Source organism: Bacillus sp. FSL W8-1202, from assembly GCF_038006165.1.
GTDB lineage: Bacteria > Bacillota > Bacilli > Bacillales > Bacillaceae > Bacillus > Bacillus subtilis.
Window position 1 is genome coordinate 22,501 of the sequence record NZ_JBBOUR010000002.1, and the last position, 115,343, is coordinate 137,843.

The following is a 115,343-nucleotide window of genomic DNA, read 5'->3' on the forward strand; positions in this document are numbered from 1 at the left end:
GCTCAATTGGTAGAGCAACTGACTTGTAATCAGTAGGTTGGGGGTTCAAGTCCTCTTGCCGGCACCACTTTTATATGATATAATATTCAAGTCTCTTGTAAGAAGAGCCATTAGCTCAGTTGGTAGAGCATCTGACTTTTAATCAGAGGGTCGAAGGTTCGAGTCCTTCATGGCTCACCATTTACATGTTGCGGATGTGGCGGAATTGGCAGACGCGCTAGAATCAGGCTCTAGTGTCTTTACAGACGTGGGGGTTCAAGTCCCTTCATCCGCACCATTTCTGCGGAAGTAGTTCAGTGGTAGAACACCACCTTGCCAAGGTGGGGGTCGCGGGTTCGAATCCCGTCTTCCGCTCCAACTATACCATCCACGCCGGGGTGGTGGAATTGGCAGACACACAGGACTTAAAATCCTGCGGTAGGTGACTACCGTGCCGGTTCAAGTCCGGCCCTCGGCATTAAGTTTTGCGCCCGTAGCTCAATTGGATAGAGCGTTTGACTACGGATCAAAAGGTTAGGGGTTCGACTCCTCTCGGGCGCGCCATGATCTATATGAAATCGGGAAGTAGCTCAGCTTGGTAGAGCACATGGTTTGGGACCATGGGGTCGCAGGTTCGAATCCTGTCTTCCCGACCATTCTTGGGGCCTTAGCTCAGCTGGGAGAGCGCCTGCTTTGCACGCAGGAGGTCAGCGGTTCGATCCCGCTAGGCTCCACTTGATTTCAAAAAATATTTGGCGGTGTAGCTCAGCTGGCTAGAGCGTACGGTTCATACCCGTGAGGTCGGGGGTTCGATCCCCTCCGCCGCTACCAATGGACCTTTAGCTCAGTTGGTTAGAGCAGACGGCTCATAACCGTCCGGTCGTAGGTTCGAGTCCTACAAGGTCCACCACTATACGGAGGAATACCCAAGTCTGGCTGAAGGGATCGGTCTTGAAAACCGACAGGGGTGTCAAAGCCCGCGGGGGTTCGAATCCCTCTTCCTCCGCCATACATATTCCTAATCATCGCGGGGTGGAGCAGTTCGGTAGCTCGTCGGGCTCATAACCCGAAGGTCGCAGGTTCAAATCCTGCCCCCGCAACCAAATTTTAAAATGGTCCGGTAGTTCAGTTGGTTAGAATGCCTGCCTGTCACGCAGGAGGTCGCGGGTTCGAGTCCCGTCCGGACCGCCATTTAAATACTTAGGCTCGGTAGCTCAGTTGGTAGAGCAACGGACTGAAAATCCGTGTGTCGGCGGTTCGATTCCGTCCCGAGCCACCATTTATCAATATATTTTGGCGGTTGTGGCGAAGTGGTTAACGCACCAGATTGTGGCTCTGGCATTCGTGGGTTCGATTCCCATCAATCGCCCCAAATAAAAATTGCGGGTGTAGTTTAGTGGTAAAACCTCAGCCTTCCAAGCTGATGTCGTGGGTTCGATTCCCATCACCCGCTCCATTTCTATATCGTCATGGGCCTGTAGCTCAGCTGGTTAGAGCGCACGCCTGATAAGCGTGAGGTCGATGGTTCGAGTCCATTCAGGCCCACCATGTCTTTTGTATTCCACAGTAGCTCAGTGGTAGAGCTATCGGCTGTTAACCGATCGGTCGCAGGTTCGAATCCTGCCTGTGGAGCCAAATGGAGAAGTACTCAAGTGGCTGAAGAGGCGCCCCTGCTAAGGGTGTAGGTCGTGTAAGCGGCGCGAGGGTTCAAATCCCTCCTTCTCCGCCATATGATTACAGATATCATAATTATCGGCCCGTTGGTCAAGCGGTTAAGACACCGCCCTTTCACGGCGGTAACACGGGTTCGAATCCCGTACGGGTCATCCAGAAGCCTTGCATATCCTGCAAGGTTTTTTTGTTTTTATAAATCATGATATGTCTTAGATTTTGTTCTTTATTTTAAAAACAGACTACAAAAATCTCCATATATTTCGTTTTTCTTCAGAAAATGAAGTTAATTGTCTATAAGTATAAGCGCTTTCAGGAAAGGGCTTTTTTTTATTTCTTCGAATAAATACTATAAATGAAAACTATGATGTCAGAAAGGATGATTACATGGCCGCTGCCAGCCCGACAGCACATGATGTTTATCTTTTTCACGAAGGCAGTCTGTTTAAAAGCTATCAGCTGTTTGGCTCGCATTACCGCGAGCTGAATGGCAAAAGCGGATATGAATTCTGTGTGTGGGCGCCTCATGCGTCGGAAGTACGAGTGGCTGGAGATTTTAACAGCTGGTCTGGAGAAGAGCATGTGATGCACAGAGTGAATGATAATGGCATTTGGACGTTATTTATTCCAGGTATAGGAGAAAAGGAACGATATAAATATGAAATCGTGACGAATAACGGTGAGATCAGGCTGAAGGCAGATCCATACGCTATTTATTCAGAAGTCAGACCAAACACAGCGTCACTTACTTACAATTTGGAAGGGTACAGCTGGCAAGATCAAAAATGGCAAAAGAAACAGAAGGCTAAGACGCTGTATGAAAAACCTGTTTTCATTTATGAACTGCATCTTGGGTCTTGGAAGAAGCATTCTGATGGCAGGCATTATTCCTATAAAGAATTAAGTCAGACGCTTATCCCTTATATCAAGGAGCATGGGTTTACCCATATTGAACTGCTTCCGATGTATGAGCATCCATATGATCGTTCATGGGGATACCAAGGAACGGGGTATTACAGCCCGACAAGCAGGTTTGGCACGCCGCATGATCTGATGAAGTTTGTTGATGAATGTCATCAACAAAATATCGGAGTCATTTTGGATTGGGTCCCCGGACATTTTTGTAAAGATGCACATGGACTCTATATGTTTGATGGAGAACCGCTTTATGAATACAAAGAAGAACGTGATCGGGAGAACTGGTTATGGGGCACGGCAAACTTTGACCTGGGAAAACCGGAAGTTCATAGTTTTTTAATTTCGAATGCGTTGTACTGGGCGGAATTCTATCATATAGATGGATTTAGGGTTGATGCAGTGGCTAATATCTTGTATTGGCCAAATCAGGATGAACGCCACACGAATCCATATGCTGTTGAGTTTTTAAAAAAACTCAATCAAACCATGAGAGAGGCATATCCCCATGTGATGATGATTGCGGAAGATTCTACAGAATGGCCTCAAGTGACAGGTGCCGTTGAGGAAGGGGGGCTTGGTTTTCATTATAAATGGAATATGGGATGGATGAATGACGTACTGAAATACATGGAGACGCCGCCCGAAGAAAGGCGGCATTGTCATCAGCTTATCTCTTTTTCATTACTATATGCGTTTAGTGAGCATTTTGTATTGCCGTTTTCTCATGATGAAGTCGTATACGGAAAAAAATCACTTCTTAATAAAATGCCTGGCGACTACTGGCAGAAATTTGCCCAGTATCGGCTTTTGCTGGGCTATATGACAGTGCATCCAGGAAAGAAATTGATCTTTATGGGATCAGAGTTTGCCCAATTTGATGAATGGAAAGATACAGAACAGCTTGATTGGTTTTTGGACTCCTTCCCCATGCATCAGAAAGCCAGCGTTTTTACGCAAGATCTTCTCCGCTTTTACCAAAAAAGCAAAATCCTTTATGAGCATGACCATCGTGCACAATCGTTTGAATGGATTGATGTCCATAATGACGAACAATCAATCTTTTCTTTTATTCGTTATGGCAAAAAGCACGGTGAGGCGCTTGTCATCATTTGTAATTTTACACCCGTGGTCTATCATCAATATGATGTTGGAGTTCCTTTTTTTACTCAATACATTGAAGTGCTTAACAGTGACAGTGAAACATATGGAGGCTCAGGGCAAATCAACAAAAAGCCGTTATCGGCTAAAAAGGGAGCACTTCATCATAAACCGTGTTATATCACGATGACCATCCCCCCTTACGGCATCTCGATTTTACGGGCGGTTAAAAAAAGAGGAGAGATAAAAAGATGAAAAAACAATGTGTAGCCATGCTCCTTGCCGGCGGGAAGGGCAGCCGTCTCAGCGGATTAACAAAAAATATGGCCAAACCGGCTGTATCTTTCGGGGGAAAATACAGGATTATTGATTTTACCCTAAGCAACTGTTCTAATTCAGGCATAGACACAGTCGGGATTTTAACGCAATATCAGCCGCTCGAGCTGAATTCCTATATTGGGATCGGCAGTGCATGGGACCTGGATAGATATAATGGCGGCGTGACGGTTTTACCCCCTTATGCCGAGTCATCAGAAGTCAAATGGTATAAAGGGACGGCAAGCGCCATTTATGAAAATCTCAATTATTTGAATCAGTATGATCCTGAGTATGTACTGATTTTATCAGGAGATCACATATACAAAATGGACTACGGCAAAATGCTTGATTATCACATTGAAAAGAAAGCAGATGTGACCATCTCTGTCATCGAAGTGGGCTGGGAGGAAGCAAGCCGGTTCGGCATCATGAAGGCCAATCCAGATGGGACGATCACACATTTTGATGAAAAGCCCAAATTCCCTAAGAGCAATCTTGCCTCAATGGGAATTTATATATTCAATTGGCCGCTTTTGAAACAGTATCTTGAGATGGACGATCAAAACCCTTATTCTAGCCACGACTTCGGCAAAGACATTATTCCACTGCTTTTGGAAGAGAAAAAGAAGCTTTCTGCTTATCCGTTCAAGGGATATTGGAAGGATGTCGGAACGGTGCAGAGCTTGTGGGAAGCCAATATGGAATTGTTAAAAGAGGACTCGGAGCTGAAGCTGTTTGAACGCAAATGGAAAATTTACTCCGTCAATCCAAATCAGCCTCCGCAATTTATTTCATCTGATGCGCAGGTTCAAGATTCGCTTGTGAACGAAGGTTGTGTTGTATATGGAAATGTGTCTCACTCCGTTCTTTTTCAAGGTGTGACTGTTGGTAAGCATACGACTGTTACATCATCCGTCATAATGCCGGATGTGACGATTGGGGAGCATGTAGTCATTGAAAATGCCATCGTTCCTAATGGGATGGTGCTGCCGGATGGCGCAGTGATTCGCTCCGAAAAAGACATTGAAGAGGTGCTGCTCGTTTCAGAGGAATTTGTAGAAAAAGAATTGATTTAATTACTGAAGAGGGGGCAGAGTCAGTGTTCAATAATCAAATGTTAGGTGTTATAGATGAAACCACATATAAGCATTCTCTTCAGGATTTAACAGCACAGCGGTCGCTCGGGGCGATCCCTTTTGCCGGCAGGTACCGACTGATTGATTTTATGCTTTCCAACATGGTGAATGCGGATATTAGGAGTGTTGCAATTTTTCCGAAGTATCGTTACCGTTCGCTCATGGATCACCTTGGGGCGGGTAAGGAATGGGATTTGCACCGGAAAAAGGACGGCCTCTTTTTTTTCCCGTCTCCCCATCTTCATCACGAATACGATGAATTCGGTTCCTTTCGCCAGTTTTCGGACCATCTAGATTACTTCCACAGAAGCACTCAGCAATATGCTGTAATCTCCAACAGCCATACCGTATGCAACATTCAATTTCAATATGTGCTGAAACGCCATCAGGAGGTTGGCTGCGACGTCACCGAGGTATTTCAGGACGGCCAGTCGCTGCAAATCTATATCATGTCAACAACGCTTTTAAAGGATCTGATCTACGGACATAGCGAAAAAGGCTATAAAACCATTCAGGAGGCTGTTGAAAAGGAATCTTCCGCCCTGACCATTTGCCCTTATGAATATTCAGGTTATGCCGCTGTCATTGATTCGGTGGAAAAATATTATACCCACAGTATGGAACTCATTCAGCCTCGTTTTTGGCAGCAGGTGTTTTTGCCGCAGCAGCCGATCTATACAAAAGTGAAGGATGAGCCGCCTACGAAATACGGAAAGCACAGCACTGTCAAAAATTCTTTGGTGGCAAACGGCTGTGTGCTTGAAGGAGAGGTTGAAAACTGCATTTTGTTCAGGGCGGTCCATGTCGGAAAGGGTACGAAGCTGAAAAACTGCATTATTATGCAAAAAACGCAGATTGGCGAGGATTGCCTTCTTGAGCAGGTCATTTCTGATAAGGACGTTAAAATCGGCAAGGCGACGGAAGCTGCTGGAACAGCTGAGCAGCCGCTTGTATTAAGAAAAGGTTTGGTGCAAGGAGAGCTGATGAATTCTTGAAGATATTATTTGCTGTGTCTGAATGCACCCCATTTGTGAAATCAGGAGGTCTTGCCGATGTAGCAGGTGCTCTGCCAAAGGCACTTGCACGATTAGGCAATGAAGTAGCTGTGATGCTGCCGAAGTACAGCCAAATACCTGAACCGTGGAAAAAGCGTATGAAAAAAAAGGCTGAGTGTACGGTAGCTGTCGGCTGGCGTCAGCAATATTGCGGAATTGAACATATGGCCGAAGACGATGTGAATTATTACTTCATCGACAATGAGTACTATTTCAACAGGGATTCGTTGTACGGGCATTATGATGACGGTGAGCGGTTTGCCTTTTTTTCAAGAGCTGTGCTGGAGGCTGCCAAAGTTGTGAATGTTCCAGCCGATATTGTTCATACTCACGATTGGCATACAGCGATGGTCAATTATTTGCTGAAAGAGGAGTACAGAAAACATCCTTTTTATGAACGGATGAAAAGCGTGCTCACGATCCACAACCTGCAGTTTCAAGGCATATTCCCTCCTGATGTCACACATGACTTGCTGGGTCTTGAGATGGATCATTTTCATTATGAAAGGTTAGAATGCAACGGATTTGTTAATTTTATGAAAGCGGGCATCATTGCGGCTGATCATGTGACAACTGTGAGCCCCACTTACAGAAATGAAATCATGACGCCGTATTATGGTGAGCAGTTGGAACAGGTTTTGCAATATAGGGAAGATGATGTAACCGGCATATTAAATGGCATTGATGATACGTTCTATCAGCCGAAAAGCGACCCTTATATAGAGGCGCAATACGATTCAGGGGATCTTGCATGCAAGCTGGAAAACAAAACGAAGCTTCAGCGGCGGATGGGGCTTCCAGAGAAAAACGATATTCCGCTGATCAGTATGGTGACAAGGCTCACTAAACAAAAGGGGCTTGATCTTGTCCGCAGAATTATGCACGAACTTCTTGAGGAGCAAGACATACAGCTGGTTGTGCTAGGCACAGGAGAACGTGAATTTGAAGATTATTTCCGGTATGCAGAATTTGCTTTTCATGAGAAGTGCCGGGCTTATATCGGGTTTGATGAGCAGCTAGCCCATCAAATTTATGCGGGCTCTGATATGTTTTTGATGCCGTCGAAATTTGAGCCGTGCGGTTTGGGGCAGCTCATTGCTCTTCAATATGGCGCCATTCCGATTGTCAGGGAAACGGGCGGTCTTTACGACACTGTCCGTGCCTATCAGGAGGAAGAGGGAACGGGCAATGGCTTTACGTTTTCCGCCTTTAATGCGCATGATCTGAAATTTACGATAGAAAGGGCGCTGTCGTTTTATTGCCAACAGGATGTATGGAAGAGCATCGTGAAGACCGCTATGAATGCAGATTACAGCTGGGGGAAGTCGGCTAAAGAGTATCAGCGTATTTTCGAGCAGGTGACAAGGAGTGGACAGGATGTTCTCGAGTAAAGAACGCTTTGCAGACTTATTTTTAAAGCGTCTGGAAATGACGTGCGGAAAAAGCTTTAAAGATTCTGCCAAGCTGGATCAATATAAAACGTTGGGCAATATGGTCAGAGAGTATATCAGCGCTGATTGGATCGAAACAAATGAAAAAAGCAGATCAAATTCCGGGAAGCAGACATATTATTTATCAATCGAATTTCTGCTCGGTCAGCTCCTTGAGCAAAACTTAATGAATCTTGGTGTTCGTGATGTTGTAGAAGCTGGTTTAAAGGAAATCGGCATCAATTTAGAGGAAATTCTTCAGATAGAGAACGATGCAGGTCTCGGCAACGGCGGGCTTGGCCGCTTGGCCGCTTGCTTTTTAGATTCTCTTGCTTCGTTGAACCTGCCAGGGCACGGGATGGGCATACGTTATAAGCATGGCTTGTTTGAGCAAAAAATTGTAGACGGACATCAGGTGGAGCTGCCTGAGCAATGGCTGAAAAACGGGAACGTATGGGAAGTAAGGAATGCGGATCAAGCAGTGGACGTGCCGTTTTGGGGCGAAGTCCATATGACAGAAAAAAGCGGGCGCCTGCATTTTCGCCACGAGCAAGCGACAATTGTTACCGCTGTTCCTTATGATATCCCGATCATCGGCTATGAAACGGGCACTGTCAACACGTTAAGGCTTTGGAACGCCGAGCCCTATGCGCATTATCACGGCGGTAATATTTTGTCTTATAAGCGGGAAACAGAAGCGGTTTCTGAATTCTTATATCCCGATGACACCCATGATGAGGGGAAAATTTTACGGCTGAAGCAGCAGTATTTTTTAGTATGCGCAAGCTTAAAAAGCATTGTGAACAATTACCGAAAAACACATAAATCTTTATCCGGCCTGCATAAAAAAGTGAGCATTCATATTAATGACACTCACCCTGCGCTTGCGGTGCCTGAGCTGATGCGGATTTTGCTCGATGAAGAGAACATGAGCTGGGAAGAAGCTTGGCATATCACTGTACATACGATTTCTTATACAAATCATACAACATTGTCAGAAGCGCTCGAGAAATGGCCGATTCATTTGTTTAAGCCGCTGCTCCCGCGAATGTACATGATTATTGAAGAGATCAATGAGAGGTTTTGCCGCGCAGTTTGGGAAAAGTATCCGGGAGACTGGAAAAGGATAGAGGACATGGCGATTACAGCGCATGGTGTTGTCAAAATGGCTCATCTGGCCATAGTAGGCAGTTACAGTGTAAATGGCGTTGCAAAAATACATTCCGATATATTAATGGAAAGGGAGATGCGCGACTTTCACTTGCTGTTTCCGAATCGTTTTAACAATAAGACGAATGGAATTGCCCACAGGCGCTGGCTGTTAAAAGCGAATCCAGGCTTGTCTGCCATCATTACAGAGGCGATCGGCGATGAATGGGTCAAACAGCCGGAATCACTGATCCGTTTAGAACCGTACGCCACTGATCCTGCATTTATTGAACAGTTTCAAAACAACAAAAGCAAGAAAAAACAAGAGCTTGCCGATTTGATTTTTTGCACGGCCGGGGTGGTTGTGAACCCTGACAGCATATTCGACGTACAGGTGAAACGGCTTCATGCATATAAACGGCAGCTGCTGAATGTTCTTCACATTATGTATTTGTATAACCGCCTCAAGGAGGACGCCGGGTTTTCAATCTACCCGCAAACCTTTATTTTCGGGGCAAAGGCTTCACCAAGCTATTATTATGCCAAGAAAATCATTAAGCTGATCCATTCTGTCGCAGAAAAAGTCAATTATGATCCGGCAGTCAAACAGCTGATCAAAGTTGTTTTTTTAGAAAATTATAGAGTTTCTATGGCTGAGCGAATTTTTCCGGCATCAGACGTAAGTGAGCAAATTTCAACCGCAAGCAAGGAAGCGTCTGGTACAGGGAATATGAAGTTTATGATGAACGGGGCTTTGACGATCGGCACGCATGACGGCGCAAATATCGAGATCCTTGAGCGGGTGGGCCCTGATTGTATTTACACGTTCGGCTTAAAGGCGGATGAAGTTCTATCGTATCAGGAAAACGGCGGCTATAGATCGAGGGAATATTATCAGCATGACAGAAGAATCAGGCAGGTAGCGGATCAGTTGATCAATGGTTTTTTTGAAGGAGAGGCAGATGAATTTGAATCGATCTTTGACTCGCTGCTTCCGCATAATGATGAGTATTTTGTGCTGAAGGATTTCAGCTCATATGCAGATGCACAGGAGCGAATTCAAGCTGATTATCGGGAGCGAAGGAAATGGTCTGAGCGTTCGATTGTAAACATTGCTCATTCTGGATATTTCTCCAGCGACCGCACGATCCGGGAATATGCGAAGGACATTTGGGGCATCAAGCCGATGATGTGAAAAAGCCGCTGTATAAGCGGCTTTTTTTGTTCACAGATTCATTGAATTGATTGTAAAGGATAAGAACGTCGCAAATGCACTCCATAAAAAATAAGGCAAAAGAAGATAGCTTGCGGCTCTGCTGTATTTTTTGGCAATGATCAGTAATACGATTGCTGTGATGGCGACAAGCAGGCAGTCAAGCGATGCAGCCAGCAGATTTTTTTGCGTAAACTGGAAATAGCTGAAGGCTTGATTGAGCACGTAATTTATCAAAAGTGTAAACCAAAAGCTTTTCGCACCTTTAAATGAAAACGCAGCATATACAATGGCTGCTGAAAGGGAGATCAGGGCAAACAGGATGGCCCAAATGATGCCGATCGCAGTTCCGCTTGGCGTCCAGTCCGGTTTTTTCAATGAATTGTACCATTCTTGGTCCACAGGAAACAGGTAGCCTGCGGCTGAAAACAGCGCATATGTAATTACAAAAACGGCTAAAGCGCCGACAATCTTTTTCATATTTGCAACCTCCGCATGTATTTAATTACCCTTTATCTTATAAAGATCAAACCCCCGATATGCGGGGGAAATGATGGTCTTAAATAAGCTGCTGCAATGCGTTTGCTTTAATGCGTTCATATTCAAAAGCTGATTCTAATTCTTCCTTCGGTAAAGCCGACTTGCGGACGTATTTTTCGCGAATGACATCGTAAAGCTCGTAAGGAAACAGCATATCAATAAACATGACTTGTTTTTGTTCTTCAGTTAATGGGGCTCTGGATTCGTATGCGTTCAGCATGACATGAAATGTTTCTTCATCCCAAACGCCCGTCGTATCCAAAAGCGGAATAATCATTTTGCGCAAATCGCGAATAGGCAGATCGAATGAAACGGTATCTAAGTCAATGACCCAAATCTGTTCATTTTCCCCTAAGAGTGTATTTCCGGTTCCGTAATCCTGGTGGCAAAGGTTAGGGCTTTTTTTCAGCTGTTCAGTCCATGGAACATAGGTCGACTGCAAAAGCTGGTCTTTGATGCGCAGCCCGTCTTCAATAAAGCCATCTATCTCCTGAAGATAAAACTGTGAGAAAGGATCTTCTTTTTCCGCCTCCGCCATCAGCTTCCACGTTTCCATCTGTTTGCATCGTTTCGTGTAGTGATTCGGCCAGCGACCTAATTTGGTAAATACGGGAACGCCATTTGGCGGCTGATATCCGACGGAAGCTGTATGAAAATCAGCAAGGCCTTTCATGATAAACTCCAAGTCCTGCTTTACAGTCAGCTCAAACGGCCTTCCTTCGATCCAGTCATATACGACAAATAGAAATGAGCCGTGCTTGGAATATAGGCTGCCTTTTTTGTTTGGGAGTATGCCAGGAACATTCATGCCTTTTTTTGCTAAATAGTCCTGCGCGAAAATGGAAAACAACGCTTTCTTTTCTGGCCTGTGTATTCGTTTTAGACAAACCGCGCCGGAGTCTGTGTGGACCTTCCAGACAAGCGCCATCTGGTTTCCCTGAATGACGTCTATTTTTTCAGCCTGCACATCCCATCCTTGAAGCACATTTTCAGCCAGCTCCGTTAATTTTTTTGCATCTTCTGCTGATAAAGGAAGCTCTGATGAATTCCCCTCCTCAATGACTTCATGGTTTTCTGCCATTAAAGGACACATCCTTACCTGTTTTACTCCTACCTTATGAATCAAAAGGAAAAAATGATTGAGATATTTGACTATATTTAATAGATGAATATGGTTGTTTACCCGTTTTGTTTTTAGGGCAGTCCCATTCCGCACAAGTTGGTTGTTCAGCCGTATCATGATTCTAACTAGTTAAAAATCATGCAGGAATGGAGGCTATGTATGAAAATAGCACTGATCGCCACAGAGAAGCTTCCTGTCCCATCGGTTCGAGGAGGCGCCATTCAAATCTACCTAGAAGCGGTTGCCCCTTTAATTGCCAAAAAACATGAGGTGACTGTGTTTTCTATTAAAGATCCGAATCTCGCTGATAGAGAGAAGGTAGACGGTGTCCATTATGTGCATTTGGATGAAGACCGTTATGAAGAAGCCGTTGGAGAAGAGCTGAAAAAGAGCCGTTTTGATCTTGTGCATGTTTGTAATCGCCCAAGCTGGGTTCCGAAATTGAAGAAAAAGGCGCCGGATGCTGTTTTTATTTTGAGCGTTCACAATGAAATGTTCGCTTACGATAAAATCAGCCAGGCGGAAGGCGAGATTTGCATCGACTCCGTAGCGCAGATTGTTACGGTCAGCGATTATATCGGACAGACGATCACAAGCCGTTTTCCGTCAGCACGATCAAAAACAAAAACAGTGTATTCCGGTGTGGATTTAAAAGCGTACCATCCCCGCTGGACGAATGAAGGACAGCGGGCTCTCGAAGAGATGCGAAGCGAGCTGGGGCTTCATGGCAAAAAAATCGTACTGTTTGTCGGCCGTCTTAGCAAAGTCAAAGGCCCGCACATTTTATTGCAGGCTTTGCCGGACATCATTGAGGAGCATCCCGATGTCATGATGGTGTTTATCGGGTCCAAATGGTTCGGAGATAATGAATTAAATAACTATGTCAAACATCTTCATACCCTCGGTGCGATGCAAAAGGATCATGTCACATTTATTCAATTTGTGAAGCCAAAGGACATTCCACGCCTTTATACCATGTCAGATGTATTTGTATGCTCTTCGCAGTGGCAGGAGCCTTTAGCAAGGGTGCATTATGAAGCGATGGCTGCGGGACTGCCTATCATTACAAGCAATCGGGGAGGCAATCCAGAGGTCATAGAGGAAGGGAAAAACGGCTACATCATTCATGACTTTGAAAATCCTAAACAATATGCCGAACATATCAATGATTTGCTGAGCAGCTCGGAAAAGCGGGAACGGCTTGGGAAATACAGCCGCCGTGAGGCAGAAAGCAATTTCGGCTGGCGGAGGGTGGCTGAAAATCTGCTCAGCGTCTATGAAAAGAACAGATAAAAGGGGTGAACAGAGTGTACCAAAAAGAGCATGAAGAACAGATTGTGTCCGAAATTCTCAGCTATTATCCGTTTCATATCGACCATGTGGCGCTGAAATCGAACAAAAGCGGGCGCAAAATCTGGGAAGTCGAAACTGATCATGGCCCAAAGCTGCTAAAAGAAGCACAAATGAAACCGGAGCGGATGCTTTTTATCACTCAGGCACATGCCCATTTACAAGAGAAAGGGCTGCCGATAGCGCCGATTCATCAAACAAAAAATGGCGGTAGCTGCTTGGGCACGGATCAGGTTTCTTACAGCTTATATGACAAAGTGACAGGAAAAGAAATGATTTACTATGATGCAGAGCAAATGAAAAAAGTCATGTCATTTGCCGGCCATTTTCATCATGCCTCAAAAGGATATATTTGCACAGATGAAAGCAAGAAGAGAAGCAGGCTGGGAAAATGGCATAAATTGTACCGATGGAAGCTGCAGGAACTTGAAGGGAATATGCAGATCGCGGCATCTTATCCTGATGACGTATTTTCGCAAACTTTCTTAAAACATGCTGATAAAATGCTGGCAAGAGGAAAAAAAGCACTGCAAGCGCTTGATGACTCAGAATACGAAACCTGGACAAAAGAGACGCTCGAGCATGGCGGATTCTGTTTTCAGGATTTTACATTGGCACGTTTGACTGAGATCGAAGGGGAGCCTTTTTTAAAGGAGCTTCACTCGATTACCTACGATTTGCCGTCAAGAGACCTTCGTATTCTTCTGAATAAAGTGATGGTTAAGCTTTCTGTATGGGATACTGATTTCATGGTTGCACTGCTTGCGGCCTATGACGCAGTGTATCCGCTCACAGAAAAACAGTACGAGGTACTTTGGATAGATCTCGCGTTTCCGCATTTGTTCTGTGCAATCGGGCACAAATATTATTTGAAGCAAAAGAAAACGTGGTCAGATGAGAAATATAACTGGGCGCTGCAAAACATGATTTCTGTTGAAGGATCTAAAGATTCGTTTTTGGATAATCTGCCGGAACTGTATAAAAAGATAAAAGCGTATCGGGAGGCGAATTGACATGAGGTCATCGAGACAAAAAGCCTCTATTTCTAAACTGGATCTCGACCAATTCGTATTTACACCGCCTGGACCGATGGGGTGGCAGGCTCATGACTCAATCCCAGCTGAGAAGGGAGAAGAGGAGAAGCATTTAGATATGGGCAGCATTCGAGAGCTCCCTCACATCAATGCATCGAAAGAATATCAAGAAGAAACGAAGGAAAAGGAAACAGATCACAAAATCGTCGATGATGAAGAAGAAACAAAATTCGAAACCACTCCGGAGCCTGAGGAGGAGCGTGATTCGAAACGCTCAGCGCCCCCATATGAAGAAGAGGATGAAGAAGAACCAGACGTAGCAGAGGAAGCTAGAGTGGAAATCATTATTCTTCCAAGTGAATCTAAACCAGCTCCATGGTTTTCTCAAACCGTAAAGCGCAAGGCATAAAGTCATATTTATGCCTTTTTTCATGTTCTCTGCAGCAAAAAAACAGCCCGTTTTGCAACACGAGCTGTAGGTTTTATGTTTTTGCTTTCACAAAAAGCTATTGATAGATGATAAATCAAAATTTCGCGTCAGAAAAGGCGGCGGAAATTGTTTGTTTTTCGGGGTCAGAACGGATTGGTAAACAGTATTGAGCATTTTTGCAGCATGGGTAAAGGTAAATAAAGCTTCTACATGCTGTCGGGCGTTTTTTGTCATTTTGTTCATTAATTCTTGATCTGTAAAGGCTCTGTCAATTGCTTTTGCAAATGAAGAAGGTTTGTTGTAGCTGTCGATGACAAGGCCGGTGACTTCGTGTTTTACGACTTCACTGTTTCCGCCCCGGTTTGTGGTAATTAAGGGCGTGCCGGCCGCCATTGCTTCATAATTCACACGGGCGAGGGGTTCGTTCCACTGAGAGCTGCACACAAATACATCTGCCATCAGAAAAAGGTTTGGGATGTCGTCTGCGGGAATAAATTTTGTAAAGATTATGTGGTCTCTGTATGGCAGCGCCAGCTTACGCAGATAGGTTACATATTGGTTTTCGCTGTCATCGCTGAACCACTTCCCGCCTGCTATGACCAGTACAGCATCAGGGTGCTGCTGCAAAATCCGTCTCATGCTGTGTATGAGAAGGTGAGGTCCTTTTGTCGGGCTTAAGCGGCCGGCGAATAAAATAACTTTTTTATCTTCAATACCGTATTTTTTCCGGTATGTTTTTCTGACAGCCGAGCCTTTCATCGTCCAGACGGGCGGATAAGAGTTTAAATCAACGCCGGAATACACAACTTTTGTGATGTCCGCGGCTTCAGGGAAACGTTCAATAACGGTTTGTTTAATAAATTTGCTCACAGTTGTGATCATGGAGACATTGTCGAGTACTTCTTTTCCTTGCGCGAAGGTCATCTTTTTTTCAGAAAACATTTCGTTATGCAGGCTCAGAACGATCTTGCTGTTTGGTGAGGCTTTTTTATATAAAGAGACATTTAAAGGCCTGTTGAACACATGAATGAGATCAAAGGAAGAGGCTCGCAGCTCTTCGGCTACCGCCTCGCGGTAATGTTCTTTTGGCAGATGGATATAATGTACGCCGTCTTTTGTTTCTCTTTTTGGAAGCGATGGATCTTCTATTGAAAAAATGGTCAGGTCGTACCTGCTGCTGAAATAGGGCGTGACACCGTCAATCATCATTTGAATAGCGCCGCCGCGTACTGCGGGCGCCGGCAGCTTTTCTGTACAGATAAAGGCAAGCTTCATTTTTATTCCCCCTGATACAGCGACGATAAATAGGCGATTTCGTTGGTCAAGCCATTCTTTAAGGATGTGGCGGGATCATAATGCAAGAGCTGTTTTGCTTTTGTAATATCCGCCCACGTGTTGCTCGGTTCCCCTGCTATTTTGTCCGAAAAGTGCAGTGTTGCTTTTCTACCAGAAATATCCTCAATGAGGGAGACAACCTTTAAGACTGAGGCACGCTCTGCGCCGCCGATATTTACTGTTTCACCAATAAGATGGGGTTTCCCAAGAACAGCGGTGATGCCTTTGACACAGTCACCGATATAAGTGAAATCTCTTGACTGCTGCCCATCACCGAAGATGGTAAGCGGCTTTTGGTGAAGATGCTGCTTAATGAGCCGGTGAAAAGCCATATCCGGCCGCTGTCTTGGCCCGTATACGGTAAAAAAACGGAGAATCACAATTGGAATGCCAAAGCTCTGTTGATACACATGGCAAAGCTTTTCTCCCGTAAGCTTTGTTACCCCGTACGGAGATAAAGGAGAAAGCGACGTGTTTTCGCTGACTTTTCCTTGTTTTTCGCCATAGACGGAAGAGGTGGATGCAAAGATGAACGTTTGAATAGAATGTTCCCGGCACGCCTCGAGGAGCCTTTGGAGCGCTTGGATATTATGCGCGGCATATGGGTGAAAATGATTGCCCCAGCTTGAGCGGACTCCCGGTATGGCCGCCAAATGAAAGATGACGTCTACTTCTTCCAGTAAGGGAGCAAGATCCGCTGTCAGCAGATTTTCCTTTATGAACGTAAATCGCTTTTCCGACAGCAGGTTTTTAAGGTTTTTTAATTTCAAGGAAAATGGAGTAGGACCGATAAAGTCATCAATTCCGATAACGTTGTGTTTCTTATCTTTTAGTAATTCTTCGCAGAGGTGGGAGCCGATAAAGCCCGCTGCTCCTGTGACGAGTATTTTCATGGACGGCCAACTCCCGTACAGATCAGGCCGCAAGCCTCGATCAGTTCTTTTTTCAGTACGTTGCGCCCGTCAATCACAAGACGCCCTTTCATGATATCTGCAGCCTTTTTCCAATCAAACGCTAAAAACTCAGACCATTCTGTCGCCAAAAATAAAAAGTCACTCTCTTCGATCGCATCAAAAGCTTGAGAATGCTGAGTTATATGTTGCCGCAAATGTTCTGGAAGTACAGCTTCAGGATCATATGCATGAACATCACATCCCAGCTCCGCCAGCCTTTCCATCAGTCTGACAGCCTGAGAATTCCTGATGTCATCGGTATTCGGTTTGAAGGAAATGCCGAGTACAGCTGCTTTCTTGCCTTGAAGTGTTTCGAAGAATGACTGTATTTTTTTGATATACAAGCCGAGCTGGGTGTCATTAATGTGCTGCACGGCCCGGAGCAAGAAGGTTTCCGTGTTTTTTTCCTGGGCAGCAAATTGCAGCGCCTGCAGATCCTTTGGAAAACAAGAGCCTCCGTATCCGATGCCTGCCTGCAAAAAGTGCTTCCCGATCCTTGGGTCTAGACCGATAGCGCGGGAAATATCTGAGATATCTGATTGATAGGCTTCACATATGCGGGCCATTTCGTTAATAAACGAAATTTTGGCCGCTAAAAAGAAATTGTTGGCATATTTGATCAGCTCTGCTCCCGCTAAGCTTGTAACGATAAAAGGGGTATCAATGTGTTTGTAAATGGATTTGACGATGGCTGCCGATACGTGATCTTCTTCCTGAACACCGATGACTGTTTTGTCAGGATGCAGCATGTCATATAAGGCATTGCCTTCCCGCAGAAACTCCGGATTGGATACGACATTAAAGAGGTTTCTAGACACTCCGGAGGCAATCAGCTGTTTTGCTATGTTTTCATTTGTCCCGGGCGGAACAGTGCTTTTCGTAATAATGGTTTTATACGATCGGATTGACTCGCTTAAATCACCGATGACGGACTGCAGGGCTTTCGTATCAGCTGATCCGTCCGAACGCGGCGGGGTTCCGACTGCGATAAAAATAACGGGACATTCCTCCATGCTCGATTTCACTTCAGAAGAAAACGAGAGATTGCCGCAACGAAGTATTGCATCTGAAAGCCCAGGCTCATAAAAGGGAATGACTCCTTTTTTCAGCTGCCCGATTTTTTTGACGTCTTTGTCTGTGCATATCATGTCATGTCCGATGGATGCCAGTGCCGCTGATAGGGTTAAACCGACATACCCGGCGCCAACCACACAAATTTTCATCACCTGAGCTCCTTTACAAGATTACTGGTCATATATCAATATCCTATTAAAAAAGGGCTGGTTCGTGATTCCGCTTTCTGCCCAGTTGCTTCCGCCTAATTTCAGATGTACAAACATCGGGATGCGCTCTTGGAATATCATGTAATAAACATGAGCTGAGGGGAAAATGACATGATAAAAAAAGCGATCATTCCTGCAGGCGGATTCGGCACGAGAAATCTGCCGGTGACGAAGGTGATTCCGAAAGAAATGTTTCCGGTAGGGTCTAAGCCTGTGATTCATTATCTTGTTGAAGAATTAAAGGAGTCAGGCATTGAGGACATTTTGATGGTTGTATCGAGCCATAAAAATCTGATTGTCGACTATTTTGATTCCTCTTTGGCACTTGAGGCTTTTTTGGCCTCTAAGAATAAACTGCATTTGCTTAGTGAGCATCCCATTCCGGATATACGGATTCACTATGTGCGCCAGCCTTATGCAAAGGGTCTTGGTGACGCCATTTGTTTCGGAAAGCAATTTGCAGGCGGAGAGCCTTTTGCAGTCGTTTTGCCAGATGATCTGATTTTTTCCGCCAATCAGCCGGCTTTGGGGCAGCTGATTGAAGCGTATACGAAATATCAGTCCAGTGTAATCGGCTTAAAAGAAACAAAAACGGAGGATTTACATCATTACGGGGTGATAAAAGGGGAGCCTGTTGAAAAAGGGCTTTATCGCATCCAGGATATTGTGGAAAAGCCTAAACAAAACCCTCCGTCTCATTTTGCCGCAGCAGGGCGTTATATTTTCACACCGGATATTTTTAATGAGCTGGAGGCATTAGAAGCTGACAGCGGAGGAGAAGTGCAGGTAACGGATGCGATAAAAGCTTCGCTCGGGGCATGTGCCGTATACGGGAAATTGCTAGAGGGCGAGCGGTATGATATCGGCCTGCAAAAGGATTATCTGAAGCTGATTTACGATATGCTGAAAACGGAAAAGAACCCCCAATAATCGGGGGTTCAATCAGCGTGGAGATCGCCGAATGTGGTCATGATTCCCTCTTCGTCAAGTTCTTCTTCATAGCGCTCATGGGCTCTGCTTTGATAAACGGTAATTTCTTTTCCAGTGATATCTGTAGCGATGAAATTTTCGTAAGACTCCGTATTGCCGATATTCTCTTCGGCATTCATCGTCATATCGTCATAGCTTAGCGGAGGGTTTTCCATATCCTGCGGCGTTTGTGAGTTCCCATATTTTTCGACATCCTGATAGGAATCCTCACTGTCATATGGCGCTCTGATTTCTTCATCATCATCAAATTCAAATTGCCCGAATGGTGTTTCTTCTTCAATCGGACGGTCTTTGGAAACAACGTCCTGTGACGAATACTCCGCGAGGGTTGTGGCAGTCGGAAGCGCTTCAAGTCGTTCGAAAGGGATTTCCTCTCCGCTGACTTCACAAATGCCATACGTACCGTTTTCTATCGCCTTCAATGAATGCTCAATGTCCCGAAGGTGTTCTCTCTCATGCAAGTCTAGAGCGATGTCTTTCTCACGCTCGTAAAGTTCTGTCGCCTGATCGCCGGGATGGTTGTCGTATGCCGAAAGCTCACCCCACGAATCATAAGGAAAGGCTGAATTGAGCTGAAAATGGTCATTGTCTTTGAAACGGTTTAAGATATCTTTTTTTGTTTGTTCGAGTTCATTTTTTAAATGCTGAAGCTGTTCTTTCGTAAGCAATGTAATCGCCTCGTTTCTCTGTGATGCATACCTTTAGTATGAACAGATCGCCTGAGAAATTTCATAAAGGCGGGTGGAGGAATATAGGAGGTTTTCCTTTTATGGTAAGCGGATACAACCTTTGCTATCAGTGGAGAAAGAAATTTAAGCTTTGTTTCTTTTTCATTTCTGAAATTAGGTTTATAATAGGTAAGGCAGGCCATTTGGACTGCATGATCTGTGTTTGACACAAAGGAGACACAGGTGTATGGTATTAAAAGCATTTTAAGGATTATGGAGGAATGTCTCATGGTGACAACGGTGCAGCGTACGTTCCGAAAGGAAGTTCTACATGCATTACATAAAGCCAAAGAAGTCAACCATGCTGTCTTAATAAGCTATTCGAGACAAATCGAGTCTCTTGACCCTCTATCATTTTTCAATTACGGAGCAAAAAAATATACAGGCAATCGATTTTTTTGGTCAGATCCTGAAAGTGAATTGACAATAGTCGGTCTTGGCAAAGAAGCGGTTTTCCAGACAAATCAAAAAAACAGCGAGCGGTATCGTGAGGTTTTTGAACAATGGGAGCGCTTTAAAAAGACGGCTTTTCATATTTATGAAGAAGAAAAGCTGCAGCATTCTGCAGTGGGACCTGTGTTATTTGGAGGATTTTCTTTTGACCCTTGCGAAGAAAGAGGTTCACAATGGGACCATTTCTCGGAAGGGGATTTCTTTGTGCCTGCGCTTATGCTGACGATGACTGCTGAAGGCCCGTTCTTAACAGTTAACAGATGGGTAAGCGGAGGAGAAGACGCAGAAGCTGTTTTAGAAGGTTTAAAAGCTTTTGCGGCGGAATTTATGGTTCCCGATTTCAAGCAAGAAGATCAGGCTGTGATGGCAGCAGCCGAAGAGCTGGATAAGGATGATTGGCTGAAAGCAATCGAAACGGCCACAAGCCAAATTAAAGAGAAACAATATGATAAGGTTGTTCTTGCCCGAGAGCTGCTGCTCACGTTTGACGGTCCAATCCAAATTGAACCGGTGCTTAAAACGCTTCTGGACGATCAGCAGACAAGCTATGTTTTTGCAATTGAACAAGAAGGCAAAACTTTTGTCGGCGCGTCTCCGGAAAGACTGATCAAAAGAGACGGCGGCACTGTCATGTCTTCCTGTCTGGCAGGCTCCATTAAACGAGGCGTGAATGAAGAAGACGACCGCCGGATAGGCCTTGAATTATTAAACGATGAGAAAAACCTGCTTGAGCATGATATTGTGGTAGGTATGATTCATAATGCTTTTGTATCAAGCTGTTCAGAAGTTGAAAAGCCTGATGGACCTGTTTTGTACAAAACAAAAAGCGTTCAGCACCTGTTTACGCCGATTGTCGGACAGCTGCGCGAGTCTGCATCGATTTTTGACTTAATTGAGAAGCTGCATCCCACTCCGGCGCTTGGGGGAGCACCTCAGGAAAAAGCTGTTGACGTGATCAGGGAGATTGAACCGATGTCTCGCGGCTGGTATGCGGCCCCTATCGGCTGGATTGACAGCCAGGATAACGGGGAATTCGCGGTAGCCATTCGTTCAGGGCTCATCGAAGGAAGCGCAGCAAGGCTGTTTGCCGGGTGCGGTATTGTGGAAGACTCGGAACCAATCTCGGAATATGAAGAAACACAGATTAAATTGAAGCCGATGATCTCTGCATTAGGAGGTGAGAGGCGTTGACAGTCAACCCGATTACTCATTACATCGGAAGTTTTATTGATGAATTCGCCCTTTCCGGAATTACGGACGCCGTCGTTTGTCCGGGCTCAAGATCTACACCGCTGGCTGTTCTTTGTGCCGCGCATCCCGATATCAGCGTCCATGTCCAAATTGATGAAAGATCTGCCGGATTTTTTGCCTTAGGTTTGGCAAAAGCGAAGCAGCGTCCCGTACTATTGATCTGTACATCTGGAACAGCCGCGGCCAACTTTTATCCGGCTGTGGTTGAAGCCCATTATTCAAGGGTGCCTATTATTGTGTTAACTGCTGATCGGCCTCATGAGCTGCGCGAAGTAGGCGCACCGCAGGCTATTAATCAGCACTTCTTATTCGGTAACTTTGTTAAGTTTTTCACAGACTCTGCTCTTCCTGAAGAGTCTCCGCAAATGCTGAGATACATCCGAACGCTGGCAAGCCGCGCTGCCGGAGAAGCACAAAAGCGCCCGATGGGGCCTGTCCATGTGAATGTGCCGCTGCGCGAACCGCTGATGCCGGATCTTTCAGATGAGCCGTTTGGAAGAATGAGAACAGGCCGTCATGTGTCTGTGAAAACGGGTACGCAGTCTGTTGACCGCGAGTCCCTGTCTGATGTGGCTGAGATGCTCGCAGAGGCTGAAAAAGGAATGATCGTCTGCGGAGAGCTCCATAGTGATGCGGATAAGGAAAACATTATTACGCTGTCAAAAGCGCTTCAGTATCCAATTTTAGCGGATCCGCTGTCTAATCTGCGGAATGGTGTTCATGATAAAAGCACTGTTATTGATGCGTATGATTCGTTTTTAAAAGATGATAAGCTGAAGCGGAAACTTCGTCCTGATGTTGTCATTCGGTTTGGACCGATGCCTGTTTCAAAACCGGTTTTCTTATGGCTTAAGGATGATCCGGCGATTCAGCAAATAGTGATTGACGAGGATGGAGGCTGGAGAGATCCGACGCAGGTAAGCGCGCATATGATTCATTGTAATGCGTCTGTTTTTGCTGAGGAGATCATGGCAGGCCTTACTGCTGCTGCCAGATCCTCAGAGTGGCTGGAAAAGTGGCAGTTTGTCAATGGGCGGTTCCGCGAGCATCTGCAAACAATCAGCAGTGAAGATGTTTCGTTTGAAGGCAATCTCTATCGAATCCTTCAGCATCTTGTGCCTGAAAACAGCTCGCTGTTTGTGGGAAACAGCATGCCGATCAGGGATGTTGATACGTTTTTTGAAAAGCAGGACCGCCCTTTCCGGATTTATTCAAACCGGGGAGCAAACGGGATAGACGGTGTCGTCTCCTCTGCCATGGGGGTATGTGAAGGAACAAAAGCGCCTGTTACCCTTGTGATTGGAGATTTATCTTTTTATCACGATTTAAACGGCCTGCTGGCGGCCAAAAAGCTGGGTATTCCTCTTACTGTGATTCTTGTCAATAATGACGGAGGAGGGATTTTCTCCTTTTTGCCGCAGGCTTCTGAAAAGACACACTTTGAAGATTTGTTCGGCACACCGACAGGGCTCGATTTCAAGCATGCGGCTGCACTTTACGGCGGAACGTATTCATGCCCGGCTTCTTGGGATGAATTCAAAACAGCTTACGCGCCGCAGGCAGACAAGCCCGGACTCCATTTGATTGAAATCAAAACGGATCGCCAATCAAGAGTCCAGCTTCATCGCGATATGCTGAATGAGGCTGTGCGGGAAGTGAAAAAACAATGGGAACTGTAAACATAACGGTATCAGATGGTGTCCGATATGCAGTGGCAGACGAGGGACCGAATGCTTCCGAAGCCGTCGTCTGTCTGCACGGGTTTACCGGCAGCAAACAATCATGGACTTTTCTTGATGAGATGCTGTCTGATTCACGTTTGATCAAAATTGATTGTTTAGGGCATGGGGAAACGGATGCCCCGCTGAATGGGAAAAGATACAGCACAAGCCGGCAAGTTTCTGACCTTGCCGAGATTTTGAATCAATTAAAACTTCACAAAGTGAAATTGATTGGGTATTCTATGGGAGGAAGGCTTGCTTACTCTTTTGCGATGACATATCCCGAGCGGGTATCGGCACTTGTGCTTGAAAGCACGACGCCGGGGCTCAAAACACTTGGGGAACGGCGGGAACGAATTATGCGGGACCGGAAGCTTGCTGATTTTATTTTAAGAGACGGGCTCAAAGCGTTTGTTGCGTATTGGGAGAATATCCCTTTGTTTTCATCTCAGCAGAGGCTGGCTGAAGATATTCGGCACAGGATACGATCGGGCCGTCTGCGGAACAATAAGATCGGGCTTGCGAACAGTTTAACCGGCATGGGCACCGGTTCACAGCCTTCCTTCTGGAGCCGTGTAGAGGAAATAGATGTTCCTGTGCTTCTGATCTGCGGGGAGTGGGACGAAAAATTTTGCGCCATCAATCAAGAGGTGCATAAGATGCTTCCTTCTAGTAGAATAGAGATTGTTCCAAAAGCAGGACATACGGTCCATGTGGAACAGCCGCGATTGTTTGGTAAAATAGTGAGTGAGTTTTTGACAAGCATCTGACTCATTCACATAGAGAATAAAAGGAGGTCATCATATGGCTGAATGGAAAACAAAACGGACATACGATGAGATATTGTATGAAACGTATAATGGCATTGCAAAAATAACAATCAACCGACCTGAGGTACATAATGCGTTTACCCCTAAAACGGTTGCTGAAATGATTGATGCGTTTGCTGACGCAAGAGACGACCAAAACGTTGGGGTTATCGTGCTTGCCGGTGCAGGGGACAAAGCATTTTGTTCTGGCGGAGACCAAAAAGTGCGCGGCCACGGTGGATATGTAGGAGACGACCAGATCCCTCGTCTTAACGTATTGGATCTTCAGCGTTTAATCCGCGTCATCCCGAAACCGGTTGTTGCGATGGTGTCCGGATATGCGATCGGCGGAGGCCATGTGCTTCACATCGTATGTGACTTGACAATTGCTGCGGACAACGCAATTTTTGGACAAACAGGCCCTAAAGTGGGAAGCTTCGATGCAGGTTACGGTTCTGGCTACCTGGCTCGAATTGTAGGACATAAAAAAGCACGTGAAATCTGGTACCTATGCCGTCAGTACAACGCACAGGAAGCACTGGACATGGGTCTTGTCAACACAGTCGTTCCTTTGGAACAGCTTGAAGAAGAAACGATTAAATGGTGTGAAGAAATGCTTGAAAAAAGCCCGACCGCACTGCGCTTTCTTAAAGCTGCGTTTAACGCGGACACAGACGGACTTGCTGGAATTCAGCAGTTTGCAGGGGATGCTACCCTTCTTTACTACACAACAGATGAAGCAAAAGAAGGCCGTGATTCCTTTAAGGAAAAACGCAAACCTGATTTCGGACAGTTCCCTCGTTTCCCGTGATCAGCAATACTTAGTAAACCAACAGCTTGAGACTTTGCGGTCCAAGCTGTTTTCTTTTCAATACAGACATTTTACCTCGGAGATGATGACATGCTGACAGAACAGCCTAACTGGCTCATGCAGCGGGCACAGCTGACACCTGAGAGAATCGCTCTCATCTATAGAGACCAAACAGTGACATTTGCAGAATTATTTGCCGCGTCTAAGCGAATGGCGGCACAGCTTGCCGCTCATTCGGTTCGGAAAGGGGATACTGCGGCTATTTTGCTCCAAAACCGTGCAGAAATGGTATACGCCGTTCACGCTTGTTTTTTGCTTGGTGTTAAGGCGGTGCTTTTGAATACGAAGCTGTCAACACATGAAAGGGTGTTTCAGCTGGAGGATTCGGGATCCGGCTTTTTATTGACAGATTCAAGCTTTGAGAAGAAAGAATATGAACACATCGTTCAAACGATTGATGTGGATGAACTGATGAAAGAAGCAGCAGAGGAAATTGAGATTCAGGCTTATATGCAAATGGATGCAACGGCAACGCTGATGTATACGTCGGGTACGACAGGAAAGCCCAAGGGAGTTCAGCAAACGTTCGGAAACCATTATTTCAGTGCGGTGTCGTCCGCTCTTAATTTGGGTATAACAGAACAAGACCGCTGGCTTATCGCATTGCCGCTCTTTCATATCAGCGGATTGTCCGCATTATTTAAATCTGTGATCTATGGAATGACTGTCGTGCTTCACCAGCGTTTTTCCGTAAGCGATGTGCTGGATTCTATCAACAGGCATGAAGTGACAATGATATCTGCGGTGCAGACTATGCTGGCCAGTCTTTTGGAAGAAACAAACCGCTGCCCTGAATCCATCAGATGCATTCTTCTCGGCGGCGGTCCTGCACCGCTGCCATTGCTTGAGGAATGCCGTGAGAAAGGATTCCCTGTCTTTCAGTCATATGGAATGACAGAAACATGCTCGCAAATTGTTACCCTGTCGCCGGAATTCAGTATGGAAAAGCTCGGATCTGCGGGGAAACCGCTGTTTTCGTGTGAAATCAAAATAGAGCGGGACGGACAGGTATGTGAACCGTTTGAACACGGTGAAATCATGGTCAAAGGCCCGAATGTCATGAAAAGCTATTTTAACCGGGAGAGCGCAAACGAAGCCTCTTTTCAAAATGGCTGGCTGAAAACAGGTGATCTTGGTTATTTGGACAGCGAAGGCTTTTTATATGTATTAGACAGACGTTCAGATCTGATCATATCCGGCGGAGAAAACATTTATCCGGCCGAAGTGGAGTCAGTGCTGCTTTCACATCCCGCTGTGGCCGAAGCCGGGGTTTCAGGGGCTGAGGACAAAAAATGGGGGAAAGTGCCTCACGCCTATCTTGTCCTTCACAAGCCTGTGAGCGCAGAAGAATTGACTGCCTACTGCAAAGAACGCTTGGCGAAGTATAAAATTCCGGCAAAATTCTTTGTGCTTGACCGCCTGCCGCGCAATGCGTCTAATAAGCTCTTGCGAAAACAGCTGAAGGATGCGCGTAAAGGAGAACTGCTATGATCGAAATAGAAAAAATCACGCTTTACCATTTGAGCATGAATTTAAAGAAACCGTTTAAAAACAGTATCGAAACGCTTCAAGAGCGTAAATTTCTGATCGTGGAAGCCATTGATACATCAGGTGTCACAGGCTGGGGAGAAGTTTCCGCTTTCTCTTCGCCTTGGTACACCGAGGAAACCATTGGAACATGTTTGCATATGCTAAAAGATTTTTTTATCCCAAATGTCGTCGGCCGTGAATTCAATCATCCTTCAGAAGTGCCGGACAGCCTGGCGCGGTATAAAGGAAACCGGATGGCAAAAGCGGGACTTGAATCGGCTGTATGGGATATTTATGCCAAAAAGAAGGGCGTATCCCTTGCTGAGGCATTGGGCGGAACAAGAGATAAAGTCCCTGCCGGGGTGGTAGTCGGCCTGGCGCCTCTTGACGATATGCTGAAGGAAATTGAGAGCTATCAAAAAGAAGGTTATCAAAGAATAAAAATTAAAATTCAGCCTGGGCAGGATGTGGAATTGGTCAAGGCCATCCGCAGCCGATTCCCAAACATCCCGCTTATGGCCGATGCCAATTCCTCTTACGAACTGAAGGATATCAGCCGTTTAAAGGAGCTTGATGACTATCATTTAATGATGATTGAGCAGCCGCTCCAAGCTGACGATATCGTTGACCACCGCCACCTGCAGAAACATTTGAAAACGGCCATTTGCCTTGATGAGAGCATTTGTTCAGTTGATGATGCGAGACGGGCGATTGAGCTAGGAAGCTGCAAAATTATTAATATAAAACCTTCTCGTGTCGGCGGCTTAACAGAAGCCTTAAAAATTCATGATTTATGCAAAGAGCATCATATGCAGGTTTGGTGCGGAGGAATGCTGGAAACAGGCATATCAAGAGCGCAGAACGTGGCGCTTGCTTCACTGCCTCAATTCACAATACCTGGCGATATATCTTCATCCTCACGCTATTGGGATGAAGATATTGTAACTCCTGATATTCGTATTGATAATGGATTTATTTCTGTGTCAAAACAGCCTGGTTTAGGGGTTGAGGTAAACCAAGATATTATGCGAAAATATGTGACCAAAATGGATGTTTTCACACAGCATGGTTAAGAAAAAAGCATTTTGCTATTTTGAATAAATGACACTGTGCTGTTACAGTAAAAGTGTTCGTTGAATACATCCCTTCTCGTTTGGACCGGCTGCTGACCCAGCCGGTTTTTTTATGTAAATCAGCTTGACAAAAATGGCCAAACGCGATAATTTTGCATAAGGGAAACTTTTTGTCCTGTGTAAATAAAACATGCTTTTGGCTAATTTAATGTCATATGTCTAAGAACTGACAACATAAGATAAAACAATCGGACATTGATGGCAAAGAGGAGGAGAAATATGAGACAAGGGCTGATGGCAGCAGTACTTTTTGCGACCTTTGCTTTAACGGGATGCGGAACGGATTCAGCCGGAAAAAGCGCTGATCAGCAATTACAAGTGACAGCGACAACATCTCAAATTGCCGATGCAGCAGAAAACATCGGAGGTAAGCATGTAAAAGTCACCTCTTTAATGGGACCGGGGGTTGATCCGCACCTTTACAAAGCTTCCCAAGGTGACACGAAAAAATTAATGTCTGCCGATGTTGTTCTGTACAGCGGGTTGCATTTGGAAGGGAAAATGGAGGATGTCCTCCAAAAAATCGGCGAACAAAAACAATCGGCGGCAGTAGCTGAGGCCATTCCGAAAAATAAGCTTATTCCCGCGGGGGAAGGCAAGACGTTTGATCCCCACGTCTGGTTCAGCATTCCGTTATGGATCTATGCGGTGGATGAAATTGAAGCGCAATTCAGCAAAGCAATGCCTCAGCACGCAGATGCCTTTCGGAAAAATGCCAAAGAGTACAAAGAAGATTTGCAATATTTAGATAAGTGGTCGCGTAAGGAGATCGCACATATTCCGGAGAAAAGCCGTGTGCTTGTGACTGCTCATGATGCGTTTGCGTACTTTGGGAATGAGTATGGATTTAAGGTAAAAGGCCTGCAGGGACTCAGCACAGATTCGGACTATGGATTAAGGGATGTTCAGGAGCTGGTTGATCTTCTGACAGAAAAACAAATAAAAGCTGTGTTCGTAGAAAGCAGTGTATCTGAAAAATCAATCAATGCAGTGGTGGAAGGCGCTAAAGAAAAAGGCCATACAGTCACAATCGGCGGTCAGCTTTATTCGGATGCCATGGGTGAAAAGGACACAAAAGAAGGCACATACGAAGGAATGTTCCGCCACAATATCAACACGATTACTAAAGCGCTTAAATAAAGAAAAGAGGTGGAGGATATGTTCCCTGTTGAGCTTGATAATGTGACGGTTGCTTATCATAAAAAGCCTGTACTGCAGGACATTTCGCTGCAGGTGCCTGAAGGAAAACTTATTGGCATTATCGGCCCAAACGGCGCGGGAAAATCAACCTTGATCAAAACGATTCTCGGTCTTGTGCCCAGAGCTTCCGGAGACATCTCTATTTACGGCAAAGACTATAAGGATCAGCGGACCAGAATCGGATATGTTCCGCAGCGCGGCTCGGTTGACTGGGATTTCCCCACAAGCCCGCTCGATGTCGTCCTAATGGGAAGATACGGGAGAATCGGTTTATTAAAGAGGCCAAAGAAAGCGGATGTGGAGATGGCGAAGGCCGCATTAACAAAAGTCGGGATGCATGATTATGCGAAGAGGCAAATCAGCCAGCTGTCAGGCGGACAGCAGCAGCGGGTGTTTCTTGCCCGGGCACTCTGCCAGAACGCTGACATTTATTTTATGGATGAACCGTTTGCAGGTGTTGATGCAGCGACGGAGCGCGCGATTATGACGCTGTTGGCAGAGCTCAAAGAAAAAGGAAAAACCGTGCTTGTCGTCCATCATGATCTGCAGACCGCCGAGGATTATTTCGATTGGATCTTACTGCTTCATTTAAGGAAAATCGCTTTCGGACCGGCGGAAAACGTTTTTACGATCGAAAACCTGCAAAAAACATATGGAGGAAGGCTTACGTTTTTAAAAGATAAAGTGCTGGCAGAAGGACATAAGGAGTGAGCGCAATGTTTGAAAGTTTGTGGCTGCAGCTTCAGCATCCGAATACACAGTGGGTGCTGGCCGGTACGCTTTTGCTCGGGACGGCAAGCGGTGTTTTGGGCAGCTTTGTGCTGCTGAGAAAGCAAAGTTTAATCGGCGATGCGATGGCCCATTCAGCTCTGCCGGGAGTGTGTCTCGCTTTTCTGTTCACCGGGCAAAAATCACTGCCTTTCTTTTTGCTGGGGGCAGCGCTCGCCGGACTGCTCGGAACGTTTTGTATTCAGCTGATTCCTCGGCTTTCAAAAACAAAGGAGGACTCGGCGATCGGGATTGTTCTTTCTGTGTTTTTTGGCGTCGGGATCATTCTGCTGACATATATTCAGCAACAGGGGGCGGGAAGCCAAAGCGGGCTTGATTCTTTTTTATTCGGCCAGGCTGCTTCATTGGTCAGGCAGGATATCATCCTTATTGCAGGAATATCCGCTGCTCTGCTGCTCCTATGTATTGTTTTCTTTAAGGAATTTACATTGATTACTTTTGATCTCGCGTTTGCAAAGGGATTAGGAATCCCGGTGCGTTTTTTAAACGGGCTTTTGGCTTGTCTGATTGTCTGTGCTGTCGTCATTGGGCTTCAGACTGTTGGTGTGATATTAATGGCGGCTATGCTGATTACACCTGCCATAGCTGCGAGATATTGGACCGAACGATTAACCGGGATGATCGTCATTGCCGGGATTACAGGCGGGGTCAGCGGCGTGGCCGGAACCCTGCTTAGCACCACGATGAAGGGAATGGCGACAGGGCCATTAATGATCTTATCTGCAACGCTGCTCTTTCTTGTTTCAATGATTTGCGCGCCTAAGCGGGGATTGGCTGCTAAAGCCATAAGGCTGATGAGGCTGCGGCGCAGAACAAGCAGGGAGCAAGTGCTTTTGGCGATTTATGAACAGTATGAAAAGAAAAATCTTTGTGTAACTGTTGAAAGTGTAAGAAAGAAAAGACGCCTATCCCCTTCATTATGCCTTAAGGCATTAAATGACTTGGAACAAGAGAGGTGCATTGAACGTATCGAAAATGGGGTTTGGCAAATCACAAGCAAAGGGATTGAAAAAGGCTATCACACAGCTTTGAAGCAGCGGATGTATGAAGTGTATCTCATGCATGAAATGGAACTTGCCAATATAGAATCCGATCAGGACTGCTTTGACCCGGACCGTTTACCGAGAGAAACGAGAGAGCGGCTTTATTCACTCTTAAAGCTGTATGGACGGATGCCTGAGCTTCGAAAAGTGTCTCATGATGCTGAGAAGGGACAGATCGCGAATGAGTTTTGAAGCATGGATTATAGCTACCGGTGTATTAGTCGGTGTAAGCTGCGGATTGATCGGCACATTTCTTGTGCTGAGAAGCATGGCGATGCTGGCCGACGCAATCAGTCATACAGTGTTGCTTGGCATTGTCGGCGCTTTTCTAGTGACGGGAAGTCTCGATGGGATTTATATGTTTATTGGCGCAGCCGCAACCGGTCTGTTAACGGCTTTCTTGGTTCAGCTTCTTCATAGCAAGGGGGTTCAATCAGATGCTGCCATAGGAGTTGTGTTTACATCCTTATTTGCAATCGGGGTTATTTTGCTTTCTGTGTATGGAGCGAATGTCCATCTCGATATTGAGCACTCGTTAATGGGAGAAATCGCTTTTGTGCCGTGGAATACGGTGACGGTATTGGGGGTTGATATTGGGCCGAAAGCGTTTTGGATGCTGGCATCTGTTCTGGTTTTAAATGTAGTGTTGATCAGTGTGTGCTATAAGGAGTTTAAAATCGCTTCGTTTGATCCTCAAATGGCCTTAGCCTTGGGAATACCGGTTTTGCTCATTCATTACGTGCAAATGGGCATGCTGTCCCTGACAACTGTTGCTTCCTTTGATTCGGTGGGTGCCGTATTGGTTGTGGCCATGCTGATTGTTCCGCCTGCTGCGGCACATTTGCTGACAGACCGGCTTCTTTATATGCTGATTCTCAGCGCGTTGATTGGCGGGCTGTCGGCGGTCATGGGCTATTTCTTCGCAACGTGGCTTAATGTTTCGATTTCAGGAGCGATGGCGGCCATGACAGGTGTATGTTATGCAAGCGCCTTTTTGTTTTCACCTGCAAACGGGGTCATGACTAAAAAGTTGAGAACACTCAACATGCAAAAAGAAAGAGCTGGCTGATGCAGCTCTTTCTTTTAATTATAAATCATGCGGCTTAAACGTTTTGCAGTCTGTTTCCCGGCTGTTTTCAGCCGTTTCACCAGTATGGCTGACAACATAAATGGTATCAGCGGTGCATTTGTTACCTTTGCCCCAATAAGAACAGTTGTTGACCTCACATAGAATTTTCTGCTCCATGCCATCCCCTCCTTATAAAGGTTCTGGATTAGTATAGCCGGCTGGCTTGCCCTCTATTCCTCCTGGCGGATATAGCGTTTATCTCGCATAAACATTTTCCAGAAGAAAAAGAAGCCCGGAAATAGAATGATAAATGCAACGATATACGTTGCAAACAGCGCTCTGAACGTTGCTGGCTCTGTGAAGCCTGACATGACTGTCACATCGGGATAAATCATATACGGAAGATGCGCCCGCCCGTAAGCGTAGCTTGCGAGAAAATACTGTATCCCAATCGCGACAAGTGCAAGCCGCGGTTTTCCGATGTTTTGCCCAAAGCATTTGTTAGGCAGAAAAAGAGCGATTCCAGCAATGACAAATGTGATGAACGATGCAATAATCCAAGTAAAATCATTCATCATTCCGCTGTACAGCCAGTTTGCTTCATTCCGCATTGTCACCATGATGCATACAGCAAACAACAGTGAAATCGGGCCGGTAATCAGGGCGCTTTTTCTGTAGGCTCGGTACGCATCCTGTTCCTCTGCCACATTTGAAACATCTGCAAGCAGCAGCGAGGACAAAAATAAGGTGCTTAAAATCGCAAACCCGATAAATGAATAGGCGTTGGGGCTTGAAAAGATTTTAGACATATTTAAGTTATAGATTCCATCCGTTTTTTCTATAAACCCTCCGTGTGTCACAGGAAGCACCAAAATTAAAATAGCAGGAATGATAAAGCCGGAGATGCCGGAAATATATCTTAGCGTTTTCCGCTCCTTTGCTGTATTTGAAAACACGAGAAATCCGCTTCGAATCGCTAAAAGCAGTAAAATCATGCTTCCGGGAATTAATAAAACGGTGCCGAGCACAAATGTCGCGCCGGGGAAAAAACTGAAAAGCGCCACGACGATGGCCACAATAAAGACGTTTGTGACCTCCCAAGTCGGGGACAAAAAGCGATTCGCAATATCGGTGGCCTTCATATGCTCCTTGTTTAAATAGATCATAGACCAAAATCCCGCTCCAAAATCCATTGTCGCCATGACGGCGTAAATAAACACAAAGCCCCAGATAATTGAGATGGCGATCAGAGCGTCAGTTGAAATCTCCATTTGTACGATCTTCCTTCCATTTGGTTTCCTGTTTGCGGAGCCATTACGACTCCGCTGTATTTAAATCTTCGTCAACCGGGTGCTTGCGGAAATAATACAGCAGCACGTAGACGACAGCTGCGCCTAACACGGCATAAACAAATGTGAAAAATAAGAACAGCAGCCCAATCGAGCCAGTCGTTGTTACGACATCTGACGTTTTCAGCAGATGATAGATGACCCAAGGCTGCCTCCCCGTACATGCGAAAATCCAGCCGAATTCAATGCCGATGAGACTAAAAGGGCCTGCTGTCATGAAAATGACCAAAAGCCACGTTGGGAAACGGTCTTTCTTGAGCACCTTTCTCCAGACCACACCGATAATGGAATAAAGAATAAGCAGCATGCCTACACCGACCATCGCATTAAACAGCGTGTGAATGAAAAGCGGCGACCATTCATCTCTCGGAAATGCATTTAATCCTTTTACAACAGTGTCAAAACGGTTCGCTGCCAAAAAGCTTAAAGCCCATGGAATCTCGATTGCCCATTTTACTTTTTCTTCATTCGGGTCGGTAAAACCGCCGATAGCGAGCGGGGCATGGGATCTTGTTTCAAACAGGCCTTCCGCACCGGCTAATTTTTCGGGCTGGTATTCGTACAGCATCTGTGCAGATTCATGTCCGTTCAAAGCGGTCAGCAATGAAAAAATACCGCCGATCGTCAGTGCGAGCAAAAGGGCTTTCCGGTGAAAGCGATAGACCTTTTCCTTTTTCCTCGTCCGGATCATTTTATACGCCGCCACAGAAGCCACGATAAACGCTCCCGTCATAAACGCGGATAAAACGACATGGCCCGCAGTGATAAAAAAGCTTGGATTGAAGAACGCGGCCCACGGGTCAACATCAGTAATTTTTCCGTTTAAAATTTTAAAACCGGCGGGCGTACCTTCAAAAGCGTGAACATTCGTGATCAGAACAGCGGATGCTGCTGCCCCGACTAACACAAAGAAAACAGCAACAATCCTCATTGCAGGTGACAAACGGTCTGCAGCGTATACATAAATCGACATGAATAGGGCTTCAACAAAAAAAGCATAGATTTCAATTTGAAATGGCAGGGACATCACCCGGCCGATGACTTCCATAAATCCCGGCCATAAAAGCGCGAGCTGAGTGCCCGCGATCGTTCCGGTCGGTATGGCGACCCCCAGCAAAACGGCTTGTGCTTTCGTCCATCTTTTCGCCATGATCGCATAATGGTCATCTTTCGTTTTTTGATAGATCAATTCCGCCACTAAAATCATGAGCGGGAGACCGACTCCAAGCGTTGCGAAAATAATATGAAAGCCCATTGTCGTGCCAAAGAGGCTTCTGGCCAAAACTAAATCATCCACAATCGTAAACCACCTTTCTAAAAAGACGTTCTGTATGTATTTTGGGTTTATTATTTGCTTCCTCGGTTAGATTATTCTTCCTATTCTTAAATGCCATGAGGTTTACGATGTGAAAACAGAGGGAAGGATATAAGAAGATTGACAAAACGTTTGTAAGGTTATAAAATAAAACGTAATTATTACGATTTATTGAAAGGAGATTCACATGAAAGAAGGAATTCATCCGAAGAACCACAAAGTGATATTTCAGGATGTCAACAGCGGCTACCGTTTTCTCAGCACCTCTACGAAAACATCTAATGAAACAGCAGAGTGGGAAGACGGAAACACATATCCTGTCATTAAAGTAGAGGTAAGCTCTGACACGCATCCGTTTTATACAGGCCGCCAGAAATTCAATGAAAAAGGCGGACGAGTTGAGCAGTTCAAAAAACGCTATAACATGGGGAAATAAGGCAGGCCTGAGGGTTTGTCTTTTTTTATTATGACGAATAAACAAGGGTTGTGATATATTGAAGAGTAAAAAGAATAGAAAGGGACAACGAACATGAGTCTTCTAAATGATATTCTCGAATTTAACAAGACATTTACTGAACAAAGAGAGTATGAAAAGTATCAAACATCAAAATTTCCAGATAAAAAAATGGCGATTCTTTCTTGCATGGATACTCGTCTGGTTGAACTGCTGCCGCATGCGATGAATTTGCGAAACGGTGATGTGAAAATCATTAAAAGTGCCGGTGCGCTTGTGACACACCCATTCGGAAGCATCATGAGAAGTATACTCGTCGCAGTGTACGAGCTGAATGCAGATGAGGTGTGTGTGATCGGGCATCACGATTGCGGCATGAGCAAAATCAGCAGCAAAAGCATGCTTGAAAAAATCAAAGCAAGAGGGATTCCGGAAGAACGCATCGAAACAATAAAGTACTCCGGTGTAGACTTTGATCAATGGTTTAAAAGCTTTGATTCAGTGGAAGCGAGTGTGAAAGACAGCGTAGATGTTATTAAACATCACCCGCTGTTCCCTGAAAACGTTCCGGTCCATGGCTTAGTCATTGATCCTAAAACCGGAAAACTGGATCTTATCGTAAACGGTTATAACAATTAATGTTTTTGTTTCTTTTCAGGAACGGGATCGACTCCTCCCGGATGGAACGGGTGGCATTTCAAAATCCGTTTGATTGTCAGCCATCCGCCTTTTAAAGCGCCATGTGTTTTAATCGCTTCGATTCCATATTGGGAACAGGTCGGATAAAAGCGGCACGTTGGCGGTGTCAGGGGCGAGATGAATTTTTGATATCCTCTGATCAGAGCGATGAATAGGGTTTTCATGTTTCTTCAGCAACCTTTCTGATGCAAGTATAAGAAAAAAAACACAGATTGAAAAGTTAATCAATAATTCTTATCGGAAAAGTATGTTATAATGAAATTACATTTTTAAAAAAGGGGAGAGTGCCATTATGCCTTCAGTAGAAAGTTTTGAGCTTGATCATAATGCGGTTGTTGCTCCATATGTAAGACATTGCGGCGTGCATAAAGTGGGAACAGACGGCGTTGTAAATAAATTTGACATTCGTTTTTGCCAGCCAAATAAACAGGCGATGAAGCCTGACACCATTCACACACTCGAGCATTTGCTCGCGTTTACGATTCGTTCTCACGCTGAGAAATACGATCATTTTGATATCATTGATATTTCTCCAATGGGCTGCCAGACAGGCTATTATCTAGTTGTGAGCGGAGAGCCGACATCAGCGGAAATCGTTGATCTGCTTGAAGACACAATGAAGGAAGCGGTAGAGATTACAGAAATACCAGCTGCGAATGAAAAGCAGTGCGGCCAAGCGAAGCTTCATGATCTGGAAGGCGCTAAACGTTTAATGCGTTTCTGGCTTTCACAGGATAAAGAAGAATTGCTAAAAGTATTTGGCTAAAATAGAAAGGACCTTTTTGCGCATAAGCAAAAAGGTCTTTTTTGTGACGTCTCATATTTTATGTACCATTTGCTGTAAGCGTTTGCTACTATTTAGGTAAACGATGAAAGGGTGATGGCATGAAAAAGATGTTGGTTGTTCTGCTTTTTTCTGCTTTATTGCTTAATGGATGCGGATCTGGTGAAAGTAAAGCAAATACAGCTGAGACGCCCGAGGTTTTGGATGTCAAGCTGACCGGGCCTGAAAAAGTAAATCCCGGAGAAAGCGCTGCTTATGAAGCAGCCGTATCATATGGTGATGAAGCTGTGACGGATGCCGATGAAGTAGAGTTTGAAGTATGGAAAGAAGGGGAAAAAGACGCAAGCCAAATGTTTAAGGCGAAACAAGAAAAAGGCGTATACCGATTGGAAACGACGTTTAAGGAAGATGGTGTATACACTGTCCAATCCCATGTCACAGCAAAAAAACAGCATAGCATGCCGACCTTAAAAGTCCAAGTCGGAGACGCCGATGCTGCCAGCAATCAGTCAGAAGAGGAGCATTCACATCATCATTGATTGTGTGAATCAGAGTGATTTTCTTGTGGCGGATCAATGGTATGCTTTACATTATAGGCTTTTACAGTCGTCCAAATGGTTACAAGCAAAACAGCCAGCACAATCAAAATACTTATCGTAATGAGAAGCGTCATGACATTCCACCTCCCGTTTTTTAACAATTGTAGCATAATAGAAGAAATCGTGACAGATAAGGGTAAAAAAGAGGTTTTAGCGTACGATATTAAGGGTATACATAGTCATATAACAAGGAGGAGATATCATGTCAGAACAATTGATTCAAGCAGTGAACAAACAAGTAGCCAACTGGACAGTCATGTATGTGAAACTACATAATTATCACTGGTATGTGAAAGGAAAAGATTTCTTCACTCTTCATGAAAAGTTTGAGGAGCTGTACAACGAAACGGCAACTTATATTGATGACTTAGCAGAACGTCTTTTGGCGCTGAACGGAAAACCGATTGCAACAATGAAGGAATCCTTAGAAACGGCTTCTGTCAAAGAAGCGGCTGGAAATGAAACAGCTGAACAAATGGTTCAAAGCGTATATGATGATTTCAGAGTCATCGCGGAAGAGCTGAAAAACGGTATGGATTTAGCTGATGAAGTCGGTGACGAAACAACAGGGGACATGCTTCTTGCGATCCATCAAAATATTGAAAAACATAACTGGATGCTAAAAGCTTACCTAGGTTAAGTTCAAAAATAGAACGGCCGGATGTCTTAAAAAAGACGTCCGGCTTTTCTTTTTGTATCTGAAAAATAGGCGACAACCAGTCCATTTTTCTGAAAAATCCAATCCGTTCGGCTTGTTTTCCATAGAATATCGTAAGGCCGTTTCTGTGAAAGGATGTTGGGATAAATGGATAGAGACTTTGGCATCTTTTCGTTTTTTGCAGTCAGCGTTTCAGCAGCGGGTTTTTTCTTTGGAGGTTTTCAGTATTCATTTCTGATTTTGCTCTCTCTTATGGCAATTGAATTTATCAGTACGACTTTGAAGGAAACGATTATTCATAAACTGTCATTTATAAAGGTATTTGCCCGGCTTGTCAAAAAATTAGTCACGCTGGCTCTGATCTCTGTATGCCACTTTTTCGATCAGCTGCTGAATACAGAGGGATCAATTCGTGACTTGGCTATTATGTTTTATATTCTTTATGAATCTGTGCAAATTGTTGTGACAGCCAGCTCTCTTGGCATACCGGTTCCTCAGATGCTTGTCGATCTTTTAGAAACGTTAAAAAATAAATTTAAGCGCAAACCGTAACTTTTCCCTGTTCGCGGGTCATAATAAAGCCCAGAGCGTCGGTCACACTTTCCGGCAAAAGTATCGCAAAAAACTGTACGAGCTAGTCTGCATGCAAAACCTGACGGCGTGCTGGGTCCCTTATTTTTTGATAAAAGGCTTCCGAAGAAACGTAACTGTGGTATGATGTATGGAAGATAGCTAGGAACGGATTTGAGGGATAAACATGTACGAGTTTAAAGATTATTATCAGAATACTGTTCAGCTTTCCTTTGACGATCAGCCTTTCTCGGACAGCCCGAAGCATGTCTGGGTGATTTGCCGTTTTGGCGGCAAATGGCTTTTAACAGAACATGAGGACAGAGGCTATGAGTTTCCAGGCGGGAAAGTAGAGCCGATGGAGTGCGCAGAAGAGGCTGCGCTCCGGGAAGTAAAGGAAGAGACGGGCGCGAGAGTCAAAAGCCTCAAGTATCTCGGACAGTATAAAGTTCTCGGAAAAGAAAAAGTGATTGTAAAAAATATATATTTTGCAGATATAGAAAAGCTCGAAAAGCAAGCTGATTACTTTGAAACGAAAGGCCCGGTTTTGTTTCACGAGCTTCCGGAGAACCTTTCCCGCAATAAAAAATTCAGCTTTATTATGAAGGATTCCGTACTTCCGATCAGTTTGAAAAAACTGAAAGAATCTGGATGGATTGAATAAAAAACCCGGCACATGTGCCGGGTTTTTTATGTCCTCCCCTTCGTCCATTTCTTTTCCAGCACCTCGACGCCCTGATACATCAGAGTGGCGAAGATGGCGATGATCAGCAGGCTTAAGAAGACGAGTGTAAAATTGAAGACTTGGAATCCGTAAATAATCATATATCCTAATCCGACCTTCGAAACGAGGAATTCCCCTACAATGACGCCAACCCATGATAAACCGACGTTCACTTTTAGTGTTGAAATAATCGCGGGGGAGGATGCAGGCAGTATGACTTCTTTAAAAATAACCCACTTTTTTGCGCCGAATGTTTTCATGACTTTCGTATAGTTTTCGTCGACCTCCTGGAAGGCGGTATAGACAACGATGGTTGTGATAATGACGCTGATGATGGCTCCCATCGCAATGATGCTGATAAAACTGGGACCGAGCGCGACAATCAGGATCGGGCCCAGGGCCACTTTCGGCATTGCATTCAAAATTACAAGATACGGATCTAAAATTCTGGCAAGTCGGTTAGACCACCATAACAAAGCGGCGAGGCACGTGCCCATAAACGTCCCGAGCAAAAAGCCAAGCACCGTTTCAAATAAAGTGACGCCGATGTGTGACAGTAAAGAACCGTCACCAAGTTTCTCCAGCAATAATCGCCACACAGCTGATGGAGAGCTGAAGATCAGCGGATCGATCCAGCCCTGCCTGCTGGAGGTTTCCCAGCCCGAGAAAAAGAGAATAAATATGGCAAGCTGAAAGGAATGGACCTTCCACTTTTCCTTTTTCTGTTTGAATTGATACTGCTCGTGAAGCAGATCAATGGTTTCTTTGCTGTTTCTCAAGAGAATTCAGCTCCTTCCATATCGTTTGAAACAGTGTCTGGAAGGAAGGTTCCTGACGGGCGTCAAAAGGCAACATCGCGGCCAATTCCTTAGGAATGGTAAAAATCTGATGGATGGTGCCCGGCTGATTTGAAAATAAAAAGATCGTATCGCTCATCGCTATCGCTTCCCCTATATCATGAGTGACAAGCACTGCTGTTTTTTGATATTCCTTTAATGTGCGGAATACCAGGTTTTCTAAAGACAGCTTTGTCTGAAAATCAAGCGCGGAAAATGGCTCATCCAGCAAAAGCAGACTAGGGTTAGGCGCAAGTGTTCTTGCAAGCGCAGCCCGCTGGCGCATCCCGCCTGACAGCTCTTTCGGATATTTTTTCTCCACATCTATGAGGCCGAACTCCGGCAATAGACCGAGTGCAGCGGCTTTGCTTTCTTCTGTCAGCGTGTCGGCGATTTTTAAACCGAGAAGCACATTTTCCTCGATAGATTTCCAGGGAAATAAGTAATCCTGCTGAAGCATATAGCCAATATTATGTTCTTTTTGATTCGGCTCACGGCCTTCAATCAGAACTCTGCCTTCTGATGGCTCAATCAAACCGGCAATAATGGAAAGCAGTGTTGTTTTTCCGCAGCCGCTTGGGCCGAGAAATGAGATGAAATCGCCTTTTTCGGCATCGAAATGAATATCCCGCACAGCCGTTGTTTTTTCTTTAATAGAAAAATAAGTATGGGTTACATGGTCGACATGTAAGAAAGACATAGATGGCGCCTCCTATTTCTCCGAGGTGACTTTTTCAGCAATTTCTTTATTTACAAGCTGATTGTATGGAATGTGCTTCGGCAGTTCTCCAGATTGATCCATAATGGTTTGGAGAAGCTCCCATTCTTTTTCGTTAAGCAGAGGGTCTGGCGAATATGAATGCTGTTTTTTATAGCGTTCAATGGTTGTTTCGATGACGTCTGGGTCGGTATCATCAAATTCATCTTTAATGGCATCTGTGATGTCCTTCGCAGAATGATTTTCAACCCACTGCTGTGCCTTATAAATGGCTTTTGTAAACTTTACGGCCGTGTCTTCATTTTTCTTCAAATAGCTTTGTTTCGCCATAAAAGTCGTATAAGGAACCTCTCCTGATTCTTCTCCGAATGAAGCCACGATATGGCCGATGCCTTTTTTCTCAAAGAGAGAAGCCTGCGGTTCAAAGAGCTGTACATACTCACCGGTTCCAGAAGCAAACGCATTGGCAATATTGGCGAAGTCTATGTTCTGGATGAGGTCTATATCCTTATGCGGGTCAATCTTATGTTTGTTCAGCACATACTCGCCGACCATTTGCGGCATGCCGCCTTTTCGCTGGCCGAGAAACGTTTTTCCTTTCAGTTGATCCCAGTCGAAGTGTTCAACATCTTCTCTCGCGACAAGAAACGTTCCGTCTGTCTGAGTCAGCTGGGCGAAATTAATGACGGGATCTTTAGCTCCTTGCGCTTCAACATAAATAGATGTTTCTGACCCGACAAGCGCGATGTCGGAGCCGTTGGAAAGAAGCGATGTCATCGTTTTGTCTCCGCCCCAGGTCGTATTCACATCGACATCAAGCCCTTCTTCCTTAAAAAAACCTTTAGACTCAGCAACATATAAAGGTGCGTAAAAAATTGAATGGGTCACTTCAGCTACTTTGACTTTGGTGAGCGTTTCTTCCTGCTTGCAAGCCGCCAGGGCGATCATGAGAAAGATACTGCCGACACAGGCGAAGCCCAGCCTTAACCATCTGTTCACATAGACAACCTCCTTATTTCGCATCAAGTTAATATCCTTTTTTGCTTTACATATCGTATGATGGGTATAAAAATGTGTGAATGCATAACCAGGTTCTCCGGATGTAATTTTGGAGTAAGGAAAGCATATAGAAAAAAGGAGGCGGCTGTTTTGATTGTAGAGAAAAGTAGATTTCCGTCGCCGAGCCAGCATGTGCGTTTGTATACGATCTGCTACCTGTCAAATGGATTACGGGTTAAGGGGCTTCTGGCTGAGCCGGCGGAACCGGGACAATATGACGGATTTTTATATTTGCGCGGCGGGATTAAAAGCGTGGGCATGGTTCGGCCAGGCCGGATTATCCAGTTTGCATCCCAAGGGTTTGTGGTATTTGCTCCTTTTTACAGAGGAAATCAAGGAGGAGAAGGCAATGAGGATTTTGCCGGAGAAGACAGGGAGGATGCATTTTCTGCTTTTCGCCTGCTTCAGCAGCACCCAAATGTCAAGAAGGATAAAGTCCACATCTTCGGCTTTTCCCGCGGCGGAATTATGGGAATGCTTACTGCTATCGAAATGGGCAGGCAGGCAGCTTCATTTGTTTCCTGGGGAGGCGTCAGTGATATGATTCTTACATACGAGGAGCGGCAGGATTTGCGGCGAATGATGAAAAGAGTCATCGGCGGAACACCGAAAAAGGTGCCTGAGGAATATCAATGGAGGACACCGTTTGACCAAGTAAACAAAATTCAGGCTCCCGTGCTGTTAATCCATGGAGAAAAAGACCAAAATGTTTCGATTCAGCATTCCTATTTATTTGAAGAGAAGCTAAAACAACTGCATAAGCCGGTGGAGACTTGGTACTACAGTACATTCACACATTATTTCCCGCCAAAAGAAAACCGGCGTATCGTACGGCAGCTCACACAATGGATGAAAAACCGCTGACAGTGAAATATGTTATGATAAAGAAAAAAGAGAACGAAAGGGGATTTCACTTTGGGAATGCCTATTGAATTTAATACACTGATTGTGACAAAAGGAAAAGAAGTTCGCATAGATGAGAATATATTCACGTTAGAGAAGGACGGATACCGAGTATATCCGATGGAGATTCCAATGGATGTACGCAAAACAAAGTTTGGCGAAAAGTCAGGCACAGCTGAAGTGCAGAAGCTTCAATGGGAAGAAGGCCGGACCATCATTACATACAAGCTGACTTCTTTGCATTCCGTCAATTAAAACAAGCCAAGAGCATAATTGCTCTTGGCTTTTGTTTTTTATACGAGAGGGCCGCCTGCCTGGGCGATGGCATCGGTATGTGCGAACTTTTTAAAGTTCTCTTTGAATTCATTTGCAAGGTAGACCGCTTTTTCTTTGTATTCTTCCTTGTTGGTCCATGTGTTTTCAGGTTGAAGGATATGATCAGGAACGCCAGGAACATGAGCCGGAATGTGCAGGCCGAAAATATCGTCAGTTATCATTTCTGCATCCTCTAATTTACCTTCAATCGCTGCTTTGACCATCGCTCTAGTGTAAGAAAGCTTCATTCGTTCGCCTGTGCCGTAGCCGCCCCCGGTCCAGCCGGTATTAACTAAGAAAACGTCTGCCCCGTGTTCATCGATCTTTTTGCCGAGCATTTCAGCATAGACGTGAGCAGGAAGCGGCAGGAAAGGTGAGCCGAAGCATGTAGAGAATGTCGTTTCAGGAGACGTGACACCACGTTCGGTTCCGGCGAGTTTACTCGTGTAACCGCTCAAGAAATGGTACATGGCCTGCTCCTTCGTTAGTTTGCTGATCGGCGGCAGGACTCCGAAGGCATCAGCCGTCAAAAATACAATTGCTGACGGATGGCCGGCCATGCTTGGAGTCACGATGTTGTCAATCATATGAATCGGGTAAGCTGCCCGCGTGTTTTCAGTATAGAAGGAATCATCATAATTGGCTTCGCGTGTATCTTCGTCAACAACTACATTTTCGAGAACAGACCCGAAACGGATCGCGTTAAAGATTTGCGGCTCCTTTTCCTCGCTTAAATGAATGCACTTAGCGTAGCACCCGCCTTCAATATTAAAGATGCCTGTATCAGACCAGCCATGTTCATCGTCACCGATCAGCTTGCGGTCAGCATCTGCCGACAGGGTGGTCTTGCCTGTTCCTGACAGTCCGAAGAAAAGGGCGACATCGCCTTTTTCACCGACATTGGCGGAGCAGTGCATAGATAAAATATCTCTTTCAGGCAGCAGGAAATTCATAATGGAGAAAATGGACTTCTTCATTTCACCGGCATACTCAGTTCCGCCGATTAAAATTGTCCGCTTTTCGAAAGAGACAATAATAAACGTTTCGGAATGAGTGCCGTCTGTTTTTGGATCCGCTTTGAAGTGCGGAGCAGAAAGAATGGTGAACGGCTGCTCAACTGTTTTCTTATCATTTCCTTCCGGACGGATAAACAGCTGCCGCGCAAATAAATTGTGCCATGCGAACTCATTTACGACAGTGATCGGCAGCCTGTATTTCTCGTCTGCTCCGGCAAATCCTTCGAAAACAAACAGTTCATCTCGCTCCTTTAAATAGCTGACAACTTTCGTATACAGCCGCTCAAACGCTTCTTCTGAAATGGGCTGATTCACCGGGCCCCAATCGATCTTATTTTTCGTGCTTTCTTCCTCCACGATGAACTTATCTTTAGGTGAGCGTCCTGTGTAAGCGCCTGTTGTCGCGCGAACAGCACCTGTGGATGTTAAAATGCCTTCGTTTCGGGAAAGTACTTTTTCTGTTAGCTGTGCTGCTGATAAATTATGACGCACATTTGGACATGTTAATAAGGCTTGTAAATCAGCGGTCAAATCAACTGAGTTCATATGAAACCTTCCTTTATCGTTTTTTGTGTTTTGCTAATTGTGAATTAGTATAACATATATTTTCAAATAGTCTATACTATTTATTATTTTTTGTGTGTGCATTTCCATTGTTTTCCCTCAATATAGGTGCCTATTTCTTCTGAATCATATTGACATTGCAAACCCTTTTACGATAAGATATTTCATTGAGCGGATACTCTTATCCCGAGCTGGCGGAGGGACAGGCCCTATGAAGCCCAGCAACCGGTTTCTCAGTTATTTATTATGTTCAACTGAGTGAGACAACCAAGGTGCTAACCTGTTGCAAGGTTGTATGATTCCTTGAGCGATAAGAGTGAAAGGCACAAAGACCAAACCCTTTCCTCGATGGAAAAGGTTTTTTTATTTCATAAATATGCCAATTAACATTCTCTAATATAACTGTACATTGTATAAGAGGGAGCGAGTTCCGTATCATATATACAAGGTCTTTCGAGAGGCCTTGTGCAGGAGGAAGCAAATCATGAGTGAAAATCGTCGTTTATTTACATCAGAATCTGTTACGGAGGGGCATCCGGATAAAATCTGTGACCAGATTTCTGACAGCATTTTAGATGAAATTTTAAAGAAAGATCCTAACGCGCGTGTTGCTTGTGAAACATCTGTGACAACAGGTTTGGTTCTTGTAAGCGGAGAGATCACAACTTCTACGTATGTTGACATTCCGAAAACGGTTCGCCAAACCATTAAAGAAATCGGATACACACGTGCAAAATACGGATTTGATGCGGAAACTTGTGCGGTTTTAACATCAATTGATGAGCAGTCTGCTGATATCGCGATGGGCGTAGACCAAGCGCTTGAAGCCCGTGAAGGCACAATGAGCGACGAAGAAATTGAAGCGATTGGTGCGGGTGACCAAGGATTAATGTTCGGTTATGCGTGCAACGAAACGAAAGAGCTTATGCCTCTTCCAATTTCACTTGCCCATAAATTAGCCCGCCGCCTAAGTGAAGTCCGTAAAGAAGATATTCTTCCGTACCTTCGCCCTGACGGCAAAACACAGGTAACGGTTGAGTACGATGAAAATAACAAACCAGTCCGCATTGACGCGATTGTTATTTCAACTCAGCATCACCCTGAAATTACACTTGAGCAAATTCAGCGCAACATTAAAGAATATGTGATCAATCCGGTTGTTCCTGAAGAGCTGATTGATGAAGAAACAAAATATTTCATCAACCCTACAGGACGTTTCGTAATCGGAGGCCCTCAAGGCGATGCGGGACTTACAGGACGCAAAATCATCGTTGATACGTACGGCGGCTATGCACGCCACGGCGGAGGCGCGTTCTCAGGTAAGGACGCGACGAAGGTAGACCGTTCTGCAGCTTATGCGGCAAGATACGTTGCGAAAAACATCGTTGCGGCTGAGCTTGCTGATTCTTGCGAAGTACAGCTTGCTTACGCGATCGGTGTTGCACAGCCTGTGTCAATCTCAATCAACACATTCGGTTCCGGAAAAGCTTCTGAGGAAAAACTGATTGAAGTTGTTCGCAATAACTTTGATTTACGACCTGCCGGCATTATCAAAATGCTTGATTTGCGCCGTCCGATCTACAAACAAACTGCTGCGTACGGCCACTTTGGACGTCACGATGTTGACCTTCCTTGGGAGCGCACAGACAAAGCGGAGCAGCTGCGTAAAGAAGCGTTAGGAGAATAATTTTATAGCCGCTTACTGGTTAAGCGGCTTTCCCTTTTTTATCGTTGTATTCATGTTTATTTTTTTACATAACTGTGAAACCAAATACTATTCACAGCGTCTATAAATAGGGGTTCAATGATGACAATTTTAATTATGGAGGCAATACTATGTGTGGATTTGTCGGGGTTTTTAACAAGCATCCGTTAGCTCAAACCGCTGATCAAGAAGAACTAATCAAACAAATGAACCAAATGATCGTTCACCGCGGTCCTGACAGTGATGGATATTTCCATGATGAGCACGTCGGCTTCGGATTCAGACGGCTCAGCATTATTGATGTAGAAAATGGCGGACAGCCTTTATCATATGAAGATGAAGCATATTGGATTATCTTTAACGGAGAAATCTATAACTATATTGAACTGAGAGAAGAGCTTGAAGCAAAGGGGTACACATTCAACACGGATTCGGACACAGAGGTTCTTCTTGCGACTTACCGTCACTATAAAGAAGAAGCGGCGTCCAAACTGCGCGGTATGTTTGCCTTTCTGATTTGGAATAAAAACGATCATGTGCTTTATGGGGCAAGAGATCCATTCGGCATTAAACCGTTGTACTACACAACAATCAATGATCAGGTTTATTTTGCCTCAGAGAGAAAAAGTTTAATGGTTGCTCAGAATGATATTGAAATAGACAAAGAGGCATTGCAGCAGTACATGTCTTTCCAATTTGTTCCTGAGCCAAGCACGCTTGATGCCCATGTGAAAAAAGTAGAGCCGGGTTCACAGTTCACAATCCGCCCGGACGGCGATATCACATTCAAAACGTATTTCAAAGCGAACTTCAAGCCGGTTCAGACTGAAGAAGACAAGCTTGTGAAAGAAGTCAGAGACGCGATCTATGACTCTGTAAACGTTCATATGAGAAGTGACGTTCCTGTCGGTTCATTCCTGTCTGGCGGGATTGATTCTTCCTTTATTGTGTCTGTTGCGAAGGAATTTCATCCAAGCTTAAAAACATTCTCTGTCGGCTTTGAACAGCAGGGCTTCAGTGAGGTTGATGTAGCGAAAGAAACGGCAGCGGCGCTGGGCATCGAAAATATCAGCAAAGTCATTTCGCCTGAGGAATACATGAATGAGCTTCCGAAGATCGTATGGCATTTTGATGATCCGCTTGCTGATCCGGCAGCGATTCCGTTGTACTTTGTTGCAAAAGAAGCGAAAAAACATGTTACGGTTGCTTTATCAGGTGAAGGAGCGGATGAGCTCTTCGGCGGATATAACATTTACCGTGAACCGCTTTCGCTTAAACCGTTTGAACGGATTCCGTCCGGCTTGAAAAAGATGCTTCTGCACGTTGCTGCCGTTATGCCTGAAGGTATGAGAGGAAAGAGCCTGCTTGAGCGCGGCTGTACTCCGCTTGAAGATCGTTATATCGGTAACGCGAAAATCTTTGAAGAGTCTGTCAAAAAGCAGCTGTTGAAGCATTATAATCCGAACCTTTCATATCGCGATGTGACGAAGACTTACTTTACAGAAAGCAGCTCGTACAGCGATATCAACAAAATGCAGTATGTCGATATCCACACTTGGATGCGCGGCGACATTTTGTTAAAGGCGGATAAAATGACGATGGCGAATTCTTTGGAACTGCGTGTGCCGTTCTTGGATAAAGTCGTATTCGACGTCGCTTCAAAAATTCCTGATGAGCTGAAAACGAAGAACGGCACGACGAAGTATCTTCTTCGCAAAGCCGCTGAAGGAATTGTGCCTGAGCACGTATTAAACCGCAAAAAACTCGGTTTCCCTGTACCGATCCGTCATTGGCTGAAAAACGAAATGAACGAATGGGTACGGAATATTATTCAGGAAAGCCAAACGGATGCTTATATCCATAAGGATTATGTCCTTCAGCTTCTTGAAGACCATTGTGCGGACAAGGCTGATAACAGCCGTAAAATCTGGACTGTACTGATCTTTATGATCTGGCATAGCATTAATATTGAAAAACGGTATATGCCTGAAGAGCTGAGCCATCAGCCTAAAGAAGTCATCTTTGTGTAACAGACAACAAGGCTTTCGAGTAGTCGAAAGCCTTGTTGTTATCCTTTTATTTCTCCATCATCATTGATTTACCAAATCTGTACGGAATATTCAGAAAAATGATATAATGATATTTTTTTCTAGGGGAGAAGAAAGCATGCAAAAACAAAAACAAGAGCTGCACCGTGGACTCGAAGAAAGGCATATTTCTTTAATGTCTTTAGGAGCTGCTATAGGAGTAGGGTTGTTCCTCGGCTCCGCATCAGCTATTCAATTAGCAGGGCCAGGTATTTTGGTAGCGTATGCCGCAAGCGGTCTGGTTATGTTTTTTATTATGAGAGCGCTTGGGGAAATGGCCATTCAAAAACCGGTCGCAGGCTCCTTCAGCAGGTATGCGCGTGATTATTTGGGACCGCTTGCAGGCTATTTAACAGGGTGGAACTACTGGTTTTTATGGGTTGTCACCTGTATGGCCGAAATTACTGCTGTCGGTATTTATATGGGGTTCTGGTTTCCTGACGTGCCAAACTGGATTTGGGCATTATCGGCGCTGGTCATTATGACGGGTGTTAATTTCCTGGCTGTCAAAGCTTACGGTGAGTTGGAATTTTGGTTCGCATTGATTAAAATTGTTGCGATCTTATCCATGATTGCTGTCGGTTTATTGATGATTATTGCAGGAGTCGGCAATGGGGGCATTGCCACTGGAATCAGCAATTTGTGGAACAACGGAGGATTTTTCCCTCATGGTTTAAAAGGGGTTCTATTGTCTCTTCAAATGGTCATGTTCGCCTATTTAGGGATTGAAATGATCGGGGTGACGGCTGGCGAAGTGAAAAACCCGCAAAAATCGTTAGCCAAAGCAATCGATACAGTATTTTGGCGGATTTTGATTTTTTATGTAGGCGCTTTATTTGTCATTATGTCTATTTATCCGTGGCAGGAAATTGGCTCTCAAGGAAGCCCATTTGTTCTCACATTTCAAAAAGTGGGCATTCCATCAGCCGCAGGTATCATTAACTTTGTCGTGTTGACTGCCGCGCTGTCTTCATGCAACAGCGGTATTTTCAGCACAGGACGGATGCTGTTTAACTTGGCGGAACAGAAAGAGGCGCCACAAGCATATGGTCAGCTGACGAAAGGCGGCATCCCGGGTAAAGCTGTTCTGGCTTCAGCGGGGGCTTTATTAGTCGGAGTGCTGTTAAACTATGTTGTCCCTGCGAAGGTATTTACTTGGGTTACAAGTATTGCGACGTTCGGAGCGATTTGGACGTGGGCAATCATTTTGCTTTCTCAAATCAAATACAGGAAAAGTTTGAAGCCGGAAGAAAAGAAACAATTAAAGTACAAAATGCCTTTATTTCCGTTTACGTCTTATGTGTCATTGGCATTTCTAGCATTCGTCGTCATTCTTATGGCTTACAGCCCTGATACAAGAGTAGCCGTGATTATCGGGCCGATATGGTTTCTCATCTTGCTGGCTGTGTACTATGGAAAAGGGTTTCACAAAAAAAATGCGGCTGCTGCCAGCGAATGAAATATCAGCTGACAAAAAGAGCTCCCAGTGGGCTCTTTTTGTGTGTGCTCATAGAAAATAGAGAACAGGAAAGAATAGGTATGTGTGTTTGCAGAGGCTGTTTATAGTTTTGTGATAAGATAAAAGTCATACGTTTCATGCCATATGTGAACGTTTTATGGAAAAATCGAAACCCGAACTGTTATGACGTCCGGGTTAACGATGGTTATTGCTTTCAAATATAATTTGAAAAATGGTAAAGTAAGACGAAGCAGGTCTTATGTTTGTTGAAGAAATTTATAATATTGGCCCTTTTCTACATATTCTGATCGTATTCTTTGCATATCTTTTCGGTCTTCTTCCGTCAAAGGGCGGATGACTTTTGCAGGGCGGCCAAAGGCGAGATGGCCAGGCGGAATGATTTTTCCGGGCGGGACAAGACTGCCGGCACCAATAAAAGTGCCTTCGCCAATTTCGGCCCCGTCTAAAATGATTGAGCCCATGCCGATTAAGGCGTTCTTGCGGATAACAGCGCTATGAAGTGTAACCTGATGGCCTATCGTGGCGTCATCTTCAATGAGTAGCGTCTTGTTCGGGCTTTGATGGAGGCAGCTTAAATCCTGGATATTGACTCTGTTTCCGATTCTGGTCGGCGCAACATCTCCCCTTATGACAACAGAAAACCAAATGCTGGACTGTTCTCCGATCAAGACATCACCGGTAATGGTTGCATTATCAGCTATAAAGGCTGTTGGGTGGATATCTGGCTTGTGTTCCTTATAAGGGTAGATCATAATAAGATTCATCCTTCTTTCTCTATTTAAATTTCGTATGAGGTGAAGAGCATGTGGACCTGGAAAGCAGACAGACCTGTTGCAGTGATTGTAATCATTCACGGAGCAAGTGAATATCACGGACGATATAAATGGCTGATTGAAATGTGGCGGTCTTCGGGTTATCACGTTGTCATGGGCGATTTGCCTGGACAGGGAACAACGACAAGAGCGAGAGGGCATATTCGCTCGTTTCAAGAATACATTGATGAAGTAGATGCTTGGATAGATAAAGCGCGAACCTTTGATCTGCCGGTTTTTCTTCTAGGTCACAGCATGGGCGGTCTGGTCGCGATTGAATGGGTTAAACAGCAAAGAAATCCCCAGATTACGGGAATTATTTTATCATCACCGTGTCTCGGACTGCAAATTAAAGTCAATAAAGCGCTTGATCTTGCATCAAAAGGCCTGAATGTCATCGCTCCGTCACTTAAGGTTGATTCGGGATTATCAATTGATATGGCGACGCGCAATGAGGACGTCATCGAGGCTGACCAAAATGATTCGTTATACGTCAGGAAAGTTTCTGTCAGATGGTACAGAGAGCTTTTAAAGACAATTGAATCGGCAATGGTGCCGACAGAGGCATTTTTGAAAGTTCCGCTTCTTGTGATGCAAGCCGGTGATGACAAGCTTGTTGACAAAACGATGGTCATCAAGTGGTTTAATGGTGTTGCTTCTCATAATAAAGCATACAGAGAGTGGGAAGGGCTTTAAAGCAGCAAGAGCGTTTACTGATCAATATATTTGAACTAGTAGGGGGTGCATGTGTTGACAGTACCGGAACATCCTTTTGGATTGATGGCAAAGGTATATCGAGATATTTTTCCGCTCGTTCATCAAGAGCTGGACATATGGAAGCAAAAATCAGAATCGATTCATAACAGTGAATTGAAAGCACAGGCAACCGCAAGTATTCGGGACAAAACGTTTCACTGTGAAGGCGGCGGCATACTGGCCTTATTGTCAGGCAGCCAAAAGCAGAAATGTGTCGAGTTTATCATCGCGTATCAAACGATTAGTGATTATTTGGACAATCTGTGTGACCGCAGCACCTCGCTGGACCCGCAGGATTTTCGGATGCTCCATGCCTCAATGCAGGACGCGCTGACAGTGGGGGCGGAACTGCAAAACTATTATCAATTCAGGGAAGAACAGGATGACAGCGGATATCTGCACGAACTGGTCAAAACGTGCCAGCGAGTCCTTGGTTCCATTGAGCACTATGACATGATTAAACCTTATCTGCTTGAACTGTGCGGCTATTATTGCGATTTGCAGGTGCATAAGCACGTTATTGAGCATGAGCGTGTTCCGCGGCTTGAAAAGTGGTTTACTCAATATGAATCAGAGCTGCCTGAGATGGAATGGTATGAATTTTCAGCCTGTGCAGGCTCAACGTTAGGCATTTTCTGTCTGGTTGCGTATTCGTTCCAGCCTGATTTCACAGAAAGCACCGCTAAAAAAATCCGCGACAGTTATTTTCCTTACATACAGGGTCTTCATATTCTTCTTGATTATTTGATTGATCAAGAGGAGGACTTACTGGAAGGAGACTTGAATTTCTGCTCGTATTATCAGTCTCATGAAGAGATGATGGACCGGCTTGAACACTTTATCCATAAAGCCGACGAGCATTTACAAGGCATTCCGCATGAAAACTTCCATCGTTTAATCAATCGCGGCTTGCTTGGCGTTTATTTGTCAGATGATAAAGTGGCAGGCCAAAAGGAAATGGGCCGGCTTGCAAAGAAGCTGATCAAAGCCAGCGGAAAAACCTCCCTTTTCTTTTATATCAACGGCAGAGCCTACCGGAAATTTCAAAAAATGTCCTGGATGAAAAATTCAAAGAAAAAAGCTCAAATCATTTGCTGATCTGAGCTTTTTTTTCGATGGCGACAATAAATGGCGGGTCATTTTGCTGATTGATAAACCCGTATGTTAATACACGGGCTGTTTGCTGGTCCAAGTCCCGGCAAAACTCGAGCACGTCGTTTTTTTCAGCTTTGCCTTCCGGGTGGCCATGATAGACGACGAGAACAATCAGACCTTCGTCTTTCATGATGCTGAGAAGCTGTTCAATGGCTTTGATCGTAGAACTGCCGTTTGTCGTAATTGATTTGTCCCCGCCCGGCAAATAGCCGAGGTTAAATACCGCGGCCGCCACTTTGCCATGTGTTTCAGGCGGGAGGGATTCAACGATTTTATCATGGCTTTTGTGAAATAACGTTGTTCGCGCTTGATACATGTCACCGAGCCGTTCCTTTGTATTGGCCACGGCTGATTCTTGGATGTCGAATGCGTACACATGGCCGTTTTCACCAACAAGCTCCGCTAAAAACTGTGTATCATGTCCGTTACCCATTGTCGCATCTACGACAATATCTCCTTCTCCCGCGGCCATTTTCAGCAGTTCTTTGCTGTAAGGAAGAATTTTCTTCAAAATCATAGCGCTGATTCCTCCTCAAGGCGCTGAAAGAACTTTCCTTGATAGCTGCCTCGATTTTCTAGCTCTTTATTAATGGCCCCAAGCACTTCCCATTTGTTGACGCTCCACATCGGCCCGATCATCAACTCAATCGGTCCGTCGCCTGTAATCCGGTGGACGATCATTTCAGGCGGAATGATCTCAAGCTGATCGCACACGAGCTGCACATAATCATCTTGAGAAAGAAATTCCAGCTTTCCCTTTTCATATTGTTTGACCATCGGCGTGCCTTTCAGTAGGTGAAGCAGATGGATTTTAATGCCCTGGACATCCAAATCTGCGACGGCCTTTGCCGTTTCCATCATCATGTCTCGGTCTTCCAAAGGCAGCCCGTTGATAATATGCGAGCAGACACGTATGCCGTGTTTTCTTAATTTATTGACGCCTTCCACATAGCAGTTAAAATCATGTGCGCGGTTGATCAGAAGTGCAGTCCGTTCATGAACTGTCTGAAGCCCAAGCTCCACCCACAAATAGGTGCGTTCATTCAGCTCTGCCAAGTAATCAACGACATCATCAGGCAGACAGTCCGGGCGTGTGGCGATCGAAATGCCGACCACATCATCTAAAGCGAGGACGGATTCGAATTTCTCACGAAGCACCTCAACCGGGGCGTGAGTGTTTGTGAAAGCCTGGAAATAAGCGATGTACTTGCCGTCCTTCCATTTTTCGTGCATGCGGTTTTTGATGTCATGGAATTGCGTAATTAAATCATCGGCCCGGTTCCCGGCAAAATCGCCGGAGCCTGCTGCGCTGCAAAACGTACAGCCTCCGTGGGCTACGGTGCCGTCCCGATTCGGACAGTCAAAACCGCCGTCAAGCGCCACTTTAAACACCTTATGGCCGAAATGTTCTCTGAGATGATAATTCAATGTATGATAGCGTTTTTCCGTATTTGAATAAGGAAAAGGATTGTTCTGCATCACAATTCATGTGCCTCCTTGCGTACGATTGCATCCTAAAATTGTAGCACGCATTTCACAAGAGAACAAATGAATATCGACCATAAATTACTTTATTGAATAAAGTCAGATGAGGCTACAATATGAATGATGGATGATTTCCATTACCAAGAGGAGGGGTTACTGTGGCAACAAGACAATCAGTAGATGAACATCTCCAGCAATGTATGCAGGCCTATGATTATGCTGAAGAACAGCTGAAAATCGCTTCTAAACAAGAGCATTTTAACGATCAAGAATATAGTGATGCGCAAATGCAGCTAGAAGATGCGGTAAATGCCTTGAATAAACTATGGCTGTCGTCAAATGATCAGCAGAGAGAGCAGCTGTACAGAATGAGACTTCAGCTTCAATCTTTGCAAAATAATATGATCCTGCAGCACCCTCTTGATGTGTAGGAAAACGGACCCTTTTAAAAGGGTCCGTTTTTTTGTAAAAAAAGGATTGACTTTGTGAGTCAAAGTATTTATTGTATTAAGTGTACTAATTGAAGTAATACACTATAGACACTAATATAAAATCATTTATATATTGACATTAAGGGAGGCAGTTATGAAACATAAAAAACGAAACAAACGTAACGTGCCAATGCTGATTGCGGCATCTGTGATCGCTTGTTCTTTTTTTCTTGTTCTCGTGATGATCGGTTTTGAATGGCAAAAAAGCATAATTGATCATTTTTATCTATAAAAGGTTCAGATCGTATAGAAAGTAGGGAAGTAAATGATTCAAATCGATCCAAGAAGCTCAACACCCATTTACGAACAAATTATTCAGCAAATGAAAGAGCTTTGTTTGAAAGGGATCATGAAGCCTGGTGATAAGCTTCCTTCTGTCAGAGAATTGGCGACGATCATTATTGCGAATCCGAACACTGTCAGCAAAGCGTATAAAGAGCTTGAGCGAGAGGGGATTATTGAAACGCTGCGGGGCAGAGGGACCTATATATCGGAGAATGCAAAAACGACACTGGTTGAAGGGAAGATGACGATGATTAAAGAGCAACTCAAACAGCTCATCATCGATGCACACTATGCAGGGGTTGAGCTGGAAAAACTGCACGAATGGATAAAGGAAATCAGCGCTGATGTGAAGGGAGGCAAAAAAAATGATTGAACTGCGGCAGCTGTCAAAAGCGATTGACGGCAATCAAGTATTAAAAGATGTTTCATTAACAATCGAAAAAGGAGAAATCTTTGGATTGCTTGGACGCAACGGATCAGGGAAAACGACGATGCTTCGCTTAATCCAGCAAATCATTTTCGCTGACAGCGGAACGATTTTATTTGACGGCGTAGAAATCAAAAAGCACCCGAAGGTCAAACAAAATATCATCTACATGCCTGTTCAAAATCCTTTTTACGACAAGTATACATACAAGCAGCTTGTTGATATCCTGAGAAGAATATATCCGAAATTTGATGTCACGTACGCGAATGAACTGATGAACAGATACGAAATTCCAGAAACGAAAAAATACCGTGAGCTGTCGACAGGCTTGAAAAAACAGCTGTCGCTCGTTCTGTCGTTTGCGGCGAGACCGGCGCTGATCCTCCTTGATGAGCCGACGGATGGTATTGATGCGGTAACTAGACATGATGTGCTGCAGCTGATGGTCGATGAAGTGGCAGAGCGTGATACGAGTATCCTGATTACGTCTCACCGGCTTGAAGACATAGAGCGGATGTGCAACCGAATTGGCTTTCTTGAAGATAACAGGCTGACCAACGTCATGGATCTTGATGAATTAAAAGAAGAATACATCAAAATACAAATGGCGTTTGACACAGATGTCAATCTGGCCATCAGAGAGCAAAACATTCCGATGCTCGATCAGGCCGGCGTGTTTTACACAGTGCTGATTCCGAAAAGCGATGAGGAGAAAAAGAGCTTTTTGAGAGAGCTGAAGCCAAAAGTATGGAATGAGCTTCCTGTCAACCTGGAAGAAGTGTTCATTGCGAAGTTTGGAGGGAAGCGGAGATGGTAGACCGAGGTCTCCTCTATCGAGAGTGGAAACAGAATCAAGTGGTGATTTTGTTAAGTATCGTGTTTTTGGTGCTGGCAAATCCGCTCTCTATTGTGAATACGTATTTGTCTTATCAAGGATGTCTGGCTCATCAAGACCCGCAATATTGTGATTTTATTGTCAATTATAGAGTAAGCAATCTGATAGATATCAACTGGGTGCCGGGTGTCATTTTGGCGGTCAGCTTCATGGGAATGGAACGTTCGAAAGGCACGATGGATTTTATATTAAGCCTCCCGTATAACAGAAGCCAAATTTTTCAGACGAAATTTTGGTTAGGCGGTTTTGTGATTGTGCTGTCACAATTGATTGGCTTTTTACTTGCATGGCTGCTGATTCTTGTCTATAACCCTGAACACGTCTACTTTTTTGAGCACAGCAGCATTGGAGTAATTGTGATTAGTTTTATGGCTTATTGTTTGTTGATGGCTGCTGGTGCATTAACGGGGAGTGTTTTTGCCCAGTTATTAACGGCATTTGCTGCTGCGGTATTGCCATATTTAATTGTTGCATTGCCGGTTGGAAACTTTGAAGTTGTTTTTGGTGTGAATATATGGGAAATGTTCCCTTCCCCGGAGGTGTATTTCTCTCTGACGAGCAATTTATTATATCTTGTGCCCATTGGTTATGTTGCAAGTGACTGGCTTATCGATAGTAAATATATTTTAATGATTCCAGCTGCCATGAGCATTCTGTTTTACTTGATTGGTTTGATAAGCTTCAAAAAGCATCCCAGTGAACGAAACGGACACTTTTTCTTATGGAACAGATTAGACCGTCCAGTGCAAATTCTGGTTATCGCTTTTGGTATTCTTGGATTTGGTTTATTTGGATATTCTGCCGGACAATCGATGATTGGTTATATTTTAGGAATGATCATTGGGGCAGTTGTTGGATTCTTTGTGAGCTACTTCGCTATTAATAAGAAAATGAAACATTAAGGAGGGAAGTGGTGTGCCGGATTCCGGGCTGTTTTATAAAGAGTGGAAGCAAAATAAAGCTCTGCTAATCATGATTTTTTTGGTATTTATGCTTAGCAATCCTTTTACTGTTTTAAATACGTACATCTCATATCAAGGCTGCGTGGCTAATCAGAACGAGTGGGTCGGAACCTGCGTATTTACGATTAACTATTTAAACGGCACATTTATCTCATTGTTTTGGATTTGGGGAGTCGTTTTGGCGGTCAGCCAGCTTGGGATTGAACGTAGCAAGAGCTTCTTTGATTTTACTTTAAGCCTTCCTTATACACGAGGGCAGATATTTCATGCGAAGTTCCTTACTGGCGGAATGGTGATTGTGATACCGCAACTCATAGGTTATGTTTTATCTGTTTTGCTGATCATGCTTTTGAAGCCTGATCAGGCCGTTTATTTTCACAATTACAGCCTTGGAATGATCATCATCAGCATGCTGGCTTATTCGCTAGTTATGGCAGGAGGAGCTCTGACAGGAAATATTTTTGCCCAGCTTTTGGTCTCATTTACCGTGGCCATTTCGCCATTTTTGCTCATCAGCCTGCCTGCAATCAACCTGGAGATCCTTTTTGGCGGATCAATAGATTTTATCCATGGTCCAGTACCTAAATGGGTGCAGTATTTCATTCCGATAATTTATGTAGACTCGAAATGGGCTGAGAATTCACCATATTATTTAGTCATTCCGGCTATCATGACTATCATTTTTTACATTATCGGCTATATTAGCTTTGTCAAACTGTCTAATGAAAGAAACGGATATTTCTTCTTATGGAAGCCGCTTAACCGCCCGGTGCAGATCATCGTTATTATCATAGGAATCATGGGCTTCGGCTATTTTGGATTTACGGCAAGCGAGAGCTTTGCAGGTTATCTCATTGGCATGGGTACAGGTGCGGTAATCGGGTTCTTGATCAGTTATTTTGCGATTTATAAAAAAATGAAACTTTTGTAAGGGAGAGAGAACATATGATTGATGTTCAGCATATCGACCATTCTTTCACGATCGGAAAAAAGGGCCGTGAGAATGAAGTTCCAGTATTGAAGGATGTTTCATTACGTGTGGCGAAAGGTGAGATCGCCTGTATTGTCGGGCGAAGCGGCTCAGGGAAATCAACGCTTTTGAATTTGATTTCCGGCTACATATCGCCGACAAAAGGGCGGATTGTCATTAATGGCACTGATGTTACGGGGTTTAATGAAAAGGAATGGGCGCAATTTCGGCTTGACCATTTCGGGTTTATTTTTCAAAGCTTTCAGCTCATTCCGGGCTTAACAACGTATGAGAATGTGGAAATGCCGCTGGCGTTAAAAGGGATCAAGCCCTCTGAGCGGAAGCAAAAGGTGCAGGACATGCTGAAACGCGTCGGTCTGGAAAACCACGCCGCTCATTATCCGAATGAACTGTCAGGCGGCCAGCAGCAGCGTGTCAGTATTGCTCGAGCGTTGATTTTAAATCCTTCGATTATCTTAGCGGATGAGCCGACGGGAAGTCTTGATTCAGAAACGGAACATGAAGTGCTGGAATTGATCCAGCAGCTGAATCGTGAGCGTGGCATTACATTTGTGATCATTACTCACGATGATGAAGTCGCTTCTATCGGACATTCAAAATTTCAGCTTCATGATGGTGTGCTAAAAGGAGGAATTACCGTTGAGGTTTAAGGATCAGGTTCATTTTATCAGAAGAAATATGAAGAAAAACAGACTTCGCGTCTTTATGACGATTCTTGCGACAACAATGGCATGTGCGTTTTTGGTTGTGCTGTCGTCCGTTGGGTTTGGGATTCAAAAGACAATTACAGATATGACAATGAGCCAGCAGGTTGTAACGAAAGTCAGTGTAATGGGCAAGGAAGGAGACAAGCCTATTAAAAAAGCTGATTTAGAGAAGTATGATCACGTAAGGTCAGTTGTAGAAAGAACGCAAGTGTATGAACCAAACAAAGCTACTTTAGGCAATCGTACAAATGAAAGCTCAAATCTCATTTTTACTAATATGAATGATGAATTAAAGGCCAATATGGAATTGGAAAAGGGAAGAGTCGCAAAGTCGGAAAATGAAATCGTAGTAGGATACGACTTCGCAAAGAGATTATTAACGAAAAAAGAATCGGAAGATTATAACAAAAAAATCGAGGAAGCAAAAGGAAATCTAGAAGATATAAAAGAACCAAAGGGCTATACGAAAGATATTCTGAACAAAACAATAGAACTAAGTGTATCGAAGACAGATCCTAAAACAGGGGATGTTACAAAAACAAAAACATATGACTTTAAAATTGTCGGTATTACAAAAAAACCATCTCAAGACTGGATGGAGGACTCAAACATTTTTATCAGTGATCAATTCAAAAAAGATTTTTCGGAATTCTTAGATTTCAAAGACGGAAATGTTGAAACTAAGATTGGCGTTTTTGCTGATAAGTTTGAGAATGTGGAACAGCTGACAAATGATCTAACAGATGACGGGTACTATGTCACATCAGTGACTACCGAACTTGAGGGGGCTAACACCTTCTTCATGGTCTTCAAAATCGGACTGATCTTTGTCGGATGTATCGCAGTTATCATTTCAGCGATCGGCATTTTTAACACGATGACGATGGCGGTGACAGAGAGAACGCAAGAGATCGGCATTATGAAAGCGATTGGGGCGAGTCCGTCTATCATTCGCCGAATGTTCCTGATGGAAAGCGCGTATATCGGGATTTTAGGCTGTGTGATTGGAATTATCATTTCCTACGGCGTCAGCTACCTTGTCAACCTGGCCGTTCCGATGATTCTCGCGGCCACAAGCGGAGGCGATGCGGGCGACTTGAATTACACATTCTCCTACATCCCGGCGAGCCTTGTGATCATTGCCGTTGTGATTTGCGGAGGGGTCGCAGTCATTTCCGGAATGAACCCGGCGAGAAAAGCTACCAAAACCAACGTGCTGACAGCGTTGAGAAGAGAATTATAATGCGAACGAGCCGGCTGAGACAGCCGGCTTTTTCTATAGCGCATGCTGGCGTTTTGCTATACACTTGATAAAAAAGGAAAAAGTGCGGTGAATTGATTGTTTAAACTTTTGCTGATTGAAGATGATGAATCACTGTTTCATGAAATCAAGGATCGTTTAACGGGATGGTCCTATGATGTATACGGCATTCAGGATTTCAGTCAGGTGCTGCAGGAATTTGCGGCGGTTAATCCTGATTGTGTCATTATTGATGTACAGCTGCCTAAATTTGACGGTTTTCATTGGTGCCGGCTGATCCGCTCCCGGTCAAATGTTCCGATTCTCTTTTTATCCTCCCGGGATCATCCTGCTGATATGGTGATGTCCATGCAGCTCGGGGCAGATGACTTTATTCAAAAGCCATTTCATTTTGAAGTGCTGATCGCGAAAATCCAAGCGATGTTCCGGCGTGTGCACCATTATAATACGGAGCCGAATACGATTAAAACGTGGTGCGGCGCTGCTGTAGACGCGGAGCAGAACCTCGTCAGCAATGACAAAGGATCTGTTGAACTGACCAAAAATGAAATGTTCATTCTAAAACAATTAATAGAGCAAAAAAACAAGATCGTCAGCCGGGAAGAGCTGATCAGAAGCTTGTGGAACGATGAGCGTTTTGTTAGTGATAATACGCTGACCGTCAATGTCAATCGCCTGCGAAAAAAACTGGACGCCCTGCAGCTTGGCGCATATATCGAGACAAAGGTGGGCCAGGGCTACATCGCGAAGGAAGAGGACAAGTTTTATGATTAAAGCATTCCTTATCGAAAGGCGGAGCTGGATTGCCGCGTTTTTGTTTCAGCAGGCTTTGATGCTGTTCATTGCTTTTGTCGATCCTTCCATATCATTTGGGAATGTACTTTATATGGTGTATTTGTGCATCTTGTTTTTTATCATATTCCTTTGGTTCCGCTATCGGAAAGAAACAGCGTTTTATAAAAGCTTGAAAACATGGGAGAACAATCTCGATGTGACAGCCATAAATGAACCGGAAACGCCGTTTGAAGCAATGGTTGAAAGAAGCATTGCCGGGCAAACAGAACACTTGAAGCAGACCGCAGCACGGCATCGCTTAGCATTGGAAAATGAAAAAGATGAGCTGATGGCATGGATACATGAGGTCAAAACCCCATTAACAGCGATGCATTTAATCATTGATAGAATGGAAGAAAAAGCACTGAAATCCCAGCTGTCATATGAATGGCTGCGTATTCACCTGCTCCTTGATCAGCAGCTTCATCAAAAACGCATTTCATTTATTGAAAACGACCTGTCAGTAGAATTCATTCAGCTTCAGCCTTTGATCTTTAAAGAAATCAAAGATTTACAATCGTGGTGTATCCAAAAAGGGATCGGTTTTGACATACAGCTCGATGCCAAAGAAGTGCTGAGCGATGCAAAATGGCTGGCGTTTATCATCAGGCAGCTGCTGACAAACGCGGTGAAATACAGCGAAGCCTCTGAAATCGAGATCAAAAGCTTTCAAAAAGGGGAACAGACGCAGCTCCAAGTGAAAGACTGTGGCAGGGGCATTGATCCAAAAGATGTACCGCGTATTTTTGATAAAGGGTTTACATCCACAACGGATCACCATGATCAAGCGTCAACTGGCATGGGGCTGTACTTGGCAAAAAAAGCAGCGGCGCCGTTATTGATCCTTATTGATGTTGAGTCGGAGTTTGGTGCGGGGACAGTTTTTACATTAACCTTTCCAATACGGAATCAATTTGAACATGTCATAAGCGTGTGACGAAAATGTCACATGCTTTTCTTTTTTGTTCGCCGTATCGAAGGAAAAGCCCGGCATTCCTTTTTATAATGAGATTATCCAATATAAAGGAGACTGCGTAAATGGTGATTTTAGAAGCGAATAAAATTCGAAAAAGTTATGGAAACAAGCTGAATAAACAGGAAGTGCTGAAGGGCATCGATATTCACATTGAAAAGGGCGAATTCGTCAGTATTATGGGTGCTTCCGGGTCGGGAAAAACCACTTTGCTCAACGTTCTGTCCTCAATCGATCAGGTCAGTCACGGAACCATTCATATTAATGGAAATGACATGACGGCTATGAAGGAAAAGCAGCTGGCTGAATTTAGAAAACAGCATTTGGGCTTTATCTTTCAGGATTACAATTTGTTAGACACATTGACAGTGAAAGAGAATATCCTTCTGCCTTTATCGATCACGAAACTATCAAAAAAGGAAGCCAATCGCAAGTTTGAGGAAGTTGCAAAGGAACTGGGAATATATGAATTGCGGGATAAATACCCGAATGAAATTTCCGGCGGCCAGAAGCAGAGAACATCCGCCGGAAGAGCGTTTATTCATGACCCGAGCATTATTTTCGCTGATGAACCGACCGGCGCGCTCGATTCGAAATCGGCCTCCGATCTATTAAATAAGCTGAGCCAGCTCAATCAAAAACGCAACGCCACGATTATTATGGTTACCCATGATCCCGTCGCTGCCAGCTACTGCGGCAGAGTCATTTTTATTAAGGACGGGCAAATGTATACACAGCTGAATAAAGGGGGACAGGACAGGCAAACGTTTTTCCAGGATATTATGAAAACGCAAGGCGTGTTAGGCGGGGTGCAGCATGAACATTAATCAGCTCATCCTGCGAAATTTGAAAAAGAATCTCCGGAATTACTATTTGTATGTGTTTGCGCTCATCTTTAGCGTGGCGCTTTATTTCGCCTTTGTCACGCTGCAGTATGATCCAGCAATTAACGAAGTGAAGGCTTCAATCAAGGGAGCCGCGGCTATTAAAACCGCTTCGATTTTGCTTGTGGCTGTAGTGGCGATCTTCATTTTATATGCCAATACGATTTTTATTAAGAGACGGAGTAAAGAAATCGGGCTGTTTCAATTAATTGGAATGACGAAGCATAAAATTTTTCGCATCTTAAGTGCAGAAAATGTCATGCTGTATTTCGGTTCATTAGCGATCGGGGTAGCGGCCGGGTTTTCGATATCGAAGCTGGTCTTGATGATTCTGTTCAAAATAGTCGATGTCAAAGCGGATGCGAAACTGCATTTTTCTGAGCAGGCCTTGGTCCAAACGGTCATTGTGTTCTGCGGCATTTACCTTTTGATCATGATCATGAATTATATGTTTATCAAAAAACAGAGTATTTTATCTTTGTTTAAAGTAACGTCCTCCACTGAAGACAAAGTAAAGAAAATATCATTTTTCCAAATGCTGATCGGCGCTTTAGGCATCGTGTTGATTTTGACAGGATACTATGTGTCTTCTGAGCTGTTTGGCGGAAAATTTAAGACCATTAATGAACTGTTTGGTGCGATGAGCTTCATTCTGGGGAGCGTCATTATCGGGACGTTTTTGTTTTATAAAGGATCAGTTACGTTTATCTCGAATATCATTCGAAAAAGCAAGGGCGGCTACTTAAATATTTCTGAGGTTCTGTCACTGTCATCGATCATGTTCAGAATGAAATCGAATGCGCTGCTGCTGACGATTATTACAACCGTTTCAGCGCTCGCCATCGGGCTGTTATCTCTTGCTTACATCTCGTATTACTCGTCGGAAAAGACCGCTGAACAAAATGTAGCGGCTGATTTTTCATTCATGAATGAGAAAGATGCCAAGTTATTTGAAAACAGATTGAGGGAAAGCAACATCTCGTTTGTAAAAAAGGCAACACCTGTCCTGCAAGCAAATGTTGACATTGCAAATATTATGGATGGAACTCCGAAAGAGATGCAGGGCGATCCCGGCAATATGCAGCTTGCTGTTGTTAGCGACAAAGATGTAAAAGGAGTCGATGTGGCGGCTGGAGAAGCCGTTTTCTCAGGATACACCGACTTGCTGCAAAAAATAATGGTTTTCAAGGACTCTGGTGTTATTAAAGTAAAAAGCAAGCACGAGACGCAGCCATTAAAATATAAAGGATTAAGAGAAGAGTTTCTTGTATCCTACACGTTTACAAGCGGGGGCATGCCCGCTGTCATTGTGGATGACAGCCTGTTTAAACAGCTGGACAAGGATAAAGACCCCCGCATTCAGCTGGCGCAATCTACATTTATCGGCGTCAATGTGAAACATGACGATCAAATGGAAAAAGCAAATGAGCTTTTTCAACAGGTGAACAAGAAAAACGAGCATTTATCAAGACTGGATACAAGCGCTGCGCAAAAATCACTGTTTGGTATGGTGATGTTCATCGTCGGCTTCTTAGGGTTAACGTTCCTGATTACATCAGGTTGTATCCTTTATTTTAAACAAATGGGTGAAAGTGAAGATGAAAAACCGAGCTATACAATTTTAAGAAAACTCGGCTTTACGCAGGGCGACCTGATAAAGGGGATACGCATCAAACAAATGTACAACTTCGGCATTCCGCTCGTTGTCGGCCTCTTCCACAGTTACTTTGCCGTCCAATCCGGCTGGTTCTTATTCGGATCAGAGGTATGGGCGCCTATGATTATGGTGATGGTGTTATATACTGCGCTCTACTCCATTTTTGGTTTTCTGTCAGTTCTTTATTATAAGAAGGTCATTAAATCGTCGTTGTGAAACAGAAAAAGCTCCAGACATTCTGGAGCTTTTTGTTTATCGTTTTGGCGCCCGATAACCGGCGGCTTCAGCTTCTTCAACTGAGCAAAACATTTCAGCCGGATCGGTTGTCCGGTCGTAGTATGTACTGCCTGGCGTGTGGTAGATGCCGTTTTTGCTTCCTTTGATATTACAGCCTTCTGCTTTGTCAGCTGTTTTGGTTTCATCACTTTTACTCGTATTGTTTGAAGAACTTCCAGTGTCTTCATGAGAACTGGCGGTTTGGCTTTCCGTCTCTTTTAATTGATTTTCAAGCTTTGTTTTATCTTGTCGGAGTGTTTCATTTTCAGCCTTTGCCGTTTTTGCATCTTCTTTGAGCTGCTTTTGATTTTCTTGAAGCTCTTTAATCTCAGCTTTTAATGATTTCTGAGTCTTTTTTAGATCGCTATTTTCGTTTTTAAGCTTCTCAAGCTTGTCTTGATCTTCTTTGTTGTCTTTTAATTTCTTTGCTTCAGAGCTGACAGATTTATATTCTTTCTCAAGTTCTTCATGCTCTTTTGTGAGGTTTTTATATTCGGCGTTTAGCGCTGAATATTTTTTCTCGGCATTTGCTGCGGCAGTGTCAGGTTCTGCCAATGCTGCCCCGGTAAAGAGCAGGACAAGGCCTCCAATGAAAAGCGGCCAAAAAAGTCTCTTGGAGAAACGTTTTTCCTTTTTCAGTACATATTTGACAAGGTGATATAATCCATAGCCCAGTGAAATGAGACATGCCAGAAAACCTAAGAATGCTAATACCATTTCCATAATATGACCCCTTTTTCTATTTATTTTACATTTTTCAAACAATATTTGTTAGATTTTTTCACGCTCATCAGTTGAAAAATGTGAGAGAGACAGATAGAATGAATGTGCTATGATAACTGGATTCGTACGGAGCCGTTTTAGGTTTCGTTTTTTTCATGAGCTTTTTTAGGTAAGAAAGGGGGATGAGTATGCCGCGTGCTCTTAAAATTTTAGTCATTGGAATGTTTATCAATGTGACGGGTGCTTCTTTTTTATGGCCGCTGAATACGATTTATATCCATAATCATTTAGGAAAGTCGTTAACAGTAGCCGGACTTGTCCTGATGCTGAATTCCGGCGCCAGTGTGGCTGGTAATTTATGCGGAGGTTTTTTGTTTGATAAAATCGGCGGTTTTAAATCGATTATGCTTGGGATAGCCATTACGTTAGCAAGCCTGATGGGTCTTGTCTTTTTTCATGATTGGCCAGCCTATATTGTGCTGCTGACGATTGTGGGCTTTGGCTCCGGTGTTGTTTTTCCGGCCAGCTACGCAATGGCGGGATCGGTATGGCCTGAAGGGGGAAGGAAGGCATTTAATGCGATATATGTCGCGCAAAATGCGGGCGTGGCCGTCGGTTCAGCGCTTGGCGGTATCGTGGCATCTTTCTCGTTTTCATATGTATTTTTGGCAAATGCCGCGCTGTATCTGGTCTTTTTCTTTATTGTATATTTCGGATTTCGAAATATTCAGACGGGAGATGCGTCCCAAACGTCTGTGCTTGATTATGATGCTGTGAACAGCAAAGCAAAATTTGCCGCACTGATCATTTTAAGCGGAGGCTATGTACTGGGATGGCTGGCTTATTCTCAATGGTCAACCACAATTGCTTCGTACACACAAAGCATTGGAATATCTCTTTCCTTATACAGTGTGCTGTGGACGGTTAACGGAATTCTCATTGTGCTCGGCCAGCCGCTCGTCAGTTTTGTGGTGAAAAAATGGGCCGAGTCGTTAAAAGCGCAAATGGTCATCGGCTTTATCATTTTTATTGTGTCTTTCAGCATGCTGCTGACTGCAAAGCAATTTCCGATGTTTCTCGCTGCGATGGTGATCCTGACTATCGGAGAAATGCTTGTTTGGCCTGCTGTGCCGACTATTGCCAATCAGCTTGCCCCTAAAGGGAAAGAAGGCTTTTATCAAGGCTTTGTCAACAGTGCGGCGACAGGCGGCAGAATGATTGGTCCCCTGTTCGGAGGAGTGCTTGTCGATCATTACGGCATTAAGGCTCTTGTTTTATCTCTGTTGGTATTGCTGCTGATCAGTATTGCCACAACGCTTCTATATGACAAACGGCTAAAATCAGCTAAAGAAACAAATAAGCAGGCATCAATCTCTTCATAATAAAAGATCCCGCCGGGTGAGCGGGATCTTTTTACATAATCGGAAGCACTTTGACGGCATCCTTTACATTTGAATATGTTTTCAGCGACGAAAAATTGGCATCCAGTTTATTCATTTTCATAGCCAATTCAGGTTTAATGCCGGTAATGATTAACTCAGTTCCGGTCAATTTCAGCAAATGGCTCAGCTTGAAAATTTGGTCGGCCGTTTGTTCGTTCACTTGGGCCAATCCGGATAAATCAATGATCAAATAATCATCTTTGGATGTTGATAAGATATTCGTCAATGTGCAAACGATGGAATTAAATCGCTCCTCTGTCAGGTTTCCGACTAGCGGAAGAGCCGAAATGCCATTGCGAATCGGGACAATAGGAGTTGAAAGTGCAGTAATTTCCGTGAGGGAATCCTCGAGAAGCTTTTCATATTCTTTTTGCTTGGTGATATCATTCTGAATTCCGACAAAATACGTTTTATCCTCTATTTCCATTGGATCAATATTTAATTCATTCCAGAACATCGTTCCGTCTTTTTTGTAGTTTTGGATCTGAACGGTGACCGGTTCTTTATTTTGTAAAGCGGTTCTGATGTTGTCCACTTCTGCAGGATCTGTGTGTTTCCCCTGTAAGAAGCGGCAGTTCTTTCCTAAAATTTCCTCGGTCTCGTAGCCGGTCATTTGAACAAAGCCTTGATTTACGTAGACAATAGGATTATCTTCAAGTGCGGGATCTGTAATTACCACACCGACTCGCACGTGATCAAGCGCTTTTTTGATGACTTCCAACTGTCCTGGTATCCCAAATGATTGAAAACTAGCCATATAAATCCCCCTTAGGCCGTCAGCTTGCTATGCGAAAGCCTGATATTCCCCTTTTTTAAAATGAATTCTACAGTAACCGTAGCACAACACATGTTCTGATTCAAGCAAGTGCAGTTTGTTGTTTGTCATTAGGGCTTGTCCTCGTATACACTAAAAATAAGAACAGAATTTGAACATATGAACGGAAAGGTTTTCTACATGCTAAATAGGTGACTAGGTCAATGTCACTGGGTGAAAAATGAATCCAATGCATCAAGCTTACCGATCATGTGTTCACATATAATGGAAGAAACAAGCTTTTTACAGATTTGCCGGTATGTAGATATCGAAAATCATCGGAATCGTTTAAGGGGGCTGGATGGCCTGAAGTCGCTTTACGAAATAAGGGCTTTAGGAAGGTGATGATGAAGATGCTGCATCAGGTACTCATTGCTTGTGTAATTGGAGGAATCATGGGGATTCTCGGTCATGTGAAAAAGAGAGGCAGGCTGGAGAAGCCCAGAATGACGAAGCGGTTTATCTACCTTGGATTTTTGGAAGATTGGTTTATCGGCATGACGGCTTCCATTTTACTTGTATTATCCGCTGACCCCGATTCAGGAATTCAACTTGTCATCTTATCCATTATCTCAGGCTACGGCGGTGAAGCTGTTCTCAGAAGTTTTGACTTTGTGAGAGAACTGAACAGCGGCGGCGAACCGGCCGAGTCCAAACGTCAAACCAAAACTCCACCCGAATAATTGTCCTCAATCTCCGCCCGTTCAGGGTACATTCCCATTGTATACAAACCTGCTTGCACTTATGAACAGAATTCTATAAAATACAGTTAGATTACGGTTGCGATAAGAACAATGAAGAGGAGCAGTAAGAAACAGATATTGTTGCAGAGAGTTGACGGCTGGTGAAAGTCAATCAAGTTTGTTTCCGAACTCACCTCAGAGTTGCAGCGGTGAAAAGCCGCTGACGCATAACTGCGTTAAAAGTATCAAGTGAGTGCGGCGTATGCCGCGCTAACGAGGGTGGTACCGCGGGAAAACGAAAGTCTCTCGTCCCTTTTAGGGATGAGGGAGTTTTTTTTAGTTTGGGAATATTCTGAATAATCCTCTCCTTCCCGTCAATACTTGAACCATACACGCCGTATTCAATCAGAAGGAGGTTTTTACTTTGAGTTTTCAGCACAAAGAGATAGAAAAGAAATGGCAAACATATTGGCTTGAAAACAAAACATTTGCCACTCTTGATAATAATGAAAAACAAAAATTCTACGCGCTGGACATGTTTCCTTACCCGTCTGGAGCTGGGTTGCACGTCGGCCATCCTGAAGGATACACAGCTACGGATATTCTGTCCCGCATGAAGCGCATGCAGGGCTATGATGTCCTTCATCCAATGGGCTGGGACGCATTCGGCCTGCCAGCTGAACAGTACGCGCTTGACACAGGGAACGACCCCGCTGTGTTTACGAAGCAGAATATTGATAACTTCCGCCGCCAAATTCAAGCGCTTGGCTTCTCATATGACTGGGATCGCGAAATCAATACGACTGACCCTGAATACTATAAATGGACGCAATGGATTTTCTTAAAGCTATACGAAAAAGGCCTTGCTTACGTTGACGAAGTGCCTGTAAACTGGTGCCCTGCGCTCGGTACTGTTCTTGCCAACGAAGAAGTCATTGACGGCAAGAGCGAACGCGGCGGCCATCCGGTAGAGAGACGCCCAATGAAGCAGTGGATGCTGAAAATCACCGCTTATGCGGACAGGCTCCTTGAGGACTTGGAAGAGCTTGATTGGCCGGAAAGCATTAAAGATATGCAGCGCAACTGGATCGGCCGTTCGGAAGGCGCTCACGTTCATTTTGCTATAGATGGACATGATGATTCCTTTACAGTGTTTACAACAAGACCAGATACGCTGTTTGGCGCTACATACACTGTCCTTGCCCCGGAACACGCATTGGTGGAAAACATCACAACGGCAGAGCAAAAAGAAGCTGTTGAAGCTTATATCAAAGAAATTCAATCAAAGAGTGACCTAGAACGCACAGATCTTGCGAAAACAAAGACAGGCGTATTCACAGGAGCGTATGCGATCAATCCTGTAAACGGAGAAAAACTGCCGATTTGGATTGCGGATTATGTTCTTGCATCATACGGAACAGGTGCTGTCATGGCAGTTCCTGGACACGATGAGCGTGATTTTGAATTCGCCAAAACATTCGGCCTTCCGGTGAAGGAAGTCGTAAAAGGCGGGAACGTTGAGGAAGCAGCCTATACTGGCGACGGCGAGCACGTGAACTCTGATTTCCTGAACGGCCTTCACAAACAGGAAGCGATTGAAAAAGTGATCGCTTGGCTGGAAGAAACGAAAAACGGTGAGAAGAAAGTGACATACCGTCTTCGTGACTGGCTCTTCAGCCGCCAGCGTTATTGGGGCGAGCCGATTCCGGTCATTCATTGGGAAGACGGAACGTCAACAGCTGTCCCGGAAGAGGAGCTGCCGCTGATTTTGCCAAAAACGGATGAAATCAAACCGAGCGGAACGGGCGAATCACCGCTTGCGAACATTAAAGAGTGGGTGGAAGTCATAGACCCTGAGACAGGGAAAAAAGGAAGAAGAGAAACGAATACAATGCCGCAATGGGCGGGAAGCTGCTGGTATTTCTTGCGCTATATTGATCCGCACAATCCGGATCAGCTGGCATCACCAGAAAAATTGGAAAAATGGCTTCCGGTCGATATGTATATCGGCGGTGCAGAACATGCCGTGCTTCACCTTCTGTATGCCCGCTTCTGGCATAAGTTCCTTTATGATATCGGCGTAGTGCCGACGAAAGAACCGTTCCAAAAGCTGTACAACCAAGGAATGATTCTCGGCGAAAACAACGAAAAAATGAGTAAATCTAAAGGGAACGTTGTCAATCCTGACGAAATCGTGGCTTCTCACGGTGCTGATACGCTGAGATTGTACGAAATGTTCATGGGACCTCTTGATGCTTCAATCGCCTGGTCTGAATCAGGATTAGACGGTGCGCGCCGTTTCCTTGACCGTGTATGGCGCCTATTTATTGAAGACAGCGGTGAGCTTAATGGCAAAATCGTTGAAGGCGCGGGTGAAACATTGGAGCGCGTCTATCATGAAACGGTCATGAAAGTCACAGACCATTATGAAGGCCTTCGTTTCAACACGGGTATTTCCCAGCTGATGGTCTTTATTAATGAAGCTTATAAAGCAACAGAACTTCCGAAAGAATATATGGAAGGCTTCGTGAAGCTTCTTTCTCCTATCGCGCCACACTTAGCGGAAGAGCTTTGGGAGAAGCTTGGCCATTCCGGCACAATTGCCTACGAAGCTTGGCCTGTATATGATGAAACAAAACTTGTGGATGATGAAGTTGAAATCGTTGTTCAGCTGAACGGAAAAGTAAAAGCGAAATTACAGGTTCCTGCCGATGCAACGAAAGAACAGCTGGAACAGCTTGCTCAAGCAGATGAAAAGGTCAAAGAGCAGCTTGAAGGCAAAACGATTCGGAAAATCATCGCGGTGCCTGGGAAGCTTGTCAATATTGTGGCAAACTAAGCCTAGAAAAAATCCCCTTTGCCAAAAGGGGATTTTTTTCATCCGTCTCAGAATAGCAATCGTTCAGCTGACTTTGATATACTGAACATGATCACTGTGAATAGGAGTGTTTTCTTTGGAAATAAAAGAAATCAGCACAGCCGCTTTGAAAGAAAAAATTGAGGCGGACGAAGAATTATATTTAATTGATGTCAGAGAAGATGAAGAGGTAGCGGAAGGCATGATCCCGCAAGCCGTTCATATTCGCATGGGGGATATTCCTGAAAAAATGGAAACCCTTGATAAAGACAAAGAGTACGTATTTATCTGCCGCTCAGGAATGCGCAGCATGAACGTCTGCAAGTACCTGGATGAGCAAGGCTTTAAAACAGTCAATGTTGAAGGCGGCATGATGGCCTGGGAAGGCGAAACAAAACCAAAAAACTAGGGGAGAGCGGGACTGACCCCCGTTTTTGAGACAGGGATCAAAACACCTTTTAAACAGCCAATTGCCGATAATTTATCGGTGATTGGTTGTTTAGTTTCGTTTGAATACGAATATTGTTATAATAATGAATGTATTCTATGACAGTGCGTTCTACGATGGCGGTCGTGGTTCGATCAATGCTGTTAAGATAGAACGTTTCAGACTTTAGTGAGGAATGAAACGATTCGATGGAGGCATTATCAGCGGGTGTCCCTTTGCGGGACATGCTCATGGTAATGCCTTTTGTTTTAACAGCTTTCTGATACTCGTAAGATGTATACACAGATCCTTGGTCACTATGTAACACGCAGTTCTCAGGCAGTGTTGGCAGTTGATCAAGTGTGTGTAAGACAAAGTCTGTGTCCTGCTTATCTCCAATCGTAAAAGCAATCACTTCTCCATTATATACATCCAATATACTGGAAAGGTACAATTGTTTCTGTCCATAAGGCAAATACGTGATGTCTGTTACTAGTTTTTCAAGAGGATGATCAGACTGAAAGTTCCTATCTAATATATTGTCGACCACGGCATATGGCTGCCCATTCTTCTTGCGCTTTTTCACCTTAACCCGGCACTGCCACTGATTTTTCTGCATAATACGCTGAACCGTTTTATGGTTAATACACATTCTCTTTTTTAATATAGCTGTGATTTTTCGATATCCATATCGATACTGGTGCTCTCGGCACAACGTGCCGATTTGTTTTTCTAAATGGCGCTTGGGATGATCTTTCTTCAGATTCTTCTTCCAACGATAATAAGACGAGCGAGAGATACCTAAATGAATACAGATATCCTGCACGGTCATTGTGCTGTGCAATTCTTCTACAAGTTCGACTGACGTTTGGCTATCAACTTCCTTTCCAATTCGTTGTACTTTTTTAACACTTCATTCTGTTGTCTCAGATATCGATTCTCTGCCTGCAGTTTCTCTAATTCGGAAGAATACTCCGGACCTTTTCCATAAGTGTATTGCTTACCAACAGGCTGTTCAAATCGATGTGTATCACCAGCCTTATACCATCTGACCCATGTCTTAATCTGCGTATTATTTTTGATATTCAACTCCTGCATGATCTCTTTCATAGGTACGCCTGCCAATCTCATTTCTACAGCCTTCTGTTTCACTTCAACCGGATAACTCACTCTTGTCCCCATAGAAAAAACACCTCCAAGTCTAATTTCGGATAACAATCATCCGTATTCAAACTTGAAGGTGTTTTTATTTGTCTCATCTTATGGGGTCAGTCCCGAGCGGTCCCCTAGTTTTTATTTGTATTCCGGAAGCCAATCGCCGTGTGCTGCAAATAAATCGTCGCACATGGAGATGATGTCCTTCATGGAAAGCTCCGCGCTTGTATGCGGATCAAGCATTGCAGCTTGGTAAACCGCTTCTTTTTTCCGTGTGACAGCCGCTTCGATTGTCATCAGCTGTGTATTAATATTCGTCCGGTTTAAGGCGGCAAGCTGCTCAGGCAGTTCTCCGGCGAAGCACGGTGTAATTTTTTTTCTGTCGGCGACGCATGTCACTTCCACAACCGCTTTTGAAGGAAGGTTGGTGATCAGCCCTGTATTCAAGACGTTTCCTCCGAAGGTGAATGGTTCGTTTGTTTCCATTGCTTCTATAATTCTTGAACCATATTCCTTTGAGCGTTCGTGCGTAAGGTTTTTATTATTGACGATATCATCCCGCATTTTCTCCCAATTTTCAATTTGCTTGACGCACCTTCTCGGATATTCGTCGAGCGGGATTTGCAGCTCGCTGATCAGTTCAGGGTAATTCCGTTTAATAAAGTATGGGTGATACTCTGCGTTATGTTCGGACGATTCCGTGACATAATAGCCGAACTTATCCATTAATTCAAACCGCACCATATCATGATGCTTTGTTTTTTGTTTTTCTTTCGCTCTCCTTTTGATTTCTGGATATAAATCTGTGCCGTCTTTTTTGACTTCCAAAAGCCAAGCCATATGATTAATGCCCGCGATGCGTTCCTCAATTCCGTCATGCTCCATTCCGAGAGCTTTAAATAAATCCTTCGTGCACACTTGAACACTGTGGCAGAGCCCGATTGTTTTGATATTGGTATAGCGGAGCATGGCGCCTGTAAGAGTGGACATTGGATTTGTATAGTTTAAGAACCATGCGTCAGGGCACATTTCCTCCATATCTTTTGCGATATCAAATAAGACCGGGATTGTTCTGAGAGATCTGAATATCCCGCCGATGCCGACTGTGTCGGCGATCGTCTGGCGCAGCCCATACCGTTTAGGAATCTCGAAATCGATGACTGTGCTCGGTTTGTATCCTCCAACCTGAATCGCATTGATGACATAGCCTGCGTTTTGCAAGGCGAGTTTTCTGTCATCATAGCTGTTGATGGCCACACTTGGGTTATAACGGTCTCTTAGATTTTCGAGCATGAGCTGGGATTCTTGCAGGCGTTTGGGATCAATGTCGTAAAGAGCGAACTCAAATCCATTCAGTGCCTCTGTTAACAGGCAGTCTCCCAAAACATTTTTGGCGAAAATCGTGCTCCCTGCACCGATAAATGTAATCTTTTTCATATTGCTTCCTCCTTTAATGTTAACCCTTTACCGCTCCGGAAGACAGGCCGGCAATAAAGTATTTTTGCAGCGCCAAAAACAGAACAACCATCGGCAGCATTGCCATAAGTGCCGCTGCGGCAACTAAATGCAGGTTGTTTGCGTTTTCTCCAAAAAAACCTGCCATGGCTACTGTTAATGTCTGAACCTTTTGATCTTGTAAAAAGAAAATGGCAAATTGATAGTCGTTCCAAATAAAGACACAAGAAATAATACAGATGGTCGCAGTGATCGGCTTCAGCAGAGGAAACACAATCGTAAAAAAGATTTTCAGCATGCCTGCGCCGTCAATTCTTGCGGCTTCTTCAAGCTCTTTTGGAATGGTCGATCGGATAAAGCCTGAATATAAGAATACGGTTAAAGGCATGTAAGCCGCTGTATTGATGAAAATGGCGATTGCGTGTGTATTGACCATTCCGGCGTCCACGACCATTCGGTACAAAGGAACCATGGACGTTAACGGAGGGATGATCATAATGGAAATCAGCAAGGCGAAAACGGCTTTATTCAGTTTCGTTTCCCGCCGGGCAAGCGGGTAGGCGGCAAGTGAGCCGAATATAATTAATAACAAGGCAGAAAAACCTGTGATGATCATGGTGTTTATAAAAGAGTTTCCTAGCGAAGCGCGCTCCCACGCCTCTGAAAAATTATGAAAGGAGATGTCGGCTGGAAATATCCATTTCGAACTGTAGTCTCCTTTTGCTTTCAATGAAGTGGTCAGCAGGATATAAAAAGGAATAAAATGCGCACAGGCCACAATGGCTGCAAGAAGTGTAATGATCCGCATGCTTTTTCTACGGGCGGCTCTCATGACATTTCCGACTCCTTTCTTTTAAAGTACGCAAGCGCGCAAAAGCTGATGATCAAAATGACAAATGCCATAAATATGCCTTGCGTTGCGGCATAGCCGGCATCCTGCCGTTTGAAATACAAATCATACATAAACGTGGACATGGATTGTGACGCATTTCCGGGGCCGCCTGCGGTGAGTGCAATGATGACGTCAAACAGCTTTAAGCCTCCGATAATGTTGATGACCATATTAATGGTAATGGAGGGCATTAACAGCGGCAGCGTGATGGTAAAAAACTGCTGGCCTTGTTTCGCGCCATCCATTTGCGCCGCTTCATAGTAGTCTTTCGGAATGCTTTGCAGACCGGCTAAGTAGACAACCATAGCGATCCCGACATATTGATAGGTGTTAATCATGACAATGATCCATGGATTGAGTGATGGACTGGCGAGCGCATTAATAGGGCTGATGCCGAAGACCCCGAGCAAATCATTGAGCGCGCCTCCGTCATAGGAGAAGAAAAAGTACCAAATGTAGCCCATAATGAGCGGGCTGATCATCACCGGCAAATACACAATTGTTCTTGTTACCGCTTTCGTTTTAATGCTTTGATTTAAGAGCAGAGCGTATAGAAGCCCGACCACATTTTGAAAAAAAGTGCTGCCAAGCCCATAAAGCAGCGTGTTTTTTAAGATATGCCAAGTGTCAGGATCAGAAAACAGCCTTTCATATTGCGCGAATCCAACCCATTGGTAGACTTGTGAAAAGCCGTTCCAGTTTGTAAAGGTAATCAATGTGCCTTTCACAAACGGATAAATCATAAAGACCAGAACGGAGAGCAAAGCAGGAATGTACATCCACCAAAGTGAGGACTGCTTTTTTGGCTTAACCTGTTTCACATGAACGTCCCTTGCGATCTCACTCATTGTTTTCAGCTCCCTGTGTTTCGGATTGCTCCCGGAGTCGTTTATATTCTCTTCCCAGCTTCTGCGAAATGTCTTGAGGCGCCAAAATGTCAGCCGCGAGCTCCTGCCCAACCGTGCCCAGGACATCCCACATTCCGTTTGGCAAGTATAACCGGTCGAAGTAAGGCTCGACTTTGACATCTTGATAATACTCATAATCGTTTGCGTAGAAAATATCAGCTTTCACATTGGTCAGCCCTGAAGGAAGCGATGTGGCTTCAGCCATTTGTTTGGCATTGGCCGGGCGGGCCATAAATGCGATGAAATCTTTTGCCTCATTTAATTGAGGCGAATCTTTCCATGCTGCAAGGGTGTAGCGTTCACCGCCGATCCATATCGGGTCATCACCGGGATGGATGGCAGGTGTCGGGATAATGCCGACCTTGACGTTCGGATTGATCTGGGCAACGTCTTGGCCGAGTGTGCCGCCTTGCATTGTAAAGGCGATTTTGTTTTGGGCCATTAATTCGATGAGCTGTGATTTTTTTGCCGTTACGGCGTCGATATTGATCAATTTTTCTTTCTGCATTTGTTTGAGGATTTTCGATAAGTAAGTAAATTTATTCCATTTGAAAGTGCCGTTGGTGAGCTGTTTTTTTTCATTATGGGCAGGGTCTGTGATGAGAAGAGGTGTAGCGAATTGGTCGTAATATTGAGCGAATGAGCTTTTGTCATAGCCGGCAAACCAGAAGGGAACAATGCTTCCCTTGCTCTTTTCTTTAATCGTTCTCAGTGCTTTGATAAAGTCATCCATGGTTTCCGGCGGAGCAATGCCGTAACGGTCTAAAATATTGCGATTATACGCCAGACCGTCTTTTGCCTGATTGATTGGATAGGCATACACCTTTCCGCTTTTATTTTTGAGGATGCTGTTTAAATTAGGATCAAGATCTTGAGTCCATTCCATATCCCGGAGATCGGCTGTATATTCTCCGTACCTGATTTTCCCCCAGCCATGTGTATCGAATAGATCAGGCAAATCATTGGCCGCCATTCTGACACGCATCATATTTTCATAGTCATTGCCTGGGAAATGAAGGCTGACATGAATGTCACTGTGTTCCTTTTCGAATGCTGCTGCCAGTTTTCTGAACCTATTTCTTTCACTGTCGGTTGACATTGTAGAATAAATGGTTAACGTCTTTTTTGCGGTATCTGCTGAGCTTTTCTCTGCTGAACACCCGGGCAGAACAAGCAGAATAAGAGAGAGAAATAAAACAAAAGTGTGTTTCATCTTTTCCTCCTTATCATCGTGATGAATCTTTGCTTATGTCACCTCCTTTGCTGTACATCCGCAGCTTTGTCTTACAATTAATGTTGTAGGCAGGGTGACATGGTGAGGAAGCGTTCGGCCATTGAGACGGTCAAGCAGCAGTTTTACGCCTGTCCGGCCCATTTCTTCTGTGTATACCTTCACCGTCGTTAAAGGCGTGCTGGCAAATTCAGCTTCCTCAATGCCGTTAAAGCTGACGATTGCAGTATCCCGCGGCACTTGCAGTCCGGCTTCCTGCAGCGCTTTTAATGCGCCGATCGCCATAGAATCGCTGGCAATAAAGAATGCTTCCGGCAGATGGCCTTGATCGATTGCTTTCTTCATCAGGCGATAGCCCTCACGCATGCTGTATTCTCCGATCAGCACATGCTCAGGCTGGGGGGCGGCTGACTCCAAAAAAGCGGTCAGGCGTTTATCTTCAATCGTTCTGCGAATGCTTTGGCCGTCCTTCAGCGTATGCTCTTTTTCTTGTCCGCCAATGTAGCCTAACCGTTTGTAGCCTAAGTCGAAAAGGTGATCAATCGCCTGGCGTGAAGCCGATTCAAAATCGATTCCAATCGAATCGTATGCTTGCGGATCTGGTGAATGATTGATAAATACGGCATGCTCCAGCCTTCCGTTGATATGCTTAACCGCTTCATCATGAACACGGCCGATGACAATGACACCATCCAATTCCCGAAAGATATGTTCCTGAAAGGAGCCGAGATGAATCGAATTTGTAATGAAAATTTCCTGTTCAAAGCATTCCTTTTCAATCCCTTTCCGAATGGAAGAAAAATAAGGGTCCTGCCTTTCCTGATCAGGGGACAGACAGCTCAGCACACCGATCAGCGGCTGGGCCCGCTGTTTTTGCCCGCGGGATTTTCGGCGTTTGGCAACGGTTTGATAACCAAGCTCTTCAGCGATGTTGATGACTCTTTGTCTCGTTTCGCCCGCAACAGAAAGCGACTCATCTTCATTTAAAATTCTGGACACAGTTGCGCTGGAAACTTTAGCTTTCAAGGCGATATCTTTAATACGAACCATGGGTATCCCTCTCATCTATTTAGTAAAATATTAACTCATCTGTTTTTGATAAATTGATACTATCATATAAAAGTAAGCGGTTACAATAATTGTTTTCGAAATATTCCATAATATTTACTAAATATTTAGTAAATGATGTGATTTATGTTGGAAAAATAAAGGGGAACCCAGATCTGTCTCGTAAATGTGAAGTAAGCGAATAAGGAAGGGTGATGGGATGAGAGCCGAAAGAAGAAAGCAACTGTTTCGATTGCTTGGTGATTTGCCTGATCGGAGGCCAATCAGTGTTGAGACATTACGTATTGAAGAAAGAGAAGAAAATATCGTTGAAACGCTCCTGCTCGATTTAAATGGACATGAAAAGGTGCCCGCTTATTTTGTGAAGCCGAAGAAAACAGAAGGACCGTGCCCAGCCGTATTGTTTCAGCATTCGCATGGGGGCCAATATGATAGGGGAAAAAGTGAGCTGATTGAGGGAGCGGATTATTTGAAAACGCCTTCTTTTTCTGATGAGCTTACTTCACTCGGATACGGCGTTCTTGCGATTGATCATTGGGGATTTGGAGATCGGCGGGGAAAAGCGGAAAGCGAGATATTTAAAGAAATGCTTCTCACCGGAAAAGTGATGTGGGGGATGATGATTTATGACAGTTTAAGTGCGTTGGACTATATGCAGTCACGCTCTGATGTTCAGCCTGACAGGATCGGAACCATCGGCATGTCTATGGGAGGTTTGATGGCGTGGTGGACAGCGGCGCTCGATGACCGGATTAAGGTGTGTGTGGATTTGTGCAGCCAGGTAGATCATCACGTGCTGATCAAAACACAGAATCTTGACAGGCACGGCTTTTATTATTACGTCCCATCGCTTGCAAAGCATTTTTCCGCATCGGAGATCCAAGGCCTGATCGCGCCGCGCCCGCATCTTAGTCTTGTTGGTGTACACGATCGGTTAACGCCGGCCGAGGGCGTGGACAAAATCGAAAAAGAATTGACAGCTGTCTATGCTGGACAGGGAGCTTCTGATTGCTACCGAGTGGTCTGTTCTGCTTCGGGACATTTCGAAACAGCAGTTATGAGGCATGAAGCTGTCCGGTTTTTGCAAAAGTGGCTGTGACTGTTAAAAGAAATCGAAAAAGACCGTTTTATGTGAAAACGGTCTTTTTGTTTCCTTTTAACCAACTGCCATAAATCGATGCTTTCTTCTATTGACAGAAACAGGAGAGAATAATATATTCTAATTGTTAACCTTAAAATATAATTGGTTAACAATTAAAGCGAGAAGCACTACACGTTCTTCAGTTATCAGTGAAAGGGCGAGGAATGATGCAAGAAGAAACTTTTTATAGTGTCAGAATGAGAGCTTCTATGAATGGATCTCATGAAGACGGCGGAAAGCATATATCCGGCGGAGAACGGCTTATTCCTTTCCATGAGATGAAGCATACAGTCAATGCTTTATTAGAAAAAGGGTTATCCCATTCAAGAGGAAAACCTGATTTTATGCAAATTCAATTTGAAGAGGTATATGAATCGATAAAAACCATTCAGCCATTGCCTGTGCATACGAATGAAGTGAGCTGCCCGGAAGAAGGACAAAAGCTGGCCCGATTGTTACTGGAAAAAGAAGGCGTTTCACGAGACGTGATTGAAAAAGCATATGAACAAATCCCTGAATGGTCAGATGTCAGGGGTGCGGTGTTGTTTGATATTCATACAGGCAAGCGAATGGATCAAACAAAAGAAAAAGGAGTGCGGGTCTCCAGAATGGATTGGCCGGACGCTAATTTTGAAAAATGGGCGCTTCACAGTCACGTGCCGGCTCATTCAAGAATAAAAGAGGCCCTTGCGCTCGCTTCAAAGGTAAGCCGGCACCCGGCAGCCGTTGCAGAATTATGCTGGTCGGACGATCCGGATTACATAACAGGCTATGTTGCGGGTAAGAAAATGGGCTATCAGCGTATTACAGCAATGAAAGAATACGGGACTGAAGAGGGCTGCCGAGTCTTTTTTATTGATGGATCCAATGATGTAAACACGTACATACATGACCTGGAGAGGCAGCCTATTTTAATAGAGTGGGAGGAAGATCATGACTCATGATTTGATAGAAAAAAGTAAAAAGCACCTCTGGCTGCCATTTACCCAAATGAAAGATTATGATGAAAACCCCTTAATCATCGAAAGCGGGACTGGAATCAAAGTCAAAGACATAAATGGCAAGGAATACTATGACGGTTTTTCATCAGTTTGGCTTAATGTCCACGGACACCGCAAAAAAGAACTAGATAACGCCATAAAAAAACAGCTCGGAAAAATTGCGCACTCCACGTTATTGGGCATGACCAACGTTCCAGCAACCCAGCTTGCCGAAACATTAATCGACATCAGCCCAAAAAAGCTCACGCGGGTCTTTTATTCAGACAGCGGCGCAGAAGCGATGGAAATAGCCTTAAAAATGGCGTTTCAGTATTGGAAGAACATCGGGAAGCCCGAGAAACAAAAATTTATCGCAATGAAAAACGGGTATCACGGTGATACGATTGGCGCCGTCAGTGTCGGTTCAATTGAGCTTTTTCACCACGTATACGGCCCGTTGATGTTCGAGAGTTACAAGGCTCCGATTCCTTATGTGTATCGCTCTGAAAGCGGTGATCCTGATGAGTGCCGTGATCAGTGCCTCCGAGAGCTTGAACAGCTGCTTAAGGAACATCACGAGGAAATTGCCGCGCTTTCCATTGAATCAATGGTACAAGGGGCTTCCGGTATGATCGTGATGCCGGAAGGATATTTGGCAGGCGTGCGCGAGCTATGTATAACATACGATGTCTTAATGATCGTTGATGAAGTCGCTACAGGCTTTGGCCGTACAGGAAAAATGTTTGCGTGCGAGCACGAGAATGTCCAGCCTGATCTGATGGCTGCCGGTAAAGGCATTACAGGAGGCTATTTGCCAATTGCCGTTACGTTTGCCACTGAAGACATCTATAAGGCATTCTATGATGATTATGAAAACCTAAAAACCTTTTTCCATGGCCATTCCTATACAGGCAATCAGCTTGGCTGTGCGGCTGCGCTTGAAAATCTGGCATTATTTGAATCTGAAAACATTGTGGAACAAGTAGCGGAAAAAAGTAAAAAGCTCCATTTTCTTCTTCAAGATCTGCACGCTCTTCCTCATGTTGGGAATATTCGGCAGCTTGGCTTTATGTGCGGTGCAGAGCTTGTCCGGTCAAAGGAAACCAAAGAACCTTACCCGGCTGATCGGCGGATTGGATACAAAGTTTCCTTAAAAATGAGAGAGTTAGGAATGCTGACAAGACCGCTTGGGGACGTGATTGCATTTCTTCCTCCTCTCGCCAGCACAGCTGAAGAGCTCTCGGAAATGGTTGCCATTATGAAACAAGCGATCCACGAGGTTACGAGCCTTGAAGATTGATTCCTGGTTGAACAAGCGGTTAGACATAGTAAAGGAAGCCGGCGTACACCGTAACCTGCGGTCAATGAATGGGGCACCGGTTCCAGAGAGGAACATTGATGGCGAAAATCAAACGGTCTGGTCCTCAAACAATTATTTAGGGCTCGCAAGCGATAGACGTTTGATCGATGCAGCCCAAACAGCATTGCAGCAATTTGGGACAGGAAGCAGCGGTTCACGTTTAACGACAGGCAATTCAGTCTGGCATGAAAAGCTAGAAAAGAAGATTGCCAGCTTTAAGCGGACAGAAGCGGCCCTGCTGTTTTCGAGCGGTTACTTGGCCAATGTCGGTGTCCTTTCATCCTTGCCAGAAAAGGAAGATGTCATTTTAAGTGACCAGCTCAATCATGCAAGTATGATCGACGGCTGCCGACTTTCTAAGGCTGATACAGTTGTTTATCGGCATATTGATATGAATGATCTTGAAAATAAGCTGAATGAAACACAGCGTTATCAGCGCCGTTTTATCGTAACAGACGGGGTATTCAGCATGGATGGCACAATCGCCCCTCTTGATCAGATCATCTCACTTGCGAAACGCTATCATGCCTTCGTGGTCGTTGATGACGCCCACGCAACAGGAGTTTTAGGCGATTCGGGACGAGGAACGAGTGAATACTTTGGTGTTTGTCCCGACATTGTGATCGGCACCTTAAGCAAAGCTGTTGGCGCAGAAGGAGGTTTTGCGGCAGGATCAGCGGTCCTCATCGACTTTTTGCTGAACCATGCCAGAACATTTATCTTTCAAACCGCTATTCCGCCAGCCAGCTGTGCGGCTGCTCATGAGGCTTTCAACATCATTGAAGCCAGCAGGGAAAAACGACAGCTTTTATTTTTTTATATCAATATGATCAGAACCAGTTTGAAGAATATGGGTTATGTCGTGAAAGGAGATCACACACCGATTATTCCCGTGGTCATCGGCGATGCCCATAAAACGGTCATATTTGCTGAAAAACTGCAGGGCAAGGGAATTTATGCTCCTGCCATTCGGCCGCCGACCGTTGCGCCGGGTGAAAGCCGTATTCGAATTACAATCACGTCTGACCACAGTATGGGTGATATTGATGATTTGCTGAAAACATTTCATTCAATCGGAAAGGAGCTGCATATCATTTGAGGGGTTTTTTTGTGACGGGAACTGATACAGAAGTAGGGAAAACGGTTATATCCAGCGGTCTTGCTGCTTTATTGAAAGAACATAATAGAGATGTTGGGGTGTATAAACCATTTTTAAGCGGGATATCACGCCATCATCCAGATAGTGATACTAGTCTGCTGAAAGACATGTCGCAGACCAGTCTTTCTCATGAAGACATTACGCCTTTTGCCTTCAAGGCGCCGCTTGCACCATACGTTGCAGGGAAACTTGAGGGAAAGACTGTCACCATGGAAGAGGTTTTAAGCCATTGGGGGCGGATTAGAGAAAAACATGAATGCTTCATCGTAGAAGGTGCGGGCGGTATTTCTGTGCCATTGGGAGAGGACTATTTGGTCAGTCATGTCATAAAAGCGTTGCAGCTTCCCATGATTATTGTGGCACGTCCTCACCTTGGAACCATTAATCATACCTTTTTAACTGTCAAATATGCAGAAAGCATGGGGCTTCCAATTGCCGGAATTATCATCAATGGAATCAGTGACTCTCCTGATGAAGATGAAAAAACCAATCCTGAGATGATTGAGCGCTTATGCGGTGTTCCGATTTTAGGGGTTACGCCAAAGCTTGCCAACGTTACGAAAGAAACGGTTCTACATATGGTAAAAGACCATATCAATCTATCATTACTGATGAATCAAGTGGGGGTATGAGAATGAATCAATGGATGGAACTCGCAGACCGGGTGCTGGCTGGAGCAGAAGTGACTGACGAAGAGGCGCTTTCAATATTAAATTGTCCTGATGAAGATATTTTGCTATTAATGCATGGAGCTTTTCACATCAGAAAACACTTTTATGGAAAAAAAGTAAAGCTCAATATGATTATGAATGCGAAATCTGGGCTCTGCCCGGAAAACTGCGGCTATTGTTCACAGTCTGCGATTTCGAAAGCGCCGATTGAGTCTTACCGGATGGTGAATAAGGAAACGCTGCTTGAAGGCGCGAAGCGGGCGCACGATCTGAATATCGGCACATATTGTATCGTGGCAAGCGGCAGAGGGCCGTCTAACAGAGAAGTGGATCAGGTCGTAGATGCGGTTCAGGAAATTAAAGAGACGTATGGACTGAAGATTTGTGCGTGTCTCGGACTGTTGAAGCCAGAGCAGGCGAAGCGGCTCAAAGATGCCGGAGTAGACCGCTATAATCATAATTTGAATACGTCACAGAGAAACCATTCAAACATCACGACCTCACATACATACGATGACAGAGTCAGTACGGTTGAAATCGCAAAAGAATCGGGGCTGTCTCCGTGTTCAGGCGCCATTATCGGGATGAAGGAGACGAAACAGGATGTCATTGACATCGCCAAAAGCTTGAAGGCTCTTGACGCGGATTCCATTCCTGTGAATTTTTTGCATGCAATTGATGGCACGCCGTTAGAAGGCGTCAACGAATTAAACCCGCTGTATTGTATAAAAGTGCTGGCGCTGTTCCGTTTTATCAATCCATCAAAAGAAATTCGCATTTCCGGAGGAAGAGAGGTCAATCTCCGCTCATTGCAGCCATTAGGGCTTTACGCCGCAAACTCCATTTTTGTCGGAGACTACTTAACAACTGCCGGGCAAGAGGAGACGGAGGATCATAAAATGCTGAGTGATTTAGGCTTTGAAGTTGAATCAGTCGAAGAAATGAAGGCCAGTTTAAGTGCGAAAAGCTGAAAGAATCAATAAAAGCAATCGGTATGATGTCGATTGCTTTTATTTTTGAACAGAAAGGAGAAAATCACGTGACAATTGCATCGTCAACTGCATCTTCTGAGTTTTTGAAAAACCCATATTCTTTTTACGACACATTGCGAGCTGTTCATCCTATCTATAAAGGGAGTTTCTTAAAATACCCGGGCTGGTATGTCACAGGATATGAAGAAACGGCTGCTATTTTGAAAGATGCGAGATTCAAAGTCCGCACCCCGCTGCCTGAGAGCTCAACCAAATATCAGGACCTTTCACAGGTGCAAAATCAAATGATGCTGTTTCAGAACCAGCCTGATCATAGACGATTGCGGACGCTTGCCAGCGGAGCGTTTACGCCGAGAGCGACAGAGAGTTATCAGCCGTATATCATTGAAACTGTCCATCATTTGCTTGATCAAGTGCAAGGTAAAAAAAAGATGGAGGTCATTTCGGACTTTGCTTTTCCTTTAGCAAGCTTTGTCATAGCTAACATTATAGGTGTACCGGAGGAAGATAGGGAGCAATTAAAGGAGTGGGCTGCGAGTCTCATTCAAACGATTGATTTTACCCGATCAAGAAAGGCATTAACAGAGGGCAATCATATGGCTGTGCAGGCTATGGCATATTTCAAAGAGCTGATTCAAAAGCGAAAACGCCACCCTCAACAGGATATGATCAGCATGCTCTTGAAGGGGAAAGAAAAGGATAAGCTGACGGAAGAGGAGGCGGCATCTACGTGCATATTGCTGGCGATCGCCGGACATGAGACAACGGTTAATCTCATCAGCAATTCAGTCCTTTGTCTGCTGCAGCATCCAGAACAGCTTTTGAAACTGAGAGAAAATCCAGATCTTATTGGTACCGCAGTTGAGGAATGTTTACGCTATGAAAGCCCCACGCAAATGACAGCCAGAGTTGCGTCAGAGGATATTGACATCAGTGGGGTGACGATCCGTCAAGGAGAGCAAGTCTATCTTTTGTTAGGAGCGGCTAATCGAGACCCAAGCATTTTCACGAACCCGGATGTCTTCGATATTACGAGAAGTCCTAATCAGCATCTTTCATTCGGTCATGGCCATCATGTTTGTTTAGGGTCCTCGCTGGCGCGATTAGAAGCGCAAATTGCGATTAACACTCTTCTGCAGCGGATGCCCAGCCTTAAGCTCGCGGATTTTGAATGGCGGTATCGGCCGCTTTTTGGATTTCGGGCGCTTGAGGATCTGCCGGTGACTTTTGAATAAGCCTAAGAATATGAGTGCCAAAAAAGTGTCAGCCCCGCCGAAAATGGGCAATCTATAAAAAAGGGGAGTGAACATCGTGAAAAAAGTGCTGATCGCCGGCGGAAATGGTGTGATTGGGAGACTGCTTGCTGAAGGGCTTATTTCAGACTATGAAGTGACAGTGCTTGATAAAGATCATTTCGATGGCAAAGCCTCTTCCATTCAGGCTGACGCGGCAAATTATGAGGAGCTGTTGAAGAAGATTCCAAAAGATACCGATGCCATCTTGAATTTACTCGCTGTTAAAATCAAATACGATATTATGGACATCGCTGAGTTTGAAAAAATGACGGATGTTTTCTATAGGGCAAGCTATTATCTGTGCCGTGCGGCAGCGGAGCTCGGCATTCAAAAGCTCGTGTTCGCCAGCAGCAATCATGTCACAGATGTATACGAAAAAGACGGGCGCTCGCTCTTAGGACGGGAAATCACAACAAGCGATTATCCGCTGTCAAAAAACTTGTACGGTGTATTAAAGCTGACCTCTGAACAGATTGGCCATTTGTTTTATTTGGAAAATAAGCTATCAGTAATCAACCTTCGAATCGGAACAGTCGTGACAGATGAAATGGATACGCTGCATGAAAAAGAACGGACGAAAAAGACACTGCTTTCTCACCCCGATCTGCTGTCGATTTTTAAAGCCGCTATTGAGACCAATATCCGGTACGGCACTTATTACGCCGTCTCTGATAATCCGGGCCGGCCATGGTCCATTGAATCTGCCGTGAATGAACTTGGGTTTTCGCCACAAATCAATACGGCCGAACTTCTGAACGAGGAGGAGAACGGAGCATAATCATTTTCTAAGATTATGCTCTTTTTCTTTTGTTATCGGTCTCAATTCGCGGAAGCCCCCGCCCGGCCGGGGACTCTGTTCAAATGATTATAGACATGGCAATCACAGATTTGCTACATTTTAGACACGATATCGTCACATGCTGAGCTCGGTTTTCAAAATATGATAACGCTTACAAAGAGAGGTGGGAGCTATCGCACATTCACTGAAAAACCGTCTGTTTGATATGTTGATTTATGGTTTCTTGCTGATGTTCGCTTTAATATGCGTACTTCCGTTCATTCATGTCATCGCAGCATCCTTTGCCACAGTAGAAGAAGTCGTGTCGAAAAAATTTATTTTAATACCGACCACTTTTTCGCTAGATGCTTATCGCTACATTTTTTCAACAGATATTATTTATAAGAGTTTGCTTGTTTCTGTGTTTGTGACAGTGATAGGCACTGCGGTCAGCATGTTTCTTTCTTCACTGATGGCTTACGGGTTATCCCGCCGTGATTTAATCGGCCGGCAGCCGCTCATGTTTCTCGTCGTATTTACGATGCTGTTTAGCGGCGGCATGATTCCGACTTTCCTTGTGGTCAAATCGCTTGGTTTGCTCGATTCTTACTGGGCGCTTATTTTGCCGACAGCCATTAATGCCTTTAACCTGATCATTCTGAAAAACTTCTTTCAAAATATCCCGTCAAGCCTGGAAGAGTCCGCGAAAATTGACGGGTGCAATGATCTGGGCATATTCTTTAAAATTGTGCTGCCGCTGTCTCTTCCTGCGATCGCAACGATTTCACTATTTTATGCGGTCACGTATTGGAACACGTATATGACAGCGATCTTGTACTTAAATGATTCAGCAAAATGGCCGATTCAGGTGCTTCTGCGCCAAATCGTCATTGTATCAAGCGGTATGCAGGGGGATATGTCTGAAATGGGGTCGGGCAGCCCGCCGCCTGAGCAAACCATTAAAATGGCGGTCATAGTGGTGGCGACCATCCCGGTTCTGCTTGTCTATCCGTTTATACAAAAGCATTTTGCAAAAGGAGCTTTGCTGGGATCTGTCAAAGGATAAAGAAATATGAAACGGAGGGGTACGATGGGAAACAAATGGAGGGTGCTTTTGATTGTGCTTGTACTGGCACTCGGCGGAGTGCTGGCGGGCTGTAAAGGGGCTGATCAGTCTTCGGCTGAAGGCAAAGCTGACTCGGATTCAAAGGTAAAGCTGTCTTGGATGGCGATTTTGTATCACCAGCAGCCGCCGAAAGACAGGGCGATTAAAGAAATTGAAAAGCTGACAAATACAGAACTCGACATCACCTGGGTTCCAGACGCGGTGAAAGAAGACAGGCTGAATGCGGCGCTTGCAGCGGGCAATCTTCCGCAAATCGTGACGATCCAGGATATTAAAAATTCGTCAGTCATGAATGCCTTCCGGTCAGGAATGTTCTGGGAAATCGGTGATTATATCAAGGATTATCCCAACTTAAACAAAATGAACAAACTCATTAATAAAAATGTGACAATTGACGGCAAGCTCTACGGGATATACAGAGAGCGCCCGCTTTCCAGACAGGGGATCGTCATTCGGAAGGACTGGCTGGACAATTTAAATTTGAAAACCCCGAAAACGTTGGATGAGCTTTATGAAGTGGCCAAAGCATTTACGGAGGACGACCCGGACAAGGATGGGGAAGATAATACGATCGGGCTGGCAGACCGTAATGACTTGATTTACGGCGCGTTTAAAACGATTGGCTCGTATGAAGGCATGCCTACAGATTGGAAGGAATCAGGCGGCAAATTCACGCCTGATTTCATGACACAGGAATACAAAGACACGATGAACTATATGAAAAAGCTGCGTGATAACGGGTATATGAATAAGGATTTTCCCGTCACAAGCAAAACCCAGCAGCAGGAGCTGTTTTCGCAAGGAAAAGCCGGAATTTATATTGGCAATATGGTAGATGCGGTCAATCTGCGCGACCATGCCTCTGATAAATCGATGAAGCTCGAGATCGTCAACCGCATAAAAGGCCCAGATGGGAAAGAGCGGGTATGGGCATCAGGAGGCCATAACGGCGTGTTTGCTTTCCCGAAAACGAGTGTGAAAACGGAAGCTGAGCTTAAACGGATCTTGGCTTTTTTTGACCGAATTGCCGAAGAAGATGTCTATAGCCTGATGACTTATGGCATTGACGGCGTTCATTACAACAAAGGTGAGGACAAAACGTTTACACGCAAAGAAAGCCAGGTAAAAGACTGGCAGACTGATATTCAGCCGCTGTCCGCCTTAATTGCCATTGATAAAGCCTACTTAAAAAACACTGGAGATCCGCTTCGGACGGCGTACGAGGAGCTGACCGAGGACAATGAAAAGATTATCGTCTCAAACCCGGCTGAAAGCCTGTATTCCGCATCGGAGTCGGAACGGGGTGATGAACTGAAGAAAATCATTGATGACGCGACTTATAAATATATGATTGGAGACATCACAGAAAGCCAGTTCGATAAAGAAGTGGAAAAATGGGAGTCAAGCGGAGGAAAACAAATTATTCAGGAATACGAAGAAGCGTTTAAACAAGCAAAATAACATTGGAAAAACCCAAAACGCGCAAGCGGTTTTGGGTTTTTTACATGCTTCTTTTTTGCTGGCGGTAGTTTCCCGGTGTAATCCCCTCCAGCTTCTTAAATGATCTGATAAAATTTTGCGAGTTTTTATATTTCAGCTTTTCGGCAATGTCCTTGACCGCCATGTCTGTTTCGGCAAGCCAGCTTTTCGCCATATGGTGTCGGTAGCTTGAGACATACTCGCTGAATGAAATACCCATTTCTTTTTTGAAAATGCTGCTTAAATAATTTGGGTTGTAATGCAGCCTGCGCGCGATTTCGTCCAGTGTCAATTCGGATTCAAACTCATGATGGATGATATGAATGATGTTGTCGGAAATATTTTTGTACTGGGCATCCGCGCGGGCGTTCACTTTGTCTGTCATCGGATCAATAAACTCATTCTTTAGCCAGTTTTCGGTATCCTCGAACGTTTTCAGCTCAAAAATTTGGTCATACAGCATTTTGTTTTCTTCAAGCTCAAACAATTCGATCCCGAGCACATGCATCAGCTCAATCACATGGTTCAAAAAACGGGCGATGGCGATTTGAAATTGATACGGGTTGGTGTTCTGGGTGAAAATGGCTTGCAAAATCGCGTGCAGGCATTTATCCGCTTTCTCCTTGTCTCCTGCTTTGACAGCATCGAACAGCTCATGCTGAAGCTGCTTTGGAAAATGGGTTTTGAAGGTTTTTTTCTGGTCAAGGTCTTCGTAAAAGATGATCGACTTGTTTTCCGCTTTCAGCCGATATTTCAACGCTTCTGAGCCTTCCGCATAGGCTGTTTTCGCTTTTGTCAGCACATCAAACGGCTGGCTGATGCCGATGCTGACAGACAGCTGCAGCTCAGCTTCCGCTTTTTCCTGAATCATCCTTGCAGTCTCATTCAACTCAGCCATGAATTCTTCTTTTGTCCCGCTTTGGTTGATCAAAATCGTCGCCTGCTGTTTGTCAACTACGGCGGGGGCAAGATGTTTGTCCGTCGGGATGCATCGCTCAATCAGGCTGTTGACGGCAAACAAAAGCAGATCCATATCTTTTTTCTCATAAGGCGTATGATTCAGTGTGTCAATTTGGAGCACAAGCAGGGCAAGGTGCCGCCAATTTTGCTTTAAGCCGAGGCTTTCAAAACAGTTATCAACCTCCTCATCCGTCAGTTTTCCAAGCATAAGCCTGACCATAAAATATTGCTGCAGATGAGTGGCTTGCTGCTTCATCGTTTCCTCAAGGTCGTCATTTCGGTCCTTCAGCTGCTTAAAGCTCTGTTCAATTAACTCAAATTCATTTTGAGGAGGCTGTTGTTTCTCTTGTATGGCTCCATGTCTTGCGAATGATTCGTAAAGCACCCTGATCGGCTTGTAAAAATGGCGGGAGCCAAGCCAAGCCATCCGATTGATTTGGCTTCTTTTTTTAACTCAGGCAGGGAAACGAGAGAAAAATAAGTCCATGTATTATAGTCAGATTTTTGATAGGTGACTTTATAATGAATCCGGTCAATCACTGTTTCAAACTGTCCGCTATTGGCGTTTTGCGCCAGCACTTTTTGGACAAAGCCGTCGTTATGAAGAGATTCACCAATGTCAGACATGTTGTTATGAAGGATAATGCGGCCTTTTTCATCGATGATAAACAGGTTGTTGGCGTTTGAATAGCCAGGCATATTTTTGACAAGCGAACAGCTCGGGATGCTTGCGGCGGCCAATCCCTTTGTATTTGTGCTGTTCAAAGGAAGCTGCTTAATTAAATTGATATTATAGCGGCAGTTTTCTGATGTGCCTTCTTTGGTTGAAATCAAATGATTGTTTTCCTCAAGCGCCCAATAGGAGCGGCTCGCTTTGTGTTTAGTGTACGCTGAGGCTTCTTCATGAAGAGTGTCTGTATTCAAACGGTACAAACCGGAATTGTTCATGTACCATTTTTTCGTATAACTGACTAACGTCATGTTGGACAGATCGGTATCAAAGCTTTGCAGATAATTGAGCTCTTGGTTCACTTGGTTATAGATTTGAAATTGGTCTGAGTGCAAAGGCTCGGACAATGTGCGAAGGAGAGGCGGCGAACTCACATAGTGGGTTAAAGAGTGATCGACGGTTTTCAATATATGCTCGATGCTTTGCTGGGTCTGCTGGAGTGTGTCGAATTTTTCCTCTGAAACGTTGGAAATAGCAGTTTTCTGAGAGTGCTCGTACGAAAACAATCCGACCAAAATAACCGGAATGGTGCTGAGCAGGCAGAAAAACGTGATCAGTTTGTAGTAAAACTTGTATTGGCTTCTTTTCATAAAACCCCCCATTTCATAACATCCACTTCACCTTAATACAATTAATCCAAAGATTGATAGATATTGTCAATAATCATTTTCTAATATCGGTGTCTTTTTTTCAGGTGGACCTGCTGAACCCTTGATTATAAAGGGATAAAACAGGATGTGATCATATGATTGTAGACGGACTTTTGCCTGTTGCGCTACAGTGAATGCAAGAACCCGTGAAAGGAGGCTGGGAAAAAATGAAAACAGCAGAAGCGCAAGCGCCGGCTGTTGATGCAGTCATTTTTAAAAAAGAAAAAAGAAAGCGCTTACTAAGCAAGCTGAATCAGCAAAAATATTTGTACTTGATGATTTTGCCGGGGTGTATTTATTTTTTGCTTTTTAAGTATGTCCCGATGTGGGGAATTGTGATTGCGTTTCAGGATTATCAGCCGTTCCTCGGCATTTTGGGCAGTGAGTGGGTGGGGCTGAAGCATTTTATCAGGCTGTTTACTGAGCCTACATTTTTTCTCTTGTTAAAAAACACGCTCGTGTTATTTGCTTTGAACCTGGCCATATTTTTCCCGGTGCCGATACTGCTGGCGCTTCTATTGAACGAAGTGCGGATTGCTCTCTTTAAAAAATTTGTTCAGACGCTGATTTATATCCCGCATTTTATGTCTTGGGTCATTGTTGTATCGCTTTCGTTTGTGCTTTTAACGGTAGACGGAGGCTTGATTAATGAACTGATTGTGTTTTTTGGCGGTGAAAAAATCAATTTTCTGCTGAACGAAGAATGGTTCCGGCCCCTGTATATTCTTCAGGTTATCTGGAGGGAAGCGGGCTGGTCGACGATCATTTATCTGGCGGCCATTACAGCGGTTGACCCCCAGCTGTATGAAGCGGCGAAAATGGACGGAGCGGGACGGCTGCGGCAAATGTGGCATATTACGCTGCCCGCCATTAAAAGCGTTATCGTCGTTTTGCTGATTTTGAAAATCGGAGACACGCTGGAGCTTGGCTTCGAGCATGTGTATTTGCTGTTAAATGCGACTAACAGGGAAGTGGCGGAAATTTTTGATACGTATGTTTATACTGCAGGGCTGAAACAGGGCCAATTCAGCTACAGTACAGCAGTCGGCGTATTTAAAGCGGCGGTCGGGCTGATTTTGGTCATGCTTGCGAATCGTTTGGCGAAGAAATTTGGCGAGGAAGGAATTTATTAAGAAAGGGATGGGATCAATGGATCAATCAATCGCTGTAAAATCGCCTCTTACGTACGCGGAGGCATTGGCAAAAACCATTATGAATACGTACACAGTCGAGGAGCTGCCTCCTGCAAACCGCTGGCACTACCACCAGGGTGTTTTCTTATGCGGTGTATTGCGGCTGTGGGAAGCAACCGGGGAAAAGCGGTATTTTGAGTATGCGAAGGCTTATGCAGATCTCTTAATCGATGATTATGGCAATCTATTATTTAGAAGAGACGAACTGGACGCCATTCAAGCGGGTCTCATTCTTTTTCCATTATACGAGCAGACGAAGGATGAACGGTATGTCAAAGCGGCAAAAAGGCTGCGCGGCTTATATGGAACACTGAACCGGACGTCTGAGGGCGGTTTTTGGCACAAAGACGGTTATCCTTACCAAATGTGGCTTGACGGCTTATACATGGGGGGGCCGTTCGCACTGAAATATGCCAATCTGAAGCAGGAGCCGGAGCTGTTTGATCAGGTTGTGCTGCAGGAGTCATTGATGAGAAAGCATACGAAGGATGCAAAAACCGGACTCTTTTATCACGCCTGGGATGAAGCGAAAAAAATGCCTTGGGCCAATGAAGAGACAGGCTGTTCACCGGAATTTTGGGCGCGTTCCATCGGCTGGTACGTCATGTCTCTTGCTGACATGATTGAAGAGCTGCCGAAGAAGCATCCAAACCGTCATGTGTGGAAAAACACGCTGCAGGACATGATTAAAAGCATCTGCCGCTATCAAGACAAGGAGACCGGGTTATGGTATCAGATCGTTGATAAGGGAGACAGGTCTGATAACTGGCTGGAAAGCTCAGGATCCTGCCTGTACATGTACGCATTTGCGAAGGGAATCAATAAAGGCTATTTAGACAGAGCTTACGAAACAACACTGCTAAAAGCGTATCAAGGCTTGATTCAGCATAAAACCGAAACATCAGAAGACGGAGCGTTTCTCGTCAAAGACATATGTGTCGGAACGTCAGCCGGTTTCTATAACTATTATGTCAGCCGCGAAAGAAGCACAAACGACCTGCACGGAGCCGGCGCGTTTATTTTAGCTATGACAGAGCTGGAGCCTCTTTTTAGGTCAGCGGGGAAATGACAAAAAGGATACGTATGGCTTTGTGTGTGATCGTCTCAGTGCTCTTTTTGGCATCATGCTCAAGCAGGCCGGACGGAATGCATGTCATTCTCTTTTCTGATATGCAGGCTGGCGTACAGGAAAAAATAAAAAAGGCCGCCGAGCAGAATGCTGGGAAGGTCGATATCTTTCCAGCTTTTCAGGAAAAACTGCTGACTGAAATTACCGCCCATGAAGGAGATGTTTTCATCGTGCCTGAAGACATGTTTCAAGCTTACGATGATCCGGAAAATTTTCAGCCGTTAAACGGATTGCCTCCTGAAAAAACATCTCCTTATACAACTGTTAATAATAAAACAGGAGAAAAAACGATCTATGCCGTTCAGATCGAAAAAGGGAAAAAACAGCTGAACGGCTATTCTTTTCGATTGAATCGCGATATGGCGGCGTTTATCCCTGTGTATGCTGAAAAAACAGAGGAAGCGCTGCAGCTGATTTCTCAACTAACTGAAGCCCGATAGAGGTGAGGATATTGAAGAACATCGTCTTTTGCGGATTGAGCAGCAGAGCATTCAGTATGTTTATCAAACCGCTGTTGGAGCGGTTTTCAACTCATTATGAGATTACGGGATTGCTGGATGCCGATCCGAAACGTTTTGCCGTTTGCAAGAAGAAATTTCCCGAGCTGGCCCACGTGCCCGAGTTTAGCGAAGATGCTTTTGACGAGATGATGCGCGTCTCAAAGCCTGATATCGTCATTGTGGCAGGCAGGGACGATACGCATGTCACATATATTGTAAAAAGCCTTCAGTGGGATACAGATGTAATTACTGAAAAACCAATGGTGACAACAGTGCAGGATGCGAATCGGGTGCTTGAAGCGGAGGCCAAAAGCGAAGGAAAAGTCACCGTCGCGTTTAACTATCGCTACAGCCCGTTTCATCGGAAAATAAAAGAAATGATTCTGGACGGAAAAATAGGCAGGGTCACCTCCGTTGATTTAAATTGGTATATTGATTCGTATCATGGCGCCAGCTATTTTAAACGCTGGAACAGGTCGAGACAGTTTTCCGGCGGTCTTTCTGTCCATAAATCAACACATCACTTTGATCTCGTCAATTGGTGGCTTGGGCAAAATCCGGAAGAGGTATTTGCTTATGGCGCCTTGAATTACTATGGGCCGGACAGTGAGTGGAACCCCTTGCCGGAAGAAGACGGGCGTTTTTGCGGGACGTGCCGGGTCAAAGAAAAATGCCACTACTATTCAAGGTGGCATCCCCGTTCCTCTAAAGCTTCTATAAAAGATGATCATCTCGAAGCAGGAGACCAGTCCAGCTTATATACTGCATACAGGCCTGACGCGTGTATTTTTGACGAGGAAATTGACATCGAGGATACGTACGTGGCGGCAGTCAAATATGATGGCGGCGCACTGTTAAGCTACTCGATTATTTTTTCGGCCCCGTATGAAGGCTACCGGCTGACGATCAACGGCACAAAAGGGCGTATTGAATCAAATGAATTTCACGAACCTTCCAGAATTCCGTTTGCTTTTCCTGAGCAGACAATCGAATACTATCCGCTTTTTGAATCAAAGCAGACGATACAAGTGGTCAAAAATGAAGGGGGGCATGGCGGAGGTGATCCGCTTTTGCTTGAGGATCTTTTTTTAGGAAAAGACCCGCTGCGCCGCTATGATATTTTAGCCGGGACTGAAGCTGGAGCCTACTCCATCGCGGTTGGTGAGGGAATGTGGCGCTCGGTTGCCGAAAAGAAGCCGATCGGCATGAAAGAGCTTTTTCAGATGCAGAATGTATAATGCAAAAAAGGAGGGGGCGCCATGGAACATGATGGCTCACTGGGACGGATGCTGCGTTTTTGCGAATGGATTATGAGATTTGCGTATACAAACTTGCTGTGGCTGTTTTTTACGTTACTCGGTCTCGGCGTGTTTGGCATCATGCCCGCGACCGCGGCTTTATTCGCTGTCATGCGGAAGTGGATCCAGGGGCAGGACAACGTTCCGGTGCTCAAAACGTTTTGGCAGGAATACAAGGGTGAATTTTTTCGTTCAAATCTGCTCGGCGCTGTACTGGCGCTCATCGGAGTGATCATTTATATTGATTTGGCCTTCATCTATCCAAGTCATTTCCTTCTGCACATCCTGCGCTTCGCCATTATGATATTTGGCTTTTTGTTCGTATCCATGCTTTTTTATGTGTTTCCGCTGCTTGTCCATTTTGACTGGAAAAAACGTCTGTATGTGAAATTTTCGCTCTTGCTCAGTGTGGCGTATTTGCAATATACGCTTGCTATGCTTGCGCTGACTGTTGCTCTCTTTTTCTTGCTTGCGTACCTGCCGGGCATTGTCCCTTTTTTCAGCATCAGCCTGATCAGCTACTGCCATATGCGCATTGTTTATGCCGTACTGCTGAAAGTGGAGCAGCACGGCGGCGAGCCACAGAGGGAATCCCATATACGGAAAGCTTTTTATCCGGAAACGAAATAATCATCATTTCTCAATCATAACGCTGTTCCAAACGGAATAGATTGATAGAGAAAGGAGAGCGGATAAAATGCTGAAGGTAGCGGTATTTGATGAAGAGCATGAAAAAGACTTACAAACGGAAATCAATTCATTTTTAAAAGGGATATCGGAGGAGCAGCTGATTGATATCAAATATACGGTTTCGGCGGCGTGCGACCCAGACGGCGAGCAGCTTTACTGTTTTTCCGCCCTTATTTTATATCGCAAATAAAAAGATCTTCCCGCAGGCGCGGAAAGATCTTTTTTGTTAATATGCTTTTTTCACTCTTGGACTTCTCGGTTTATCGAGTTTCTCCGCTTTTTTGATCTCTCTTCTTTCTTTTGAGAGCGATTGATAGAGAGAGGCAATCATCAGCAGGATAACGATAGAAAACGGCAGCGCTGCCAGAATCGCTGTGTTCTGCAAAGCGGCAAGCCCTCCGGAATATAGGAGCACAGCCGCCATGGCGGACTGAATGATCCCCCAGCTGAGTTTCACAGAATTCGCCGGATTTAAAGAACCGTACGACGTCTGCATGCCCAGCACGAATGTAGCTGAATCAGCAGACGTGATAAAGAATACTGCGATCAGAATCAATGCAAGGATCGATGTCACCATTGTCAGCGGATAGTGATCAAGTGTTCCGAACAGCATCGTTTCAGTGGACAGCTTTGCTACATTGAACGCGCCTTTTTGCTGGAGATCCATGGCTGATACGCCGAAAATGGAGAACCATAGAAATGTCAAAATACAAGGTGTCACCAAGACGCCAATTAAAAATTCTCGGATCGTCCGGCCTCTGGATACACGGGCGATGAAAATGCCGACAAATGGAGACCAGGAAATCCACCATGCCCAATAGAAAATCGTCCAGCTGTTAATCCATTCGCGTTTTTCAGGATCGTTCGGTGTCAGTCTGAAGCTCATTTGAACGATATTTTGAATGTATTGTCCGATAGAATCTGTAAATGAGTTCATGATCAGCACTGTAGGCCCGACAACGAGCATAAACAACATTAACAATCCGGCCAATACCATGTTTGTGTTGCTTAAATACTTAATTCCTTTTCCGAGTCCGCTCCACGCAGAAAGTAAAAAGAGCACTGTCACAATAATGATTAAAACCAATTGGACGATAAACGCATTCGGAATGCCGAACAGGTAATTCAAACCGCCGTTAATTTGGGTTGCGCCAAGACCAAGACTTGTTGACACCCCGACAACAGTGGCGAAAACTGCAATACAGTCAATGGCCTTTCCGATCGGTCCGTTTACTTTATCCCCGAGAATCGGTGACAGTGTGCTGCTGATTAACCCGGGTGCGCCTTTGCGGAATTGGAAATAGGCAATGCATAATGCCACAATGGCATAAATGGCCCAAGCGTGCAAACCCCAGTGGAAAAACGTATAGCGGAGTGCATCTCTGAAGGCTTGGGGGGTTTCTGTTTCACCTGATGGAGAGCTAATTGCGTAATGGCTGATCGGTTCAGCCGCACCGTAGAATACTAAGCCGATTCCCATGCCTGCGCTGAACAGCATGGCAAACCATGATAATAACCCGAATTCCGGTTTTTCATCAGGCTTTCCGAGTTTGATTTTTCCGATCGGGCTGAAAATCAAAAAGAGACAAAACCCGACAAACAAAGAGACAACTAAAAGATAATACCAACCAAATGAATCGGTAATAAATGCTTGTGCCGATTGAGACACATTTTGCAGGCTGTCAGGAGAAATAACACCCCATAATACAGCTGCAGCTGTGATTGCAATCACAATCCAAAATACACTAGATATATGTTTCAACATTTCTCACCCTCTAATTTTTTGTGTACGCCTATATCTTGCTCGCAGGCTTAGTATGGTCGTACGATGGCAGCTCATTCCTCTCTTAAAATTACCCCGCAATCAGGTGAAACAAAACAAGTCTCACCCTAACATGAATGCGGGGAATGTTCAAATGTGAGTTTGGCCGCAAGAGATTTAAAGAGTAATGATTAAGAACGGGCGTATTGCCCGGCATTTAGCCCTGCAAGCCTGCCTGTGACAAGGGCGGAGGTAATATTGTATCCGCCTGTGTAGCCATGGATATCCAGAATTTCACCGCAAAAATAAAGCCCCTCCATTTTTTTAGAAGCCATTTTTTTCGGGTCAATTTCTTTTACAGATACCCCGCCTCCCGTGACAAATGCCTTATCAAGCGACAGTGTGCCATTTGCGAGGACAGTAAACTGCTTGCAGTCCCTTACAAATTGTCTGAAAGGATCCTTCGGCAGCTCAGAAAACGATACGTTCGGAGAGATGCCGTTTTTTTCGAGCAGGAATAGGAGATAGCGCTCCTGCATCCAAGGCTTCAGCACGTTTTTAATGGTTTTTTTCGGTGCTTCCTTCAGTTCTTTATACATCTTTTGGAAAAGCGTTTCTTCATTGATATCCGGATACAAGTCGATCCTGATCGGCACTTGAGGCTGTTTTTTCAGCTCTTTTACGACAAATTGGCTGCATCTGAGAATGGCAGGTCCTGAGAGGCCGAAATGGGTAAACAGCATGTCCATTTTATGTGTGATAATCGGTTTGCCTTTTTTATTTAACACACTGACGGCTACATCTCTTAGTGATAAGCCCTGAAGTGTTTTTTGCTTAATGAACGGTTCGCCAGAAGTGACGGGAACCTCTGTCGGAAACAGCTCTGTTATGGTATGGCCCGCGGCTTCAGCCCATTCATAGCCGTCTCCCGTGCTTCCGGTATGAGGCACGCTTTTACCGCCTACAGCGATAATGACTGCCTGGCTATGGATCATTTCGCCATTATTCGTCACAATCCCTGCTGCCTGTCCATCTTCATATAAAACAGATTTAATTTTCTCGTTCGTTCTGATTGTTACGCGGAGCTGCTTTAGCCTGTTTAACAGCGCGTCAACGACACTTTGGGCTTTGTCGGTCACAGGAAACATCCGGCCGTGATCCTCTTCCTTCAATTGAATGCCGAGGTTTTCAAAAAACTTGATAATGTCCTCATTATTAAATTCAGAAAACGCGCTGTATAAAAAACGCCCGTTGCCGGGAATGTGCTTGATAATTTCTTCCACAGGAAGGCGGTTCGTCACATTACAGCGGCCGCCCCCGGAAATCGCGAGTTTCCGTCCTAATTTATTTCCTTTATCTATCAGCAACACGCCAGCGCCCTGTTCTCCTGCTGCAATCGCAGCCATCAAGCCTGAAGGGCCTCCGCCGATTACGATTACGTCATATTGTTTCATCTTTATCATCAACTTTCTTTTCATTTCGTGTGCGGACACCCCGTCCGCAGTACTATTATAGCGAAAGAAAGCCGCTCCTTAAACGTCTTTTGCCGCGGACATGAATGTTCACAGGATTGCTTTTGTATTTATTACCGTCTAAATGCCCAGTTGTGGTAAAATAGAAAAGTTGAATCTTCGTAGAAAATGGTGATGAAGAAACATGTCAAGCAAACTGTTAAGAGGCACGTTTGTATTAACGCTCGGTACATATATATCGCGGATTCTGGGGATGGTCTATTTAATTCCCTTCAGCATTATGGTCGGGGCGACAGGCGGTGCATTATTTCAATACGGATACAACCAATACACTTTATTTTTGAATATTGCTACGATGGGCTTTCCGGCCGCTGTTTCTAAATTTGTTTCCAAATATAATTCAAAAGGGGATTATGAGACAAGCAGGAAAATGCTCAAGGCGGGCATGTCGGTTATGCTCGTCACAGGAATGATAGCCTTTTTCATTCTGTATCTATCGGCTCCGATGTTTGCGGAAATATCGCTGGGAGGCAAGGATAATAACGGCCTGACAATTGATCATGTCGTTTATGTCATCCGCATGGTCAGCTTAGCGCTTTTGGTCGTACCGATTATGAGCCTTGTCCGCGGATTCTTTCAAGGGCACCAAATGATGGGGCCGACAGCTGTTTCCCAAGTCGTTGAACAGATTGTCCGCATCATCTTTCTATTGAGTGCGACATTCTTGATTTTGAAGGTTTTCAACGGCGGCCTTGTCATCGCTGTGGGCTATGCAACCTTCGCAGCGCTGATCGGTGCCTTCGGAGGGCTGGTCGTGCTTTATATTTATTGGAACAAACGGAAGGGCAGCCTGCTGGCGATGATGCCGAATACGGGTCCGACAGCAAACCTAAGCTACAAGAAAATGTTTTTCGAGCTGTTCAGCTATGCTGCTCCGTACGTTTTTGTCGGACTAGCCATCCCTTTGTATAACTATATTGATACAAATACGTTTAACAAAGCGATGATTGAAGCCGGTCATCAAGCCATCAGCCAAGACATGCTTGCGATTCTAACCCTGTATGTTCAGAAGCTCGTGATGATCCCGGTTTCCCTAGCAACTGCTTTCGGACTGACATTAATTCCAACGATTACTGAATCGTTTACAAGCGGAAACTATAAGCTGTTAAATCAGCAGATTAATCAAACGATGCAGACGATCCTGTTTTTAATTATTCCGGCTGTTGTTGGGATCTCTCTATTGTCAGGACCGACGTATACGTTCTTTTACGGGTCAGAGAGCCTTCATCCTGAACTGGGGGCAAACATTTTGCTTTGGTATTCGCCAGTCGCAATTCTGTTCTCTTTGTTTACAGTCAACGCAGCCATTCTGCAGGGCATCAATAAGCAAAAATTTGCGGTTGTCAGCCTTGTGATCGGTGTCGTGATCAAGCTTGTGCTGAATGTTCCGCTGATCAAGCTGATGCAGGCTGACGGAGCGATTTTAGCGACGGCGCTTGGATATATCGCTTCCCTTTTATATGGGTTTATCATGATTAAGCGCCATGCAGGCTATTCGTATAAGATACTTGTTAAACGAACTGTTTTGATGCTGGTCTTATCAGCCATTATGGGTATTGCCGTGAAAATCGTGCAGTGGGTATTAGGCTTCTTTATTTCCTATCAGGATGGCCAGCTGCAAGCTGCGATTGTTGTGGTGATCGCGGCCGCTGTTGGCGGAGCAGTCTACCTGTATTGCGGCTACCGATTAGGATTTTTGCAGAAAATTTTAGGCCGCCGTTTGCCAGGTTTCTTAAGGAAAGGCAGACATGCAGGCTGATGAACTAGATATGATGAAACTGAGGGCTCGCATGCTGCGGGCTTTCTTTTATAAAGGAGAGATTGGGAATGAGACTTGATAAGCTGCTTGCCAACAGCGGGTATGGTTCCAGAAAAGAAGTCAAAGCCGTTGTGAAGGCTGGAGCCGTGATGATCGACGGCAAACCTGCCAAAGATGTAAAGGCGCACGTTGATCCTGATACGCAGGAGGTGACCGTATACGGGGAACCGGTTGATTATCGAGAGTTCATTTATCTTATGATGAATAAACCGCAGGGCGTGCTGTCGGCGACTGAGGACAGCCGGCAGCAAACAGTGGTCGATCTGCTGACGCCGGAGGAGATGAGATTTGAGCCATTTCCAGCCGGCAGGCTTGATAAAGATACAGAGGGCTTTTTGCTGCTCACAAATGACGGCCAGCTCGCACATCGGCTCCTTTCTCCTAAAAAGCATGTTCCAAAAACGTATGAAGTCCATTTAAAATCACAGATTTCTCGGGAAGACATTTCCGATTTGGAAACGGGTGTCTACATAGAGGGCGGCTATAAAACAAAGCCGGCAAAAGCGGAAATCAAAACAAACGACAGTGGCAATACCGTTATATATCTGACAATTACAGAAGGAAAATACCATCAGGTCAAGCAAATGGCAAAGGCAGTCGGCAATGAAGTGGTTTACCTGAAGCGGCTTTCGATGGGACGCGTTTCCCTAGATCCCGCTCTGGCACCCGGAGAATACCGTGAGCTGACAGAGGAAGAGCTTCATTTGCTCAATGAGCCGCAAGCATGACAAAAACCCCGCATACCGAGGGACTGACCCCATAAGATGAGACAAATAAAAACACCTTCAAGTTTGAATACGGATGATTGTTATCCGAAATTAGACTTGGAGGTGTTTTTTCTATGGGGACAAGAGTGAGTTATCCGGTTGAAGTGAAACAGAAGGCTGTAGAAATGAGATTGGCAGGCGTACCTATGAAAGAGATCATGCAGGAGTTGAATATCAAAAATAATACGCAGATTAAGACATGGGTCAGATGGTATAAGGCTGGTGATACACATCGATTTGAACAGCCTGTTGGTAAGCAATACACTTATGGAAAAGGTCCGGAGTATTCTTCCGAATTAGAGAAACTGCAGGCAGAGAATCGATATCTGAGACAACAGAATGAAGTGTTAAAAAAGTACAACGAATTGGAAAGGAAGTTGATAGCCAAACGTCAGTCGAACTTGTAGAAGAATTGCACAGCACAATGACCGTGCAGGATATCTGTATTCATTTAGGTATCTCTCGCTCGTCTTATTATCGTTGGAAGAAGAATCTGAAGAAAGATCATCCCAAGCGCCATTTAGAAAAACAAATCGGCACGTTGTGCCGAGAGCACCAGTATCGATATGGATATCGAAAAATCACAGCTATATTAAAAAAGAGAATGTGTATTAACCATAAAACGGTTCAGCGTATTATGCAGAAAAATCAGTGGCAGTGCCGGGTTAAGGTGAAAAAGCGCAAGAAGAATGGGCAGCCATATGCCGTGGTCGACAATATATTAGATAGGAACTTTCAGTCTGATCATCCTCTTGAAAAACTAGTAACAGACATCACGTATTTGCCTTATGGACAGAAACAATTGTACCTTTCCAGTATATTGGATGTATATAATGGAGAAGTGATTGCTTTTACGATTGGAGATAAGCAGGACACAGACTTTGTCTTACACACACTTGATCAACTGCCAACACTGCCTGAGAACTGCGTGTTACATAGTGACCAAGGATCTGTGTATACATCTTACGAGTATCAGAAAGCTGTTAAAACAAAAGGCATTACCATGAGCATGTCCCGCAAAGGGACACCCGCTGATAATGCCTCCATCGAATCGTTTCATTCCTCACTAAAGTCTGAAACGTTCTATCTTAACAGCATTGATCGAACCACGACCGCCATCGTAGAACGCACTGTCATAGAATACATTCATTATTATAACAATATTCGTATTCAAACGAAACTAAACAACCAATCACCGATAAATTATCGGCAATTGGCTGTTTAAAAGGTGTTTTGATCCCTGTCTCAAAAACGGGGGTCAGTCCCCCGAATGCGGGGTTTATTTATAAGCACACAAAAACAAGGCTCAGCAGTTTCTTCGCCCTGTTATCTATCGGGCCGCTCTCAGGCGGCCCTATGTAATTTTTCAATTTATGAGGTAATCTTTACTTTCTTTCTCGTTGTCTCCCACTTGCCACGGCTTGGACTATGAACAAGATCATTATATGCCAACACATTTAAGTCTCTTTGAATCGTTCTAGGTGTAATGCCGAATTCGTCAACCAGTTCCTGTGTTGTCACAAGACCTTTTTCTTGGATAAACATGTAAACTGATTTGATTCGAGTTAGCATACGGTTTGTTGAAGGTTTCAAAAAACCACTCCCTATCATAAGATCGGATGGACTTGACTAACCACAACTCACGACTATCAACTGCGTACGAAATAGCAACAAAGGCAGACATCTGTAATTGTTAAAATAATTCGCCCTCATTATACACGATATTGCAGTGATAAATCTAGGGATAACTCCTATTGATTTTTTCCAATTCGCGTTGGGCAGCCATCCTTGTTGGATTACTATGTATTTCGGCTCAATATTATTATGGTTAAAGAAACTTTTTTTATTCTGTTTCGTAGTAAATTTTGGAGGTGGGTGAGTTTTGACAAATTTGCTTGAAGCTTCAATAGAACAGGCCGGGTATACAAGCCGAAAAAAAGTGCTCACCGATGTTTTTCTGGAAGTCAGAAAAGGGGAACTGGTTGGACTGATCGGAGCTAACGGCGCCGGAAAAAGCACCGCAATCAAGGCGATACTCGGCCTTTCAGAAGATTTTAAAGGGCATATTGCCTGGAACGACTGTTCATTTGCATATATTCCGGAGCATCCGTCCTTCTACGAAGAACTGACGCTGTGGGAGCATTTGGATCTGATCAGCACACTCCACGGCATTGAAGAGAGAGAATTTGCGCATCGGGCCCAAAGCCTGCTGCAGACGTTTTCGCTTGATCATGTCAAACATGAGCTGCCTGTCACCTTTTCGAAGGGCATGCAGCAAAAACTAATGCTTATCCAGGCCTTTCTCTCTAAGCCGGATATGTATGTGATTGATGAACCGTTTATCGGCCTTGATCCGATATCGACGAAACGCTTTGTGGACATGCTTAAGGCTGAAAAAGAACGTGGAGCCGGAATTCTTATGTGCACGCATGTACTCGATACCGCGGAAAAAATCTGTGACCGGTTTTATATGATTGAGAAAGGTTCATTATTTCTCCAAGGCACGTTAAAAGATATTCAGGACAAGACCGGATTAGAGGGGCAGTCATTGCTTGACTGTTTTTATAAGGCAGTTCAAGGTGATCGGCCATGAACGGGCGTACGCTCTTTTTTCGAAGGCTGTTTGACTATTACAAGTATCAGTTTAAAGTGTTGCATGCGGTCATTGACTGGACAGTCGCTCTCTATATCATTTTGCCGGCGATTGCTTTTGTCATCTATCAGTATATTGATTTGATGAACGGAAGTGGCCTTCTTTATGAGTGGTCTGAAGTGGCGGAATGGAGATGGCTGTATGCTGTGTGTGTGCTGATCATGTTTACAGGCTCGATTCGCACATTTTTAATGGAAGCGGACAAAGTGTTTTTGCTGCAAAAGAAGGAAATCATCTATCAGCTCAAACGGTACGCGCTTTTGTATTCTTTTCTGGCCACGCTGGCTAAATGGCTGCTTCTCTTTTTCATTGTCCTTCCCTTGATCAGTCATTCTGTTCTCATCACATTCGCAGAAAGCACTGCTCTATTGTGTTATTTGTTTGGCCTTCATATATTCTTTTTATCCTTAAAGCAAGACAGGATCAGAAAGCCGCGCTCTATTTCGAGATGGATTGGCGATATCCTTGTCAGAGCTATTCTTTTGGCTGGTTCTGCTATCCTGATTGTTTTTACTGAGCGGCATTTGCTTGCGCTTTTTGGCATTTTATTTTTGCTTTTCTCAGTTATCCGCAGTTTGAAAAAGACGGCTTCGTTCACGGCTTTTGAAGCTGAGGTGACTGAAGAGAAAAAAAGCAGGCTTGCCCTTGCAGGACTTGTGATGATGATGAGTCAGGAGGCAGGAATGCCAAAAGTAAAAGACAGGATGAGAAGAAAACCGTTATTATACCGAAATTCAAAAAGGATATTTAAAAGGCGAACGATCTGCACAGGCTATAAGGAATTGTTTTTTAAAGTCATGCTGAGGAATAGCGAGTATGCGAGGCAGATGTACATGCTATTGTCAGCTTTCACCGTTCTTATATTTGTTTCCCCAATTTGGCTGAAGGTGATTGCGTTGCTGGTATATACAGGGGTTTGCCGTTATATCCTGACGCTTATTTTTGACAAGGTCATGGATGTCCCTTTTTTAATTGGCACCGATAAGGAAAGTGATGAATATTATCGGGCCAGAAAAAGCTGTATCAATATCCTGCACTATGCGTTTGCCGCCTGTTGTTTTTTAGCGGCCGCTGTCTCTTTATTGTTTACATAAAAAACCCAAACGGCGACGTTTGGGTTTTTTGGTCTATGTTATAAAATAAACAGCTGGATGAAAAACAGAATGGCGAAAACGATGACGAGCGGATGAATCTCTCTCCATTTTCCCCGCGCTGCTTTTACGATCGGATACGAAATAAAGCCAAGCGCGATTCCTGTAGAAATGCTCGAGGTCAAAGGCATGGCTAGAATGACGAGAAACGCAGGAAATGCCTCGTCCATCTCTTTCCAGTTCATATTGGAAACTGAGCCCATCATCAGGCTGCCGACGATAATCAAAGCAGGCGAGGTGATGGCGGCTATACCGGACAAGGCGCTGACAAGCGGACTGAAAAACATTGAAGCCGCAAACATCACCGCGACAGTCAAAGCCGTAAGCCCCGTTCTTCCCCCGGCTGCGACACCGGCGGAAGATTCGATAAATGCGGTCGTCGGACTTGTGCCGAAAACAGCTCCTACTGTCGTCGCGGTTGAATCAGCAAGCAGCGCTTTTCGCACGTTCGGCAGCTTGTTGTTTTTCATCAGCCCGGCTTGCTCGGCAACTCCGATCATCGTGCCTGTCGTATCAAAAATGGTGACTAATAGAAAAGAAAAGACGACAGCGTACAGGCCGTGATGAATGACATCGCCAAAAGCGGTAAATGGATTTGAGATCATCAATCCTTCCGGCAAATGAGGAAGCGACATAAATCCCTTTGGAAAATGGAGCTGACCGGTGAAAAAGGCGATCAAAGCGGTAGCTGCCATTCCGATAAATAAAGCGCCGCTTACATTCAGCACCATCAGGACCACGCTGATCAAAAGGCCGACCAGCGTTAAGATAACACCAGGTGAATGCAGATTGCCGAGAGTGACCAGGTTTGACTCATCAGCTGCCACAATTCCCGCTTGACGCAAACCGATAAAAGCAATAAACAGCCCGATCCCTGTTGTGATCCCGTATTTTAAATTGTTTGGAATCGCTTCTATAAGTTGTTTTCTTAAAGGCGTTAACGATAGAATAATGAAGAGAACCCCTGCTGTAAATACTGCGCTGAAAGCTGTTGCGTACGTGATGCCGCCATCGCTTGCGCTTACGACATGAAAGGCTAAATAAGCGTTCAAGCCCATGCCGGGCGCAATAGCAATCGGATAATTTGCTGCCAGGGCCATCCACAGCGTTCCGACAATGGAGGCAATAATCGTTGCGGTGAAAACCTGGTCAAAAGGAACCCCGGCGTTAGCCAGAATGACCGGATTGACCACGACGATATAGACCATTGTGAAAAAGGTCGTCAGCCCTGCTATGATTTCTTGCTTTATGGATGTTTGCTGCTCTTTTAGATGAAACATAGTATCCTCCAATTACGAACGTTTTAACAAAACACCATTAATATTATTCGTTTTATTTGGTTTTTGCAAGTCATTTCTTGCGGAAAGGGGATCATTATGAACTGGGAAGTTGAAGTGATCAGAAAAAAAGAGGATTTAATTCGTGATACGCAGGAATTTTTGAGAATCAACAGTGTCATGGACGAAACAACCGCCGGACCCGGTAAACCGTTTGGAGAAGGGGTAAATGCCAGCCTGACTTCATTGCTGGAGCTTGGAGAAAAAGAAGGCTTTACAACAAAAAATCTTGACGGCTTCGCAGGTCATATTGAATGGGGGGAGGGCGATGACATTATCGGCGTACTTTGCCATGTTGACGTCGTGCCGCCGGGAGATGGGTGGACGAGTGATCCATTTTCAGCTGAAATCCGCAACGGACGGATTTATGCAAGGGGCGCCATTGATGACAAAGGCCCGACAATGGCGGCATTCTACGCGCTGAAAATCGTGAAAGACATGAATTTGCCCCTGTCCAAGCGAGTCAGAATGATTATCGGAACAGATGAAGAAAGTGATTGGAGATGCGTAGAGCATTATTTCAAGCATGAAGAAATGCCAACAATGGGCTTTGCGCCTGACGCCGATTTTCCGATCATTAATGCGGAAAAAGGGATCATCGATGCTTCTTTACTTATTCCGCACCGCCCAAATCAAGCTGAACCAAAGGCAGTGCTTGTCTCGTTTCAATCAGGCCTTCGCTTAAACATGGTGCCTGACGCTGCGGAAGCTGTCATTGAAGGGCCGAAAAAAGAAGAGATTATGTCTTCATTTAAAGACATGCTCCGCACGACGGATCAAAAAGGGGAAGCTGCAATAGAGAACGGACAGCTCATTTTGCGTATGTACGGTCTTTCCTGCCATGCGATGGAACCGAACAATGGGATCAATGCCGGAATTTTATTGTGCGAATTTCTCCAGCAGACTGAGCTTGACGATGCAGGAAAGCGGTTTGTGCAAGTTGTGACAGATAAGTTCTCAGGTGATACAAGAGGAAAAAAACTGGACATTGACTGTGAGGATGAAATCAGCGGAGAGCTGACATTAAATGTCGGAACACTGCGCTATAAAGAAGGGCAAGGAGGCGAGCTCGGGATCAATATCCGCTATCCTGTGACAGCAGAAAGCAAAGCGATTCGCGATGCATTCGAAAGCGCATCTGAATTTGAGCTGGGAGAATTCAAAGACAGCAAGCCGCATCACGTGTCCGCAGATCATCCGTTAGTCAAAACCCTGCAAAAGGTTTATGAAGGCCAGCTGGGTAAAAAAGCTGACTTAATCTCAATCGGCGGGGGGACATATGCGAGATCCTTAAAAGCCGGTGTCGCGTTCGGCCCGCTGTTCCCCGGACGCCCTGACAGCGCACATCAAAAGGATGAATATATCGAAATTGATGACCTGCTGAGATCGACAGCGTTATATGCTCAGGCCATTTACGAGCTTGCAAAATAAAAGGACCGGCTTCTGCTGAAGCCAGTCCTTTTTTTAAATAAATGACCATAAATCAGTTGATAAGTACCGTTCTCCTGTATCAGCTGTCATGCAGACCACTACTTTGTCAGGAGAGAGGCGTTTCGCTGTTTCGATTGCCGCAAAGCAGGCAGCGCCTGATGAAGGACCGACAAGAATTCCTTCTTCAGCAGCAAGCCGTCTTGTCGTCGTATACGCGTCTTCATCAGAGATTTTGATAATTTCATCATAAACGTCTTCATTTAAAATCGGCGGTATAAAGCCTGGGCTCGTTCCTACAAGTTTATGAGCGCCAGGTTTTCCGCCGGATAATACAGGCGAACCCGCTGGCTCAACAACATGAACCGTGATATCCGGAAAAAGCTCTTTGAGCGCCTCACCTGTTCCGGTAATGGTTCCGCCCGTTCCAGAGGAGGCTACAAAAGCGCCGAGCGGTTTTCCGATTTCCTCTATTGCCCGGGCGATTTCAGGCGCTGTTGTTTTCCGGTGCGCATCAGGATTGGCAGTGTTATCGAACTGCATTGGAATATAGCTGTTCGGAATTTGTTCGGCAAGCTCCTTCGCTTTTTTGATGCTGCCCGGCATTCTTTCCTCTCCGGGAGTTAATACAACCTCTGCGCCGTAAGCTTTAAGCAGGTTGATCCGTTCCTTCGTCATTGTATCAGGCATAACTAAAATTGCTTTATATCCGCGTGCTGACGCATTCATGGCGAGCCCGATGCCGGTATTTCCGCTTGTCGGCTCTATAATAACTGATCCCGGCTTGAGTAAACCGTTTTGTTCAGCTTCTATGATCATTTGATAAGCGGCTCTGTCTTTCACACTGCCGCTCGGATTGAAAAATTCAAGCTTTAAATAGACTTGTGCCGCATTTTCCGGCTGAAGCCGATTCAATCTCACTAGCGGTGTATCTCCTATCAGATCAGCTGTGTTTGCAACGATTTTCAACATTGTCATTCCTTTCTGAATAAAACAAGTGTCATATAATATCCTAACATAATAAACGTTTGTGCGAGAGTGTTTTCATACACTGTTCCTCTATCCGCACAGCCTCTTTATTGATAAAATAATAGCTGTCAAAGAAGGGAGTGTCAGACAGATGCCAGATATACGGCCTCATTATTTCATCGGTGTTCCCATACCTGAGGGAATTGCAAATCCGATCTACCAGGCTGCGAAAAACGAACCGGTATTGACGTTTCAAAAATGGGTGCACCCGCTTGACTATCATATCACGTTAATTTTTCTCGGAGCGGCGGATGAGACACAAATAAAGAAGCTTGAAGGTTCGCTAGCAGAGATTGCTTCAGAAATTGACCCATTTTCAATTGAGTTTGACAAGATAGATGTATTCGGCGACCGCAGAAGGCCGCGCGTTTTACATCTGGAGCCAAAGAAAAACAAAACGCTTGATAGACTGCGGGAACATACGAAGCAGGCTGTACTTCAGGCCGGCTTTCAAGTGGAAAAAAGACCGTATCATCCTCATATGACGCTGGCAAGAAAATGGACAGGCGAAGATGGATTTCCAGCTCATGTCCCGTTTGAAAGCGGCGAAGTTTCGATGATGGCTGAACGATTTTCGCTCTTTCAAATACACTTGAACCAATCACCAAAATACGAGGAAATATTCAAATTTCAATTATCTTAATTCATTGCGAAGTGGAGAAACAAACATGGCACAAATCATCAAAATTCATGATTATATATCGAGATATGAGCTTGATCCGTACCATTATATCAACCAGTTTGTACGTCTGAAAAAAGAGCGCTGGCTTTCACTAGTAGAAGCTGCGGAACGCCAGCATGAAGAAAGGCAAGCCAGTGCTGAAGAACCGGAACCGGTGCAGAAACGAAAAAAATTTTCATTGAAAAGAAGAAAAGAAGAGATAAAAGCCGATATACAAGAAGAGAGACACCAATGGTTTGAGGACGAAGAAGATATTCATGTAAGGCTCCCGAAGAGCAGGGTGGCGCTTGCTTCTTTTTATAAAAGACATTTATATGATTTTCAGCTCAAATGGGCAAGCTCTACTCTTTCAGAAATATCTCAACTCTCAAACCAGGTGAAGCAGGACCGCATTTTGCGTTATCTGACCCAGCAGCTGCCTGCTTCTTATTTTATTATGTATAGGCCTGTGCTGAAAATTCAACAGGCGGCGGTTGAATTAAGCATTGTGATTATTTCTCCTCTGGAAATTTATTGCGTTTCTTTTTTAGAGGCTGAGGAAGACAGTGTCTACATAGGGTCTAAAAATCGTTTTTGGGACAAGAAAACAGCCTCTCAGACTGCATCAGTGTTAAATCCAGGGCTTAGCCTGTTTCGTACGGACTCGGTTGTGTCAAAGATCGTAAAGGAAAAACAGGCTGAGATTCCGGTTCGAAAATTGCTTCTGAGCAGAACGTCGTACATCGATTACCCGGAGCCGCCATACGGCTTAGAAATAGCGGATAAGCGGAGCGCGGAAGAATGGATTGAGCGGCAGAAGAAAAACACTGCTCCGATCAAACATCATCAGGTAAAGGCTGCAAAGGCTCTATTGTCTTACTGCATGTCTGACTCCTATCGCAGACAGGAGTGGCTGGAGTAAAAGAGAACGATTTGAGCGGTTTTCTCATAACATAAGCAGGTGAGAAAGATGAGCCATTGGTTTTTTATTATTAATCCGACAGCAGGACATCGAAACGGCCTGCGTGTTTGGAAGTCCATTCAAAAAGAATTGATCAAACGAAAGGTTGAGCACCGTTCATTTTTAACTGAACATCCGGGACACGCCGAGGTGCTCGCCAGACAGATTTCAACGATACAGGAATATAAGCTGAAGCGCCTGATCGTCATTGGCGGAGACGGAACCATGCATGAAGTTGTCAACGGGCTGAAAGATGTTGACGATATTGAGCTGAGCTTTGTGCCGGCGGGCGCGTATAATGATTTTTCGCGAGGCTTCTCTATTAAAAAAATCGATCTGATACAGGAAATCAAGAAGGTAAAGCGCCCGTTAACAAGAACCTTTCATTTAGGGAGCGTCAATTTCCTTCAGGATAAATCACAGATTCTTTATTTTATGAATCATATCGGGATCGGGTTTGACGCATATGTCAATAAAAAGGCGATGGAATTTCCGTTGAGACGGGTTTTTCTTTTTCTCCGTCTTCGATTTCTTGTGTATCCGCTTTCTCATTTGCACGCTTCGGCAACCTTTAAGCCGTTTACGTTAGCTTGTACGATGGAAGACGAGACGCGTGAATTTCATGATGTCTGGTTTGCAGTTGTATCCAACCATCCGTTTTACGGGGGAGGCATGAAGGCGGCGCCCCTAGCAAATCCGCGCGAGAAGACATTTGATATCGTAATCGTTGAAAACCAGCCGTTTTTGAAAAAATATTGGCTTTTATGTCTCATGGCATTTGGAAAACATACAAAGATGGATGGCGTTACGATGTTTAAAGCGAAGGACATTACATTTTACACGAAGGACAAAATCCCGTTCCATGCTGACGGAGAAATCATGGGCACTACCCCGTTTCGTCTGGCATCTAGTCCTTCACCCCTAAGAATCAAAACATAAACGTGTTTGGAGGAGAGAGCTTCCGATGGTCAGCATCCGCCGCAGCTTCGAAGCGTATGTCGATGACATGAATATCATTACTGTTCTGATTCCTGCTGAACAAAAGGAAATCATGACACCGCCGTTTCGGCTTGAGACAGAAATAACAGATTTTCCTCTGGCTGTCAGGGAGGAATACTCCCTTGAAGCAAAATACAAGTACGTCTGCGTATCCGACCATCCTGTGACATTTGGAAAAATCCATTGCGTCAGAGCATCCAGCGGCCACAAAACGGATCTCCAAATTGGCGCGGTCATCCGGACGGCAGCGTTTGATGACGAATTTTATTATGACGGAGAGCTGGGCGCCGTTTATACCGCGGATCATACCGTATTTAAAGTATGGGCGCCTCCTGCAACCTCAGCTGCTGTCAAGCTTTCACACCCCAATAAAAGCGGGCGCACATTCCAAATGAATCGCTTGGAAAAGGGTGTCTATGCTGTTACGGTCACGGGTGACCTTCACGGGTATGAGTATTTGTTTTGCATCTGCAACAATTCAGAATGGATGGAAACCGTTGACCCGTATGTCAAGGCTGTGACTGTAAATGGAGAGAAGGGCGTCGTCTTGCGCCCGGATCAAATGAAATGGACTGCTCCTCTTAAACCATTCTCACACCCTGTGGATGCCGTCATCTATGAGACGCACCTTCGCGACTTCTCCATCCATGAAAACAGCGGCATGATAAACAAGGGAAAATACTTAGCATTAACGGAAACTGATACACAAACCGCAAATGGCAGTTCTTCGGGACTGACGTATGTAAAAGAGCTTGGTGTGACACATGTGGAGCTTCTGCCGGTGAATGATTTTGCCGGAGTTGATGAAGAGAAGCCGCTTGATGCATACAATTGGGGATATAACCCGCTTCATTTCTTTGCCCCGGAGGGAAGCTATGCCTCAAATCCTCATGATCCTCAAACGAGAAAAACAGAGCTGAAACAAATGATCAATACCCTGCATCAGCACGGTCTGCGAGTCATTCTGGATGTTGTTTTTAACCATGTGTATAAGAGGGAGAATTCCCCCTTTGAAAAGACAGTGCCCGGTTATTTTTTCCGGCACGACGAATGTGGGATGCCGTCAAACGGCACCGGCGTTGGCAATGATATTGCATCAGAAAGAAGGATGGCAAGAAAATTCATTGCGGATTGCGTGGTCTATTGGCTTGAAGAATACAATGTTGACGGCTTCCGCTTTGATCTCCTCGGGATTTTAGATATTGACACCGTGCTTTATATGAAAGAGAAAGCAACTAAGGCAAAGCCCGGAATCCTGCTTTTTGGAGAAGGGTGGGATCTGGCTACACCGCTGCCGCATGAACAGAAAGCTGCTTTGGCGAACGCGCCAAGAATGCCGGGCATCGGTTTTTTTAATGATATGTTTCGTGACGCTGTAAAAGGGAACACCTTTCACCTTAAGGCAGCAGGGTTTGCGCTCGGCAGTGGTGAATCAGCACAAGCTGTGATGCATGGAATTGCCGGGTCTTCCGGATGGAAGGCATTAGCGCCGATTGTTGCGGAACCAAGCCAGTCCATCAATTATGTCGAATCACACGACAATCACACCTTTTGGGATAAAATGAGCTTCGCGCTTCCTCAAGAAAATGACAGCCGAAAGCGAAGCAGGCAAAGGCTTGCAGCCGCGATTATTTTGCTTGCCCAAGGGGTGCCGTTTATTCACAGCGGCCAGGAATTTTTCCGGACGAAGCAGGGAGTGGAAAACAGCTATCAATCCAGTGACAGCATCAACCAGCTCGACTGGGATCGCCGTGAAACATTCAAAGAAGATGTTCACTATATCCGCAGGCTGATCTCGCTGAGAAAAGCGCATCCTGCATTCCGTCTTAGGTCCGCTTTAGACATCCAGCGCCATCTTGAATGCTTGACGCTAAAAGAACACCTTATCGCATACAGGCTTTATGATCTTGACGAGGTTGACGAATGGAAAGATATCATTGTTATCCATCACGCGAGTCCAGACTCCGTCGAGTGGAGGCTGCCAAACGACATACCTTATCGGCTTTTATGTGATCCATCAGGATTTCTGGAAGACCCGGCAGAAATCAAGAAAACGGTTGCAGTAAACGGCATCGGAACGGTTATCTTATATTTAGCATCAGATCTTAAGAGTTTTGCTTGACGAAGTTTGTGCTATAGCGCTAAAATTTAAAGGACGGCTATTGATTAGCATATGAGACTCTCAATAGCTGTCTTTTTTATTTTTATACGATTCGTACGAAAAAGGCATTCGCTTGATAGACTAGAGACGATTAGCCTTTATTCTAAAATATTTTAAGAAATGATGGGTTGAACATTGATATGAACTGGTTGGGACAATTACTAGGTAGCGATTGGGAGATCTTCCCCGCCGGAGGAGCTACAGGAGATGCATATTATGCGAAACATAACGGGCAGCAGCTTTTTTTAAAACGTAATAGCTCACCTTTTTTAGCTGTTTTATCCGCCGAAGGCATTGTTCCGAAGCTGGTTTGGACAAAACGGATGGAAAATGGGGACGTCATTACGGCCCAGCACTGGATGACCGGCAGAGAGCTGAAGCCTAAAGACATGAGCGGACGGCCCGTTGCTGAATTGCTTCGTAAAATACACACATCAAAAGCCTTGCTGGACATGCTGAAGAGACTTGGAAAAGAACCGCTGAACCCGGGGGCTCTTTTGTCTCAGCTGAAGCAGGCTGTATTTGCTGTGCAGCAATCTTCGCCGCTGATTCAAGAAGGGATCAAGTATTTGGAAGAACACCTGCATGAAGTGCATTTCGGTGAGAAAGTCGTTTGCCATTGTGATGTCAATCATAATAACTGGCTATTGTCTGAAGACAACCAGCTGTATTTAATTGACTGGGACGGCGCCATGATCGCTGATCCGGCGATGGACCTCGGGCCTTTGCTGTACCACTACGTCGAAAAGCCAGCTTGGGAGAGCTGGCTGAGCATGTACGGCATAGAGCTGACAGAAAGCCTTCGGTTGCGAATGGCTTGGTATGTGTTATCTGAAACAATTACTTTCATTGCCTGGCATAAAGCAAAAGGCAATGATAAGGAATTTCATGATGCAATGGAAGAGCTGCATATCCTCATGAAACGAATTGTTGATTAATCAGGAATACGAATCCATTTGCTCTACCCATTGAGACAGGCTGTTCTGATGCTCTTGTATGTGTGAGTCGA

At 44.7% G+C, this 115,343-nt stretch carries 106 protein-coding genes, 20 tRNA genes, 3 pseudogenes, 1 riboswitch and 1 other annotated feature (2 of these 131 only partly in view); of the genes and pseudogenes, 96 read left to right on the forward strand and 33 right to left on the reverse strand.

Annotated elements, in window-relative coordinates:
• The 25 genes from NSQ09_RS20100 to glgP form a co-directional block, all read left to right on the forward strand.
• Window positions 1-67, forward strand: a tRNA-Thr gene (locus tag NSQ09_RS20100); it begins 9 nt to the left of the window's first position.
• A 37-nt stretch (window positions 68-104) separates the two neighbouring features.
• Window positions 105-180: transfer RNA gene (locus tag NSQ09_RS20105), tRNA-Lys, on the forward strand.
• Between the two features lie 10 nt (window positions 181-190).
• Window positions 191-277: transfer RNA gene (locus tag NSQ09_RS20110), tRNA-Leu, on the forward strand.
• A 5-nt stretch (window positions 278-282) separates the two neighbouring features.
• Window positions 283-357: transfer RNA gene (locus NSQ09_RS20115), tRNA-Gly, on the forward strand.
• A 14-nt stretch (window positions 358-371) separates the two neighbouring features.
• Window positions 372-457 (forward strand) — tRNA-Leu (locus NSQ09_RS20120).
• 9 nt (window positions 458-466) lie between these two features.
• Window positions 467-543 (forward strand) — tRNA-Arg (locus NSQ09_RS20125).
• A gap of 15 nt (window positions 544-558) precedes the next feature.
• Window positions 559-635 (forward strand) — tRNA-Pro (locus NSQ09_RS20130).
• 5 nt (window positions 636-640) lie between these two features.
• A tRNA-Ala gene (locus NSQ09_RS20135) sits at window positions 641-713 on the forward strand.
• A gap of 20 nt (window positions 714-733) precedes the next feature.
• Window positions 734-810, forward strand: a tRNA-Met gene (locus tag NSQ09_RS20140).
• A 2-nt stretch (window positions 811-812) separates the two neighbouring features.
• Window positions 813-889 (forward strand) — tRNA-Ile (locus NSQ09_RS20145).
• 6 nt (window positions 890-895) lie between these two features.
• A tRNA-Ser gene (locus tag NSQ09_RS20150) sits at window positions 896-988 on the forward strand.
• A gap of 17 nt (window positions 989-1,005) precedes the next feature.
• Window positions 1,006-1,082, forward strand: a tRNA-Met gene (locus NSQ09_RS20155).
• Window positions 1,083-1,093: 11 nt separating this feature from the next.
• Window positions 1,094-1,170, forward strand: a tRNA-Asp gene (locus NSQ09_RS20160).
• A gap of 12 nt (window positions 1,171-1,182) precedes the next feature.
• A tRNA-Phe gene (locus NSQ09_RS20165) sits at window positions 1,183-1,258 on the forward strand.
• Between the two features lie 17 nt (window positions 1,259-1,275).
• Window positions 1,276-1,351, forward strand: a tRNA-His gene (locus NSQ09_RS20170).
• A gap of 10 nt (window positions 1,352-1,361) precedes the next feature.
• Window positions 1,362-1,435: transfer RNA gene (locus NSQ09_RS20175), tRNA-Gly, on the forward strand.
• A 15-nt stretch (window positions 1,436-1,450) separates the two neighbouring features.
• Window positions 1,451-1,527 (forward strand) — tRNA-Ile (locus NSQ09_RS20180).
• Window positions 1,528-1,539: 12 nt separating this feature from the next.
• Window positions 1,540-1,614, forward strand: a tRNA-Asn gene (locus NSQ09_RS20185).
• A gap of 3 nt (window positions 1,615-1,617) precedes the next feature.
• A tRNA-Ser gene (locus tag NSQ09_RS20190) sits at window positions 1,618-1,708 on the forward strand.
• A 25-nt stretch (window positions 1,709-1,733) separates the two neighbouring features.
• A tRNA-Glu gene (locus NSQ09_RS20195) sits at window positions 1,734-1,805 on the forward strand.
• A 232-nt stretch (window positions 1,806-2,037) separates the two neighbouring features.
• Window positions 2,038-3,921, forward strand: a complete 1,884-nt coding sequence (gene glgB / locus NSQ09_RS20200) for a 1,4-alpha-glucan branching enzyme (RefSeq protein ID WP_341032563.1) — start codon at window positions 2,038-2,040, stop codon at window positions 3,919-3,921.
• Window positions 3,918-5,060 (forward strand): glucose-1-phosphate adenylyltransferase, encoded by a 1,143-nt coding sequence (locus NSQ09_RS20205; protein ID WP_341032564.1) that lies wholly within the window; start codon window positions 3,918-3,920, stop codon window positions 5,058-5,060. Before glgB ends, NSQ09_RS20205 begins: the two co-directional genes overlap by 4 nt.
• Before the next feature lie 23 nt (window positions 5,061-5,083).
• Window positions 5,084-6,115, forward strand: a complete 1,032-nt coding sequence (gene glgD, locus NSQ09_RS20210) for a glucose-1-phosphate adenylyltransferase subunit GlgD (RefSeq protein WP_004398841.1) — start codon at window positions 5,084-5,086, stop codon at window positions 6,113-6,115.
• Window positions 6,112-7,566, forward strand: a complete 1,455-nt coding sequence (gene glgA, locus NSQ09_RS20215; RefSeq protein WP_129137862.1) for a glycogen synthase GlgA — start codon at window positions 6,112-6,114, stop codon at window positions 7,564-7,566. The genes glgD and glgA overlap by 4 nt, the downstream gene beginning before the upstream one ends.
• Window positions 7,553-9,949, forward strand: coding sequence for a glycogen phosphorylase GlgP (gene glgP, locus NSQ09_RS20220; protein ID WP_033884545.1), 2,397 nt, complete (start codon window positions 7,553-7,555; stop codon window positions 9,947-9,949). The genes glgA and glgP overlap by 14 nt, the downstream gene beginning before the upstream one ends.
• Window positions 9,950-9,979: 30 nt before the next feature.
• On the opposite strand, the gene NSQ09_RS20225 is transcribed toward glgP, so the two are convergent.
• Both NSQ09_RS20225 and cotI read right to left on the reverse strand, forming a co-directional pair.
• Window positions 9,980-10,447, reverse strand: a complete 468-nt coding sequence (locus NSQ09_RS20225) for a TspO/MBR family protein (RefSeq protein ID WP_003229024.1) — start codon at window positions 10,445-10,447, stop codon at window positions 9,980-9,982.
• Between the two features lie 79 nt (window positions 10,448-10,526).
• Window positions 10,527-11,600, reverse strand: coding sequence for a spore coat kinase CotI (gene cotI / locus NSQ09_RS20230; RefSeq protein WP_129137861.1), 1,074 nt, complete (start codon window positions 11,598-11,600; stop codon window positions 10,527-10,529).
• A 189-nt stretch (window positions 11,601-11,789) separates the two neighbouring features.
• On the opposite strand from cotI, the gene cotSA reads away from it, so the two are divergent.
• Genes cotSA through NSQ09_RS20245 form a run of 3 tightly spaced genes read left to right on the forward strand, consistent with a single transcriptional unit; the run spans window position 11,790 to window position 14,423 of the window.
• Window positions 11,790-12,923 (forward strand): spore coat protein CotSA, encoded by a 1,134-nt coding sequence (gene cotSA / locus NSQ09_RS20235; RefSeq protein ID WP_129137860.1) that lies wholly within the window; start codon window positions 11,790-11,792, stop codon window positions 12,921-12,923.
• 14 nt (window positions 12,924-12,937) lie between these two features.
• Window positions 12,938-13,993: a spore coat putative kinase CotS gene (gene cotS / locus NSQ09_RS20240; protein WP_041340320.1), complete on the forward strand. Its 1,056-nt coding sequence runs from the start codon at window positions 12,938-12,940 to the stop codon at window positions 13,991-13,993.
• Window position 13,994: 1 nt separating this feature from the next.
• Entirely contained in the window at window positions 13,995-14,423 is a 429-nt protein-coding gene (locus NSQ09_RS20245; RefSeq protein ID WP_014480647.1) for a hypothetical protein, read from the forward strand.
• 73 nt (window positions 14,424-14,496) lie between these two features.
• On the opposite strand, the pseudogene NSQ09_RS20250 reads toward NSQ09_RS20245, so the two are convergent.
• From NSQ09_RS20250 to NSQ09_RS20260, 3 genes and pseudogenes are all read right to left on the reverse strand, one after another.
• A pseudogene (locus tag NSQ09_RS20250) lies at window positions 14,497-15,719 on the reverse strand (glycosyltransferase family 4 protein).
• 2 nt (window positions 15,720-15,721) lie between these two features.
• On the reverse strand, window positions 15,722-16,672 hold the full coding sequence (locus tag NSQ09_RS20255) for an NAD-dependent epimerase/dehydratase family protein (protein WP_144453540.1): 951 nt from the start codon (window positions 16,670-16,672) through the stop codon (window positions 15,722-15,724).
• Window positions 16,669-17,955 (reverse strand): UDP-glucose dehydrogenase family protein, encoded by a 1,287-nt coding sequence (locus NSQ09_RS20260; protein ID WP_088272451.1) that lies wholly within the window; start codon window positions 17,953-17,955, stop codon window positions 16,669-16,671. Before NSQ09_RS20260 ends, NSQ09_RS20255 begins: the two co-directional genes overlap by 4 nt.
• A gap of 171 nt (window positions 17,956-18,126) precedes the next feature.
• Between NSQ09_RS20260 and NSQ09_RS20265 the strand changes: the two genes are divergently transcribed.
• Entirely contained in the window at window positions 18,127-18,945 is an 819-nt protein-coding gene (locus tag NSQ09_RS20265; RefSeq protein ID WP_041337033.1) for a UTP--glucose-1-phosphate uridylyltransferase, read from the forward strand.
• An 8-nt stretch (window positions 18,946-18,953) separates the two neighbouring features.
• Here NSQ09_RS20265 and NSQ09_RS20270 read toward each other — a convergent pair whose 3' ends face one another.
• A complete protein-coding gene (locus tag NSQ09_RS20270; protein WP_041337034.1) occupies window positions 18,954-19,673 on the reverse strand; it encodes a yteA family sporulation protein in 720 nt (239 codons plus the stop codon).
• A gap of 288 nt (window positions 19,674-19,961) precedes the next feature.
• Here NSQ09_RS20270 and NSQ09_RS20275 point away from each other — a divergent pair, with 288 nt between their 5' ends.
• From NSQ09_RS20275 to mntD, 10 genes are all read left to right on the forward strand, one after another.
• Complete coding sequence (locus NSQ09_RS20275) at window positions 19,962-21,377, forward strand: isochorismate synthase (RefSeq protein WP_017695436.1); 1,416 nt, start codon at window positions 19,962-19,964, stop codon at window positions 21,375-21,377.
• Window positions 21,374-23,116 (forward strand): 2-succinyl-5-enolpyruvyl-6-hydroxy-3-cyclohexene-1-carboxylic-acid synthase, encoded by a 1,743-nt coding sequence (gene menD / locus NSQ09_RS20280; RefSeq protein ID WP_341032574.1) that lies wholly within the window; start codon window positions 21,374-21,376, stop codon window positions 23,114-23,116. The genes NSQ09_RS20275 and menD overlap by 4 nt, the downstream gene beginning before the upstream one ends.
• Window positions 23,104-23,928 carry a 2-succinyl-6-hydroxy-2,4-cyclohexadiene-1-carboxylate synthase gene (gene menH, locus NSQ09_RS20285; RefSeq protein WP_041337037.1) on the forward strand — a complete coding sequence of 275 codons (825 nt, stop codon included), beginning with the start codon at window positions 23,104-23,106 and terminating at the stop codon, window positions 23,926-23,928. Before menD ends, menH begins: the two co-directional genes overlap by 13 nt.
• A gap of 34 nt (window positions 23,929-23,962) precedes the next feature.
• Window positions 23,963-24,778 carry a 1,4-dihydroxy-2-naphthoyl-CoA synthase gene (gene menB / locus NSQ09_RS20290; protein ID WP_003229054.1) on the forward strand — a complete coding sequence of 272 codons (816 nt, stop codon included), beginning with the start codon at window positions 23,963-23,965 and terminating at the stop codon, window positions 24,776-24,778.
• Between the two features lie 90 nt (window positions 24,779-24,868).
• Window positions 24,869-26,329 (forward strand): o-succinylbenzoate--CoA ligase, encoded by a 1,461-nt coding sequence (locus NSQ09_RS20295; RefSeq protein ID WP_017695439.1) that lies wholly within the window; start codon window positions 24,869-24,871, stop codon window positions 26,327-26,329.
• On the forward strand, window positions 26,326-27,441 hold the full coding sequence (gene menC / locus NSQ09_RS20300; protein ID WP_003229057.1) for an o-succinylbenzoate synthase: 1,116 nt from the start codon (window positions 26,326-26,328) through the stop codon (window positions 27,439-27,441). The genes NSQ09_RS20295 and menC overlap by 4 nt, the downstream gene beginning before the upstream one ends.
• Window positions 27,442-27,720: 279 nt before the next feature.
• Window positions 27,721-28,641 carry a manganese ABC transporter substrate-binding protein/adhesin MntA gene (gene mntA, locus NSQ09_RS20305; protein ID WP_041337039.1) on the forward strand — a complete coding sequence of 307 codons (921 nt, stop codon included), beginning with the start codon at window positions 27,721-27,723 and terminating at the stop codon, window positions 28,639-28,641.
• 18 nt (window positions 28,642-28,659) lie between these two features.
• A complete protein-coding gene (gene mntB / locus NSQ09_RS20310) occupies window positions 28,660-29,412 on the forward strand; it encodes a manganese ABC transporter ATP-binding protein MntB (RefSeq protein WP_017695441.1) in 753 nt (250 codons plus the stop codon).
• Window positions 29,413-29,417: 5 nt separating this feature from the next.
• Complete coding sequence (gene mntC, locus NSQ09_RS20315) at window positions 29,418-30,725, forward strand: manganese ABC transporter permease MntC (protein WP_064627443.1); 1,308 nt, start codon at window positions 29,418-29,420, stop codon at window positions 30,723-30,725.
• A complete protein-coding gene (gene mntD / locus NSQ09_RS20320) occupies window positions 30,715-31,602 on the forward strand; it encodes a manganese ABC transporter permease MntD (RefSeq protein WP_017695443.1) in 888 nt (295 codons plus the stop codon). The genes mntC and mntD overlap by 11 nt, the downstream gene beginning before the upstream one ends.
• An 18-nt stretch (window positions 31,603-31,620) precedes the next feature.
• Here the strand turns inward: mntD and NSQ09_RS20325 are convergent, their stop codons facing one another.
• Genes NSQ09_RS20325 through NSQ09_RS20335 form a run of 3 tightly spaced genes read right to left on the reverse strand, consistent with a single transcriptional unit; the run spans window position 31,621 to window position 34,248 of the window.
• Window positions 31,621-31,779 (reverse strand): DUF1540 domain-containing protein, encoded by a 159-nt coding sequence (locus tag NSQ09_RS20325; RefSeq protein WP_014480632.1) that lies wholly within the window; start codon window positions 31,777-31,779, stop codon window positions 31,621-31,623.
• Window positions 31,780-31,832: 53 nt separating this feature from the next.
• Window positions 31,833-32,873, reverse strand: coding sequence for a cytochrome d ubiquinol oxidase subunit II (locus NSQ09_RS20330; RefSeq protein ID WP_017695444.1), 1,041 nt, complete (start codon window positions 32,871-32,873; stop codon window positions 31,833-31,835).
• 43 nt (window positions 32,874-32,916) lie between these two features.
• Window positions 32,917-34,248 (reverse strand): cytochrome ubiquinol oxidase subunit I, encoded by a 1,332-nt coding sequence (locus NSQ09_RS20335; RefSeq protein ID WP_341032579.1) that lies wholly within the window; start codon window positions 34,246-34,248, stop codon window positions 32,917-32,919.
• Between the two features lie 205 nt (window positions 34,249-34,453).
• On the opposite strand from NSQ09_RS20335, the gene NSQ09_RS20340 reads away from it, so the two are divergent.
• Both NSQ09_RS20340 and NSQ09_RS20345 read left to right on the forward strand, forming a co-directional pair.
• Window positions 34,454-34,702, forward strand: a complete 249-nt coding sequence (locus NSQ09_RS20340) for a type B 50S ribosomal protein L31 (RefSeq protein ID WP_003219346.1) — start codon at window positions 34,454-34,456, stop codon at window positions 34,700-34,702.
• A 93-nt stretch (window positions 34,703-34,795) separates the two neighbouring features.
• The gene (locus tag NSQ09_RS20345) at window positions 34,796-35,359 is read left to right on the forward strand and encodes a beta-class carbonic anhydrase (RefSeq protein WP_003229074.1); all 564 of its coding nucleotides are present in this window, start codon (window positions 34,796-34,798) and stop codon (window positions 35,357-35,359) included.
• On the opposite strand, the gene yidD is transcribed toward NSQ09_RS20345, so the two are convergent.
• Window positions 35,356-35,583: a membrane protein insertion efficiency factor YidD gene (gene yidD / locus NSQ09_RS20350; RefSeq protein WP_003229076.1), complete on the reverse strand. Its 228-nt coding sequence runs from the start codon at window positions 35,581-35,583 to the stop codon at window positions 35,356-35,358. The two genes, NSQ09_RS20345 and yidD, sit on opposite strands and share 4 nt — an antisense overlap.
• A gap of 128 nt (window positions 35,584-35,711) precedes the next feature.
• Here yidD and NSQ09_RS20355 point away from each other — a divergent pair, with 128 nt between their 5' ends.
• Together NSQ09_RS20355 and NSQ09_RS20360 are read left to right on the forward strand one after the other, a co-directional pair.
• The gene (locus NSQ09_RS20355; protein ID WP_003219361.1) at window positions 35,712-36,185 is read left to right on the forward strand and encodes an S-ribosylhomocysteine lyase; all 474 of its coding nucleotides are present in this window, start codon (window positions 35,712-35,714) and stop codon (window positions 36,183-36,185) included.
• 119 nt (window positions 36,186-36,304) lie between these two features.
• Entirely contained in the window at window positions 36,305-36,742 is a 438-nt protein-coding gene (locus tag NSQ09_RS20360; RefSeq protein WP_014477743.1) for a FixH family protein, read from the forward strand.
• On the opposite strand, the gene ytzI is transcribed toward NSQ09_RS20360, so the two are convergent.
• The gene (ytzI, locus tag NSQ09_RS20365; RefSeq protein WP_003229081.1) at window positions 36,736-36,876 is read right to left on the reverse strand and encodes a YtzI protein; all 141 of its coding nucleotides are present in this window, start codon (window positions 36,874-36,876) and stop codon (window positions 36,736-36,738) included. The two genes, NSQ09_RS20360 and ytzI, sit on opposite strands and share 7 nt — an antisense overlap.
• A 128-nt stretch (window positions 36,877-37,004) precedes the next feature.
• On the opposite strand from ytzI, the gene NSQ09_RS20370 reads away from it, so the two are divergent.
• The 3 genes from NSQ09_RS20370 (at window position 37,005) to ytkD (ending at window position 38,694) form a co-directional block, all read left to right on the forward strand.
• The gene (locus NSQ09_RS20370; RefSeq protein ID WP_144453538.1) at window positions 37,005-37,442 is read left to right on the forward strand and encodes a Dps family protein; all 438 of its coding nucleotides are present in this window, start codon (window positions 37,005-37,007) and stop codon (window positions 37,440-37,442) included.
• Between the two features lie 165 nt (window positions 37,443-37,607).
• On the forward strand, window positions 37,608-38,012 hold the full coding sequence (locus NSQ09_RS20375) for a phage holin family protein (RefSeq protein ID WP_144453536.1): 405 nt from the start codon (window positions 37,608-37,610) through the stop codon (window positions 38,010-38,012).
• Window positions 38,013-38,217: 205 nt separating this feature from the next.
• The gene (gene ytkD / locus NSQ09_RS20380; RefSeq protein ID WP_003229087.1) at window positions 38,218-38,694 is read left to right on the forward strand and encodes an RNA deprotection pyrophosphohydrolase; all 477 of its coding nucleotides are present in this window, start codon (window positions 38,218-38,220) and stop codon (window positions 38,692-38,694) included.
• 26 nt (window positions 38,695-38,720) lie between these two features.
• Here the strand turns inward: ytkD and NSQ09_RS20385 are convergent, their stop codons facing one another.
• Genes NSQ09_RS20385 through NSQ09_RS20395 form a run of 3 tightly spaced genes read right to left on the reverse strand, consistent with a single transcriptional unit; the run spans window position 38,721 to window position 41,307 of the window.
• Window positions 38,721-39,533 (reverse strand): ABC transporter permease, encoded by an 813-nt coding sequence (locus NSQ09_RS20385; protein ID WP_041054111.1) that lies wholly within the window; start codon window positions 39,531-39,533, stop codon window positions 38,721-38,723.
• Complete coding sequence (locus tag NSQ09_RS20390; RefSeq protein ID WP_003229092.1) at window positions 39,508-40,290, reverse strand: ABC transporter ATP-binding protein; 783 nt, start codon at window positions 40,288-40,290, stop codon at window positions 39,508-39,510. The genes NSQ09_RS20385 and NSQ09_RS20390 overlap by 26 nt, the downstream gene beginning before the upstream one ends.
• A 12-nt stretch (window positions 40,291-40,302) precedes the next feature.
• On the reverse strand, window positions 40,303-41,307 hold the full coding sequence (locus NSQ09_RS20395) for an ABC transporter substrate-binding protein (protein ID WP_341032583.1): 1,005 nt from the start codon (window positions 41,305-41,307) through the stop codon (window positions 40,303-40,305).
• Window positions 41,308-41,457: 150 nt separating this feature from the next.
• On the opposite strand from NSQ09_RS20395, the gene NSQ09_RS20400 reads away from it, so the two are divergent.
• Window positions 41,458-42,231, forward strand: coding sequence for an alpha/beta hydrolase family protein (locus tag NSQ09_RS20400; protein WP_041054107.1), 774 nt, complete (start codon window positions 41,458-41,460; stop codon window positions 42,229-42,231).
• Window positions 42,232-42,282: 51 nt separating this feature from the next.
• Window positions 42,283-42,525, forward strand: coding sequence for a DUF2584 domain-containing protein (locus tag NSQ09_RS20405; RefSeq protein WP_015251393.1), 243 nt, complete (start codon window positions 42,283-42,285; stop codon window positions 42,523-42,525).
• Window positions 42,526-42,563: 38 nt separating this feature from the next.
• Here NSQ09_RS20405 and pckA read toward each other — a convergent pair whose 3' ends face one another.
• Complete coding sequence (gene pckA / locus NSQ09_RS20410; protein WP_041054104.1) at window positions 42,564-44,147, reverse strand: phosphoenolpyruvate carboxykinase (ATP); 1,584 nt, start codon at window positions 44,145-44,147, stop codon at window positions 42,564-42,566.
• Between the two features lie 196 nt (window positions 44,148-44,343).
• Window positions 44,344-44,482: riboswitch (SAM riboswitch) on the forward strand.
• A gap of 167 nt (window positions 44,483-44,649) precedes the next feature.
• On the opposite strand from pckA, the gene metK reads away from it, so the two are divergent.
• The 3 genes from metK to alaP all read left to right on the forward strand — a co-directional run bounded on the left by metK (window position 44,650) and on the right by alaP (window position 49,416).
• Window positions 44,650-45,852, forward strand: coding sequence for a methionine adenosyltransferase (gene metK / locus NSQ09_RS20415; RefSeq protein ID WP_144453532.1), 1,203 nt, complete (start codon window positions 44,650-44,652; stop codon window positions 45,850-45,852).
• A gap of 149 nt (window positions 45,853-46,001) precedes the next feature.
• Window positions 46,002-47,900, forward strand: coding sequence for an asparagine synthase (glutamine-hydrolyzing) (gene asnB / locus NSQ09_RS20420; protein WP_041054100.1), 1,899 nt, complete (start codon window positions 46,002-46,004; stop codon window positions 47,898-47,900).
• A 136-nt stretch (window positions 47,901-48,036) separates the two neighbouring features.
• Complete coding sequence (gene alaP / locus NSQ09_RS20425) at window positions 48,037-49,416, forward strand: alanine permease AlaP (RefSeq protein ID WP_026113640.1); 1,380 nt, start codon at window positions 48,037-48,039, stop codon at window positions 49,414-49,416.
• 257 nt (window positions 49,417-49,673) lie between these two features.
• Here alaP and NSQ09_RS20430 read toward each other — a convergent pair whose 3' ends face one another.
• A complete protein-coding gene (locus NSQ09_RS20430; protein WP_041054098.1) occupies window positions 49,674-50,189 on the reverse strand; it encodes a gamma carbonic anhydrase in 516 nt (171 codons plus the stop codon).
• A 51-nt stretch (window positions 50,190-50,240) separates the two neighbouring features.
• Here NSQ09_RS20430 and ytpA point away from each other — a divergent pair.
• A pseudogene (gene ytpA / locus NSQ09_RS20435) lies at window positions 50,241-50,979 on the forward strand (phospholipase YtpA).
• 20 nt (window positions 50,980-50,999) lie between these two features.
• Window positions 51,000-52,103, forward strand: coding sequence for a tetraprenyl-beta-curcumene synthase (gene tbcS, locus NSQ09_RS20440; protein ID WP_004399076.1), 1,104 nt, complete (start codon window positions 51,000-51,002; stop codon window positions 52,101-52,103).
• Here tbcS and NSQ09_RS20445 read toward each other — a convergent pair.
• Window positions 52,093-52,677, reverse strand: coding sequence for a class I SAM-dependent methyltransferase (locus NSQ09_RS20445; protein WP_017695450.1), 585 nt, complete (start codon window positions 52,675-52,677; stop codon window positions 52,093-52,095). The two genes, tbcS and NSQ09_RS20445, sit on opposite strands and share 11 nt — an antisense overlap.
• Complete coding sequence (locus tag NSQ09_RS20450; RefSeq protein WP_024572829.1) at window positions 52,674-53,642, reverse strand: TIGR01212 family radical SAM protein; 969 nt, start codon at window positions 53,640-53,642, stop codon at window positions 52,674-52,676. The genes NSQ09_RS20445 and NSQ09_RS20450 overlap by 4 nt, the downstream gene beginning before the upstream one ends.
• A 161-nt stretch (window positions 53,643-53,803) precedes the next feature.
• Between NSQ09_RS20450 and NSQ09_RS20455 the strand changes: the two genes are divergently transcribed.
• The 12 genes from NSQ09_RS20455 (at window position 53,804) to bceB (ending at window position 64,228) form a co-directional block, all read left to right on the forward strand.
• Complete coding sequence (locus NSQ09_RS20455; RefSeq protein WP_041054093.1) at window positions 53,804-54,076, forward strand: YtzC family protein; 273 nt, start codon at window positions 53,804-53,806, stop codon at window positions 54,074-54,076.
• Between the two features lie 154 nt (window positions 54,077-54,230).
• A complete protein-coding gene (locus NSQ09_RS20460; RefSeq protein WP_003229119.1) occupies window positions 54,231-54,368 on the forward strand; it encodes a hypothetical protein in 138 nt (45 codons plus the stop codon).
• A 33-nt stretch (window positions 54,369-54,401) separates the two neighbouring features.
• Complete coding sequence (gene ytrA / locus NSQ09_RS20465; RefSeq protein ID WP_003229121.1) at window positions 54,402-54,794, forward strand: GntR family transcriptional regulator YtrA; 393 nt, start codon at window positions 54,402-54,404, stop codon at window positions 54,792-54,794.
• Window positions 54,787-55,665, forward strand: coding sequence for an ABC transporter ATP-binding protein YtrB (ytrB, locus tag NSQ09_RS20470; RefSeq protein WP_003229123.1), 879 nt, complete (start codon window positions 54,787-54,789; stop codon window positions 55,663-55,665). The genes ytrA and ytrB overlap by 8 nt, the downstream gene beginning before the upstream one ends.
• The gene (gene ytrC / locus NSQ09_RS20475; RefSeq protein WP_341032590.1) at window positions 55,659-56,645 is read left to right on the forward strand and encodes an ABC transporter permease YtrC; all 987 of its coding nucleotides are present in this window, start codon (window positions 55,659-55,661) and stop codon (window positions 56,643-56,645) included. The genes ytrB and ytrC overlap by 7 nt, the downstream gene beginning before the upstream one ends.
• 13 nt (window positions 56,646-56,658) lie before the next feature.
• Window positions 56,659-57,636 (forward strand): ABC transporter permease YtrD, encoded by a 978-nt coding sequence (gene ytrD / locus NSQ09_RS20480; protein WP_041337712.1) that lies wholly within the window; start codon window positions 56,659-56,661, stop codon window positions 57,634-57,636.
• A gap of 14 nt (window positions 57,637-57,650) precedes the next feature.
• Window positions 57,651-58,346: an ABC transporter ATP-binding protein YtrE gene (ytrE, locus tag NSQ09_RS20485; protein WP_014477726.1), complete on the forward strand. Its 696-nt coding sequence runs from the start codon at window positions 57,651-57,653 to the stop codon at window positions 58,344-58,346.
• The gene (gene ytrF / locus NSQ09_RS20490) at window positions 58,336-59,646 is read left to right on the forward strand and encodes an ABC transporter permease YtrF (protein WP_041337710.1); all 1,311 of its coding nucleotides are present in this window, start codon (window positions 58,336-58,338) and stop codon (window positions 59,644-59,646) included. Before ytrE ends, ytrF begins: the two co-directional genes overlap by 11 nt.
• Window positions 59,647-59,742: 96 nt before the next feature.
• On the forward strand, window positions 59,743-60,438 hold the full coding sequence (gene bceR, locus NSQ09_RS20495) for a two-component response regulator BceR (RefSeq protein WP_017695455.1): 696 nt from the start codon (window positions 59,743-59,745) through the stop codon (window positions 60,436-60,438).
• Entirely contained in the window at window positions 60,431-61,435 is a 1,005-nt protein-coding gene (bceS, locus tag NSQ09_RS20500) for a two-component sensor histidine kinase BceS (RefSeq protein ID WP_015384427.1), read from the forward strand. The genes bceR and bceS overlap by 8 nt, the downstream gene beginning before the upstream one ends.
• Before the next feature lie 101 nt (window positions 61,436-61,536).
• Window positions 61,537-62,298, forward strand: coding sequence for a bacitracin ABC transporter ATP-binding protein BceA (gene bceA, locus NSQ09_RS20505; protein WP_003229137.1), 762 nt, complete (start codon window positions 61,537-61,539; stop codon window positions 62,296-62,298).
• Window positions 62,288-64,228, forward strand: coding sequence for a bacitracin ABC transporter permease BceB (gene bceB, locus NSQ09_RS20510; RefSeq protein WP_341032592.1), 1,941 nt, complete (start codon window positions 62,288-62,290; stop codon window positions 64,226-64,228). The genes bceA and bceB overlap by 11 nt, the downstream gene beginning before the upstream one ends.
• Window positions 64,229-64,264: 36 nt before the next feature.
• Here the strand turns inward: bceB and NSQ09_RS20515 are convergent, their stop codons facing one another.
• Complete coding sequence (locus NSQ09_RS20515) at window positions 64,265-65,011, reverse strand: LMBR1 domain-containing protein (RefSeq protein WP_017695457.1); 747 nt, start codon at window positions 65,009-65,011, stop codon at window positions 64,265-64,267.
• Window positions 65,012-65,199: 188 nt separating this feature from the next.
• Here NSQ09_RS20515 and NSQ09_RS20520 point away from each other — a divergent pair, with 188 nt between their 5' ends.
• Window positions 65,200-66,393 (forward strand): MDR family MFS transporter, encoded by a 1,194-nt coding sequence (locus NSQ09_RS20520; protein ID WP_017695458.1) that lies wholly within the window; start codon window positions 65,200-65,202, stop codon window positions 66,391-66,393.
• A gap of 31 nt (window positions 66,394-66,424) precedes the next feature.
• Here NSQ09_RS20520 and NSQ09_RS20525 read toward each other — a convergent pair whose 3' ends face one another.
• Window positions 66,425-67,210: a blue-light photoreceptor gene (locus NSQ09_RS20525; protein WP_004399022.1), complete on the reverse strand. Its 786-nt coding sequence runs from the start codon at window positions 67,208-67,210 to the stop codon at window positions 66,425-66,427.
• 404 nt (window positions 67,211-67,614) lie between these two features.
• On the opposite strand from NSQ09_RS20525, the gene NSQ09_RS20530 reads away from it, so the two are divergent.
• From NSQ09_RS20530 to NSQ09_RS20540, 3 genes are all read left to right on the forward strand, one after another.
• Window positions 67,615-67,950, forward strand: a complete 336-nt coding sequence (locus tag NSQ09_RS20530; RefSeq protein ID WP_003246114.1) for a DUF4257 domain-containing protein — start codon at window positions 67,615-67,617, stop codon at window positions 67,948-67,950.
• Between the two features lie 102 nt (window positions 67,951-68,052).
• Window positions 68,053-68,267 (forward strand) — a binding site (T-box leader).
• 107 nt (window positions 68,268-68,374) lie between these two features.
• Window positions 68,375-70,789, forward strand: a complete 2,415-nt coding sequence (leuS, locus tag NSQ09_RS20535) for a leucine--tRNA ligase (RefSeq protein WP_121591072.1) — start codon at window positions 68,375-68,377, stop codon at window positions 70,787-70,789.
• Window positions 70,790-70,904: 115 nt separating this feature from the next.
• Window positions 70,905-71,216, forward strand: a complete 312-nt coding sequence (locus NSQ09_RS20540) for a rhodanese-like domain-containing protein (protein WP_004398993.1) — start codon at window positions 70,905-70,907, stop codon at window positions 71,214-71,216.
• 49 nt (window positions 71,217-71,265) lie between these two features.
• On the opposite strand, the gene NSQ09_RS20545 is transcribed toward NSQ09_RS20540, so the two are convergent.
• From NSQ09_RS20545 to NSQ09_RS20570, 6 genes are all read right to left on the reverse strand, one after another.
• Window positions 71,266-72,416, reverse strand: a protein-coding gene (locus NSQ09_RS20545) for an IS3 family transposase (protein ID WP_087614160.1) whose coding sequence is annotated in 2 segments (ribosomal slippage) — window positions 71,266-72,143 and window positions 72,143-72,416 — 1,152 coding nt in all. Because the reading frame shifts where the segments join, the coding sequence is not laid out codon by codon here.
• A 111-nt stretch (window positions 72,417-72,527) separates the two neighbouring features.
• Window positions 72,528-73,826 carry an alpha-galactosidase MelA gene (gene melA, locus NSQ09_RS20550; RefSeq protein WP_121591071.1) on the reverse strand — a complete coding sequence of 433 codons (1,299 nt, stop codon included), beginning with the start codon at window positions 73,824-73,826 and terminating at the stop codon, window positions 72,528-72,530.
• 19 nt (window positions 73,827-73,845) lie between these two features.
• Complete coding sequence (locus tag NSQ09_RS20555; RefSeq protein ID WP_017695461.1) at window positions 73,846-74,676, reverse strand: carbohydrate ABC transporter permease; 831 nt, start codon at window positions 74,674-74,676, stop codon at window positions 73,846-73,848.
• The gene (locus tag NSQ09_RS20560; protein ID WP_017695462.1) at window positions 74,673-75,584 is read right to left on the reverse strand and encodes a carbohydrate ABC transporter permease; all 912 of its coding nucleotides are present in this window, start codon (window positions 75,582-75,584) and stop codon (window positions 74,673-74,675) included. Before NSQ09_RS20560 ends, NSQ09_RS20555 begins: the two co-directional genes overlap by 4 nt.
• Window positions 75,577-76,857: an ABC transporter substrate-binding protein gene (locus NSQ09_RS20565; protein WP_129137849.1), complete on the reverse strand. Its 1,281-nt coding sequence runs from the start codon at window positions 76,855-76,857 to the stop codon at window positions 75,577-75,579. The genes NSQ09_RS20560 and NSQ09_RS20565 overlap by 8 nt, the downstream gene beginning before the upstream one ends.
• A gap of 33 nt (window positions 76,858-76,890) precedes the next feature.
• The gene (locus NSQ09_RS20570; RefSeq protein WP_032726444.1) at window positions 76,891-77,925 is read right to left on the reverse strand and encodes a LacI family DNA-binding transcriptional regulator; all 1,035 of its coding nucleotides are present in this window, start codon (window positions 77,923-77,925) and stop codon (window positions 76,891-76,893) included.
• A 217-nt stretch (window positions 77,926-78,142) separates the two neighbouring features.
• Between NSQ09_RS20570 and NSQ09_RS20575 the strand changes: the two genes are divergently transcribed.
• The 10 genes from NSQ09_RS20575 to NSQ09_RS20620 all read left to right on the forward strand — a co-directional run bounded on the left by NSQ09_RS20575 (window position 78,143) and on the right by NSQ09_RS20620 (window position 88,906).
• Window positions 78,143-79,042 (forward strand): dienelactone hydrolase family protein, encoded by a 900-nt coding sequence (locus NSQ09_RS20575; RefSeq protein WP_129137848.1) that lies wholly within the window; start codon window positions 78,143-78,145, stop codon window positions 79,040-79,042.
• A gap of 209 nt (window positions 79,043-79,251) precedes the next feature.
• Window positions 79,252-80,028 (forward strand): 6-carboxyhexanoate--CoA ligase, encoded by a 777-nt coding sequence (gene bioW / locus NSQ09_RS20580; RefSeq protein ID WP_017695466.1) that lies wholly within the window; start codon window positions 79,252-79,254, stop codon window positions 80,026-80,028.
• A complete protein-coding gene (gene bioA, locus NSQ09_RS20585) occupies window positions 80,018-81,364 on the forward strand; it encodes an adenosylmethionine--8-amino-7-oxononanoate transaminase (RefSeq protein WP_341032597.1) in 1,347 nt (448 codons plus the stop codon). The genes bioW and bioA overlap by 11 nt, the downstream gene beginning before the upstream one ends.
• Window positions 81,354-82,523: an 8-amino-7-oxononanoate synthase gene (gene bioF, locus NSQ09_RS20590; protein ID WP_017695468.1), complete on the forward strand. Its 1,170-nt coding sequence runs from the start codon at window positions 81,354-81,356 to the stop codon at window positions 82,521-82,523. The genes bioA and bioF overlap by 11 nt, the downstream gene beginning before the upstream one ends.
• On the forward strand, window positions 82,520-83,215 hold the full coding sequence (gene bioD, locus NSQ09_RS20595; RefSeq protein ID WP_024572242.1) for a dethiobiotin synthase: 696 nt from the start codon (window positions 82,520-82,522) through the stop codon (window positions 83,213-83,215). The genes bioF and bioD overlap by 4 nt, the downstream gene beginning before the upstream one ends.
• Window positions 83,216-83,217: 2 nt before the next feature.
• A complete protein-coding gene (gene bioB / locus NSQ09_RS20600; RefSeq protein WP_129137847.1) occupies window positions 83,218-84,225 on the forward strand; it encodes a biotin synthase BioB in 1,008 nt (335 codons plus the stop codon).
• 68 nt (window positions 84,226-84,293) lie between these two features.
• Window positions 84,294-85,481: a biotin biosynthesis cytochrome P450 gene (bioI, locus tag NSQ09_RS20605; RefSeq protein ID WP_095844142.1), complete on the forward strand. Its 1,188-nt coding sequence runs from the start codon at window positions 84,294-84,296 to the stop codon at window positions 85,479-85,481.
• A gap of 76 nt (window positions 85,482-85,557) precedes the next feature.
• Window positions 85,558-86,319: an NAD-dependent epimerase/dehydratase family protein gene (locus tag NSQ09_RS20610; protein WP_003245974.1), complete on the forward strand. Its 762-nt coding sequence runs from the start codon at window positions 85,558-85,560 to the stop codon at window positions 86,317-86,319.
• A gap of 205 nt (window positions 86,320-86,524) precedes the next feature.
• Window positions 86,525-87,385, forward strand: a complete 861-nt coding sequence (locus NSQ09_RS20615) for a carbohydrate ABC transporter permease (RefSeq protein WP_010886597.1) — start codon at window positions 86,525-86,527, stop codon at window positions 87,383-87,385.
• A gap of 24 nt (window positions 87,386-87,409) precedes the next feature.
• Window positions 87,410-88,906 (forward strand): extracellular solute-binding protein, encoded by a 1,497-nt coding sequence (locus NSQ09_RS20620; RefSeq protein WP_033880439.1) that lies wholly within the window; start codon window positions 87,410-87,412, stop codon window positions 88,904-88,906.
• A gap of 40 nt (window positions 88,907-88,946) precedes the next feature.
• On the opposite strand, the pseudogene NSQ09_RS20625 reads toward NSQ09_RS20620, so the two are convergent.
• Window positions 88,947-91,216, reverse strand: a pseudogene (locus tag NSQ09_RS20625) (AraC family transcriptional regulator).
• Window positions 91,217-91,431: 215 nt separating this feature from the next.
• Here NSQ09_RS20625 and rmgP point away from each other — a divergent pair.
• The 6 genes from rmgP to NSQ09_RS20655 all read left to right on the forward strand — a co-directional run bounded on the left by rmgP (window position 91,432) and on the right by NSQ09_RS20655 (window position 96,264).
• A complete protein-coding gene (gene rmgP, locus NSQ09_RS20630; RefSeq protein WP_014480596.1) occupies window positions 91,432-92,397 on the forward strand; it encodes a polygalacturonan/rhamnogalacturonan ABC transporter permease in 966 nt (321 codons plus the stop codon).
• A gap of 7 nt (window positions 92,398-92,404) precedes the next feature.
• Window positions 92,405-93,526, forward strand: coding sequence for an unsaturated rhamnogalacturonyl hydrolase (gene rmgQ, locus NSQ09_RS20635; RefSeq protein ID WP_129093561.1), 1,122 nt, complete (start codon window positions 92,405-92,407; stop codon window positions 93,524-93,526).
• Complete coding sequence (gene rmgS / locus NSQ09_RS20640; RefSeq protein ID WP_129137846.1) at window positions 93,523-94,026, forward strand: rhamnogalaturonan transport/degradation protein RmgS; 504 nt, start codon at window positions 93,523-93,525, stop codon at window positions 94,024-94,026. The genes rmgQ and rmgS overlap by 4 nt, the downstream gene beginning before the upstream one ends.
• An 11-nt stretch (window positions 94,027-94,037) precedes the next feature.
• Entirely contained in the window at window positions 94,038-95,324 is a 1,287-nt protein-coding gene (locus NSQ09_RS20645) for a Gfo/Idh/MocA family protein (RefSeq protein WP_017695476.1), read from the forward strand.
• Between the two features lie 21 nt (window positions 95,325-95,345).
• Window positions 95,346-96,014, forward strand: coding sequence for a YesL family protein (locus NSQ09_RS20650; RefSeq protein ID WP_017695477.1), 669 nt, complete (start codon window positions 95,346-95,348; stop codon window positions 96,012-96,014).
• A gap of 67 nt (window positions 96,015-96,081) precedes the next feature.
• On the forward strand, window positions 96,082-96,264 hold the full coding sequence (locus tag NSQ09_RS20655) for a sporulation protein Cse60 (RefSeq protein WP_003223398.1): 183 nt from the start codon (window positions 96,082-96,084) through the stop codon (window positions 96,262-96,264).
• Window positions 96,265-96,300: 36 nt separating this feature from the next.
• Here NSQ09_RS20655 and opuD read toward each other — a convergent pair whose 3' ends face one another.
• Both opuD and NSQ09_RS20665 read right to left on the reverse strand, forming a co-directional pair.
• Window positions 96,301-97,839 (reverse strand): glycine betaine transporter OpuD, encoded by a 1,539-nt coding sequence (gene opuD / locus NSQ09_RS20660; protein ID WP_003229220.1) that lies wholly within the window; start codon window positions 97,837-97,839, stop codon window positions 96,301-96,303.
• A gap of 188 nt (window positions 97,840-98,027) precedes the next feature.
• Entirely contained in the window at window positions 98,028-99,290 is a 1,263-nt protein-coding gene (locus tag NSQ09_RS20665) for an NAD(P)/FAD-dependent oxidoreductase (protein ID WP_003229222.1), read from the reverse strand.
• A gap of 202 nt (window positions 99,291-99,492) precedes the next feature.
• On the opposite strand from NSQ09_RS20665, the gene murJ reads away from it, so the two are divergent.
• The 3 genes from murJ (at window position 99,493) to NSQ09_RS20680 (ending at window position 103,179) form a co-directional block, all read left to right on the forward strand.
• Entirely contained in the window at window positions 99,493-101,127 is a 1,635-nt protein-coding gene (murJ, locus tag NSQ09_RS20670; protein ID WP_014480588.1) for a lipid II flippase MurJ, read from the forward strand.
• A 68-nt stretch (window positions 101,128-101,195) separates the two neighbouring features.
• Window positions 101,196-101,915 carry a pseudouridine synthase gene (locus NSQ09_RS20675; protein WP_017695479.1) on the forward strand — a complete coding sequence of 240 codons (720 nt, stop codon included), beginning with the start codon at window positions 101,196-101,198 and terminating at the stop codon, window positions 101,913-101,915.
• Window positions 101,916-102,028: 113 nt separating this feature from the next.
• Window positions 102,029-103,179, forward strand: a protein-coding gene (locus NSQ09_RS20680; RefSeq protein ID WP_087614160.1) for an IS3 family transposase whose coding sequence is annotated in 2 segments (ribosomal slippage) — window positions 102,029-102,302 and window positions 102,302-103,179 — 1,152 coding nt in all. Because the reading frame shifts where the segments join, the coding sequence is not laid out codon by codon here.
• Window positions 103,180-103,325: 146 nt separating this feature from the next.
• On the opposite strand, the gene NSQ09_RS20685 is transcribed toward NSQ09_RS20680, so the two are convergent.
• Window positions 103,326-103,547 carry a DeoR family transcriptional regulator gene (locus NSQ09_RS20685; RefSeq protein WP_003152337.1) on the reverse strand — a complete coding sequence of 74 codons (222 nt, stop codon included), beginning with the start codon at window positions 103,545-103,547 and terminating at the stop codon, window positions 103,326-103,328.
• A gap of 289 nt (window positions 103,548-103,836) precedes the next feature.
• On the opposite strand from NSQ09_RS20685, the gene NSQ09_RS20690 reads away from it, so the two are divergent.
• Window positions 103,837-104,547, forward strand: coding sequence for an ABC transporter ATP-binding protein (locus NSQ09_RS20690; protein WP_015714539.1), 711 nt, complete (start codon window positions 103,837-103,839; stop codon window positions 104,545-104,547).
• Window positions 104,544-105,701, forward strand: coding sequence for an ABC transporter permease (locus NSQ09_RS20695; protein ID WP_041054022.1), 1,158 nt, complete (start codon window positions 104,544-104,546; stop codon window positions 105,699-105,701). The genes NSQ09_RS20690 and NSQ09_RS20695 overlap by 4 nt, the downstream gene beginning before the upstream one ends.
• Before the next feature lie 38 nt (window positions 105,702-105,739).
• On the opposite strand, the gene pbuO is transcribed toward NSQ09_RS20695, so the two are convergent.
• Complete coding sequence (gene pbuO / locus NSQ09_RS20700) at window positions 105,740-107,038, reverse strand: hypoxanthine/guanine permease PbuO (protein WP_014480583.1); 1,299 nt, start codon at window positions 107,036-107,038, stop codon at window positions 105,740-105,742.
• Window positions 107,039-107,134: 96 nt separating this feature from the next.
• Between pbuO and pepV the strand changes: the two genes are divergently transcribed.
• On the forward strand, window positions 107,135-108,526 hold the full coding sequence (pepV, locus tag NSQ09_RS20705; RefSeq protein ID WP_041351164.1) for a dipeptidase PepV: 1,392 nt from the start codon (window positions 107,135-107,137) through the stop codon (window positions 108,524-108,526).
• A gap of 33 nt (window positions 108,527-108,559) precedes the next feature.
• On the opposite strand, the gene cysK is transcribed toward pepV, so the two are convergent.
• The gene (gene cysK, locus NSQ09_RS20710) at window positions 108,560-109,495 is read right to left on the reverse strand and encodes a cysteine synthase A (RefSeq protein WP_033880436.1); all 936 of its coding nucleotides are present in this window, start codon (window positions 109,493-109,495) and stop codon (window positions 108,560-108,562) included.
• A gap of 148 nt (window positions 109,496-109,643) precedes the next feature.
• On the opposite strand from cysK, the gene thpR reads away from it, so the two are divergent.
• The 5 genes from thpR to NSQ09_RS20735 all read left to right on the forward strand — a co-directional run bounded on the left by thpR (window position 109,644) and on the right by NSQ09_RS20735 (window position 115,272).
• Window positions 109,644-110,195, forward strand: a complete 552-nt coding sequence (gene thpR / locus NSQ09_RS20715; RefSeq protein ID WP_017695483.1) for an RNA 2',3'-cyclic phosphodiesterase — start codon at window positions 109,644-109,646, stop codon at window positions 110,193-110,195.
• 25 nt (window positions 110,196-110,220) lie between these two features.
• On the forward strand, window positions 110,221-111,135 hold the full coding sequence (locus NSQ09_RS20720) for a hypothetical protein (protein WP_152425561.1): 915 nt from the start codon (window positions 110,221-110,223) through the stop codon (window positions 111,133-111,135).
• 48 nt (window positions 111,136-111,183) lie between these two features.
• The gene (locus NSQ09_RS20725) at window positions 111,184-112,113 is read left to right on the forward strand and encodes a YegS/Rv2252/BmrU family lipid kinase (RefSeq protein WP_152425560.1); all 930 of its coding nucleotides are present in this window, start codon (window positions 111,184-111,186) and stop codon (window positions 112,111-112,113) included.
• Window positions 112,114-112,138: 25 nt separating this feature from the next.
• Complete coding sequence (gene pulA, locus NSQ09_RS20730; RefSeq protein ID WP_041054001.1) at window positions 112,139-114,295, forward strand: type I pullulanase; 2,157 nt, start codon at window positions 112,139-112,141, stop codon at window positions 114,293-114,295.
• A gap of 179 nt (window positions 114,296-114,474) precedes the next feature.
• Window positions 114,475-115,272, forward strand: a complete 798-nt coding sequence (locus NSQ09_RS20735) for a phosphotransferase family protein (protein ID WP_009967993.1) — start codon at window positions 114,475-114,477, stop codon at window positions 115,270-115,272.
• Here the strand turns inward: NSQ09_RS20735 and NSQ09_RS20740 are convergent, their stop codons facing one another.
• Window positions 115,273-115,343: the end of a YtzH-like family protein gene (locus tag NSQ09_RS20740; protein ID WP_003237926.1), read on the reverse strand. It continues 208 nt past the right edge of the window; the window shows 71 of its 279 coding nt (coding positions 209-279); its start codon lies off the right edge, out of view; its stop codon occupies window positions 115,273-115,275.

Excerpts from the sequence above, each read along its gene's own strand:
- NSQ09_RS20330 (WP_017695444.1), bottom strand. The coding sequence starts at position 32,873 with ATGGAGATTTCAACTGACGCTCTGATCGCCATCTCAATTATCTGGGGC.
- NSQ09_RS20530 (WP_003246114.1), top strand. The coding sequence starts at position 67,615 with ATGAAGATGCTGCATCAGGTACTCATTGCTTGTGTAATTGGAGGAATC.
- NSQ09_RS20225 (WP_003229024.1), bottom strand. The coding sequence starts at position 10,447 with ATGAAAAAGATTGTCGGCGCTTTAGCCGTTTTTGTAATTACATATGCG.
- menB (WP_003229054.1), top strand. The coding sequence starts at position 23,963 with ATGGCTGAATGGAAAACAAAACGGACATACGATGAGATATTGTATGAA.
- bceB (WP_341032592.1), top strand. The coding sequence starts at position 62,288 with ATGAACATTAATCAGCTCATCCTGCGAAATTTGAAAAAGAATCTCCGG.
- mntB (WP_017695441.1), top strand. The coding sequence starts at position 28,660 with ATGTTCCCTGTTGAGCTTGATAATGTGACGGTTGCTTATCATAAAAAG.
- mntC (WP_064627443.1), top strand. The coding sequence starts at position 29,418 with ATGTTTGAAAGTTTGTGGCTGCAGCTTCAGCATCCGAATACACAGTGG.
- NSQ09_RS20520 (WP_017695458.1), top strand. The coding sequence starts at position 65,200 with ATGCCGCGTGCTCTTAAAATTTTAGTCATTGGAATGTTTATCAATGTG.
- pbuO (WP_014480583.1), bottom strand. The coding sequence starts at position 107,038 with ATGTTTCATCTAAAAGAGCAGCAAACATCCATAAAGCAAGAAATCATA.
- NSQ09_RS20340 (WP_003219346.1), top strand. The coding sequence starts at position 34,454 with ATGAAAGAAGGAATTCATCCGAAGAACCACAAAGTGATATTTCAGGAT.
- glgB (WP_341032563.1), top strand. The coding sequence starts at position 2,038 with ATGGCCGCTGCCAGCCCGACAGCACATGATGTTTATCTTTTTCACGAA.
- ytrB (WP_003229123.1), top strand. The coding sequence starts at position 54,787 with ATGATTGAACTGCGGCAGCTGTCAAAAGCGATTGACGGCAATCAAGTA.
- cysK (WP_033880436.1), bottom strand. The coding sequence starts at position 109,495 with ATGTTGAAAATCGTTGCAAACACAGCTGATCTGATAGGAGATACACCG.
- NSQ09_RS20665 (WP_003229222.1), bottom strand. The coding sequence starts at position 99,290 with ATGAAACAATATGACGTAATCGTAATCGGCGGAGGCCCTTCAGGCTTG.
- ytrC (WP_341032590.1), top strand. The coding sequence starts at position 55,659 with ATGGTAGACCGAGGTCTCCTCTATCGAGAGTGGAAACAGAATCAAGTG.
- NSQ09_RS20570 (WP_032726444.1), bottom strand. The coding sequence starts at position 77,925 with ATGGTTCGTATTAAAGATATCGCCTTGAAAGCTAAAGTTTCCAGCGCA.
- NSQ09_RS20460 (WP_003229119.1), top strand. The coding sequence starts at position 54,231 with ATGAAACATAAAAAACGAAACAAACGTAACGTGCCAATGCTGATTGCG.
- mntD (WP_017695443.1), top strand. The coding sequence starts at position 30,715 with ATGAGTTTTGAAGCATGGATTATAGCTACCGGTGTATTAGTCGGTGTA.
- NSQ09_RS20725 (WP_152425560.1), top strand. The coding sequence starts at position 111,184 with ATGAGCCATTGGTTTTTTATTATTAATCCGACAGCAGGACATCGAAAC.
- NSQ09_RS20560 (WP_017695462.1), bottom strand. The coding sequence starts at position 75,584 with ATGAGTGAGATCGCAAGGGACGTTCATGTGAAACAGGTTAAGCCAAAA.
- menC (WP_003229057.1), top strand. The coding sequence starts at position 26,326 with ATGATCGAAATAGAAAAAATCACGCTTTACCATTTGAGCATGAATTTA.
- NSQ09_RS20360 (WP_014477743.1), top strand. The coding sequence starts at position 36,305 with ATGAAAAAGATGTTGGTTGTTCTGCTTTTTTCTGCTTTATTGCTTAAT.
- ytrA (WP_003229121.1), top strand. The coding sequence starts at position 54,402 with ATGATTCAAATCGATCCAAGAAGCTCAACACCCATTTACGAACAAATT.
- NSQ09_RS20205 (WP_341032564.1), top strand. The coding sequence starts at position 3,918 with ATGAAAAAACAATGTGTAGCCATGCTCCTTGCCGGCGGGAAGGGCAGC.
- asnB (WP_041054100.1), top strand. The coding sequence starts at position 46,002 with ATGTGTGGATTTGTCGGGGTTTTTAACAAGCATCCGTTAGCTCAAACC.
- NSQ09_RS20515 (WP_017695457.1), bottom strand. The coding sequence starts at position 65,011 with ATGGAAATGGTATTAGCATTCTTAGGTTTTCTGGCATGTCTCATTTCA.
- NSQ09_RS20575 (WP_129137848.1), top strand. The coding sequence starts at position 78,143 with ATGAGAGCCGAAAGAAGAAAGCAACTGTTTCGATTGCTTGGTGATTTG.
- mntA (WP_041337039.1), top strand. The coding sequence starts at position 27,721 with ATGAGACAAGGGCTGATGGCAGCAGTACTTTTTGCGACCTTTGCTTTA.
- bioA (WP_341032597.1), top strand. The coding sequence starts at position 80,018 with ATGACTCATGATTTGATAGAAAAAAGTAAAAAGCACCTCTGGCTGCCA.
- NSQ09_RS20390 (WP_003229092.1), bottom strand. The coding sequence starts at position 40,290 with ATGTCTTTCTTACATGTCGACCATGTAACCCATACTTATTTTTCTATT.
- NSQ09_RS20525 (WP_004399022.1), bottom strand. The coding sequence starts at position 67,210 with ATGGCTAGTTTTCAATCATTTGGGATACCAGGACAGTTGGAAGTCATC.
- bioB (WP_129137847.1), top strand. The coding sequence starts at position 83,218 with ATGAATCAATGGATGGAACTCGCAGACCGGGTGCTGGCTGGAGCAGAA.
- rmgQ (WP_129093561.1), top strand. The coding sequence starts at position 92,405 with ATGGGATCAATGGATCAATCAATCGCTGTAAAATCGCCTCTTACGTAC.
- yidD (WP_003229076.1), bottom strand. The coding sequence starts at position 35,583 with ATGAAAACCCTATTCATCGCTCTGATCAGAGGATATCAAAAATTCATC.
- NSQ09_RS20695 (WP_041054022.1), top strand. The coding sequence starts at position 104,544 with ATGAACGGGCGTACGCTCTTTTTTCGAAGGCTGTTTGACTATTACAAG.
- NSQ09_RS20255 (WP_144453540.1), bottom strand. The coding sequence starts at position 16,672 with ATGAAAATACTCGTCACAGGAGCAGCGGGCTTTATCGGCTCCCACCTC.
- NSQ09_RS20675 (WP_017695479.1), top strand. The coding sequence starts at position 101,196 with ATGAGACTTGATAAGCTGCTTGCCAACAGCGGGTATGGTTCCAGAAAA.
- cotI (WP_129137861.1), bottom strand. The coding sequence starts at position 11,600 with ATGTGTCCTTTAATGGCAGAAAACCATGAAGTCATTGAGGAGGGGAAT.
- thpR (WP_017695483.1), top strand. The coding sequence starts at position 109,644 with ATGCCAGATATACGGCCTCATTATTTCATCGGTGTTCCCATACCTGAG.
- NSQ09_RS20370 (WP_144453538.1), top strand. The coding sequence starts at position 37,005 with ATGTCAGAACAATTGATTCAAGCAGTGAACAAACAAGTAGCCAACTGG.
- NSQ09_RS20260 (WP_088272451.1), bottom strand. The coding sequence starts at position 17,955 with ATGAAAATTTGTGTGGTTGGCGCCGGGTATGTCGGTTTAACCCTATCA.
- NSQ09_RS20325 (WP_014480632.1), bottom strand. The coding sequence starts at position 31,779 with ATGGAGCAGAAAATTCTATGTGAGGTCAACAACTGTTCTTATTGGGGC.
- NSQ09_RS20445 (WP_017695450.1), bottom strand. The coding sequence starts at position 52,677 with ATGATTTTGAAGAAAATTCTTCCTTACAGCAAAGAACTGCTGAAAATG.
- pulA (WP_041054001.1), top strand. The coding sequence starts at position 112,139 with ATGGTCAGCATCCGCCGCAGCTTCGAAGCGTATGTCGATGACATGAAT.
- NSQ09_RS20345 (WP_003229074.1), top strand. The coding sequence starts at position 34,796 with ATGAGTCTTCTAAATGATATTCTCGAATTTAACAAGACATTTACTGAA.
- bioW (WP_017695466.1), top strand. The coding sequence starts at position 79,252 with ATGCAAGAAGAAACTTTTTATAGTGTCAGAATGAGAGCTTCTATGAAT.
- NSQ09_RS20275 (WP_017695436.1), top strand. The coding sequence starts at position 19,962 with ATGGTGACAACGGTGCAGCGTACGTTCCGAAAGGAAGTTCTACATGCA.
- NSQ09_RS20245 (WP_014480647.1), top strand. The coding sequence starts at position 13,995 with ATGAGGTCATCGAGACAAAAAGCCTCTATTTCTAAACTGGATCTCGAC.
- menH (WP_041337037.1), top strand. The coding sequence starts at position 23,104 with ATGGGAACTGTAAACATAACGGTATCAGATGGTGTCCGATATGCAGTG.
- opuD (WP_003229220.1), bottom strand. The coding sequence starts at position 97,839 with ATGTTGAAACATATATCTAGTGTATTTTGGATTGTGATTGCAATCACA.
- rmgS (WP_129137846.1), top strand. The coding sequence starts at position 93,523 with ATGACAAAAAGGATACGTATGGCTTTGTGTGTGATCGTCTCAGTGCTC.
- murJ (WP_014480588.1), top strand. The coding sequence starts at position 99,493 with ATGTCAAGCAAACTGTTAAGAGGCACGTTTGTATTAACGCTCGGTACA.
- ytzI (WP_003229081.1), bottom strand. The coding sequence starts at position 36,876 with ATGACGCTTCTCATTACGATAAGTATTTTGATTGTGCTGGCTGTTTTG.
- NSQ09_RS20355 (WP_003219361.1), top strand. The coding sequence starts at position 35,712 with ATGCCTTCAGTAGAAAGTTTTGAGCTTGATCATAATGCGGTTGTTGCT.
- melA (WP_121591071.1), bottom strand. The coding sequence starts at position 73,826 with ATGAAAAAGATTACATTTATCGGTGCAGGGAGCACGATTTTCGCCAAA.
- pckA (WP_041054104.1), bottom strand. The coding sequence starts at position 44,147 with ATGAACTCAGTTGATTTGACCGCTGATTTACAAGCCTTATTAACATGT.
- pepV (WP_041351164.1), top strand. The coding sequence starts at position 107,135 with ATGAACTGGGAAGTTGAAGTGATCAGAAAAAAAGAGGATTTAATTCGT.
- NSQ09_RS20265 (WP_041337033.1), top strand. The coding sequence starts at position 18,127 with ATGATAAAAAAAGCGATCATTCCTGCAGGCGGATTCGGCACGAGAAAT.
- NSQ09_RS20430 (WP_041054098.1), bottom strand. The coding sequence starts at position 50,189 with ATGATCTACCCTTATAAGGAACACAAGCCAGATATCCACCCAACAGCC.
- bceA (WP_003229137.1), top strand. The coding sequence starts at position 61,537 with ATGGTGATTTTAGAAGCGAATAAAATTCGAAAAAGTTATGGAAACAAG.
- NSQ09_RS20735 (WP_009967993.1), top strand. The coding sequence starts at position 114,475 with ATGAACTGGTTGGGACAATTACTAGGTAGCGATTGGGAGATCTTCCCC.
- ytrE (WP_014477726.1), top strand. The coding sequence starts at position 57,651 with ATGATTGATGTTCAGCATATCGACCATTCTTTCACGATCGGAAAAAAG.
- NSQ09_RS20565 (WP_129137849.1), bottom strand. The coding sequence starts at position 76,857 with ATGAAACACACTTTTGTTTTATTTCTCTCTCTTATTCTGCTTGTTCTG.
- NSQ09_RS20620 (WP_033880439.1), top strand. The coding sequence starts at position 87,410 with ATGGGAAACAAATGGAGGGTGCTTTTGATTGTGCTTGTACTGGCACTC.
- rmgP (WP_014480596.1), top strand. The coding sequence starts at position 91,432 with ATGAAAACAGCAGAAGCGCAAGCGCCGGCTGTTGATGCAGTCATTTTT.
- metK (WP_144453532.1), top strand. The coding sequence starts at position 44,650 with ATGAGTGAAAATCGTCGTTTATTTACATCAGAATCTGTTACGGAGGGG.
- NSQ09_RS20375 (WP_144453536.1), top strand. The coding sequence starts at position 37,608 with ATGGATAGAGACTTTGGCATCTTTTCGTTTTTTGCAGTCAGCGTTTCA.
- bceS (WP_015384427.1), top strand. The coding sequence starts at position 60,431 with ATGATTAAAGCATTCCTTATCGAAAGGCGGAGCTGGATTGCCGCGTTT.
- glgP (WP_033884545.1), top strand. The coding sequence starts at position 7,553 with ATGTTCTCGAGTAAAGAACGCTTTGCAGACTTATTTTTAAAGCGTCTG.
- NSQ09_RS20295 (WP_017695439.1), top strand. The coding sequence starts at position 24,869 with ATGCTGACAGAACAGCCTAACTGGCTCATGCAGCGGGCACAGCTGACA.
- NSQ09_RS20650 (WP_017695477.1), top strand. The coding sequence starts at position 95,346 with ATGGAACATGATGGCTCACTGGGACGGATGCTGCGTTTTTGCGAATGG.
- NSQ09_RS20655 (WP_003223398.1), top strand. The coding sequence starts at position 96,082 with ATGCTGAAGGTAGCGGTATTTGATGAAGAGCATGAAAAAGACTTACAA.
- alaP (WP_026113640.1), top strand. The coding sequence starts at position 48,037 with ATGCAAAAACAAAAACAAGAGCTGCACCGTGGACTCGAAGAAAGGCAT.
- cotSA (WP_129137860.1), top strand. The coding sequence starts at position 11,790 with ATGAAAATAGCACTGATCGCCACAGAGAAGCTTCCTGTCCCATCGGTT.
- NSQ09_RS20720 (WP_152425561.1), top strand. The coding sequence starts at position 110,221 with ATGGCACAAATCATCAAAATTCATGATTATATATCGAGATATGAGCTT.
- NSQ09_RS20555 (WP_017695461.1), bottom strand. The coding sequence starts at position 74,676 with ATGAGAGCCGCCCGTAGAAAAAGCATGCGGATCATTACACTTCTTGCA.
- ytkD (WP_003229087.1), top strand. The coding sequence starts at position 38,218 with ATGTACGAGTTTAAAGATTATTATCAGAATACTGTTCAGCTTTCCTTT.